The following is an 82,415-nucleotide window of genomic DNA, read 5'->3' as shown; positions in this document are numbered from 1 at the left end:
ACGCCTCCGCTGCCCGGCCGCTCACCTGGGCGCCGGGACGTAGGCAGGTCATCCGCTGTCGGCACTGGGGCGAAGATGCGGGCCACCCTGCACCGGAACAAAGCCCAGGACCCGTCACCCGCCTGGTGTCGGTGTACTCCATAAAATAAATTCTCGGACAGGTACGGATGAATGTGCCCAGCCAGCAGCACAAATCAGGATTGCTCAGGCAGCGTCGAAGCCGATGCTCGCAAGGATCTGTAGGTAGGGGTTCCGTCGTGTCGCGGGCTGCCTTGAGGAGATCAGTGCGAGAGCGTCCCTCAGCGACTGCATCACGAGGTTATTGAACGCACCTGCCAGGAAATGCCCTTCCGCGGATCGGAAGCGCCAGCCCTCCCGGGTGGCGTATCGAGTGCTCAACCTGCTGAGCTCCTTGTCCCGCATGAAGTGCCATTCGTCCTGTCGGACGGATAGCTCGAACACTGCAAGCCTCTTTACGGAGCGTGACCCTCGCGGCATGAAGCATGAGGACAAAGTCCAGGACGCAGACGGAGGTCGCGACGTAGGAGAAGTCGCCACTACCGATTCGAATGCTGACGTCGACCTTAAAGTTGAACCGAATGAAGGCAGATTTGGTGAGCCCCTCAACCACCCTGGGCTCGCGGTAGGCGTCGAGCGGGACCCAATCACGGCCTCATGAATCGTCTTTGGGGCCGGGGACGAAGCTGAGTGAAGACGTTGCGGTCGTGCTCACTGCTCCAGGATGCCCGACGAGGTAACGGCCCCTGCAGTTCAGGCCACGTTGGTGTCGCGCGCGACTGACGGCGAGCCGGTTCTTGAGTCGGTAGCTGGGCCGCTGGGCGTTCCACGGCCCCGGGCCGCGCGGCGGCTCGGGGCCGTGGAACGGGACCCGCTACTTGCGCAGCTGGCGCCACGTGGAGGACCCGACGATGCCGTCCGCTCCGATTCCCCGGGCGCGTTGGAACGCGGTGACCGCGTTCTTGGTCGCGGGGCCGAACTGCCCGTCGACCGTCAGGCTGTAGCCGTGGTAGATAGCGAGGCACTGGATCTCGCGGACCCGGTCACCGGTGTCTCCCTGCCTGATCACGACGTTCCACGCCCAGCTGTAGCCCGCAGTCAGTCCCGCGTAGTCCACTCCCACTTTCCAGTAGACGGAACACGCAGCCTGCGCCGAGACGGGTGTCGAGTTCCGCCCCGTCTCCGTCGAGGCGACTGCCGTGCCGGGGCCGGCCAGCACGGTTCCCAGGGCGAGGGCAGAGCAGACAGCTGCTCCAGTGATCGCGCCACGGAACCGCGTCGAAGACCGCATGCTCATGAATTCTCCTTGATCGGTGCCAGTGTGTCGCCGCATCAGGCTGAGTCAGGCTGATGCGGCGACACACTGGCATGACGAAGAAATTTCCACCTGAAGCATGACCTCGTTCCGGACAGACCAAAGCTGACCAGCGGCTGTCTTGCCCTGCAGGGAATCGTGATTCTGATGTGGCGGCCACCACCGGGATTCACAAGCGGACGACGAGTGCCTCTTTCCGCCCAGGATTGCGACACCGCTGTATGAGCAGCGACTTGATGCCCCGGTCTCTGTCGGCTCGCACATTCATTCCGCTGGTGGGCCCACCTGTTCAAAACAAGGAAGCTTGCGAAAGTCACCGCCTGGGGGCGGCGATCGCAGTGTGCTCAGAAGCCCTGGAAGGTGTGCGGCTGGCGAGTTCGGGATCGGCGGGAGACCGGGGAGGCATTCCGCAGGCTGAAAACTACTGATCGTCAGCATGGGATATGGCCACTAACGTGGCTCGGAGTGACCGCTTCTGGCCCTCTCCGCGAAGTTTGTGTATGTGCTGTCTGATGTCCGACAGGTCCGTCGCGGCCCTCTCCTTAGACCGTGCCCTATGTGTGAGTCTGGGTAGGGCTCTCCCACATGGTTCAGCGGACGGGGAGTTGGATTGTCCCGGACGGGTTGTGGGGGATTGTGAAGCTTCTCATCCCTCCGTCGAAGATGCGGCCGCAGAGCGGCGGGGCACTGGACACGCCTGATGAGACTTTGTTCGCGGCGATCGTCTATGTGCTGGTCAGCGGGTGTTCCTGGCGGGCTTTGCCACCGTGTTTCGGGGTGTCGAAGTCGACGGTGCACCGTCGGTGCAGGTCGAGAGCCGGTGTCTGGGGCCGGCTCCATGAAGCGGTGGTGCACCGCCCCGACGATGCCGGCCTCATCGACGTCTCACGTGTGGTGCTCGACTCCCCACAGGTGCGGGCAGGAAAGGGGGCGGCCACCCAGGTCCGAGCCCCGTGGACCTGGGTAAGGCCGGTTCCAAGATGCACATCCTGTCGGACGCGAACGGACTGCCTCTGGTCCTCGGCCTCTCCGCCGCCAACGTCCACGACAGTCTCGCGCTGAGGCCCATGGTCGCCGGTCACCAAACGCGACACGACCCACCGCGGCCGCTACTTCAAACCCCAGCGGCCCCACGCGGACAAGGCCTACGACGCGCCCCACCTGCGGAAATGGTCATGGGGGTAAGCACATCGAAGTCCGCATCGCGCGCGAAGGCATCTAGTCCAGCGAACGACTGGGCCGACGCGAGTGGGTGATCGAACGGATGATGTCGCGGCTGACCGGGTACCGTCGGCTCAGCCCTCGCTACAAACGCCAACCCTCCAACTACCTGGCCTTCCTCGGACTCGCCACCGCCTTGTGCTGCTACAAACGGCTACTTCGATGCTCACCCTCGGGCGGGGAACATCATCGGTACTGGGTGCGGTGGCGAGCCGCGTCACAGCAAGGCAGCGATACCCTCCCGGTTCTCTGGCAGTCCAGCCGCGCGGCACCACAACCAGTTGCCGCGGATGCTGCCCGTCGCCTCGTCAGTGTCCACGAACGCCTGCAGCAGGGCCCGCTGGGCGGAGGTGAGCGAGCGGGTCGGGTCGTAGCGGCCGGAGAAGGCTCTGAACAAGATCGGCCCGCGTTCGTTGTCGATGATGGAACTGCGGCCGACGGTGACCATGGCGATGGCCACCGGTGCCACCTCCTCGAACGATGCGGCCAGGTCGAGTGCGGAACGCAGCACGGTGAACCGGAACCATCCGTCGACCCCGTACAGCGGCTCGGGGAACCACCCGTCTGTCGTGCGGGGGTCCCGCAGCGCGTCGAGGAGCACGGCGAGAGCGCGGGGCCGATCGACTCGGACGGGACCGAGCGCGGCACAGACCCGCACGGCCGGATCGGAGTCGGCGAGCAGGTCGGAGGTGTCCATCCCCCACAGGCTCAATGCCCGCGCCACGGTGGCTCGCTCCCGCCGGCCCGTCGTCGCGCCCAGCCGGGCCCGTAGCAATGCGGAGGCACGCGGTACCCGGTCGGCCAGGGCCGGGGCGGAAAGGAGCGGCACTGCGGCGCCGAGCGCGGTCTCACAGATGTGGGGGGCGGAGGAGGAAAGGAACGGCTCGACGGCGTCGTACAGGGCGGGCCGGATGTTCCGGCACGCTTGCAGTGCGGCGAGCTCCTCGGGGTCGCGCTCGCCTCGCGTGTCCTCGTGCCAGGGCTGAAAATCCCAGCTGGCTCGGTCCCGAGCCGGATCCTCCCCGTAGGCAGCCGACTCAGCCACCTGTCCCAGCCAGCTGAGCAGGGCGGCCCGCACTCTACGCGGCGGCCTGTCGTCCCAGGGGACGTGTCCCTCGTGCTCGGCGAGGCCCATGGGATGGTCGAGAATCGCGGCGACGAACAGCGCGGCGGGTGCGGTGACCGTGTACAGCGATCCCTGATGCAGCACGCCCATGTCCAACGCGGCCAACGCCTCGGCCCGCGCGTCAGCATCCTCGCTCACGAGAGAGCACAGAGAGGCCGGTATGTCCTCGCCGGAGCCGTATGCGTGCCGGTGAGAGGTCCAGTCCGTCTCTCGCAGCAGTTCTTGAGCCACTGCCGGCAACCCGCTCAGGGTCCGTGTCATGCGGGCACTCTCGCTATCCGTCATGCACGCACCCTGCCACCACCCACCGACAACACCCCTTCAAAGAAGCTCACCGGACAGAACCGGCGCTCTGCAGCATCGGGGGTCGACCGGCGCACTCAAGAGCCAGCCATCGCGCTCAGTCATAGTTGCGACCGAGGACGGTAGTTGGCGTACGAGGACGGAATCTGGCACATCACGTGCTCTGATCAAGGTCGAACCCCTCTGGCTTGCATATACGTAGCCGTCGGGCGTGCGGCCCCGAGAAATCGACGTCTTCGGCGCAGGACGAGTCCGAGGCCTGTGACGTGAGCAGCCAGGTCAAGGGGCCGGCAACCGCGCCGACCTGGTCTTCGGCCCCAACTCCCAGCTCTGTGCCCTCGCCGAGGTCTACGCGCGGCAGAAGTTCGTGACGGACTTCGTCGCCGCCTGGACCAAGGCCATGGATCTCGACCGCTTCGACCTGGTCTGATCCGACCCCACGGGCCGTTCCCCGCACGGGTTCCGCCGCGGGAGACCGGGCCGCCTACGGCTGGGCGGCCCGGCACCGGATCACGGAGTGGCCGCCGAGGGCCGTGGCAGGAAGCCTGTGCCGTGGAAGAACGTCATGTAGCGGTCCAGTACCTCGTCGGTCAGCTGGGGCAGGTGCACCCCCAGGTCGGTCGCCGCCTTGGCCGTCCGGGTGGAGTCGAAGCGCCGGTGTCCGGTCGTCGCCTGCCGGGTCTGGTCCTCGCTGCCGAGGAAGAGCTGCGCCGCGTTGTCGTGCTGGGCTGCCACCTGGGCCTGCCAGTCGGCCGCGGTGACGGTCCGCAGTTCGTGGCCGAGACGAGCGGCTGCCTCGAAGACTCGGTCCAGGGCCGGCGCGTCCGGATTGGTGAAGTGCCAGGTCTCCGCGCCCGTCGGGCCGGAGGTGGAGAAGGCCACGATCGCCGCGCTCACGTAGTCCACGGGTACCCAGTCGGTGGACCCGTGCGGCAGGTCCGGTACCGCCTGCGCCTGGAGGCAGCCCTTGATGAGCTGCCACAGCAGGTCGCGGTCCTGGCAGGCCCCTGTGGTGGTGTCCCCGCTGATGCGGCCGGGCCGGTGGACGGTCACCGGCAGGCCGCGTTCGCGGGCCAGCGCGATGAGGCCCTCCGCGACCCACTTGCTCTGCGCGTATCCGTCGGGCAGTGCGGACGCGGGGCCCGTCGGGGTGGTCTCCGTGACGGCGGCCGGGCCGGGGTCCGGTGTGGGGGCGTAGACGCTGGTCGTGGAGATGTAGTGCATCCCGGGTGAGCCGGAGTCGGCGAGCAGGCGCAGCAGTTCCTCGGTGCCGGCCACGTTGGGGGCGCGCAGATCACCGTAGGAGGCGGCGAAGTTGACGCGTGCGCCGTTGTGCAGGACCGGGCCGAGCCGGCGGGCCAGGGCGGCCCGGGCATCGGGTGTCAGTCCGAGGCCGGGGGCCGCCAGGTCGCCAGGGACGGGACGGATCAGTTCCGCGTACCGGGGGTGCCAGAGGCCGTAGTGCTCCATGTTGGCCCGCAGCCGGTGCGCCGCCCTGCGCTCGTCCTCGGCTCGTACGAGGCAGTCGACCGGACCGCCGGTGGTCTCGATGAGGTCGCGCAGGAGGAAGGCGCCGAGGAAGCCGGAGGCTCCGGTGAGCAGAGGCCGTTGGGACGGGCGGAGAGGCCGGCTGCGGGTGGGTGCGGGCAGCGGGGTCGCGCTGCCTGCCGGGATGTCCCGGCCGGCGCCCCTGATGTCCGCGGCCAGGTGGACCTCAGAGGTGAGGTCCGGGGCTGCGGTGTGCTCCGCGTCCCGCTCGCCCGCGATACGTCCCAGGAAGTGGTCCATGCCCTCCGCGGTGGGCGCCGCGAACAGATCCCGCAGAGAAGGGCGTCGGCCGCACCGCTCCCCGATCCGCTGGGCGAGGGTGACGGCGAGCAGTGAGTGGCCGCCCAGGGCGAAGAAGTCGTCGGTGACACCCACCTGGGGCACACCGAGCGTCTCGGCGAAAACCTCGCACAGCGCGCGTTCGCGGTCGGTGCGGGGCGCGCGGCCGCCGGTCGGTGCGGTCATCTCGGGTGCGGGCAGGGCGCGCCGGTCGGTCTTGCCGTTGGGGGTGACGGGCAGGGTGGCGAGCCGTACGAAGGCGGCGGGGATCATATGGCTGGGCAGGGTGGTGGCGAGGTGCGCGCGCAGCTCCGCCTCGTCCGGGGCTGGCGCCCCGTCCGCGGGCACGGTGTACGCCACCAGCCGCCGGTCGCCCGGCCGGTCCTCGCGGACGACGGCGCAGGCCGCTCCCAGTCCGGGCAGGGCGGTGAGGGCGGCCTCGATCTCGCCGAGTTCGATGCGGAAGCCGCGGAGTTTGACCTGGTCGTCGACGCGGGAGACGTAGACGAGCTCCCCCTCGGCCGTCCAGCGCACCAGGTCGCCGGTGCGGTACATGCGGCCTCCCGTGCGGTCGAACGGGTCGGCGACGAACCGCGACGCGGTCAGGGCGGCGCGGCCGTGGTAGCCGCGGGCCACTCCCGCACCGGAGACGTACAGCTCGCCGACGACGCCGGGCGGCACGGGCGCCAGCCGGTCGTCCAGGACGTGGACGCGGGTGCCGTCGACCGGGACGCCGATGGGCACGGTGCGGTCGGGGGCGAGAGGCCCCTCCGCGTACTGGAAGGCGCTCATGGTGGCGCAGACGGTGGTCTCCGTGGGGCCGTAGGCGTTCACGAGGAACCGGTCCCGTGCCCAGGAGCGCACCAGGGCCGGCGTGCACGCCTCACCGGCGAGGACGATCGTGGTCCCGGTGGGCAGGGAGCCGGACGGCATCACGGCGAGGGCGGCGGGCGGCAGGGTCAGGTGGGTGACGCCCCGCTCGCGGACCAGGGCGGCGAGGGCCGGGCCGGGGTGCAGGGCGTCGCGTTCGTCGATCTCCAGGCAGGCCCCGGAGAGCAGCCCCATGCACAGCTCCCAGAACGCCGCGTCGAAGCTGACGGAGGCCATGTGCAGCACCCGGCTGCCCGGGGTGACGCGCAGCCGCTCGCTCTGGCTCCTGGCCATGGCGCCGGCGCCCTGGTGGGTGACCACGACGCCCTTGGGGCGGCCGGTGGAGCCGGAGGTGTAGATGACGTACGCGGGGTGTGCCGGGCGCGGAGGCCTGGCGGGAGTGGTCGGGGCGACGCTGTCCGCGAGGCCGTCGATGTGCAGGTGCGGCACCGGAGAGGCGGGGAGCCCGCGGTGGATGGCGGGGGTGGTGAGGAGCAGGCGCGGCCGGGCGTCGTCGAGCATGTACGACAGGCGCTGAGCCGGGTAGTCGGGGTCGAGCGGCACGTAGGCCGCTCCGCTCCGGAGGATGGCGAGGAGGGCCACGACGAGTTCGTGGGTGCGGGGCAGGGCGACCGCCACCCGGTCCTCGGGGCCGATGCCCCGGGCGGTGAGGTGGTGGGCGAGGGCGTCGGCGCGGGCGTCGAGTTCGGCGTAGGTGAGGGTGGTGTCCGCGTCGCGGACCGCCGGGGCGTCGGGGGTGCGCCGGACCCACTGTCCGAAGAGTTCGGGGACCGTGGAGCCGGGCGCGTCCTGGTCGGGGCCGGTGCCCCAGGCGGTCAGCCGGGTGCGCTCGGCGGTGGTGAGCACGTCGTAGTCGCGCAGCGGGCGGTCGGGGTCGGCGGAGACGGCGCCGAGCAGCAGGGTGAGCCGTTCGGCGAGGTCGCGGACCGTGGCCGGGTCGAAGAGTTCCGTCGCGTAGTCGACCGCTGCCCGCATACCGCTCGGGGCGCCGCTGCCCTCGTCGTGTGTCTCGGTGAAGGTGAACGACAGGTCGAACTTGGCCACCCCGGGGTCGGCCTCCACACCGGTGACGGTGAGGCCGGGCAGGCCGAGGGGTGCGGCGGGGGTGTGGTTCTGGAGGATGAGCATGGTCTGGAAGAGCGGATGGTGGTTCTGCGAGCGCGTGGGGTTGAGCAGTTCGACCAGGCGCTCGAAGGGGACGTCCTGGTGAGCGTAGGCGGAGAGGTCGAACTCCTTTACACGGTCGAGGAGTTCGAGGAAGGTCGGGTCGCCGGTCAGGTCCGTGCGCAGCACGAGCGTGTTGACGAAGAAGCCGACCAGGTCGGAGGCGGCCTCGTCGGTGCGCCCGGCGACGGCCGTGCCCAGCGGGATGTCGTCGCCGGCGCCGTGCCGGGAGAGGACGAGCGACAGAGCGGCCTGGAGCACCATGAAGACGCTGCATCCGGTGGCGCGGGCGAGGTCGGTGACCTGTCGGGCGGTGGTGGGGTCGAGCGTGAAGTCGAGGGTGGCGCCGGTGTGCCGGGGTACGGCGGGCCGCGGCCGGTCCCATGGCAGCTCGATCATCTCCGGCAACCCGCTCAGCGCGCCCTTCCAGTGGGCGAGTTGGCGCGACACGACGCTTTCGGGGTCGTGTTCGTCGCCGAGGAGACCGCGCTGCCAGAGGGTGTGGTCGGCGTAGTCGACGGGGAGTTCGCTCCAGGCCGGCGGTTCGCCGTGGGCGCGGGCCCGGTAGGCGGTGGAGAGGTCTCGGGTGAGAGGTGCCAGGGACGAGCCGTCGGCGGCGATGTGGTGGATCACCAGGACCAGAATGTGGACGCCGTCGGCCAGGCGCAGGAGCGTCGCCCGAAGGGGAAGGCTTTGCTCGATGTCGATCGGCTCGGTCACGGCGGCCCTGATCCGGTCGGCGGCCTCGTTGGCCTCGACCGCTTCGAGGACGTACGGCAGGCGGACGTCGTCGGGCGCGGTGATGTGCTGGCGCGGTCCTTGGCCGTCCTCGGGAAAGAGGGTGCGCAGGGCGGCGTGCCGGGTGACGACGTCGGACAGGGCTCGGCGCAGAGCCTCGGTGTCGAGCGGGCCGTCGATGCGGGCGGCGAAGGGGATGTTGTAGGTGGCGGAGGGGCCTTCGAGCCGGTGGAGGAACCACAGTCGCTGCTGGGCGTACGAGAGCGGGAGCGCGGCGGGGCGCTCCTGCGGGACGAGGGCGGGGCGCGCGGGGCGGTCAGCCTCCTCCAGGGCGGTGGCGAGCGTGGCGACGGTGGGGTTCTCGAAGAGGGTACGGATCTCGGTCTCGGTGTTCAGGGCGGTGCGCACGCGGCCGACGAGGCGGGTGGCGAGCAGCGAGTGGCCGCCCAGGGCGAAGAAGTTGTCGTCGGCGGAGACACGGGCCACGCCGAGCACGTCGGCGAAGAGCCCGGCGAGGATCTCCTCACGGGCGCCGCGCGGTGTCCGGCCCCCCGTGCCGGGCGAGGTGGTGGGCGCGGGCAGGGCCGCCCGGTCGAGTTTGCCGTTGGGGGTCAGCGGCAGGGCGTCGAGCGGCTGGATGGCGGCCGGCACCAGATAGGCGGGCAGGTGGCGGCCGAGGTGCGCGGTGAGCCGGTCCGGGTCCGGAGTGTGCCCGGATGCGGGGACGACGTAGGCGGTGAGGGTGCGGTCGCCGGGCAGGTCCTCGCGGACCAGGACGCAGGCGGCGCGCACGGAGGGGTCGGTGAGGAGGGCCGCCTCGATCTCCGCGGGTTCGATGCGGTGGCCGCGGAGTTTGATCTGCTGGTCGGCCCGGGCCACGTAGTGCAGGGTCCCGTCGGCGCTCCAGCGCACGAGGTCGCCGGTGCGGTACATGCGCTCCCCGGTCCCGGCGAACGGGTCGGCGAGGAACCGGGTGGCCGTGAGGCCGGGACGCCCCAGGTAGCCGCGCGCGACCCCGGGCCCGGCCACGTACAGCTCGCCCTCGGCGCCGGGCGGCACGGGCCGCATGCCCGCGTCCAGGACGTAGGCGCGCATGCCGTCGAGCGGCCTGCCGATCGACGGCACACCCCTGGACGCGTTCTCGGGGCGGACGCGGTGGAGGGTGGCGAAGGTGGTGGTCTCGGTGGGCCCGTAGACGTTGAGGACGGCGGTGGCGGGGTGGGCGGCGGCGAGGCCCTGGAGGACTCCGGGCGCTGCGGCCTCTCCCCCGGTGGCGACCAGGCGCAGCAGGCCGAGGGCGCCGGGGTCGGTCTCGGCGATGACGTTGAACAGGGCCGTCGTCAGGAACGCCGCCGTCACGCCGTGCTCGGCGACGAGGTCCCGGATCGCATCGGGTTGCAGGACTCCGGAAGGGGCCACGACCACCCGGCCACCGTTCAGGAGGGGCGCCCAGATCTCGAAGGTGGAGGCGTCGAACACGTACGCCGAGTGCAGCAGCACGGCGTCGGCCACCCCGTCGCCCCAGGTCCGGTCGGCGGCCAGGGCGGTGATGTCGGCGTGGGTGACGCCGACCCCCTTGGGCAGTCCGGTGGAGCCGGAGGTGAACATGACGTACGCGAGCCGGGCGCCGCTCACGGCGACGGGGAGGGGCCCGGGGGTGACCGGTCCTCCCTGCCGGAGCCGGCCGGCGGCGTCGACGGTCAGCACGGCCACGTCGGGGCCCAGTCGCCGCACCCAGTCGTGGTCACGGGTGGTCTCGTCGACGATCAGGGCGCGCAGGGCGGCCACTTCGGCGACCCGGGTGAGCCGGTCGGCGGGCCAGGCCGGATCGAGCGGCACGTAGGCGGCGCCCGCGCGCAGGGCCGCGAGGGAGGCGGTGACCAGGGCGGCCGAGCGGTTCAGGAGGATGCCGACGCCCTCCTCGGCGCCGGTCCCGTGACCGGTCAGGGCGCCCGCCAACTCATCGGCAAGTGAGTGGAGTTGCTGGTACGTCAGTGGTTCGTCGGCGCCGGAGACCGCCACCGCGTCCGGGTGGCGGGCGGCGCGCCGGGCGAAGGCGTCCGGGACGCTCAGGTCCGTCGTCCCGTCGGCGAGGTCGGCGCCACGCCCCTGGGCGAGCAGCGTGTCGCGTTCACCGTCCAGGAGTACGGGGACGGTGTCGGCGCGGAGGTCCAGCCCCTGCGCCATCGTGGTCAGCAGGCGCCGCAGACGGGCGACCGTGCGGGCCACCTCGTCTCGGTCCAGGGCGGCGGCCCGGTATCCGAAGGTGATCCTCAGCGTGTCGCCCGGGGCGACGGTGAGGGTGAGGGGGTAGTGGGCCGCGTCCGTGCCGCTGAACCCGGTGACGCTGAGACCGGGCAGCTGCCGCTGCGCGGTGCGCAAGGCCTCGGCGTCCATCGGATAGTTCTCGAACACGACCAGGGTGTCGAAGAGTTCGTCCAGTCCGGTGACGCCGCGTATCTCGGTCAGGCCGACGTGCTGGCTGCCGAGCAGGCGGCCCTGTCCCTCCTGGAGCCGGGTCAGGAGCGCGGCCAGGGTTTCGCCGGGCTCCGGGCGGAGCCGTACGGGCACGGTGTTGATGAACAGGCCGACCATCGACTCGATACCCGGCACCTCCGGCGGACGGCCGGAGACGGTGGTGCCGAAGACGACGTCGGCGCGTCCGGTGAGGCGGGCGAGCAGCAGGCCCCAGGCGCCCTGGACCAGAGTGTTGAGGGTGAGCCGGTGGGCGCGGGCCGTTTCGCGGAGCAGCTCCGTCGTGGCCGCGTCCAGGTCGAGGACGAGGGTCTGCGGCAGTTCACCGGAGCCCGGCACGTCCGCGGCGGGGCGCCCGGCCAGCAGCGTGGGCGCCTCGATCCCGTCCAGGGCGGTGCGCCAGGCGTCGAGGGCGGCTTCGCGGTCCTGCTGGGCCAGCCAGGCGAGGTAGGTGCGGTACGGGGCGACCCGGGGCAGGGGGCTGTCGTCGCCGCCGCGTGCGTACAGCTCGAAGAGTTCCCGTACGAGCAGGGGCATCGACCAGCCGTCCAGCAGAATGTGGTGGCTCGTCATGACCAGCCGGTGCTGCTGCGGCCCGGTGTGCACGAGGGTGAACCGCATCAGCGGCGGGGTGGTGAGGTCGAAGCGGCGGGTGCGGTCGGCGGCCAGGAACGCGGCGAGCCGCTCCGGTGCCGTGCCGGTGCCGTCCGCCACGGTCAGGTCGAGCTCCTCCAGCGGCACCGGCACCTCGGCGGCGACGGCCTGCACCGGCTCGTCGAGGTCCTCGTGGAGGAAGCCGGCCCGCAGGTTGGGGTGGCGGCGCAGCAGGGTGCCGACGGCGGCGTGCAGCGCCGGGACGCTGACGGGGCCTTCGAGGTCGAAGACGAACTGCGCGGTGTAGACGTCCACGGCGTGGGAGTCGTACAGCGCGTGGAAGAGCATGCCCGCCTGCAACGGCGTCAGCGGTAGTACGTCTTCCAGTTGGAACCCGGTCACTTGCGTCCACCCCACTTGTTCTGCAGTCGGTCGATCTGGGCCTGGTTGAGCGAGACCAGGGGAAGGTCGGACGGCGTGTAACCGCCCGCGTCGGGCCGTTCGGCGTGTTCGGCGATGGCGCGCAGGGCGCGGATGAAGGTGTCGGACAGGATCTCCACGTCCTCCTCCTTGAGCAGGTCGGCGGGCCAGGTCCAGCGGATCACCAGGCGGAGGCCCTCCGGCAGGTCCTCGGTGTGCGCGTTGATGTCGAGGACGTGGTGGACGGGCATGTCCGGGTCCTGGCTGGGCGGCCCGCCGCCGTCGAGCAGGACCTCCCAGTCGGCGCCCGGGTCGGCGTGGGCTTGTGCCGCCCGGGACGGAGCGGCGTACCGGCCCAGGTAGTTGAAGCCGATCTGCGGTGGTGGCGCGGCAGCGAGCCGGGGGCGGGTGGCCGGGTTGAGGTGGCGCAGCATGCCGTAGCCGACGCCGTGGTCGGGGACGGTCCGCAGCTGTTCCTTGACGCGTTTGAGGGCGCGTTCCACCAGTGCGGCGTCGAAGTTCCCCGGCTGGCGGGCGTCGACGGGTCCGGGGTCGAGCCGGACCGGGTAGAGGCTGGTGAACCAGCCGACGGTACGGGACAGGTCGACGTGGTCGGCGATCTGCTCGCGGCCGTGCCCCTCCAGGTCGAGGAGCAGGCCGCTCTCCCCCGTCCGGTCGCCGGCCCGCTGCGCCCGCCAGGAGCTGACGGCGAGGGCGAGGCCGGTGAGCAGGACGTCGTCCACCCCGGCGTGGAAGGCGGTGGGGACGGTGGTGAGCAGGGGCTTCGTCCAGGTGGCGGGGAGACGGGCGGTCAGGGTGCGGGTCCGGTCGGCGGTGTCCAGGTGAGGGTCGAGCGGCCGGTACCCGAGCTGCGGGTCGGGGGTGCTCAGCGCCGTCTCCCACAGCAGGAGTTCGGCTTCGCGGGCAGCACCACGCGCCTGCGAGGCGAGGAGGTGCGCCCAGCTCCGGTAGGGCGTGGCGACGGCAGGCAGCGCCGCGGCCGCCCTCTCGGTGACGGCGTGCCAGGCGGTGGCGAGGTCGGCGGCGAGGATGCGCCAGGAGACGGCGTCGACGGCCAGGTGGTGCACGATGAGCAGCAGCCGTCCACGGGTGTGGGGCCCGGCGTCGCACCACACGGCCTCGATCACCTCCCCGTGCGCGGGCCGTAGCCTTCTGCGGGCCGCTTCGCCCGCCTCGGTGAGCGCGGCGCGGACGGCGTCGGGCCCGAGGCCCGCGACGTCGACCCGGGTGAAGCGGCGGCGGGCGGGGACGGCGCCGGGCGGCAGGGCTTCGAGTACGGGCTCGCCTCCGGCCGGGCGGGTGACCTTCAGGCGGAGCATGTCGTGGTGGTCGATGAGGAGTTGGAGGGTGGCGACGAGCGCCTCCTCGTCGGCGCCCGCGGGTGTGCGCAGCACCCCGGACTGGTTGTAGCCGTCCGTGGCGCCGGGCCGCCCCAGCAGCCAGGCGACGATGGGGGTCGGTGGCATCTCGCCGGCGCCCTGTTCGGCCGGTACGGCGGTGTCCTGGTCGAGCGCGGTGGCCGTGGCCGCGATGGCTTCGGGCGTGCGGTGGACGAAGACGTCGCGCGGGGTGACGCCGAGTCCGGCCGCGCGGGCCCGGCTGACCAGTTGGATGGAGAGGATGCTGTCGCCGCCGAGCGCGAAGAAGTCGTCGTCGGTACGGACGGCGGGGACGCTCAGGACGGAGGCGAACACCTCGCACAGCACGCGTTCCGGTGCGGTGCGCGGCTGTCCGCCCGGCCGGGTGGCGGCGGGGCGGGCCGGGGCGGGCAGGGCGCGCCGGTCGGTCTTGCCGTTGGGCAGCAGCGGCAGCGCGTTCAGGGTGACGAAGACGGCGGGCACCATGTACGGCGGCAGGGCCGATGTCAGGAGGGCCCGCAGTCCGGCGTCGGTGAGGGGTTCGGTGCCCTCGCTCCGGGCCGGGACTGTGTAGGCGACCAGGCGCCGTTCGCCCGGCCGGTCCTCGCGGACGAGGGCGCAGGCGGCGGTGATGCCGTCGAGCGCGGTGAGGGCGGCCTCGATCTCGCCGAGCTCGATGCGGAAGCCGTGCAGCTTGACCTGGTCGTCGGCCCGGGAGACGTAGGTGAGCAGGCCGTCGGCGTCCCGGCGGACGAGGTCGCCCGTGCGGTACATGCGGCTGCCGGCGGGGCCGTACGGATCGGCGACGAACCGTCCGGCGGTCAGGCCGGGGCGCCCCAGGTAGCCGCGGGCGAGGCCGTCGCCCGCGAGGTGGAGCTCGCCCGTGACACCCGGCGGCACCGGCTGGAGGTTCGCGTCCAGGACGTAGGCGCGGGTGTTGTCGACGGGGCGGCCGAGCGGCACGGTCCCCTCCCCTGCCGAGGTGTCCGTCTCCTCGGCGCGGTGGTGGTGAGCGGTGGCGTCGATGGTCGTCTCGGTGGGCCCGTAGAGGTTGTGCACCTCGGCGCCCCAGTCCCGCCCGACGCGCTCCGCGAGCGACCGGGTCAGGGGCTCGCCGCCGCACAGGACGGCCCGCAGGGTGGCGGGCGCCTGGTCGGGGCGGATCTCAGCGAGGACGACCGCGAGGTGCGAGGGCACGAACTGGGCGACGGTCACGCCCGCTTCCCGCATCCGGGCCAGCAGCGCGGCCGGGTCGTGGTTGACGGCGGGCTCCACCGGGCAGGTGGAGCCGCCGTGCAGGAGCGGCAGCCAGGTCTCCCAGACCGACGCGTCGAAGCTCGGTGAGGTGCGGGCGAGGATCCGGTCGTCGGCGGTGAGGCCGAGGTGGCCGGCCATCCAGGCCATGTGGTTGGTCAGCGAGGCGTGAGGGACGAGGACGCCCTTGGGGCGGCCGGTGGAGCCCGAGGTGTAGATGACGTACGCGGTGTCGAGCGGGTCCGGCGCCACGCCGGGCGGCGCCGCGCTTCCGGTGGACCAGGCGGCCCGGTCGTCCAGTGCGAGGCAGGGGACGGATGAGGCGTACCGCGCGGTGCGGGCGGTGCCATGGGTCAGGAGCAGTGCCGGGCGGGCGTCCTGGAGCATGTAGGTGACGCGTGCCTCGGGGTACTCGAGGTCGATGGGCAGGTAGGCGGCCCCGGCCTTGGCCACCGCGAGCATCGCGACGACTTGGTCGGCGGTTCCTTCCAGGGCGAGGGCGACGAGGTCGCCGCGGCCGATGGACCGGCTGTGCAGATGGTGGGCCAGGTCGTCCGAGAGCGCGTCGAGTTCGCCGAAGGTGAGGCGGTGCGCACCGTCCCGTACAGCCACCGCATCGGGCGTCCGAGCGCACTGCACGCGGAACGCCTCTGGCGCCGTCCGCTCGGCGACCGGCCGTACGGGGCCGTGGGCGGCCCGTTCCAGGCCCTGCCGCTCGGCCGCCTCCAGGATGTCGACGGCGTGGACGTGGAGCTCGGGGTCGGCGGCGAGAGTGGCGAGCAGACGGGTCAGCCGGGCGGCCAGGGTGTGCGCCGTGGCAGGGGTGAAGAGTTCGGTGGAGAACTCCAGATGGCCGTCCAGTCCGGCGGGGCGGCCCCCTTCGTCGTACGTCTCGTTGAAGGTGAAGGTCAGGTCGAACTTGCTGATGCCGGTGTGCACCGGCTGTCCGGTCACCGTCAGGCCGGGCAGGTCGACGGTGGCGTCCGCCTGGTTCTGGAGGACGAGCATGATCTGGAAGAGCGGGTGGTGGTTCTGGGCGCGGGTCGGGTCGAGCGAGTCCACCAGCCGCTCGAACGGCACGTCCTGGTGGGCGTAGGCCGCAAGGTCGAACTCCCGGACCCGGTCCAGGACTTCGCCGAAGGTGGGGTCTCCGGTCAGGTCGGTGCGCAGGACGAGGGTGTTGACGAAGAAACCCACCAGGTCGTCCAGCGCCTCGTCGGTGCGTCCGGCCACGGCGGTGCCGAGCGGGACGTCCTCTCCGGCGCCGTGCCGGGCCAGGAGCACCGACAGGGCCGCCTGGAGCACCATGAAGAGGCTGCATCCGCGGGCCCGGGCGAGCGCGCTCAGAGCCTCGTGGGTCTGCGCCTGGACGGGGAAGGCGAACGCGTCGCCCCGGTAGGCGGGGACGGCGGGGCGCGGGTGGTCCAGGGGCAGGTCGAGCAGTTCCGGGGCGCCGGCGAGCGCGGTGCGCCAGAAGTCCAGCTGACGGGCCGCCTGGCTGGCCGGGTCGCTCTCGTCGCCGAGCAGGGCGCGCTGCCACAGGGTGTAGTCGGCGTACTGGACGGCGAGCTCGGTCCAGGCGGGTTCCTCGCCCTCGGCCCGCGCCCGGTAGGCCTCGCCCAGGTCGCGGGCGAGCGGAGCGAGGGACCAGCCGTCGCCCGCGATGTGGTGGACGACCAGCACGAGGACGTGGGCCTCGGCACCGAGCCGCACCAGCCGGGCCCGTACGGGGATCTCGGCGGCCACGTCGAAGGCGTGGGCCACCTCGGTGGTCAGCAGCCCGTCCAGGTGGGCGGGGTCGGTGTCGACGGGCGTCAGGTCGAGGTCGGCGTGGCCGGCGTCCAGGACGAGCTGGCGTGCCACCCCGTCGGTCTCGGGAAAGACGGTGCGCAGGCTCTCGTGCCGCTCCACGACGTCCCCGAGGGCGCTCTCCAGCGCCTCCGCGTCGAGCGGCCCGTCCAGCCGCAGCACGAGGGGCACGTTGTACGTGGCGCTGGGCCCCTCCAGGCGGTTGAGGAACCACAGGCGCTGCTGCGCGAAGGACAGCGGCAGCGGATCGGGGCGGTTCGGTACGCGCTCCAGGGGGCTCCTGGCCTCCTCGGCACCCTCCAGTGCGGCGGCGAGCGCGGCCGGTGTGGGGTGCTCGAAGAGGGCCTTGACCTGGATCTCCACGCCGAGCGCGGTGCGGATGCGCGCGGTGAGGCGGGTGGCGAGCAGGGAGTGGCCGCCCAGGGCGAAGAAGTCGTCGTCCACGCCGGTCCCGTCCAGGCCGAGGACGTCGGCGTAGAGCCCGCACAGAATCTCCTCGCGGGCGGTGCGGGCGGTGCGTCCGCGGACCGGGGCGTGCTGGTCGGGCTGCGGCAGCGCGCGGTGGTCCACCTTGCCGTTGAGGGTCAGCGGCAACGCGTCGAGCAGGACGAACGCCGAGGGCACCATGTAGGCGGGCAGGGACCGGCCGACGGCCCGGGCGAGGTCGCCCGGTTCGGGACGGGCGCCGGCGGCCGGCACCACGTACGCGACGAGGCGACGGTCGCCGGGGATGTCCTCGCGTACGACGGCGAAGGAGTCGGCGACCCCCTCGCAGAGGGCCAGCACGCCTTCGATCTCACCGAGTTCGATGCGGTAGCCGCGCAGCTTGACCTGGCCGTCGGCGCGTGCGACGTAGGCGATGTGGCCCTCGCGGGTCCACCGGACGAGGTCGCCGGTGCGGTACATCCGCCCGCCGGCGGGGTCGAACGGGTCGGCGACGAAGCGCGTGGCGGTCAGCCCTGGGAGACCGGTGTACCCGCGTGCCACGCCGCGTCCGGCGAGGTACAGCTCGCCCACGACGCCCGGCGGGACCGGGACCAGGGAGCCGTCCAGGACGTAGCCGCGCATGCCGTCCAGGGGGCGCCCGATGGGCGGTGGTCCGGACGGCAGGTCGGCCGTCACGTGGTGGCGGGTGGCGAAGGTGGTGGTCTCGGTGGGTCCGTACACGTGCAGGACGCGCGTGCCGGGTGCGGTGTGGGCGACCCGCTGCATCGCGTCCGGGGAGGCCAGCTCTCCCCCGGCGCAGAGCAGGCGGAGCCCGGTGAAGGCGCCTGGATCGGTCTCGGCGATCACGTTGAACAGAGCGGTCGTCATGAAGACGGCACTCACCCCGTGCTCCTGGACGGCGTCCCCGAGGGTGCGGGCCTCCAGGACGCCGTCCGGGGCGACGACGATCCGGCCGCCGTTCAGGAGCGGGGCCCAGATCTCGAACGTGGAGGCGTCGAAGACGTACGCCGAGTGCATCAGCACCGCGTCGGCGGCGCCGTCCTGCCAGGCGGAGTCGGCGGTGAGCGCGACCACGTCGGCGTGCGTGACGCCGACTCCCTTGGGCAGGCCGGTCGAGCCGGAGGTGAACATGATGTACGCGAGGGACGCGGTGCCCGGCACCGCTGCCGGGTGGCCGGGCCGCTCGGGTGCGCCGCGCAGGATCCGGCCGAGCCGGTCCACGACGAGGACCGGGATCCGCCCGGCGGTCGCGGCCACCCAGGGCGAGGTGAGGGCCTCCTCGTCGACGACGAGGACCCGTACGTCCGCCACGCCGGAGACCTGGTCGAGCCGTTCGGCGGGCCAGCGCGCGTCCAGCGGGACATAGGCACCGGCGGCACGGACGGTGCCGAGGGAGACCGACACCACCGCCGGCGACCGGGCGAGCAGCACGCCGATCCCGCGCTCGGGGCCGGCGCCGAGGCCCGCCAGCGCACGCGCGAGGCCGTCGGAGATCTCGTCGAGTTCGGCGTACGTCAGGGTGCCGCCGTCGCCGGTGACGGCCACGGCGCCCGGGGTGCGGCGCGCCTGGTCCGCGAAGAGCGTGGGCAGGGTGGCGTCCGCGGGCTCCGCGGGCAGGGCGCGGCCGCTGCCCCAGCGCGTGACCCGGGCGTGCTCGTCCGCGTCCATCAGGTCGTAGCCCGCCAGCGGCAGGGAGGGATCGGCGGCCACCTGCTCCAGGAGGCGGACCAGACGGGCCGCGAGCATCTCCACGGTGGTCCGGTCGAAGAGGGCCGTGGCGTACTCGATCCCGGCGGTGAGGGTGCCCGTCCCCTCCCTCTCGGCGGACTCCTCGGAGAACTCCTCGGTGAAGGCGAAGGTGAGGTCGAACTTGCTCAGGCCGTTGTGGACCAGCCGGCCTTCGACGGTGAGGCCCGGCAGGTCGGCCCGGGCGGTCTCCTGGTTCTGCAGGACCAGCATGGTCTGGAACAGCGGGTGGTGGTTGCGCGCCCGGACGGGGTTCAGGCTCTCCACCAGACGCTCGAAGGGCACGTCCTGGTGCGCGTAGGCGGACAGGTCGAACTCGCGTACACGGTCGAGCAGTTCACGGAAGGTCGGGGTTCCGGAGAGGTCGGTGCGCAGTACGAGGGTGTTGACGAAGAAGCCGACCAGATCCTCCAGCGCCTCATCCGTGCGGCCCGCGACGGGTGATCCGAGCGGGATGTCGTCGCCCGCGCCGTGCCGGTGCAGCACGGTGGCCACGGCGGCCTGGAGCACCATGAACAGGCTGCTCCCCGACTCACGCGCCAGGAGCAGCAGCCGGGCGTAGAGGGGCGACGGCAGATCGAAGGTGTGGACGGCTCCCCGGGGGTCGGTGGTGACCGGTCGCGGCCGGTCCAGCGGCAGGTCGATCAGTCCGGGCAGCCCGGCGAGGGCGGTGTGCCAGTGGTCGAGCTGCTGCTTCAGGACACTTCCGGGTGCGGTGCCGTCGCCGAGGGCGGCGTGCTGCCAGAGGGTGTAGTCGGCGTACTGGAGCGCGGCGCCGGACGTCAACTCGGGCCGTTCTCCGGCGAGTCGGGCTCGGTAGGCCTGGCCGAGGTGACGGGCGAGCGGGGCGAGGGACCAGCCGTCGCCCGCGATGTGGTGCAGGACGAGCACCAGGACGTGGTGGTCGGGTGCGGAGCGCAGGAGCAGGGCGCGCAGCGGGAGGTCCGTGGTGATGTCGAACGGCTCGCGCACCGCGTCCAGGACGGCCGCCTCCAGCTCGGCGGGGGACGTGGACACGACCGGCAGCGCGGGTGTGGCGGTGGCGGCGGGGAGGATCAGCTGGCGCGGTGATCCGCCTTGTTCGGGGAAGAGCGTGCGCAGCGCCTCGTGCCGCTCCACGACGTCGGCCAGGGCGGCGCGCAGGGCGTCCGGGTCGAGGGAGCCGTCGAGTTCGAGGACGAGCGGGATGTTGTAGGTGGAGCTGGGCCCTTCGAGCCGGCCGAGGAACCACAGGCGCTGCTGGGCGAAGGAGAGCGGCAGCGGGTCGGGCCGTCCGTCCGCCGGCACCAGGGCGGGGCGGCCTTGGCCCGGTGTGCCGAGGGCGCGGGCCAGACCGGCGACGGTCGGGTGCTCGAAGAGCGTGCGTACGGCGATCTCGGCGCCGAGGACGGTACGGACGCGGCTGACGACGCGCATGGCCAGCAGCGAGTGGCCGCCGAGGTCGAAGAAGCTGTCGTGCGGGCCCACGTGGGACCGGTGCAGGACGTCGGCGAAGATCCCCGCGAGCAGGTCCTCCTGGAGGGTGCGCCGGCCGGTCCCGGTGGTGGCGTCGGCGCCGGTGTCCGGATCCGGCTCGGGCAGGGCCCGGCGGTCCACCTTGCCGTTGGGCAGGAGCGGGAGGCCGTCCAGGACGACGACGGTGCCGGGCACCATGTAGTGCGGCAGGGTCTCGGCGAGGGCGTCACGCAGGGGCGTGGGGCGCGCGCCGGGGTCCGCGGTGACGGCGTAGGCGACGAGGCGCGCCCGGCCGGGTTCGTCCTCGCGGATCACCGCGCAGGCGGCGGTGATCCCGGGACGGGCCAGCAGGGCGGCCTCCACCTCGCCCAGTTCGATGCGGAAGCCGCGGAGTTTGACCTGGTCGTCGGCGCGGGCCACGTAGGCGAGCAGTCCGTCGGCGCTCCACCGTACGAGGTCGCCCGTCCGGTACATCCGGGCGCCGGCGGCGTCGAACGGGTCGGCGACGAACCGGGTGGCGGTCAGGCTCCGGTGCTCCAGGTAGCCGTGGGCGAGGTTGGGGCCCGCGAGGTACAGCTCACCGGTGACGCCGGGCGGTACGGGCCGCAGTCGGCCGTCGAGGACATAGGTACGCATGGTGTCGACCGGGAGGCCGATCGGCACGGTTTCGGAGGGCGTGCCGGCGGTGTGTCCGGTGGTCACGGAGTATTCGGAGGCCGGCGATCCGCTCGGCGGCCCGTCCGCGCGGTAGGCGGTCGCGTCGATGGTCGCCTCGGTGGGCCCGTAGAGGTTGTGGACCTCGGCCCGCCACAGCCGGGCGACGTCGTCGGCGAGGGTGCGCGGCAGCGGCTCGCCGCCGCACAGGACGGCACGCAGGGCGGGCAGCGGTGCGGCGTGCGCCGCCTCGGCGAGGACGAGCGTCAGGTGCGAGGGCACGAACTGGGCGACGGTGACGTCGAACCGGCTCATCCAGGAGACCAGGGCGTCGGGCTCCCGGTTGGCCTCGTGCGGCAGGACACAGGCTTCGCCGCCGTACATGAGCGGGAGCCACAGCTCCCAGACGGAGGCGTCGAAGCTGGTGGAGGTGCGGGCGAGGATCCGGTCCTGCGGGGTGATGGCCAGGTACCGCGCCATCCAGGCCATGTGGTTCGCCAGCGCGCCGTGCGGCACGACGACGCCCTTGGGGCGGCCGGTGGACCCCGAGGTGTAGATGACGTACGCGGGCTCCTCCGGCCGGGGTGCGGCCGGCGTGTGCCCCACGGGGCCCGAGACCCGGGCGGCCGGGTCGTCCAGGGCGAGCCAGGGGACGTCGCTGGCGGGCAGGTGGCGGTGGACGTCCGTGGTGGTGAGGAGCAGGACGGGCCGGGCGTCCTCGAGCATGTGGCGGACGCGGGCCTCGGGGTACTCCGGGTCGACGGGCAGGTAGGCGGCGCCGGCCCGCAGGACGGCCAGCAGGGCGACGGCGGTGTCCACGGACGGCGGTGCGGCGAGGGCCACCCGGTCCCCGCGGCCCACGCCCCGCTCCCGCAGGGCCTGGACGAGGCCGTCGGCGCGGGCGTCGAGTTCGGCGTAGGTGAGGCTCGTGTGCGCGTCGCGTACGGCGACCGCGTGCGGGGTGCGCTCGGCCCATTCCCGGACCGCTTCGGGGGCGGTCCGCAGGGGCGAGGGCCGCTCCTCGCCGTGTCCTCGGCGCAGGAGACGCTCCCGCTCGCCCGGGGCGAGCGGGTCGAGGTCGCAGATATTCCGGTCGGGGTCGGTCACGGCCTGGGTGAGGATGTGGGCGAAGCGGGCGCAGAGGGCGTGGGCGGTGGCGGCGTCGAAGAGGTCGGTGGCGTACTCCAGATAGCCGCCGATCCCGCCGGGGGCGGCGGGCCGGTGTTCTTCAGTGACTTCAGCGGCTTCATCGACTTCGGTGGCTTCAGTGAGCGAGAACGTGAGGTCGAACTTGCTGATGCCGGTGTGCCGGGACCGGTCGTGGACGGTGACGCCGGGCAGGTCGAGCGTCGCACGCTCCTGGCTCTGCAGGACCAGCATGGTCTGGAAGAGCGGGTGGTGGTCGCCGGACCGCTCGGGGTTGAGGGCCTCCACCAGCCGTTCGAAGGGAAGGTCACCGTGGCTGAAGGCGGCTATGTCGAACTCGGCTGTCCGGCCCAGGAGTTCGCGGAAGGTCGGATCGCCGGAGAGGTCCGCGCGCAGGACGACGGTGTTGACGAAGAACCCGACGAGATCGTCCAGGGCCTCGTCGGTGCGTCCGGCCACCGCGGTGCCCAGCGGGATGTCGGTACCGGCGCCGTGGGCGTGCAGCGTCACGGCGAGAGCCGCCTGGAGCACCATGAACGGGGTGCAGCCGGCCGTGCGGGCCAGCCTGATGAGCGCGGCGTGCGCAGGGGCGGGCAGCTCGAAGGGGACGGCGTCGCCCCGGTGGCTGGGCACGGCCGGGCGCGGGCGGTCGAGCGGCAGGTCGAGCAGGTCGGGGGCGCCGTGCAGCGCCTCGCGCCAGAAGGCGAGCTGGCGGGCGGCGAGGCTGTCCGGGTCGCCGTCGTCGCCGAGCAGGCGGCGCTGCCAGAGGGCGTAGTCGGCGTACTGCACGCGCAGCGCGGGCCAGTCAGGGGTGGCCGAATCCTCGGTCCGGGCACGGTAGGCGGCGCCGAGGTCCCGGCTGAGCGGGGCGAGGGACCAGCCGTCGGCGACGACGTGGTGCAGGACGAGGGCCAGGACATGGCGGTCCGGTCCCAGGCGGAGCAGATGGGCCCGGACGCCGAGGTCGCCGTCGAGGTCGAAGGGCATGGCGGTCAGCCGGTGTACCGCCTCATCGGCCCAGGAGTCGGGGGCCGCACCGTCCGGGGGCAGTTCGACGACGAGGGGGACGAGCGAAGCGGCGTCGGCCGCGTCGAGGACTTCCTGCCGGGCGATGCCGTCCTGTTCGGCGAAGACCGTGCGCAGACTCTCGTGCCGGGCGACCACGTCGGCCAGCGCGGCGCGCAGGGCGTCCGGGTCGAGGGGCCCTTCCAGTTCGAGGACGAGCGGGATGTTGTAGGTGGAGTTGGGGCCTTCGAGGCCGCCCAGGAACCACAGCCGCTGCTGGGCGAAGGAGAGCGGTACGGCGGTGGGCCGCTGCTGCCGGGTGAGGGCGGGGCGGGCCGCGCCGGAGGTGTCGAGGGCGGCGGCGAGGGAGGCGACGGTGGGGTGGTCGAAGAGGGTGCGCAGGTCGACTTCGGCACTCAGGGCTGTCCGCGCGCGGCCGATGAGGCGGGTGGCGAGCAGGGAGTGGCCACCCAGGGCGAAGAAGTTGTCGTCGACGCCGACGGCCACGCCCAGGACGTCGGTGAACAGGCCGGTAAGGACCTCCTCGTAGGCGGTGCGCGGGGCGCGGTCCTGGGTGGCAGTGACCCGGGGCGCGGGCAGGGCACGGCGGTCGACCTTGCCGTTGGGGGTCAGCGGCAGCTCGTCCAGGGTGACGAACGCCGAGGGCACCATGTAGGCGGGCAGGGTGCGCCCGAGGCGGACGGCCAGGGCGGTGTCGTCCGGCCGGGCGCCGGGGGCCGGTACGACGTAGGCGACCAGCCGGCGATCGCCGGGGGTGTCCTCCCGGACCAGAACGCGGGCGGCACGCACCTCGGGATCGGTGAGCAAAGCGTTTTCGATCTCGGCGGGTTCGATGCGGAACCCGCGGAGCTTGACCTGTCCGTCGGCCCGTCCGACGTACTCGATGTCACCGCGCGCGGTCCAGCGCACCAGGTCACCGCTGCGGTACATGCGGCCGCCGCCCGCCTCGTACGGGTCGGCGACGAACCGGGTCGCGGTGAGCGCGGCGCGGCCCTGGTAGCCACGGGCGACACCGCGGCCACCGACGTACAGCTCGCCCACGATGCCGGGCGGCACCAGGGTGAGGCCGGCGTCGAGTACGTACAGGCGCATCCCGTCCAGGGCCCGGCCGATCGGCGGCGTGCCCGCCGTACCGGCGTCGACCTGGTGCCGGGTGGCGAAGGTCGTGGTCTCGGTGGGGCCGTACACGTGCAGGACGCGGGTGCCTGGCGCGGCGGCGGCCACCCGCTGCATCATGCCCGGGGTGGCGGCCTCGCCTCCCACGGCGACCAGGCGCAGTCCGGCGAAGGCGGCGGGGTCCACCTCGGCCACCACGTCGAACAGGGCCGTCGTCAGGAAGGCCGCGGTCACCCCGTACCGGGCCACCAGGTCCGCGAGGGTCCGCGCCTCAAGGACGCCGCCGGGCGCGACGACCACCCGGCCGCCGTTGAGGAGCGGGACCCAGATCTCGAAGGTGGAGGCGTCGAACACGTACGCCGAGTGCATCAGCACCGCGTCGGACACACCGTCCGTCCAGGCGGTGTCGGCGGCCAGCGCGACCACGTCGGCGTGCGTGACCCCGACCCCCTTGGGCAGGCCGGTGGAGCCGGAGGTGAACATCACGTAGGCCAGCCGGTCGGCACGCTCCACCGCCGGCAGGGGTCCCGGCCGCGCCGGGGCGCCGCGCACGATCGAACCGGCCCCGTCGACGACGATCACCGGCAGGACGGCGGCCCGCTCCATCACCCACGGCTGGGCGGCGGCAGCCTCGTCCACCACCAGAGCGCGCAGGCGGGAGACCTCCGCGGCCCGGTCCAGCCGTTCGTCGGGCCAGGCCGGGTCCAACGGTACGTACGCGGCGCCCGCGCCCACCACACCGAGCGTGGCCGTGACGACGGCGGCCGAGCGTCCGAGGAGGACCCCGACGCCGTCCTCGGCGCCGATGCCCCGGCCGGTCAGTGCTCCGGACACCTCCTGCGCCGTCGCCGCCAGTTCCCGGTACGAGAGGGTGAGGGCTCCGTCCACCACCGCCGGGGCGTGCGGAGTCCGGCGTGTCTGCGCGCCGAACGCCTCCGGCAGACTCGTAGCCGCCGTTCCGGCCGGGAGGGCGGTGCCGCGTCCCTGCCCGAGCAACTGCTCGGCCGAGTCGCCGTCGAGGAGCGGCAGGTCGCCGAGGGGGGTGTCGGCGTCCGCGCCCGCCAGAGCCGCGAGGAAGGCTACGGTGGCCCGTTGATGCAGCTGTACGTCCTCGGGGTGGTACAGGTCGGGGTTGGTGTCGAAGCCGATCAGCGGCCCCTTGCCCTCGGACCGTTCGGAGATGAAGAAGGACACGTCGTCGACCGGGCCGATGGAGAGCAGCCGGGAGGTGGCGGGGCTGCCGGCGAAGTCGAGGTCGTAGTCGTAGCCCATCACGTTGACCACGACGCCGGTCAGGCGCGCCGCCTCGTCCGCCATGTTCAGCTCGCGGGCGAGTTGTTCGCGGGAGAAGCGGCGGTGCCGCAGGGCTCCACGCATCTCGGCGGTGACGGCGCGCACCAGGGCGCCGACCGTCAGGTCCGGGGTGAGGGTCAGGCGGAGCGGCAGGATGTTGGAGGTCATGCCGACGATGTGCCGCATCCCGCCGTGGCGGCCGTTGGAGGCGAGACCGATGGTGACGTCCCGGTCTCCGGTGACCCGGCTGACGTAGGCCGCGACCGCGCTCACGAGGACGGCGCTCCAGGTGGTTCGGTTCTCGGCGGCGAGCCGGCGCAGGTCGTCCAGGACGGAGACGGGCAGGGTCTCGCCGGTGTGCAGCGAGACGTCGGCTGCGGCGGTCGCGGCCGGTGCCGGGATGTCGGTGCGCCTGGAGATGAGCGGCGTGCCGCCGTGCGCGTCCGCGTCGGGTCCGTCGGCGGCTCCGTCAGGGGCGGTCGCGTTGTCGGCCCGGTCGGTGAACTTGCCGGTCCAGTAGGCGCGGTCCGCCTCGTACCGGTCCGAGCCGAGGTACTCCGCCTCGTCGGTGAGGAGATCACGCAGAGGCGCGGCGGGCAGTTCGGCCGCGGCGAGGTCCTCACCGCGTGCCGCACGGTTATACAGGTCGGCCACCGTGCGAGCGAAGACGGCACCGCCGAGGCCGTCGACGGCTATGTGGTGGTAGCGGATGTACCAGTAGTGCAGCTGCGGGCCGAGGCGTAACAGCGCGAAGTGGTGGTGCGGGGCATCGAGCCTGTCCACGGTGGCCATGTCGTCAGCCATGTAGCGTTCGGCGGCGGCGACGGCGTCGGTGAAGCGGTCGGAGAGGTCGACCACGCGGAGCCGGTCTCTCTGGTCTGCCGGGCGACCGACCACACGCTGACGGACCGTCTCGCCATCGGTGACGAACTCGACGTTGAGACCGTCGCAGAGGGCGACCGCCCGGCCGAGCGCGCGGGCGAACAGCCCCTGGTCGAGCTCGCCCTCGATCTCGAAACACTCCCCGATGTTGTACTTCGGACTGTGCTGGTCGATAAGTTGCCCATACCACACGCCCTGCTGGGCAGCGGTCAGTTCGAAGGACTCCTCGGACACCACTTCTGATGGAAGAGAACGGTTTTCGCGCATGCCTGTCGACACCTTTGGGGAGAGTTTTTGGGGACGGCGGAGAAGGCGCACGGGACCGATCATGGGATTGCACCGCCATCAAGGATCAGCGGGACAGCGAAACCGGATCTGTACGCCCATGCACCTGGCATCGGGGATGTGCCTGAGCCATTAGGGATGGCGGAGCCTCACACTGGGCGCGAGGACCCGGCGTGAAACCGTTTCACCGTTGCACCTCGAAATTAGGGCGCGGGTTATCCACCTGTGCCACATGAGTGACAGGTGGACAGAAAAAGATCATTGCCTATCGGAATTTGACCGATCCGCGATCGCGTCTGATCGATTTTGATCGAAACAAGATCCTTATGACATGAAGGTCTCGGGGAACCGTCCAACCCGAGCGGAGCTGCGACGGCGGTGAACCGGCCTAGCCGGCGTCAGCCTCCATCGCGCGCACCAGGCTGGCGGGACGCATGTCGCGCCAGGCCGCTTCGATCACGTCAAGACATTCCTGGCGCGACCCCTCCGGGCAGGCGACACGCCAGCCGCCCGGGATATCGATACGCGCGGGCCACAGCGAGTATTGCCCCTCGTCGTTCACCAGCGCCACGAACCGCTCCGACTCTTCATCGAAAGGATTAGCCATGACTCCCCCATTCCTTTTCGCAGTACCTTCACAGCGTACTCGCCGAACGCTTCCAGACATGCCGATTCGGCGTTTTCCGTCCGCGAAGCCGAAATCCAGCCACTCGACACGATACCGATCACGCCTGGCGGCGGTGGATGTACTGGCAAGTAGCAGGTCCGGCACGGAGTGACCGGTGCCCCAATGAGGCCACTCGCGCCAGACGGTCACACTAGAGGACCAACGTCTACCCGGAGGCAAACCAACATCACACGATCGAGGGAGTTTATTTGAATGATACACTTCCTATGCTTTTGGCATATGCCATACGCAATCTTCCGTAGATATTCAGCCGCTCCAGTGCCTCCGTGCGCGAATGTGGCCAGTTTCGGCCACCTGGATGCGACGCGTAGAAACTCTCACCCGGCCTTCCGCGGCCGCTCGTACCGTCAGCGGTCTTCCTCACCGACCGCGACGAGGGTTACCCATGATGACGATCAAGGTGTAAGAGGTGAACCGGACGGGGCATGTGCGCATCCTCTGCGAGAAGGCCGAAGTCAAGCCGTTCGACCAGCCCGAACCCTCTGACCGGTTCCCGCCTGCGAGTGCCCACGGTGTCTGGAAGCGACGCGGTGAAGCCGGTGGCAGAGCGCGCCGAGCCGGACAACGCCTACCGCACGCTCGTCGGACACACCACGGCTTGCTCCACATGCCGGGCCGTTGGGCGCCCCTGCCCAACCGCTGTCCGACTCTCGCGAGCTTGCGGATGAACCGTCGGTAGAACGCGAGTGCCCGGCGAAGCACACGGCTTGAGCCCCCGGTGACTGACAGGCAGAGCGACCAGCTGTGCGACGACTGTGACGGGGCGAACGCACCGGTCGCGTCGACCTGTTCTCGATGCCGGCATCGACAAATCGGCAGAGCACCGGATCCCAGGCGTGTTCTGAAAGTGGACTTCGTTCCTCGCCCTGCATCTAGATGATCCAGGTGTAGGGCGAGGGGATCTTTCAGGCGAGCAGTAAGCGGTCCTGGAGCCGTTGTTGTCGGTGGTGGTGCTGGGCAGACGTCGGTGGGCAGTCGGAAGCTGATCGACGGGATCCACTGGCGGGTGCGGACGGGTGCTCCGTGGCGGGACTTGCCGCAGGAGTACGGGCCGTGGCAGACGGTCTACGGACTTTTCCCGTCGCTGGCAGCGGGACGGCACGCGGCCGACGGTGCTGACCGGGCCGCGGGTCCGGGCGGACGCGGCCGGGCTCATTACGTGGGAAGTGAGCATCGACTCCACGATCCGCCGGGCCCATCAGCGCGCTGCAGGTGTCCGCCGCGACGGGAAAGCCCAGCAGGAGCCGCCGGGCGGCATCCGCAACGAGAGCGGCGGCCACGGCCTTGGCCGCCGCTCTCGGTCATCGCACCGGACGTCGCCGCACCGCTGACGCCGCGGCAGGCCCAGGGCGATCAGCCGGCCCACCGGACCCGGGCCCGCAGCCCGCGCGCAGCCCGCAGCTCCGAAATCCTGATCCGGTCAGATCGTTCGCTCAGCGGCGTCCTTGATGCGTTTGCCGAAGTCGGGGGCGTCCTTGCGTGACGCCCCACCGGCCAGCGGGAGCAACAACTTGCCTATGCCGTGACCTTCGAGCACGTTGAAGAGGCGAACACGGGTGCCGCCACCGGGAGTTGGTTCCAGGTCGTAGCCTCCCTCCTGCACCGTGATCGAGTTGCGGGATGCCTCGCGCCAGCGGATGCGCGTCGGCGTGGTCAACTCCGTTATCTCGAAGTCCCGCTGGGTCTTCATGCCCGCGTCCTTGACGGTGCTGTGGAAGACCGTCCCTGTCCCCGTCGCCCCGGCAGGGCTCTTGTCGATCTTGAGCACGCGTGGGCTGAAGTCGGGATCGTTCCGCCCGTCCGCAAGGTAGGTGAACACCGCTTCTATGGGGCGGTCGATGGTGACGGTGGCCTCGAACTGAGTACTCATACGCCTCTCCCGGAGAGGGGCGGCCCCGGTCAGGGGCCGCAGCAGGCAGTTGTCCGGGCCGCGCGCCTCGGAGCTCGCGCAGTCCGGAATCGGTCGCGTGGGGGCGGCACCCTCCGGGCGGCCGGGCTCACGCTCTACCGGCGGGTCGCGGGGGTGGGACCAGCCCCGGTCGCCGCCTCCTCAGGATACCGTCGACGACCTTCAGCGGCAGGGGTCGACGAGGCAGGCGCAACCCACCCCCGGGTGCCGTCACGGTGGTAGTCGCCGCCCGCCGGAGGCTTGCTCGCAGGCCCCACAGCGCGAATGACCGATGCCCGAGTTCGGTGTAATGTCGCATTTGGCCGCATGGCCGGGCCGCGCCCTCCGGACGATGAGGAAGCTTCCGTCCCCCGTACCGCACGGCCGGTTGAAGGATCACCGAACTCACCATGCACATCCGCCAGGCGGAAGGGTCTGCCATGAGCAAGGTCACCACCAGCGACGGTACGCGGATCTACTACAAGGACTGGGGGCCGCGTGACGCTCAGCCGATCGTGTTCCACCACGGCTGGCCGCTCAGCGGCGACGACTGGGACAACCAGATGCTGTTCTTCCTCGCGGAGGGCTACCGCGTCATCGCCCATGACCGTCGAGGCCACGGACGGTCCTCCCAGAGTGCGAGCGGTCATGAGATGGATACGTACGCTGCCGATGTGGCCGCGGTGACCGACGCTCTCGACCTGCGGGAAGCTGTCCATATCGGTCACTCGACCGGCGGCGGCGAGGTCGCCCGGTACGTGGCGCGCGCGAAGCCGGGACGGGTCGCCAAGGCGGTCCTGGTCGGAGCGGTGCCGCCGATCATGGTGCGTACGCCGTCCAACCCCGGCGGTCTGCCCATCGAGGTGTTCGACGAGTTCCGCGCGTCCCTCGCCGCCAACCGCGCGCAGTTCTACTTCGACGTTCCCTCGGGGCCGTTCTACGGGTACAACCGGCCCGGCGCCGAGGTGTCCCAGGGCGTGATCGACAACTGGTGGCGCCAGGGGATGCGGGGAGCCGCCAACGCGCACTACGAGTGCATCAAGGCGTTCTCCGAGACGGACTTCACCGAGGACCTCAAGGCGATCGACGTCCCCGTCCTGGTCGCGCACGGCACCGACGACCAGATCGTGCCGTACGACGACTCGGCGCCGCTGTCGGCCGAACTCCTCAAGAACGGCCGGCTCAAGAGCTACGACGGTCTCCCTCACGGCATGCTGACGACGAACCCCGACGTGCTCAACCCCGACCTGCTCGCGTTCGTCAAGGAGTAAGGGAGTAGAGGCGTGGAGGAGCCGAGGAACCGTCGGCTCGCCTACGGCCCCTGCCTCGCGTGGATGACGGCGCACCGGAACTCCGGTGCGCCGTCATCCACGCGCGAGGCGCGTCCCTACGTTCCCGTGGAGCACGGGTCGCAGCAGGACGGAGCGGGCTCCACGCAGATGGTGACCGTGTCGGTGTTGTCGGTGGCGTCGGGGTCCTTCTCGTTCCCCTCGGCCGTCGCGGTGTTGGTGAGTGCGCCGGGCCTCGTGGCCTTGGCCCGGAGCACGAGCGTCGCGGTGGCGCCCTCGGCCAGGTCACCGACGAGCCAGTGCCCGGTCGCCGGGTCGTAGCCGCCCGGAGTCCCGTCGACGGAGAGGAAGGCCAGGCCGTCGGGGAGCCGGTCGGTGACGGAGACGCCGGTGGCCGGGTTCGGACCGGTGTTGTGGACCGTGACTCGGTAGGTGACCGTCTGGCCGACAGTGACCGTGGTGGCGTCGGCCGCCTTCGTCACGGACAGGTCGGCGGCCGGCTTGACCTGGGTGATCTGTTCGTCGGAAGTGGAGGTCAGAGGCTGCGGGGTGTCGCCGAGCCGGTTCTCGTAGGAGGCCGTTGCCGTATTGGTGATCTGTCGGCCGCCGCTCTCCCGGTCGATGACGACCCGGTACTCCACCGTAGTCCCGGCCGGCAGGGTCTCGGTGCTGGGCAGGCTGCCGCCCGAGGCGCCTGAAGCGCCGTTGCCGAGGTGGAAGACGACCTGATGGGCCCCGGCGTCGTAGTACGCCTGGTCGTCGCCCTGTGCGTCGCTCTTCGTCCCGGTGTTCGGGCCGTCCACGATGCGCAGGGAGCCGGGCAGGTACGTCGTTCCCTGCGGGATCACGTCGGTCAGGACGAGGCTCTCGGCCGCTCCCCCGCCCTCGTTCCTGGCCGTGACCCGGTAGGTGACGGTGTCGCCCACCTCCAGAGGCCCCGCCGGAACGGCGATCTTGGTGAGTTCCACGTAGGGCGCGGTGCCGAAGAAGATGCCGTCCAAAAAGTTGCCGATGCCCCGATTGCCTCCGGCGGCCGAGATCGAGCGGAACGCGAACCGCGTCAGCACCTGGCCCGCCGGAACGGTGTAGGTGCCCGTGTAGTAACCCCAGGCGGTCGTACCGTCGGTGAACCGCCGCTGCTCCACCGTGGAGCCGGGCGCGCCGATGTCCAGTGCCATGGTGTCGTCGCCCTGGCGGCCCCGGTGGTAAAGCCGCCAGTACAGCGTCGTGCCGGGCGTACTCGGCAGGTCCTGGTAGAGCGTGGACACCTGGTTCGCGTTGAGTTCGGCGAACTGGGCTCCGTGGGCCGCCGGCACCCCGTTGAAGCCCGACCGCCACAGCTCGATCCTGTGATCGGTCGCTGTGGTCAGCCAGCCCGGCACATACTTGGCGGCCTGGGTCTGCGAGGCGTCCGGCAGGATCTCCACCCCGGACACCACGGGCTCTTCGAAACTGCCGTTGGCCAGGGCGACGCGAAGTGGAGCGGAAGGTGTGGTCATGGATCTTCCCCCTCGAGTCGAGGCCCGGACCCTCCGTAGTGGGACCGGACAGTCAGTAGCTCAAGGGATGCGACTCCCCACGTAAAGCGACCTCTGGCGGCCGTCGGCCAACCCCGCGCGCCGCGTTTCACGAAGCGGTCACCAGCCGTTGCCATGGGCCGGCCACCGTCTCGGAGCACGCCCGTCCCACTCGCCACACGGCGCTCTTCCTCCACCCACGTCATGGCCGGAAGGCCACACCTCTTGCCTCCCGCCCGGAGTGAAATCGCCGCCGGGCGGTTGACGCCGACGGCCGTCGTCAGGACGGGAGAGCGGCGTGCCCGCAGTCGGAGCAATTCGCGTCGGACGAGAGGCGCGGGGCCAGGGTGAACCGGGTGAGCAACGCCAGCCCCTCATCAGCACGCCCCGACCGTCTGATCACGTTGTCCGACGGCATTTTCGCGATCGCCATGACGCTTCTCGCCCTCGATGTCAGGATCGCGCCCGGCCTGGACTCCGAGCAGTTCCACGACGCGCTGCGGGAGAGTACGCCCCAGCTCGCCGCGTACGCGTTGAGCTTTCTCATCCTCGCCATCTTCTGGCGCGACCAACGGCAGATCCTGCTGTTGTCCGCGAAGGCGGGCGGCCTTCCCCAGCATCTGACGCTCGCGGTGCTCGGCGTGATCGCCATCGTCCCGTTTCCCACGTCCCTGCTGGCCGAGTACGGAGCACGCGAGACATGGGCGGTGGTGCTGTACGCGGCGACCATCTGCGCCATCGACCTGCTGCAGCTCGCCATGTTCGCGACGCTGAGGGGCCGGCACGGTGTCCGCGCCGTGGGTGAGTGGCAGGACACCGCGGCGGACCTGATCGCGACGGTCGTCGTCTTCGGCGCCTCCGTACCCATCGCCTTCATCGACCCGCAAGTGGCGATGTGGTGCTGGCTCGCCCTCTTCCCGCTGAAGGCCGTCCTCGGCCGGCGGGAACGGCGGCTCCGCAGCACCCGGCACGACAGCTGAGAGCTGTGCCGTTTCCGTACGTACGAGAGCACGCCCCGAGGACAGGTGCCCGGCACTCCGGTTCCCGGAGTGTGCGAGGAGCGGCGCCGGTCGGGCCGAGCGCCGCTCACTCGCCGCGCGTTCCGTTACGGCGCGTCCACCAGGACCCTTCCGTCGGCCGGCGTGCGTGAGGCCGCGCCGTTGGCGTAGAAGGATTCGACGCGGGACCGCTCCGTCGTGTTCGGGACCGCGTTCCGGCAGCTGATGCCGGCGCTCGAACCCGACATCAGCTGGGAGCACGGGCCGGGCTTGGTGTCCGGCAGGCCCAGGCTGTGGCCGAGCTCGTGAGCGGTGATACGGGTCTTGTCATGGCCTTCGGTGACGGCCTGGCTGCCCAGCTCCACCCGCACCTGGCCGCCCGGCCGTACCGGGCCGAGCGTGGCCTGGGGCCAGCCGTTGGTGGCGACGATCTGGATCTCGGCGCGCGTCCCGGGCGCGGCCTTGACGAGCTTGACGTTGCCGACGTTCGCGTTCCACGAGGCGACCCCGGCTGTGATCGCCGCCTCCCAGCCGCCAGCCCGGCTCGCGTCGTAGCGGAGGGTCACCGCGGCTGCCGCGCTCTCCGCGACGCGCGGGGTCGGCGCCTGCGTGGCGTTCGCCGCCGTGACGGTGGTCAGGGTGATCAACGCGGCGATGCCGGCCGCCTTCAGGCCTCTCGAGTTCAGCATTGCTGTCCCTTCACTCATGGGGGCTCGGCTCCGGGGCGGAGCCGAGAGTGCGGGGCGGATGGTTGCGTCAACTAGCCTGTAAAGACGGCCAGTTGCCGAACCTCTGGAGCCGCAGAACCTATGCCCATCGCGAGGTGTTCGCCATGCTCCTGCCATTCGAGATAGGCCGGAAAGCGCCGGTGTCGATTGCGGATCGGCAGCGCCTTCGCGTGCCGGCCGACTCACGCTCACGCAGCCGTGGCCGGATAAGACCTGTCGGCCATGAGCGCGGGACGGGAAGGGTGTGGTGGCGGCGGGGAACCAAGCCGGTTCCGTACCCTGAAGGCATGCGCATGCGCCCCACCCTGAGCTGGACCCCCGCCGAGGAGGCGTCTCCGGGCACCACCGATCTGGAGCCGGTCGCCGACGCCCTGGACAGGGGCGGTGTGCTGGTGCTGAGCGGTGCCGGCATCTCCACCGAGTCGGGCATCCCCGACTACCGCGGCGAGGGCGGGAGCCTGAGCCGGCACACCCCGATGACGTACCAGGACTTCACCGCCGACGCGCAGGCCCGTCGCAGGTACTGGGCGCGCAGCCATCTCGGCTGGCGCACCTTCGGCAGCGCCCGCCCCAATGCCGGGCACCGGGCCGTGGCCGCGTTCGAACGGCACGGCATGCTCTCCGGCGTGATCACCCAGAACGTCGACGGCCTGCACCAGGCCGCCGGCAGCGAGGAGGTCGTGGAGCTGCACGGGAGCCTGGACCGCGTGGTCTGCCTCTCCTGCGGCACCTTCAGCCCGCGCCATGAGCTCGCCCGGAGGCTGGAGGAGGCCAACGAGGGCTTCGCGCCGGTGGCGGCCGCGATCAACCCGGACGGCGACGCCGACCTCACCGACGAGCAGGTCGGGGACTTCCGCGTGGTGCCGTGCACCGTCTGCGGCGGCATCCTCAAACCCGACGTGGTGTTCTTCGGCGAGACCGTGCCTCCGCAGCGGGTGGAGCGCTGCCGCGCGCTGGTCCGCGAGGCGGACACGCTGCTGGTCCTGGGCTCCTCGCTCACGGTGATGTCCGGGCTCCGGTTCGTCCGCCAGGCCGCCCGGGCCGGACAGCCCGTGCTGATCGTCAACCGGGACCCGACCCGGGGCGATCGCCACGCCCTCACCCGCGTGGCGCTCCCGCTGGGCACGGCCCTCACCACCATGGCCGGCCGACTGGGCATTCCTGTCGACGACGGGTCGACCGCCGCCGGGTGAGCCAGGGGCATTAAGCCTCAACACCACCCTACGTAACTATCCGCCACGCTACGTAAGTTTCTTTCCACCCATGTGGATGCTTTTGGATAGTTTCCAGCCCATGAAGCCGGGTACCCCGCACTGAGGCGGAGCGTAGCGTTCCGCCTCGTGCATCACCCGTCGTTCTGGAGATTTCATGTCAGAGCAGCGCAAGAGTTCGTTCGCCACCGTCAATCCGTACACCGGCGAGACCCTCGCGGAGTTCCCGGCCATCGAGGGCGCGGAGGTGGATGCCGTCCTGGAGACCGCGGGCGACGCCTTCGACGCGTGGCGGGAGCGGAGCATCGAGGAGCGTGCCGCGCTGGTCGGTCGGGTCGCCGAGCTGATGAAGGAGCGCAAGGAGACCCTGGCGCGCCTGATCACCCTGGAGATGGGCAAGCTGATCTCCGAAGCCCGCGGAGAGGTGGACCTCGCCGCGTCGATCCTCGCGTACTACGCGGAGCACGGACCCGGCTTCGCGGCCCACGAGCCGCTCGACGTCGAGGAAGGCGAGGCGTATCTCGTCAACGAGCCGCTCGGGGTCCTGCTCGGCGTCATGCCGTGGAACTTCCCGCTCTACCAGGTGGTGCGTTTCGCGGGCCCCAACCTGGTGCTCGGCAACACGGTCCTGGTCAAGCACGCCGGCATCTGCCCGCAGTCCGCGCTCGCCCTGGAGGTGCTGTTCCGCGACGCGGGTGCGCCGGAGGGCGTCTACACGAACCTGTTCGTGAGCCACGACGAGATCTCGCGCATCATCGACAGCCCGGTGGTGAAGGGCGCTTCGCTGACCGGCAGCGAGCGGGCCGGAGCCCAGGTCGCCGAACGGGCCGGCCGCAACATGAAGCCGAGCCTGCTGGAGCTGGGCGGCAGCGATGTCTTCATCGTCCTCGACGGTGACGGGCTGGAGCGTACGGTCGGTGCCGCGGTGGCCGGACGGATGGCCAACACCGGGCAGAGCTGCGTGGCGTCGAAGCGGTTCATCGTCCTCGCGGAGGTCTACGACGACTTCGTCGAAGGGATGCGCGGTGCGTTCGCGGCGCTCACGCCCGGCGATCCGTCCGACGAGGCGACGACACTGGGGCCGCTCTCCTCCGAGCAGGCCGCCTCCGACCTGGCCGAGCAGATCCGCGAGACCGTGGAGCAGGGCGCCGAGCTGCTGATCGGCGGCGGCCGCATCGACCGCCCCGGCGCCTTCGTCCAGCCGACGATCCTCACCGGCGTCAAGCCGGGAATGCGGGCGTACGCGGAGGAGCTCTTCGGCCCCGCCGCGGTGATCTACCGGGTCCAGGACGAGGACGAGGCCATCGCGCTCGCCAACGACAGCCAGTACGGCCTCGGCGGGTCCGTCTTCTGCTCGGACGTGGAGCGCGGACGCCGGGTGGCCGAGCGGGTGGAGACCGGCATGGTCTGGGTCAACCACCCGACCTCGACCCAGCCCGACCTGCCGTTCGGCGGGATCAAGCGCTCCGGCTACGGGCGGGAGCTCTCAAAGCTCGGCATGCAGGAGTTCGCCAACCGCAAGCTCGTCCGTGTCCTGCCGCCGGACGCCGAACTGCAGGGCATCGCGGGCTGAGCGGCAGCCCCGGGGCCGTACAACGCCCGTCGCTCCAGGACCGCATGACGGTCCTCCCGAAGCACCCGAAGCACCCGACGTACGCGAACGTGCCCGGCCCGCAAGGAGGACCAGCACGACCGCCCGTCCCGTACACATTCCTCACCGCCTTCCGAGGCGTCGACAGCAAGGAGTCCACCGTGCCCGCAGTACCCGACATCACCCTCAACAACGGAGTGACGATCCCCCAGCTCGGCTTCGGGACCTTCCAGATCCCGCCGGAGGAGACCCGCGAGACCACGCTGGCCGCTCTGGAGACCGGCTACCGGCACATCGACACGGCGGAGATGTACGGCAACGAGAAGGAGGTCGGCCAGGCGGTCCGGGACTCCGGGATCGACCGCGCCGACGTCTTCGTCACCAGCAAGCTCAACAACGACGCGCACCAGCACGACGACGCGCTGCGGGCGTTCGACCGCACCATGGACGAGCTCGGTCTCGAGTACCTGGACCTCTTCCTCATCCACTGGCCTCTGCCGAATTCCACCTCGGGAGACTTCGTGGAGACCTGGAAGGCGCTGGAGGAGGTCTACCGGTCCGGCCGGGCCAAGGCGATCGGGGTCTCCAACTTCCAGCCCAACCATCTGCGCCGGCTCCTGGAGAGCAGCACGGTGGTGCCCGCCGTCAATCAGATCGAGGTGCACCCCTACCTCACCCAGGACGCCGTACGGGCCTTCGGCGCCGAGCACGACATCGCCACGGAGGCATGGTCGCCCATCGCCCAGGGCAAGGTGCTCTCGGACCCGGCGATCACCCGCATCGCCGAGCGGCTGGGCAGGTCGGCCGCGCAGGTGGTGCTGCGCTGGCACCTGCAGCGCGGAGACATCGTCTTCCCGAAGTCCGTGACGCTGGAGCGGATCCAGGAGAACTTCGCGCTCTTCGACTTCGAGCTCACCGAAGGCGACATCGGTGAGATCTCCGCCCTCAACCGCGACGAGCGCACCGGACCCGACCCGGACACGTTCAACGGCTGACCGGACGTCAGGCGGTGTGCGAGGGCCCGGCCACGGATTGTTCCCCGTGGCCGGGCCCTCGCGCACCACGGACGCGTTACGAGGCGAACTTCCGCAGGTCCGCCGCCAGCGAGCTGATGGCCGCCGGGTTGCGCGGGCTCTCCACCAGATCCACGTAGTCCAGGACGACGATCCGGTCGTTCTTGATCGCGGACACGTTGGCGAGCGGCTTGTAGGACTTCAGGAACGCGCGCTTCTGCGCGGCGCTGGTGTCGCCGTAGTTGTTGATGACGATGACCTCGGGGTCGCGGTCGACCACGGTCTCCCAGCCCACCGTCGTCCAGCTGTCCTTGAGGTCCTTCATGATGTGGTCGCCGCCGGCCTTGGTGATGATGTCGTGCGGTCCGGCGTACGCGCCCGAGGTCAGCGGCTTGTCCTTGCCGTCGTCGTACAGGAAGACACGCGGGCGGTCACTGCCCTTGGGCGCTTTCGCACGCGCCTCGTCGACCTGCTTCCGGAAGGACGCGATCAGGGTGTCCGCGCGGTCCTCCACGTCGAAGATCCTGCCGAGGTTCCGCAGGTCGGTGTAGAGCGCTTCGAGAGGCGGCATGACTCCACGCGCCTTGCCCTGGCCGTTGCGGCACGATTCGCTGAGCAGGTACGAGTCGACGCCGACGCGCTTCAGCTCGGCGGGCGTGAAGCCCTCGCCCTCGTTGAAGCCGTAGTTCCAGCCGGCGAACACCAGGTCGGCGCGGGCGTCCAGGACCAGTTCCTTGTTGATGCGCTCCTTGGAGAGCCATTTCGTCTTCTGGTAGCCGTCCTTCCATGGGACGGACGTCATGTCGCCCTTGTCGTCGGGCATCACGTAACCGGCCATGTGGTCCTCGAGGCCGAGGGCGAACATGATCTCGGTGATGCCGACGTCGTTCGTCACGACGCGCCGCGGTGCCTTGTCGAAGCGCTTCTTCTCACCGCAGTTCTCGACGGTCACCGGATAGTGCCGGTCGGCCCTGGTGCCGCCGTCCTTTCCGTCGGCCTGCGAGGTGACGTCCGCTCCGCAGCCGGCGAGAGCCAAGGCGGCGGCGAGTGCTAGGGCTGCGGGGCGTATGCGGTTCTGCATGGCGGATGAGGCTCCTCAAGAGGTGGTGGGAAGGTCGAAGAGCAACTGGAGCGCGCCGGTCTCGGGGTGGGCTACGCGGTGGGCGCGTACGCCGAAGACCTCGGCCAGCAGCTCGGTGGTCAGGACGTCGTACGGGGCTCCGGAGGCGACGATCCGACCGCCGTCGATGACGTGGACGAGGTCGCAGTGGAGAGCCGCGAGGTTGAGGTCGTGCAGGGCCGTGAGGACGGTCAGACCGCTGGCGCGGACGAGGGCCAGGATCTCCAGCTGGTGGGCGATGTCCAGGTGGTTGGTCGGCTCGTCCAGGACGAGGATCCGAGGCTCCTGGGCCAGCGCGCGGGCGATCAGGACGCGCTGCTTCTCGCCGCCGGAGAGCGTGAGGAAGCCGCGTTCGGCCAGGTGGGCCGCGCCGACCCCCGCCAGCGCGTCGACACAGCGGCGGCGGTCCTCGTCGGTCGTCCGGGCCATCGGCCCCTGGTGAGGCATCCGCCCCATCGCCACGACCTCGGCCACGGTGAAGTCGAACTCCGCACCGGCCTCCTGCGGCAGTGCGGCCAGCCGGCGGGCGCCCTCCCGTGCGCTCAGGGCGTGCAGGTCCTCCCCGCCGACGCGGACCGCGCCGGCGGAGGGGCGCAGGGCCCGGTAGACGCAGCGCAGCAAGGTGGACTTGCCGCTGCCGTTGGGACCGACCAGGCCGACGAACCGGCCCTCGGGCGCCTCCAGGGTCACCGCGTCCACCAGCCGTGCGCCGGCGATCTCGACGGTCAGCGCGTCGATGTCGATCCGCATCAGATGCCTCCGAAGGAGTAGGACCGGCGGCGCATCAGCAGGATGAAGCAAGGGACGCCGATGACGGCGGTGAGAACGCCCACCGGAAGTTCCACCGGTGCCAGCACGACGCGCGAGAGGATGTCCACCCAGATCAGCAGCACGGCTCCGGCGAGCGGTGCGACGGCCAGCAGCCGGCGGTGGTCCGCGCCCACCAGCATCCGTACGGCGTGCGGGACCATCAGACCGACGAAGCCGATCGCTCCGCTCACCGCGACGACCGCACCGGTGACGGCCGCGGAGACCAGGAAGAGCTCCTTGCGCAGCCTCCCGGGATCCACTCCCAGAGCCGCGGCCGTCTCATCCCCCATGGCCAGGGCGTTCAAGCGCCGTGCCGACCAGCCGAGATGGGCGAGGCCGGCGAGTACCACGGCCGCCGCGATCGGTACGGAGGCCCAGTTGGCCCCGCTCAGGCTGCCGAGCAGCCACATCATCGCGGAGCGGGCCGCCTCGCCGCGCTCGGCCGCGAAGACCATGAACGTGGTGACGGCCGAGAAACCGTAGTACATCGCGGTCCCCGTCAGGATGAGCCGTAGCGGGGTCAGTCCGCGTTCGGTGCGGGCGACCGCGTACACGAGCGTCATGGCGAGCAGCGCCGAGACGAACGCCGCCGTGGACAGGGCCCAGATGCCCAGCGCCCCCAGCGCACCGAAGATCAGTACGGCGTTGGCGCCGACCGCCGCTCCCGAGGAGATGCCGAGCACGAACGGGTCCGCGAGCGCGTTGCGGACCATGGCCTGGACGGCGACGCCGATGGCCGACAGACCGGCTCCGACGATCGCGGCCAGCACGGCCCGCGACAGGCGCAGTTCCCAGACGATGGTGTACGCCGACACCTCGTCGGGCCCGATGGCCCCGCCGGTCAGCCCGGCCCACAGATAGCGCAGCACCTCGCTCCAGGAGAGCCCGGACGCGCCGAGTCCGGCCCCGCAGACGAGCGAGAGCGGTAGGGCGAGGAACAGGGCGGCCAGGAGGACCGGCACGGGTACGCGGCGAGGTGGTGCCGGTCCGGTGCCGACGCGCGAAGGGCGCGACGGCTTGGCGGGTATGCGGTCGAGAGACGTGGCCACAGGGCGGTCGCTTTCGCCTCGGGCCGTACGAGCGCGCAAGGAGGAGCAGCCCGGACGGCGGCCGTCCCGCGCAGCGCCCTTCGCAGTCCACGGCGAATGGTCAGGAGCCTGTTCCGCCACGGGTGATCGGGCTTACGGAACCGAGAGTTCCGCCTACCGTTGCGGGTCAGCGCCGGACTTCGACCGGACTTCCCCCGTGGGGAGGTCGCAGCATATCGGGTGCGCCCGCGTCGCCCTCGGGGCAGGGCGCCCGGATGTCCTCGGCGGTCTTGTGGCGCCGGGAGGCGGCCGTGCTGAAGGATGGACGCGTGCCGACCTTCTTCCACCGCGTGACCAAGTACGACCCCGCCCACCGCGACGGACACGGCCGCTACACCGGCCCGGAGGACACCCTCAGCGGCCACGGTGAGGTCGGGGCGGCCTACCTCCTGGCGGTCGCGGCCCTTCGCGGCGGACTCGGGCACCGAAGGCGCCTCGCGTTGGCACCGCCTCTCCCGGGACGGTGTCGCAGCGGTACGGACCCGGATCGCGCCGCGCGCCCGGCTCGCCGTGTGGCCCGATCTGTCGTCCGACGTGGACGCCGTCCTGAGCGCCTTCGCGGCCGACGACACGGTGGAGTGCGTGTGGCAGGACGTGGAGGACGGTCCTGTTCGGAGTGCGCACGCCGACGAGGAGACGTTCACCGGGCTCGCCGACCGGATGTCCGGTGCCGCCGCCGTATGTCTCCTGTCCTCGGCAGCCGACGAGCGCGTTCCGTTGTTCACCGCCGTCATGCCCGATGCCGACGGGGTCGTACGGGCCCGGTGGCGGACCGAGCCGGCGCCGGCGGACCGGCACTGGGCCCTCCTCCGTACGCTGCGTCCCGGCCGGATCGTCAGCGGAACGGTGACCCGCATCGCCGACTTCGGCGTCACCTTCGCCGACATCGGAGGTTTCGAGGCGATGATCAACATCCCCGAGCTGTCGTGGCGCTCCTTCGACCACCCGTCCGACGTCGTCTCCGTCGGTGAGAAGGTCGACGCCGAGATCCTCGGCGTCGAGCTCCTGCCCGAACGCGTGTCGCTGTCGCTCAAGGCCCTGCACGAGGATCCGATGCGGCTGTTGACCGGACAGATCGGTCGGACGGTCGTCGGACCCGTGACCAAGCTGCTGCCTCTCGGTGTGCTCGTCCGCGTGGAGGAGGCGGCGAACGGGTTCGAGGGGCTGGTACACATGTCCGAGCTGCGGGAGGGGCAGCTGGACGGCACGGATATCGCTGTCCGGGTCGGTGACCTCCTGCCGGTCAGGATCCTGGACGTCGACCCGACCCGGCGCCGGATCGTCCTCTCGCACCGGCAGGCCGTCACGGAGGCGTGATGCCACGAGCCGGCTCGTGCGGTCCGGATCGTTCGCGTGCGCGGCGGGGCCGCCGCTCTTCCCGTCGGAGGCCGTACGGCAGGATGAGGTCATGAGCGTAGTCAAGATCAATGTGCTGACCGTCCCCCAGGAACAGCGCGAGGTGCTGGAGAAGCGCTTCGCGTCCCGGGCCCATGCCGTCGAGAACTCCGACGGGTTCGAGTGGTTCGAGCTCCTCCGGCCCGTCGAGGGCACGGACAACTACCTCGTCTACACGCGCTGGCGTGACGAGGCCTCCTTCCAGGCCTGGATGGAGGGCCCGATGAAGGCCGCGCACCAGGGCGGTGGGGGCGCCGAAGGTGGCGAGCGTCCCAAGCCGGCGGCGAGCGGGTCCACCGTGTGGTCCTTCGAGGTGGTGCAGCAGGCCGGGCCGGCGAGCGGTGAATAGGTAGCCGAGTGGCACGGGCGGGGCCTTCCGTGTGAGGGTGCGTCCGTGCCATCCGGTGTTGTCGTACCCCTTCTCGGCGCCCGGGTCAGACTCAGGGTCCACGCCGTCTCCTCCCGGCGGTTGATCCTCTGCGGCCAGGGCGTTCTTAGGATCATCAGCGGGGGGCCGGTGACCGGTGAGCGGACCGAGGTCCTCCGTGAAGAATTCAGCGCGTGCCGTGCCACGCGTTTGGAGAACGGACCCGGGGGACGACGACATGACACTGCTGGATGTACTGCTGGGCGCGGTCCGTGAGGCTCCTGAGCAGGTGGTCGTGCATGTCCGCGGTGACGGCAGCGAGTTGACCGTCGCTCTGCCCGAGCTGCTGGACGATGCGCTGCGCGTGGCCGGAGGTTTCCGGGAGGCCGGTGTCGTGCCGGGGACCTGTGTGCCGTTGCTCGCCGATCGCAGCGAGGACTTCCAGCCCATGTTCTGGGGCGCGCTGGCCGCCGGGCTCGTCCCGGTGCCGCTGGCTCCCGACGCCCGGCGTGTGCTGCCGGTCTGGGAGCACCTGGGCCGGCCGCCCGTCGTCGTGGACGCGGCGACCAGGTCGGTGGCCGGTGAACTGCCCGATGACGTACGCGCGCTCACGCTCGATGTGCTCCGGAAAGGGCCGGTGCTGCGAAAGCCCTTCGGTGCCGGGCCGGACGACGTGGCCTTTGTGCAGTTCTCCTCCGGCAGCACCGGTGCGCCCAAGGGTGTGGAGGTGACCCATCGTGCGGTGCTGGCCAATCTGGAGCAGATGCGGGAGGCGTCGGCGCTCGGTGCGGACGACGTCGTGGTCAGCTGGATGCCGTACTTCCACGACATGGGGCTCATCGGGACCCACCTCGCCCCGCTGGCCGCCCGGGCCAAGCAGGTGAAGATCGGGCCGCTGTCGTTCGCCAAGCGGCCCCAGGTGTGGTTCGAGGTGGCGGACCGGCACCGGGCCACCGTGCTCTCGGCGGCCAACTTCGCGCTCGCGCTGGCCGTACGGCGGGTTCCCGACGCGGTCGTCGAGCGGCTGGACCTGTCGAGCGTACGGCTGATGCTGGTGGGTGCGGAGCCGATCGCGCCCGCGGTGTGGCGGGAGTTCGCCCGCAGGATGCGCCCGGCCGGGCTGGATCCGGCGGCGGCCCAGCCGGTCTACGGGCTGGCGGAGGCGACGCTGGCCGTGACGTTTCCGCCGCCGGGAGAGGTGGCCGAGCCGCTGGTTCTGGACCGGGAGGCGCTGAGCCGGGGTGCGGCCGTCGACGCCGTGGCGGGCGCGCGGGCCGTCGAGCTGATGGACGTCGGGGTTCCGGTGGCTGGCTGTGCCGTACGGATCGTGGACGACGGCGGCGCGGAGCTCGGCGACCGGCGGGTCGGGCACATCCTGGTGCGCGGCCCTCAGCTGGCCCGCGGCTACCACGGCCTTCCCGGTGTGAGCGCCGATGTGTTCTCCGGCGGGTGGCTGCGTACCGGCGACCTCGGGTTCCTGCGGGACGGACGGCTGTGCGTCACCGGGCGCCAGAAGGATGTGCTCTTCCTCAACGGCCGCACCTTCCACGCCCCGGACATGGAGGCGGTCGCGGCGGCGACGCCCGGTCTGCCGCCCGGTGCTCCTGCGGTGATCGGCTCGACCGACCCCGTGACGGGTGGCGAGCGTGTGGTCGTCTTCGTCCCGTGGGCCCGGCCGCCGGCCGAGGCGGCGGAGGTGCTGGATCGGGTCGCCGCCCGGGTCCGCGAGGCGCTGCTCCACGACGACGTACGGGTGCTGGCGCTGCCTCCGGGTGCCTTTCCCCGGACGACGAGCGGGAAGCTGCAACGGCAGCGGCTGCGGGAGCGGTTCGAGGCGCGCGACCAGGAGGCAGGTGGTGGGGTTTCGGCCGGTGGTGGGGCCTCCGCTTCCGTACGGGCCGAGGCTCCGCGCTCGCGGGGCGAAGCCGAACAGGTCGTACGGGAGGTGTGGGCGCGTGTGCTGGGCCGTGCCGTCGAGTCGATCGGGCCGCACGAGCCGTTCGGCAGCCTCGGCGGAACGTCGCTCAAGGCCATGGAGGTGCTCGTGGCCCTGGAGGACGCGTTCGGGCTGACCCTGCCGCCCGCGGTGATCCGTGACCACGGTACGGTCGCCGCGCTGGCCGGGCATGTGCTGACGGCCTTGCCCGCTCCGGACGCCGGGCCGGTGCCTTCCGCGTCCGCGCCTCATGACCGCCAGGACAGAGCAGCCGCCGCAGCCGTCATCGGGATGGCGTGCCGGTTTGCCGGCGCCGATACGCCTGACGCGTTCTGGGAGCTGCTCGTCGACGGGCACGATGCCGTCACCGTCGTACCGGACGGGCGGTGGGACGATTCCGAGGCCCGGTCTGCGGCCTCGCCGAAGCGCTGGGGTGCTCTGCTCGACGATCCCGCCGTTTTCGATGCCGGCTACTTCGGCATCGGTGAGGACGAGGCCCGCGCGCTCGATCCGCAGGCGCGGCTCTTCCTCGAACTCGCCCATGAGGCGCTCGAACGTGCCGGATACGCGGGGCCCCGCCGGCGTGGTCGCAGGGTCGGCGTCTTCGCGGCCGTCGGAGAGAGCGGCTACCGGGAGGTGCTGGACCGTGCGGCCGCCGGCGGGGCTCCGCTGCCCGGCACGCTCACCGGCAACCTGCCGAACCTCATCGCCGCCCGCGTCTCCCAGTGCCTCGACCTCGACGGTCCCGCGCTCGCCGTGGACACGGCCTGTTCGTCGGGGCTGGTGGCGCTGCATCTGGCGCGGCGCAGCCTCCTGGACGGCGAGTGCGATCTCGCGGTGGTCGGCGGGGTCAACCTCCACCTGACCTCCACCGGTCACCGCCTGCTGGAGGAGGCGCAGGCCCTCTCCCCCACCGGCCGCAGCCGCGCCTTCAGTACCGACGCCGACGGCTTCGTCCCCGGTGAGGGGGGCGCGGCCGTCGTCCTGACACGTCTGGACGCCGCCCGTGCCGCCGACGACTCCGTACTCGCGGTGGTCCGCGGCACGGCCGTCAACAACGACGGCCGCTCGATGAGCCTCATGGCGCCCAATCCGCTGCGGCAGCGCGAGGTCATCACCCGGGCGTACGAGGCGGCCGGGATCGATCCCGCCTCGGTGACCTATGTGGAGGCGCACGGCACGGGCACGGCTGTCGGTGACCCGATCGAGCTGCGGTCGCTCGCGCACGCGTTTCCGGTACGGGCCGACGGTGAGTCGCGGCTGCTCGGTTCGGTGAAGACGAACATCGGGCATCTGCTCAACGCGGCCGCTCTGCCCGCGCTGGCGAAGGTCGTGCTGGCGCTGCACCACCGCACGCTTCCGGCGTCGTTGCACCATGCGTCGCCCTCTCCGGGCCTCGTGCCCGCCGGTTTCTCCGTGGTGACCGAGGCCCGGGAGTGGACCTCTGCCGGGCCGCTCGTGGCGGGCATCAACGCCTTCGGCTTCGGCGGCACCAACGCCCACGCCGTACTGGAGGAGGCACCGGCCCGCGCCCCGTACGAGAGCGTGGACGGCGGTCCGCGTCTGCTGACCCTGTCGGCCCGCAGCGCGGACGGACTGCGCGAGGCTGCGGAGCGGTTGGCCGCCCATCTGGGCAGCCACCCGGAGCTGGACGAAGGTGACGTCTGCTTCACCGCGAGCACGTCCCGGGACGACGGTCCCTACCGGCTCGCCGTCGTCGCGGACGGTGATCTGCGCGACCGGCTCACGGCGTCCGTACCGCGCGCGGAAGGCGTCGCCCGTTCGCGGCCGCGGCTCGTCTTCCTCTTTCCCGGGCAAGGCGCGCAGTTCCCCGGGCGCGACCGGGAGCTGTACCGTACGGCGCCGGTGTTCCGGGAGACCCTCGACGAGGCGTCCGCGCTTCTCGGACCGGTGTGCGGGCGGTCCCTGGTGGAGTGGGCGGTGGACCCTGATGTGGACCGTGACGCGCAGGCCGTGACGGAGGTGGCGCAGCCGCTGCTCGTCGCCTCCGGGATCGCGCTCGCCCGGCAGTTGCGGGAGTGGGGCGTGGAGCCCGACGCGGTGGCCGGACACAGTGTCGGGGAGATCGCGGCGGCCTGTGTCGGCGGAGTGCTGAGCCTGCGGGACGCCGTACGGTTCGCGGCCGAACGCGGCCGTCTCATGGGCGCGTTCACCGATCCGGGCGCCATGGTCGCCGTCCGTGGGAGTGAGGAGGCCGTCGCGGCGGTGGTGGCGGAGGCTGATGGTGACCTCGCCGTGGCCGCGTACAACGGTCCGGGGCTTCAAGTTCTCTCCGGTTCCGTGAGTGCGGTGGAGCGGGCCGGCCGCGACCTCGATGGCCTGGGCATGCCCGTACGTCGTCTGCGGGTCTCCCGTGCCTTCCATTCACCGCTGATGCGCCCGGTCGCCGACCGGCTCGCCGACGCGGCCCGTGCGCTCACGCTCCACGACCCGTCCGTCCCGCTGATGAGCACGGTCACCGGCGAGTGGCAGCCGGTCCTCGACCCCGAGTACCTACGCGACCACGCTCTGCGGCCGGTGCTGTTCGGGGCCGCGGTGGAGCGGATGGCCGGGGAGGGGTACGACACGTTCGTGGAGGTCGGGCACGGGGCGATCCTGTCGGGCGCGGCGCGTGCGGCGGCGGCGGTTGCGGGAGTGTGTCGGGGGGCTGATACGGGCGATGGGGCGCGTGAGGCGGCGGACGAGGGAGTAGGGCAGGGAGCTGACGCGGTTCCTGCGCTTACCGACGAGCGGCGCGAGGCTGCGGCGGCCGAAAAAGTACGTCACGGCGGCACACCTGCCGATGGGTCGCGCGAGGCCACGGCAGCTGACCGGGCTCGTGGTGTGCTGGTCCTTCCCGCTCTGCCGGGCCGTGCGGACACCCGCGCTCCGGGCGGTGACGGGCTCCGGGCGCTCCTGGAGACCGTCGGGCGGCTGTGGTCGCGTGGTGTGCCGCTCGACCGGTCCGCTCTCGACGCCGGTCACCGCCGGGTCCCGCTGCCCACCTATCCCTTCCGGCGTCGCCGGTACTGGGCCGATCCGCCGGTGAGCCCTCTGCTTCACCAGGTGCTGTGGGAGGACTCCGCGTTGCCCGAGGCCGCCACCAAGGCGGTGGTGCGTTCCGTTCTGCTGACGGGTCCTGATGCCGCGTCCGTCGAGCGGCTCGGCGAACAGCTGGCCGCCGAGGGCATCCGGCTGCACACCGCAGGCGCGGAGCAGGAGCCGCCGGATGCCGTCGTGCTGGTGGCCGGTTCCGCTCCGGACGCGGACGAGGGCGCCGATGCGCTCGACCGGGCGCAGGAGGCCGCGCTGGCCGCCTTCGACGTGGCGCTCGCCGCGCTCGACGCGACGCGGGCGCGCCGGATGGTGGTGCTGACGGAGGACGTCCACACCACCGGAGCCGCGTCCGAACGGCCTCGGCCCGCCCATGCGGTGCTGGGCGGCGCGCTGCTGGCTCTGCCGGCGGAGGCGCCCGGCTGCTCGGCCACCGGTGTCGACCTCTGCTCGTTGGACACCCCGGCCCAGCGGCTGGCCTCCGTGCTCGCCGAGCTGCGTGCGGACGGCGGCGCTCCGGGCGGGGCCACCACCGTCGCCTGGCGCGCCGGTCGCAGGCTCAGCCGTACGATCGCGCCTCTGGCGGTCAAGGAGGCGGCCGGGTCCCTGTTGCCGCCCGACGGCACCTTCCTCATCACCGGCGGTGGCGGCGGGATCGGCGGCGCGCTCGCCCGGGACCTGGCCGGACGAGGCCGACCCACCCTCGTACTCGCCGGACGCTCCCCGCAGCCTCCCGCAGGACTCGTCGAGGAACTCCGGGCGCTGGGCGCCACCGTCCACTACCGCGTGGCCGATGTCTCGGTCGAGCAGGACGTCGACGCGCTCATCGCCCAACTGCCCCGTCTGGACGGCCTCTTCCATGCGGCAGGAGTCGTTCGCCTCGGCACGCTGCGGAAGCGTCGCGCGGAGGAGACCGCCGCCGTCCTGGCCGCGAAGACGCGGGGCACTGTGCTGCTCTCCGCAGCTCTGCGGCGATACGGGCTCGATCCGGCGGTCCGTGTCGCGTTCTCGTCCGTCTCCGCGCTGCTGCCCGGACTGGCGGGCGGTCTGGGCGAGTACGCCGGTGCCAACGCCTTCCTCGACGCGTTCGCCGCATCGGAGCGTCTGGCCGGAAGGCCCTGGCAGTCCGTGAACCTCGCCGCTTTGGCCGATACGGGCATGGCCACGGGCCTCGGCACCGGATCGGCGCAGGGCTCCCTGGCCGTACAGCGGACCGGAGGCCGGCCGGTGGCCACCGCTCCCGCGCTGGCGGCACTCCGTACGGCGTGCGGGGTCGATGCGGCGCAGTTGCTGCTGGCCGATCTGGCGGTGCCGTCTCCGCCGGCGGAGGGCGCGGCGGTCGTTGCCGGGGCCTCGCTGCCTGTAGCGGGGGCGGCGGCCGAGTCCGTACCGGATGCACGACCGTCTCGGTCGCTGGTGACTGCGGAGGCTGCTACGGAAACCAGCGCCGATACCGCCGCGTTGCTGCGCCGCCTCCTGGCCGTGGCGTTGCGGCTGCCGCCTGCCGAGATTCCTGACGACGCGCCGTTCCTCACCCTCGGCCTGGACTCGCTCGCCGCCGTCGACCTCGTACGGCAGCTGGAGCGGGAGCTGGGCACCTCCCTGCCCGCCACGCTCTTCTTCGAGTACCGGACCGTCCGCGAACTGGCCGCCCACCTCGACGCTTCCGCCGACCCCACGCCGACCCCGCCGACGGCCCCCTCCCCCATCGCGGACGGCGTGCCGTTCCCGCTCACCCCGGTCCAGCTGGCCCTGCACACCAGCAGCCGGCTCCACCCGGACATCCCGGCTCACGGATACGTCCGCCAGACCGTCGCAGGGCCACTGGACAGCGGGCTCCTCGGCCGCGCGCTCATCGCGCTCGCCGAGCGGCACTCCATGCTGCGGATCCGGATGGAGAACGGCGGCGCGAGCGAGGCCGGCGGAGCGCCTCGGCAGTACGTCGCGCCCGCCACCGCTCCGGCCGACTGGTACGAGGTGCGCGAGCGTCCCGGTCCCATCGCGGAACTCGAAAGCGCCCTGCGCAACCGGCCGTTCGACCTCTCCGCCGAGCCGCCCGTCCGCGCGGTCCTGGCCCGCGAGACCCCGGACCTGGCCCATCTGGTGCTGGTGATCCACCACGCGGCCGGTGACGGCTACAGCCTCAACGTCCTGGCCGAGGAGCTCTGGTCGCTCTACACCGCCCTCGCCCACGGAGAGGACCCCGCGCCTCAACTGCCCGACCAGCCCACCGACTTCGCGCGGTACTCCGCCGCTGCCGCCGAGGAGCGGTCCTCCTCGGCCGGTTCCGAGGCTCTCGCCGCCGACCTGCGCCACTGGTCGGACCGGCTGGCCGGCCGAGGCGAGGCGCTGCGGCTGCCGTACGACGGTGATCCCGCCGCCCTTCCGGCCGCGCCTCTGGCGACCCGCCTCAGCGCACTCGACGCGCAGGCGACCGCCGCGCTGGAACAGCGGGCCGCCGCGCACGGTGTGAGCCTGTTCCATCTGCTGCTCGCCGTCCATGTGCGGTGCCTGAGCCGGTGGAGCGGGCAGCGCGAGGTCGCGGTGAACGTCGCCCGCGCCCGGCGGGACGTCCGGCTGCCGGGTCTGGACCGGCTGGTGGGACCGCTCGCCGACACCCTCCCGCTGCTGTGCGCGAGCGACCCGGACGAACCGGTCGAGGTCCTGGCCGAGCGGCTCGGGCGGATCTGGCTGGAGAGCGAGCGGCATGCGGCGCCCACCAGCCTGGACCTGGCCCGGCTGCTGCCGGACGACCCGGCGGCGACAGGGCCGCGGACGGTGAGCCCGGCCGGGTTCAGCTTCGCCCGCTTCCCGGCGGCGCTCGACGCGCGGTGCCCGGTGACCGTACGGCCGACGGCGGCCGGGACCGGCACGCCGGCCACCCGCCTCAGCCTGCTGTGCTGGCAGGACGGCCCGGTCCTGCGCTTCTCGTGGAACTTCCCCGTCCACCTCTTCGACACGGCGACGGTGGCGCGGCTGGACCGCGACTTCCACGCCGAGCTGACCGCCCTGGCGGAGGCCACCGGCGCCGCGACGGAGTACGCCACGATCGTGGAGCGGCTGCTCGCCCGGTTCCGGGCCGCACCGGACGCGGTCGCCGTCGACACGAGAACCGGCAGTCTGACGTACGCCGAACTCGACCGTGCCTCCGAGGCCCTCGCGGCCCGGCTCGTGGCCCACGGTGTCACTCCGGGAAGCCTGGTCGGGCTGCTCACCGAGCCCGGCGCCAACGCCATCGTCTCGGTCGTCGCCGTCCTGCGCGCCGGCGCCGGCTGGGTGCCGCTGGATCCCGGCCACCCGACCGCGCGCCTCGCGGACCAGCTCGGCCGCTCGGGAGCCCGTACGGTGCTCTGCCACGCAGCGACCCGCGCGGTCGGCGAGGCGCTCGGTGACGTCGGCCTGGTCTCCGTCGACGTGACGGCGGTCGCCGCGCAGGGCCACGGCGAGGTTTCCGTCCCTCCTGTCGACGTGGACTCCATCGCCTACGTGATCTTCACCTCCGGCTCCACCGGACGCCCCAAGGCCGTACCCATCACCTACCGTTCGATGGAGAACTACCTCTCCTGGGCCATCGGCACCTTCGGGTACGACGAGCACGACCGCCTCGCTCAGACGGCCTCGCTCTGCTTCGACGCCTCCATCCGCCAGCTCCTCGCGCCGCTGCTCGTCGGCGCGACCGTGGTGACGGTGGACCGGGACCTCCTGCGCGACCCGGACCTCCTGCTGACCCATGTCGAACGCGCCCGGATCACCGTGTGGAGCTCCGTACCCACCCTCTGGGAGCAGCTCCTCACCGCGGCCGAGGAGCGAGTACGGCGCGGCGCACCACGGCCCGGTCTCTCCGCTCTCCGGTGGGTGCACGTCGGCGGCGAGGCCCTGTCGCCCGCCCATGTGCGCCGCTGGTTCGATCTCTTCGGCGACGGGCAGCGCATCGCCAACCTGTACGGGCCGACCGAGGCCACCATCAACACGACCTGCCACATCATCGGCACCCGGCCCGCCGACCACGTACGGCGGCTGCCGATCGGCCGTCCCGTGGCCGGGACGGAGGTGGAGGTCGTCGGGCCCGACGGAGAGCTGCGGCAGCCCGGTGAAGCCGGTGAGCTGCTGATCTCCGGGACCGGTCTGACGCCGGGCTACCTCGGTGAACCGGACCTGACCGAGGCCGCGTTCACCTACCGGCGCGGGCGGCGCTGGTACCGCAGCGGCGACCGGGCGCGGGTTGCCGAGGACGGCAGCCTGGAGTTCCTCGGGCGTCTGGACGACCAGGTGAAGGTGCGCGGCAACCGGGTCGAGCTCGGTGAGATCGAGGCCGTGCTCCGCGCCCATCCGGACCTCACCCAGGCCGTGGTACTCCTCCAGGAGGGCCGCCTCATCGCGTTCGTGACCCCGAGGCCGGGCGCGTCCGGCGCGGACGCCGTGGCCCTGCGGCTCCATCTCTCGCGGACTCTGCCGTCGTACATGGTGCCGTCCCGCATCACTGCGGTGGACGCGATGCCGCTGACCGGCACGGGCAAGATCGACCGGCGTCGGGTGCTCGAACTCTTCTCGGGCGGCCGGGTGAACGGCGGAAGCGCGGCGGTGACCTCCGGCGATGTCCTCCGTACGCCGCCGGGCGATGTTGTCCGTACGCCGCCCGGCGATGTATTGCGGACGCCGCCCGGTGATGTTCTGCGTACGCCGCCCGCGACGGTGACCGAGGTCCGGCTGGCCCGGATCTGGTCGGTCCTGCTCCAAGCCGACGATGTGTGCCGTGAGGACGACTTCTTCGCACTGGGCGGCGACTCCCTGCTCGTGCTGGAGGTGTTCGCCCGGCTGGAGAAGGAGGGCGGTCCGCTCCCCCGGCCGACCGTGATCTACCGTCACCGCACCTTGGCCGCACTCGCCGCAGCCGTCGATACGGCCGCCTCGGCCCCGGAATTCGTGGACGCCGCAGGTCCCGTCGCGGCCGTGACGGAGGGGGCCGGGCCCGCGCCCTTCCCGCTCACGCCGACCCAGCGAGGCTTCCTGCTGGCCGAGGCCATAGCACCGGGTGAGGCGTCGTCCTGGCTCACCCGACTGCGTCTGCGCGGACCGCTCGACGCGGCCCGGTTCCAGCAAGCGGTGGACGCCCTCGTCGCACGGCATCCCATGCTGCGCACCGTCTTTCCCGCCGGCGCACGCCCGGCCGTCCAGCAGGAGCTGCCGCCGTCCCTGCGCCTGCCGGTGGACTTCGAGACCCTCACCGACCCGCGCGCCGTCGACGACAGGACCGCCGCCGAACGGGCGCGCCGCTTCGAACCCTGGGCCTGGCCCCTGCTGCGCCTGCGCGTGCTCACTCTCGCGCCCGACGACCACATCCTGCTGGTGCACGCGCACCACATCATCGGCGACGGCTACAGCGCGGCGCTCCTGATCCGGGAAGTGACGACCGTGTACGACGCGTTGTCCAGCGGTGAGGAGCCGGACCTGGCCCCGCTGCGCAGCACGTTCCGCGACCACGCCGTCCGGCTCGCCGTAGGGGCGGAGGCGGCGGCGGACGGGAGCCGGTGGGAGCGGCTCAGCGCCTCTTACCAGCCGCCAGTTCTCACCGCCGAAACCGCCGAGCCCGGCGGGAGCGGCCGGAGCGGCGGAAGCGTAAGTGAGGCGAGCCGTCATGTGCCTTTCCATGCGCACGAGTTCACGATCGAGGCCGACCAGGTGGAGCAGCTGCGCGGCCTCGCCTCCCGCACCGGCGCCACCCTCTACGCTCCCGTACTGACCGCCTACTACCGGGCGCTCGTGGCGGCGACCGGCCGGGAGGATCTGGTGCTCGGTCTCGCCGTGAGCGGCAGGGACCTCGCTCTGTCGGACGCGCACCGGGTGTTCGGCCCCTATGCCACGGCCGTGCCGCTGCGGCCGGCCGGTCCGGGCTCCGAGCGGACCACCGACGCGGACTTCGCGGACGACCTGCGGCGGGTCGTCGCCGAGGCGACGGCGGCACAGGTCCACGAAGGTCCCGTACCGTCCCTGCCCAACGGGCTGCCGCTGGCCTCGCAGTTCTTCTTCACCTACCTGGACTTCTCCGCGCTGGGGCCGGAGAGCGGACGGAGCCTCACGGTCGGCCGTCCGGACGGCGGCGAGTACACGCCGCCTCCGGTCGGTACGGATGTGTTCCTGGCGGCCGGCCTGGACTCCGGGCGGCTGCGGCTCACCGTCCGCGCGTCGGCGACGGCGTTCACACCGCAGGCCCTGGCCGCGTTCGCGGAGGCGGTACGGGATGCGTTGACGCACGCGGCGGCCGGGCCGGTTCCGGAGCGGCGGCGCGCCGCGAGCTACCCGGTGACGAACGGGCGGGCGCAGGACATGGATGCCGCGCTCATCGGCTATCTGCCGTCCCCGGCCCACCTCGCCCGGCTGGCACGGCTGCCGGAGGCGGCGCTGCCGCGTGAGGAGCTGCGCACCCTGCTCTTCCCGGACGGGCGCCCGCGCCTCCTGGAGACCTTGAGCACGCCGCTGGGACGTTCGGGTTTTGTGTGCGTCCCGCTGTTCGCGGACGAACTGGCAGCGGACTCCGCTCTCCTCCGTCACACCGCGCACGGCGTGGAGCTCGCCTCGTCGCTCGGTGCCCGGTCCGTCTCCCTCGCCGGCATGATTCCGTCGCTCACCGGCTACGGGTTCGACGTCCTGCGCGCCATCGGCCCCACCGGAGCGACCACGGCCGTGACCACCGGCCATGCGGCGACGGTCGTCTCCGTCGTCAAGACCGTCCACGCAGCGCTCGACGCCACCGGGCAGGAACTGGCGTCTCTGACCGTCGCGTTCGTGGGGCTCGGCTCCATCGGCTCCTCGTCGCTGGAGCTGCTGCTCGGCCGGGCGGCGAGCCCGCCGGCCCGGCTGCTGCTCTGCGACGTGCCGGGCAGCGGACCGCGTCTCAAGGAGCTGGCCGAAGGCCTCCGCGAACGCGGTCTGGCCGATGAGATCGACGTACTCGAATCGGCCGGCGGTCTTCCCGACGCGGTCTACGAGGCACGCCTGATCGTCGCGGCGGTCAGCGGCGGCGGCACGCTTCTCGACGTCGACCGTCTGGAACCCGGTACGACGGTGGTCGACGACTCGTTCCCGCACTGCTTCGACACCGGGCGGGCCCTCGGCCGGATGGACCGGTCGAAGGACGTCCTGGTGGTGGGCGGCGGGCTGCTGAGCGTCGGGACGGTGGAGCGGCAGGTGGCCGACGGCCTTCCGGCCGCCGCGGTGGCCGGATACCTCGCGCAGCCCTCGCTGCCCGGCACCATCGCGTCCTGCCGGCTGGAGTCCCTGCTCCACGCCTCCGGAACGGACGTACCGCTCGTTCGTGGCCCGGTCGACGCGGCCACCGGTCTGGCCTACTGGGCTGCGGCGGAAGCCGGCGGGACAGGCGCGGCGCCGCTCCATCTGCTCACCCGCACCATCGACGCGGACATGGTCCGGCAGATGATGGACAGGGCCCGGACCGAATAAACGTAAGGATTGTCTCTCCGCGCCCCTCCGGATGGCAGAAGAATCCGGACGGAGGGGCTCCGGAACAGCGGATTCACCTTTCGATACCGCCTCGTCGAGAGAAAAGCCGACAGAGTCGCCGCTCTCCACGCGTGCCGTTTTCCGAAGCAAACAGGTGACATCGCGCGCCAGCGGTCACCAGGTGGCAATCGTCCGGTAATCGCACGTTTAAGACATTCCTCTGCCGTCCCGTTGGCTGAATACGGTGCTGCTCCGGGTGCCGCGCTCCGACCTACGCTGCCGAACCGGTGCACACAGGAGCACCGTTTCTGCTCTCTCGACTCCCGGAGAACACATGTCACTTCCCGAAATGACCACCTCCTTCGATCTCGGCGAGCTGGATCTCGGAGACATCACCGTCACGGCGATGCGCGACACGGCCGGAATAGGCGAGTCCACCTACTCGCTGTCGTCCTCCTCCTCGACGTCCTGTCAGGGTTGCAGCGGCTGCAGCGTCCAGCCGCCGGTGCAGTTCGACACCGCGTGACACAGGTGCCGTAAGGGCTTCCGCGGCACCGCACCGGCCCGTTCGCGCGCCATGGTGCCGCGGAGGCCCGCCCGTGTACGAACCCGGCGACTCCGAAAGGTCTGCCGGGGCCCTGTCCAACGCTTAGTCGACTGGATCGATGTGAAACCGCCCGTACCGGAACTCCAGATGCCCACGGCCTCCGTTCGCGACCGGCGTGCGGTCCCGCGCCCCCGGATCGCCTCCGGCGCGCTGGTCCGTACGACCCTGCTGAGCCTGCCGGCCGAGCCCGGCCCGGCCGTCGCGTTCCGGGCCGCGCTGGCCGAGCTGGTGGTGGAGGAGGGTCGACTCGCCGCGCTGGCCCCGGCGCTCGGTGACGCGCTGTACGCGAGCCGGGCGGACCACACGGAGGAGTTCCACCGCGAGGTGGTGCTGCCGCTCCGCCGCGACGTGCACAACGGACGCGAGCCGCGGCCCGCCCTTCTCCGCGGCCTCGGCGACCTGCCCGACCGGGTACCCGAACTACGTGCCTGGCTCGACGCGCGCGGGCGTAGGGAGGAGCTGCTCAGGACGCTCCGGTCCGGGGCCGCTCCCGCTCTGGCCGCCGGTCGGTCGGTGCTCGCCGGGTTGTGCCGGGAGCCCTCGTTCCTGCGCGCCGCGTCCTTCACCAGCGCCGACCTGCTGCGGGCGGTGGTGCGGGCCGGACAAGGGCCGACGGACCGCAGGACGCGGAAGGAGGAGGCGGGTGTGCTGCGGCACGCGACGCGGGCCGTCGCCCGGACGACTCCGCTGTCGGCCTTCACGGGGGTCGGGTGGGGGATGCTGGCGTCCGCACCGGGCAAGCGGGAAACCGGTTCCTGGAACGGTGCTGAACTGCCGGTCGGTTCGGCGCGGGCCGTGGTTCGCGCCAACCGGACGCTGGTGGACACGCTGTTCGCGGCGCTGGCCGAGGACCCGCGCCGTCGCTCGACCCTGCCGCACCGCATGTGCAGCAGCCCGCGTATCGCTGAAGGGCGTGCCGCCTTCGCCCGCTCCCGTACGGCCTTCACCGCCGCGCGCTTTCTCGCGGTGGAGGACGACGAGGTCACTCTCGGCGCGGTGGAACCGCTGCAACGGCTCGCCGCGCTGTGCGATCCGCCGGCGACGCTCGACGCGCTGGCCGGGATGCTCGCGGCGGGAGGGCCCGCGGCCCTGGACGCGGACCCGACCTCGATCCCGGATCCGGTGCAGGTCGCCGCAGCAACCGTCTTCCTCCGGCAGGTCGGTGACGCGGGGCTGCTCGTCCCGGTGCAGCCCTTCGACCTCCAGGACCCCGACCCCCTCCCCCGGCTGGCCCACTGGTTACGGGAGACCGGCTCACCGCAGGACCGCGCACTGGCCGTGCGCATCGAGGAACTTTCCGCTGTCACCGGCGAGTTCGGTACCGCCGACCCCGGCCGCCGCGCCGAACTGCTCGCCACGCTGAGGGACCGCTGGGTGACGCTCCTCGCCGAGGTGGGCCGCTCGGTGGGCCCCTCGCCCGCACGCCTCACCGTCCTCAGCGAGGACATCGTCCTGCGGCAGCCGGTCCGGCTGAACGGCTTCCTCGGCGACGCCGATCACCAAGCGCTGGCTGAACTGGCCTCTCTGGCCGAGGCGTTCGACGTCGGTCCGGTGGTACGGCGGCAGGTACGGGACGCCTTCGTCGCGCGGTACGGTCCCGGCGGCATCTGCCCGCACGTGTGGGACTTCGGCGCCGACGCGAACGCGGCATGGCAGCGGGCCGCACAGGCCGCCGAGGATGGCGGCTCCGGCGCGGACGGCGACGGCGCCACCGCCGCCGGCGGTGTCCGACGACTCGCCGCGCTCCGGGCCGAGCTGGTGAAGGCCGTGCACGCGACCCACGGCGACGGGGCCGATGACGATGTCGTCCTGCCGGCCGGCCTGGTGGCCGCACTCGGCTCCCGGCTGCCGTCGTGGGCGGCCCGGCGCCCGGTCTCGTACACCGGGTTCGTCCAGCGTGCGCCCGGCGGGATGCTGTGCGTGAACCATGTGTACGGAGGGTGGGGACGGTTCAGCAGCCGCTTCCTGGACTCCCTGGACCCCGGGGCCGTACGGGAGACGGCCGCCGCCGTGTCCGCCACGCTCGGCCCCGGCGCCCGCGTGGCCCAGGTGCGGCCGGTCAGCGGCTTCAACGCCAACCTGCATCCCCGGTTCGTACCGGAGGAGATCGGGCCGGACCGCTCGTCCACCTCCCTCGCGATGGACGACGTCGAACTGGTCCACGACCTGGACGGTGACGAGGTGCGCGTCCGGATCAAGGCAACCGGTGAGTGGGCCGATGTGCTCTACGCGGGAGTCTTCGCGCCGCTCCTGCTCCAGCCGAGGCTCGCGCCTCTGCTGATGGACCAGCCGCACGGCATGGCCGATTTCGGCGGCCTCGTGCCCCGTCACCTCACCGCCGTGCCGGGCGGCGACCTGATCCGCACTCCACGCCTGCGCCACCGCCATCTCGTGCTGCGCCGGCGCCGCTGGCAGTTGGCGGGCCCCTCGGTGGCGGTGCTGCTCACGGAGCTCGCGGCGGAGGGTGAGGTACCGGTGGAGACGGTGGCGCGCTGGCGGGCCCTGCTCGGCGTACCCGATCAGCTCTATCTGCACGCCGCGCCACCGGTCCGGGGCGGTCGGGTGGACGAAGACCTCCTGAGCGCTCTGGACCGCCCGAAGCCGCAGTACGTGGACCTCGGCGACGCGTTGCATCTGCGCTGCCTCGGCAAGTGGCTGGCCCGCCACCGGGACGGTGCGGTCCTGGAGGAGGCGCTGCCCGCACCGGCCCGAGGCGAGAGGTACGCGGCGGTGGAGCTGGTGGTGGAGACCTACCGTGCCGGTACTGCCGGCGCTTGCGGTGACCGTGCGCTTGCCCGGCAGGCGAACCGAAGGGACGACCGATGACCGTCGATCAGGCGGCGCAGAGCGCGACCACCTCTCCGGAAGGCGGACAGGCAGAGCCGGACGCGCTGGATTCGCTGATGCGGTGGACGTTACGGCCCGGGGTCTCGGTGACCGTGCTCCACAACGGCGTACACCTGCGGGGCTGGATCACCAGCGTCACGCTGGAGGGCGGCGCCGGGCTGCCGGTGCTGTGGAACCGCCTGGCCGAAACGCTCGCGACGGACGGGAGCGCGGAGCTGGCGCGGACGTTCCCGGCGGGTTCGCCGCTGCGGGCCGCCTTGGTGACGGTGATCGACCAGTTGCACGCCCACGACCTCCTGGTCGAGCGCCCCGGCGGAGAAAAGTGGCTGGATGCGGTGGCCGACCGGCCCACGGTGGCCGCAGCCGCGCTCTCCCGCAGCCGGGTGCGGGTTCTCGGCGCGCGTCCGGACGGTCCGCTCTCACGCGCCGCCGTACGGGCGCTGGACCGAGCCGGTGTCCGGACGGAGACCGTGGAGACGGCGGACCTGCCGGACGGACAGATCCTGCTGGTCGCCTCCGAAGTCGACGTGTCGCCGGCCCTCGCAGGCGAACAGGACAGCGCGGTGGCCGTCGGCCTGCGCTCAGGCGTCGGATTCGTTACGCCGGTGGGCAGCGCGCGCCAAGCGCGTGCCGATGCCGACGGGCTGGCGGAGAGGTTGCGCCGGCGCGAGGTTCACGGGGCGGCCGAGCACCCGGGTCCGGCCGCACTCCTGGCCTCCTCCGCCGTGCAGCGGCTGGTGTGTGCGGTGGCCGGTCTCCGCGACCCGTCGGCCGAGGCGGGCGACGCGCGCCTGCTGCCCGGCCTGCCGGCGGCACTGGTCGCGGAGCGGGAGCCGTTGCGGGGTGAGTACCGGAGCTGGGCGGGATCCGTGCTCGTGGACGCCGACCGGGTCCGGCCGCGTCCTGCCGTACGGACGTTGGCCGAGGCGCTGGCCCGTATCCCGGTCCTCACCGACCGCATGGCCGGAGTGCTGGACGAGCCGGCCCCCGGGCCGCTGCCTCAGCTGCCGGCGGCGCTGGTCCGCTGCTCGGTGGCGGACGAGGTCCTGCTGTCCGGCGCGGCCCGGGCGGACCTGGCCCGGCTGGAGGCGGTCTGCCGAGCGGCCGAACTCCGGTTGGGAACGGAGGGATGGGACCTGGTGGTCGGGGCGGGCGCGGACCACGCGCGCGGGCGGGCGTTGCGGCGGGCGCTGACGCGGCAGCACACCGCAACAGCCACGCACGTGCCCTGGAGCCCCGACCCCGAACACCACCCGCAAGCCCACCACTGGTGGTCCGTCCTGGTCCGGCGGCTCGGAGTCGACGCGGAGGTGGCGGTGTCACGCCTCGGTACGGGCGGCGGCGGAGCTGTGTTCCGGGCACGGTTCCGGGAGCGCGCATCCGGCCTGCTCGGCACGGCCGTCGAAGCGTCGGCGGACGATGCCGTCGCCTTCGCCGCGCTCTCCGCCGTGGTCAGGGTCCAGTCGGCCACCGACGCACCGCACGCCCGGCACCTGGTCACACCCACCGGCGCGTCAGCCACGCTCGCCCGTCCCGAAGCCACGGCCCCTTGGGAGGACACCGGGTGGACGACGGCCTGGCTGGCGGAGGCGGCCGGCCGGGAGCCGGAGCTCCAGGAGGCCTTGGCCGCACTGACCGGCTGGTCCCCGCAGCCCTGGGAGCCGCCGGCCGGTGCGCACGCCGACGTACGCGTGCTCTGGTCGGCGCTGCGGCAGTGCGGCTTCTCCGTCCTGTCCGCGCGCCACGAAGCCCTCTCCGCGGAAGGATCACCGTGACCACCGCCACCGACCCGCTCCACCAGGCCCTCGCCGCGGAGGTACCCGGTCCCGTCCTCGACACGGCGGGCGCCCTGCGACTCACCGAAGGCAGCGCCGTCGTGGTCCTGGACTCCTGGACACTGGAGACGGCGGAGGAGCTGTCCCGGCACGCGCTGCGCCAGCCGGTGACGCTCGTGCCCGTCCGGAGCGACGGGGCGCTGACGGTCGTGGGACCCGTGCTGCGGCCCGGCGCGCGAGGGTGTCTGTCGTGCTCCGAGTACCGGCGGCTGGCGACGATCGGCGGCCGAGTGCCGTGGCACAGCCCGGCGCTGCGGCTGGCGGGCCGGCCCTCACCCGCGTTCGTCGACGCCGTCGCCGTCCTGGCCGCGTCCCTCCTGGCCGACGACGAACCGGCCGTCCATGTCGTCCACAGCGGCCGCGCCACCTGGTCGACCCACCGCTTCGAGCCCATGGGCGGGTGCGCGGTCTGCCAGCCGTTGCCGCCCGACGGCCCGGAGGTCGCCGAGGCCGCCTTCGGCCCGGCCGCGCGCCGCTCACCGAGGCCGGCCGGCGACCCGGAGACGCTGCGCGAGCCCAACGCACGTACAGGCTTGGCGGGTCTGCGGGAGGTGCTGTTCGACGAGCGGTTCGGGCCGGTCCACCAGATCCTGCGTACCGAGGAATCCGTACACAGCCTGACCAGCGCGTATGTGACGTACGGCCGTCACACGCGCGACGGCGGCTACGGGCGGAGCATCGACTTCGAGAGCAGCGAGCGCGTCGCTCTGTTCGAAGGCGCGGAGCGCCTGGCGTCGATGAGCCCCACCGGTCACCGGACCGTCCTGCGCGCCTCGTACGCCGAGCTCGGCCCGGAACGGGCGGTGGACCCCGTGCGGCTCGGGCTGCCCGACCCGGTCCACCACGGCCATCCGGCCTCCGCGACCGTGCCGTACACACCGGAGCTGGAGCTGGACTGGGTGCACGGCTGGTCCCTGACCCGGGACCGTACGACGTCGGTGCCCGAGCACGTCGCCTACTGGGACCCGAGCCCGGGCCGGGCCCGGGTGGTGTACGAGTGCTCCAACGGCTGCGGGCTGGGCAACAGCCCGGCGGAGGCCGCGTTGTACGGGCTGTTCGAGGTCGCCGAGCGGGACGCGTTCCTGATGGCCTGGTACGCGCGCACACCGCTGCGCCGGATCGCCGTACCGGCCGAGGACCTGGAGGCGGCGCACCTCGTGGACCGTGCGGCGCTCGCCGGTTACCGGGTGGCGCTGTTCGACGCGACGAACGACTTCGAGGTGCCCGCCGTCATCGCGGTCGCGCTGCACCGAGGCCGACCGGCCACGGCTCCGGGCGCGTTCGTCGCCGCCGGGAGCCATCACCATCCGCGTACCGCGATCCGCTCCGCGCTCGCCGAGGTGGTGACCAATGTGGTGAACGCCGTCCACCGGCACCGGGCCGAGCCGGAGATGTTCGACCGGCGGCGGCTGCTCCCGATGCTGGAACAGCCTGCGCTGGTGCGGACGTTGGCCGACCATGTGGCCGTCAACACCCTTCCCGAGGCTCGCTCCCGCCTGGACTTCCTCGACCCGGACGGCCCGGAGACGGACTGGCGCGACATCTGGCCCGAGGCGGCGGAGCCCGTACCGGATGTCACCGTCCTGCTGGAGCGGACCGTGGCCCGGCTGGCCGGTCTCGGCCTGGAGGTCGTCGCCGTACCGCTGAGCGAGTCCGTCGTTCGCGACCGGCTCGGGCTGCACACGGTGAAGGTCGTGGTGCCGGGCTCGCTGCCGATGACGTTCGGCCATGTCAACCGGCGCACGCTCGGGCTCGACCGGCTGCTGGACGTGCCGTTCCGGCTGGGACGCGTGGAGCGCCGGGCCCGTCATGGCGAACTCGCGCTGCATCCGCACCCGTTCCCGTGAGGGACTCCGCCTTCCCACTGCCCGACCCGCCGAACACCGGAACAGGAAGCCATCCCGTGACGAACGGATCCCCGGACACCTGGCTCAGCCTCCACTGCTTCCTGCGCTCCGCTCCCGAGGACGTCGACGCGTTCCTCACCGAGGACGTGGCGCCGCTCCTCGACGGGCTCGGGGCCGACGGCTGGTTCTTCATCCGGTACGACGAAGGCGGCCACCATCTGCGCCTGCGAGTGCGCGGTGTCTCCGAGGAGCGGGCCGCGTCCCTGCCGAGGGCTGTCGCGCGGCCGGCCGAGCGGGTGCCTGTCACCGAGTCCGTACACGGGCAGAACGTGCACGAGCAGGACGTACGCGGGCAGGCCGAGCACGCCGAGGTTCGCGTGGAGCCGTACGTTCCCGAGACCGCGCGCTACGGAGGGCCAGCGGCCCTGCCGGTGGCGGAGGAGGTGTTCCAGCGCTCCAGCCAGGTGGCGGTGCGGGCCGTACGGGACGCGCCGCGTGGCAGTGCCCGGCTCGCTCTGGCCATCGATCTCGCGCACACCACCGCTCTCGCCTGCGGCATGGACCGGCTGGCGGCGGCGCGGTGGCTGCGGCTGCACGCCGCGAGCTGGCGGTGGGCCGAGGACGTGCCGCTGCTCGGTCCACAGCACATCCACGCGCGGGTCAACAGCGTCTACGCGCTCCAGCGCGACACGCTCGCGAGCCGGGCGCGGGACCTGCGGCAGGCGCTGGAGGACGGTACGGCCACCGGTGCGCCGGCCGACTGGTACGACGGCGTCCGCGCTGCCGACCGGGCGCTGCGTGCCGTCTCACCGCCGGTGGGCGGCCCGTACATCTGGGCGTCCCAGCTGCACATGCTGTTCAACCGGATGGGCCTGGCGCCCGACGAGGAGCGGGCGGTCTGCCGGCTGGCCGCGCGCACGCTCCTGGACCGGGGCGAGCCGGCCTCGTTCTTCCCGGACGACCACACCGCGCCCGACCGGCAGTACCTGGAGCGGAGCAAGTTCCACCTCGGCCGGGAGCAGGACTCGGCGCCACGAGACGTACCGGCCCGTGAACCCGGCCTCCGAGGCGGCACCGAACTGCCGCTCCCCGCAGGCCCGTTCCCGGAGGTCTCGCTGCGCGCGGTGATGAACAGCCGGGTCTCCCGGCGCGGTTCGCTCGCCGGCCCGCTGGACGCGGCCTCGCTCGGCACGCTGCTGTGGAGCGCGCACGCGTCCGGGCACGAGTCGGTCCACCGGTTCGCCGACGGCGGTGAACGAGTCATGCGCCACCGGCCGTATCCGAGCGCCGGCGCTCTCTACACCGCCGGTCTCCGGCTCATCGCGCTGGACGTCGACGGGCTGGCGCCGGGCACCTACCAGTGCGTGCCGGAACGCCGATCGCTGCGGTACGTCGGTCCGGCACCGGCCATGGACGACATCAGGTCGCTGTCCTCGTACCTCTCGCGCGCCGACGACGACCCCGACGCCATCGTCCCGGACGCGCTGCCGGTGGTGCTCGGCCTCTATGTCGATCTGGGCCGGCTCCGGGAGCGTTACGGTCTCCGTGCTCTGCGTCTGGGCCTCCTGGAGGCGGGCCACCTGGCGCAGTCGCTCCTGCTCACCGCCACCGCGCTGGGCCTGGGCACCACACCGCTCGGCGGGTTCCGGGACGATCTGGCGCACGAGATCTTCGGGCTCGACGACCTGGACCAACCATTCCAGTACATCCTGCCGGTCGGCCGCCGTCCGGAGATGACCGCGCCGTAGAGCTCCGGCCCGCTCAGGCGAACGCGCCGAGGGCCACCTTCGCGGCTCCGGCGATCAGCGCGTCGTCGCGTTCGGCGTCCTTGGTGTCGCGGCGGGAGAGGACGGCGATCGCGATCGGGGCGGCGCGCGGGGGCCAGACGACGGCGATGTCGTTACGGGTGCCGTAGCCGCCGGTTCCGGTCTTGTCACCGACCACCCAGCCGCGCGGCGTGCCCGCGCGGATGGTGTGGTCACCGGTCGTGTTGCGCTTGAGCCAGTCGGCGAGCACGGCCCGCTTCTCGGCCGGGAGCGCGGAGCCGAGGACGTACGCACGCAGGTCCGTGGCCAGCGCGCGAGGTGTGCTGGTGTCACGGAGGTCGCCGGGTGTGGCGTCGCTGAGGGCGACCTCGTAGCGGTCGCAGCGGGTGACGCGGTCGCCGATTCCGCGCAGCGCGTCCTGGAGGCCCCGGGGCCCGCCCAGTTCGCGGAAGAGGAGGTTGGCGGCGGCGTTGTCGCTGTAACGGATGGTGGCGTCGCACAGTTCCCGCAGGGTCATGCCGGTGTCGACATGCTGTTCGGTGATGGGCGAGTTGGGGATGATCTCCTCCTGGCCGTAGCGCACGAGGCGTTCCATCTGCGGCAGGCTCTTCTTCGCCAGGACGGCACCGGCGAGCAGGGCTTTGCAGGTGGAGGCGTAGGCGAACCGGTCGTCCGGGCGGTGGGTGACGGTCCGGCCGTCGCCGGTGTCGATCGCGTACACGCCGAGCCGGGCGTCGAACTTCCGCTCCAGCTCGGCGAAGGCGCGGTCGGTACGCGGCAGGGTCGCAGCCGACGGCGAGGGTCCGGAGCGGCTCGGTCCGCTCCTTCCGTCGGTGGCCGTCTCCGGTCCGGCCGAGGAACAGCCGGTGAGCGGGGACAGGGCGGCGCCGGTCAGTGCGGCGAGCGCGGAGCGGCGGGAGACATGGGCGGGCGTACGGGAGGGCACGGCGGGGGACCTCTCTCTCGGCGGTGTTCGTTCGTGGAGCGCGGGCTTCTCGCCCGGTCGTAGCCGGGCTGCGTCGTCAGCCTCTGCGGAGTCAAACCCGCCGCCGGTCCGCATGTCGAATACAATCTCGGCATCGGAGTGATTCATCGGCCATATCGCCGCATGCCAGGGAGGCGGAGTGCTGACGGAACGGCATCTGGAAATCTTCGTCGCGCTGGCGGAGGAGGAGCATTTCGGTGCCGCTGCCCAACGGGTCGGGATCACGCAGCCGCCGCTCTCGCAGGGGTTGCGCCGGCTGGAGGCGCTGCTCGGAGTCCGGCTGTTCGAGCGGGAGCGCGGCGTGTTTCTCACCGAGGAGGGCGCGCTGTTGCTGCCGCACGCCCGGCGTGCTCTGGCCGCGCTGGCGGAGCTTCGTGAGACCGGTGCCCGTGAGCACGCGGACGGCCGCCGTCTGCGGCTGGGGCTGGCGCCCGAGGTGCCGGCGCCGCTCGCGGCCGATGTGGCGGCCGCGCCGGTCCGGGCCGGTGACCGGGCCCGGATCAGCACGGTGACGGCTCCCACCTCGGCCCTGCTCTCCGATGTCGCGTCCGGCCGGCTCGACCTCGCCGTGGTCCGGCATCCCGCCGTGCTGCACGGCCTGGCCGCCGGAGAGGTGATCCTGCTGCCGACCTGGATCCTCGCTCCGGCCCACCCGTCGTCCACGGCACCCCGGCGGCTGCCCGTCGCGGTACGGCCCCGAGGCGAGGCGCCCGCCGCTCATGACCTGTTCGTCGACACACTGGCGAGCCGGGGCCGCCGGGTGGAGACGGTGGTGGTCACCGACGAGCGGGCCGGGCTGGCGCTGGTGGCGGCGGGCCAGGCCGTCCTGGTCACGGCGGACGAGGCGCTGACGGCCTCGCGGGTCGAGCGGCGGCCCGCGACCGATCCTCCGCTCCCGCTACGGCTGCGGGTCGTCTGGAATCCTCGGCGTTCCGGCTCCGAGGATCCGGCCGGGACGGCCCGGCTGCTGGAGGACGTCCTCGCCCGTAGGGCGGCACGGTGAACGGCCCTCGGCGCGGCGGCGTGGAGCGGACCATCCGCTCCTTGTTCGACGACGCCGGTGTCCGGGGCTGGCTGCACGTGGCGCAGCTGGACCGTCCGTCAACCCGTGTGGTCGTCGACCCGGACGAGCAGGTGCCGATGGGTTCGGTCTACAAGGTGCCGCTGATGACCGCCTTCTGCCGGCTGGCCGATGCCGGGCGGCTCGACCCGCGTCACCGGCTCACCTTGGAGGCCGCCGACCGGGTGCCCGGCCCCACGGGCCTGTCCATCCTGCGCGACCCGGTGACGATGTCGCTGCGCGATCTGGTGGTGCAGATGATGAGCGTCTCCGACAACACGGCGGCCCATGCGGTGCTGCGTACGGTCGGTGCCGAGACCGTCGACCGGGTGTGTGTGGATCTCGGTCTGCCGCTCACCCGGATCCACGGCGGGGTCGTCGGTACGTTCGACCGGCTGCTCGCCGATACGGGCGCCGGGTCGCTGGACGCCGCCATGGCCCAGGTCGCGGACAACGACACCGTCGTACCGCCGGACGTCTACGACCCCGCGTACAAGGCGTCCTCCACACCGGCCGAGATCGCCCGGCTGCTCCGCGCGATCTGGACGGACGAGGCCGCGTCCGCCGAGAGCTGCTCCTTCATGCGCGCGGCGATGCGCACCCAGCCGTGGACCCACCGTCTCGCCTCCGGATTCCCGTACGACGACGTCACCGTCTACGGCAAGACCGGCACGTTCGGCTCGATGCGCCACGAGGCGGGAGTGGTGGAGCTCGCGGACGGCAGCCTCTACACGGCCGTGGTCTTCACCCAGGCCGCCCGCGCCGACAAGAAGCTCCCACGCGCGGACGCCGTGATCGGCGCGGTGGCCAGGGTCGCGGTGGAGGAACTTCGTACGAACCAGGATGTCTGAGCTGCCGCCGGGCGCGCGGTGCGGCAGCCTGGGTCAGGACATCCCGTCTATGGAGGAGAAGTTGTGGCTCTGACCCGTGACGAGCGTGAACAGTTCCTGGCCGAACCGCACATCGCCGCGCTGGCCGTGGACTCGGCCGAGGAGGGGCGCGCGCCGCTCACCGTGCCGATCTGGTATCAGTACGAACCCGGCGGCGACGTCTGGATCATGACGGGCCGTGACTCCCGCAAGGCCCGGCTCATCGCCGAGGCGGGCCGGTTCTCGCTGATGGTCGAGCGGGTCGAACCGACCATCCGCTATGTGTCCGTCGAGGGCCCCGTCGCCGCGACGCTTCCCGCCACCCGTGAGCAGCTGGTGGAGATCTCCTCGCGCTATCTGCCGGCGGAGAAGGTCGAGGCTTACGTCGACTTCTCCTGGAAGGAACACGGCGAGCAGGTGGTGATCCGCCTGCGGCCGCAGCGGTGGCTGAGTTCGGACCTCGGCGCGTCCTGAGCCACGGGCCGCCGGCCCCGGAACGAGAAGCAGGGCCCACCCCCGAGGGGGTGGGCCCTGTTTTCACCGCTGGAGGATCAACGGCCCTGGAGGTACTGGGCGTAGAAGTGGCCGTGCTCCGCCGCGACGTGCTGCCGGCTCTCCGTGGCGTAGGTGATGCCGTACGGGCCGCCGAGGTTGGTGTACTCGGCGTGACCGCGGTGCGCCTCGACGGCCTCGTAGCCGGCACCGGTCTTTCCGCCCTCCCAGCCATCGGCCGCGGCGGGCGTGGCCGCCACGAGGCCGGCCACGGCGACGGTCGCAAGGGTGACGGCGATACGACGAAGCATGGGTGCTCCTTCTCAGCAACTGCGTAACGGATGGTGCGGAGCCCTAACCATTACGCGGTAGAGGCGGGTCGACCCGGCGGACACGCACATGCCGGAGGCAGTACACCTGGACGGCCGCACCTCGCCTCCAGCGCCCCTCCTTCGGCACGCCAGGGCCCACGCCCGCCCAACAGAAAATCCCCGGTCCACAATTGCGTGCCAGGGATTCTTCCGCGTATATTTGATTCTTCTGTGTTCATGCAGAAAGGCCTCACGCGGAGGCCTTATAAGAAGAACCATATCCGGCAGGGAGCCGTTTTGTCAAACCGGGAAGCCGTCGAATTGCGGGAAGAACAGGAATTCGTCGACCGTGTCCACGCGCGCGTCGACGAGCTGCGCGGGGTGACGGCACGCGACGTCGAACAGGCGCTGACGCCGGTGGGAACAGGGCTGCAGGCCCGGCTGGAGCGGGATGTCCTCGTCGCGGAACGGTCGGGTCTGCTCGCCGCGCTGAACGCGGTGGACGGTTCACTCTGTTTCGGGCGCATCGACCTTTCCGACGGTGCCACGCACCATATCGGGCGTATCGGGATCCGCGAGGACGACGCCGACCACACGCCTCTTCTGATCGACTGGCGAGCACCGGTCGCGCGGCCTTTCTATCTCGCCACCGGACATGTGCCGATGGGGCTGCGGCGGCGCCGGCACATCACCTCCGAAGGGCGTACGGTCACCGAACTCCACGACGAGATCCTGGACCTCGGGGACGAGGACCGCACGGGGTTCGAGGACCGCAACGGCGACGCCGTCCTGCTGTCCGCGCTGAATTCCGCCCGTACCGGCCGTATGGGTGACATCGTTCGGACCATCCAGGCGGAGCAGGACCGCGTCATCCGCGCTCCACACCGCGGCGTCCTCGTCGTCGAAGGCGGGCCAGGCACCGGAAAGACGGCGGTCGCGCTGCACCGAGCCGCCTTCCTGCTGTACGAGCACCGCGAGGTGCTGGCCAAGCGCGCGGTGCTGATCGTGGGTCCCAACCCGGCCTTCCTCCGGTACATCGCGGAGGTGCTGCCCGCGCTCGGCGAGACCGGCGTCCTGCTCGCGACCCAGGCCGAGCTCTTCCCGGGCGTCCACGCCACCGGCACCGACACACCGCGGGCGGCTGCCGTCAAGGGCGGTGCGCACATGGCGGAGGCGCTCGCCCTCGCCGTACGAGACCGGCAGCAACTGCCGGAGCCCGGTGCGCCGTTGGTCATCCCGCACGACGACGGTGACCTCGTCCTGGACTGGGAGATCGCGTACGAGGCCCGGCAGGCGGCCCGGGACACGCTGCTGCCGCACAATCTCGCGCGCCCGCATTTCGCGTTCCGGATCATCGACACGCTGACCGAGCAGCTCACCGAGCGCATCGGCGCCGACCCGTACGGCGGGCCGAACTTCCTCGGGCCGGACGACATCGCGCAGCTCGGCAAGGCCGTCGCGATGAGCCCGGAGGTGCACGAGGCGATCGAGTCGCTGTGGCCCGTGCTCACTCCGGAGGAGTTCCTCGCCGGGTATCTGGCCGAGCCCGTGTACGTACCGGAGGCGGACGCCGAAGCGCTGCGGCGCGCGCCAGGTGTGGAGGAGTGGACGTCGGCCGATGTTCCGCTGCTCGACGAGGCGGCCGAGCTGCTCGGGGCCGACGACAGTGGAGCGCGGGCCGCCGCCGAGGCCGAGCGCCAGGAGCGGATCGCTTACGCGCAGGGGCTGTTGGAGCTGTCGCGCGGTTCGGAGACGTTCGAGTTCGAGGACGAGGAGTCCGAGGTCCTCGCCGCGCACGACATCATCGACGCCGAGCGCATGGCGGAGCGGCACGAGGAGATCGACCACCGCAGCGCGGCCGAGCGGGCCGCCGCCGACCGGACCTGGGCGTTCGGGCACATCATCGTGGACGAGGCGCAGGAGCTGTCGCCGATGGCGTGGCGGCTGCTGATGCGGCGCTCACCGACCCGTTCGCTGACGCTGGTCGGCGACCCGGCCCAGACCTCGGAGGAGGCCGGCGTCGGTTCGTGGGAGAAGATCCTCGATCCGTACGTCGGGGACCGCTTCGAGCATGTGACGCTCGGGGTCAACTACCGTACGCCCGCCGAGATCATGGAGCTGGCGGCCCGCGTCGTACAGGAGCGGAACCCGTCCTTCGTGGCGCCCGGTTCGGTGCGGTCCACCGGTGAGGAGCCGTGGGTGCGGGAGACCGGTGCGGATCTGGCGGGCGCGGTGGCGAAGGCCGTCGACGAGCTGACGCCGGAGGAGGGCCGCCTCGCGGTGATCGCGCCGCGCGCGCTGCACGAGGAGATCGCCGCGCCGCTGGAGGAGGTCACCGCCGGTGCCGAACCCGATCTCACCCGGCCGGTCGTGCTGCTCGACCCGCGGCAGGCCAAGGGCCTGGAGTTCGACCATGTGCTGGTGGTGGAGCCCGGCCGGTACGGGACGAGTGACCTGTACGTGGCGCTGACCCGGGCCACGCAGCGGCTGGGCATCATCCACCGGGAGGCGCTGCCCTCGGCGCTGCGCTGATCCCGGCCGTCCTCTTCTCCCGTCCGTCACGCCCCTCGGTCCGCACCGAGGGGCGTCTCCGTTGTCCCGGTCCGGACCATCCAACCATCCTGCTGCTTGATAATGCTCGAAACGCGGGCCTAATATGCAGCTTCGAGCATGACGTAGGGGATGGGGAGATCACATGACGCATGTGGCACGGGAACTGGCCAGTCAGCCCGAGTGCTGGCAGCGGGCGGCGGGCATGGCCGAAGGGCTCGCGGGACAGCTCCCGGCGGCTGGCGAGCGCATCGCCGTCGTCGGCTGCGGCACCTCGTACTTCATGGCCCAGGCGTACGCGGCGCTCCGCGAAGGCAGTGGCCAGGGCGAGACCGACGCCTTCGCCGCGTCGGAGTTCCCGGCCGGCCGCCGCTACGACCGGATCGTGGCGCTGAGCCGCTCCGGCACCACGACCGAGGTGCTCGGCCTGCTCACGCGGGCCCGGGACACAACGCGGCGGACCGTGATCATCGGCGATGCCGACTCACCGATGCCGGCGCTGGCCGACGACACGGTGGCGCTCGGCTTCGCCGACGAGAAGTCCGTCGTGCAGACCCGGTTCGCGACCTCGGCGCTGACTCTGCTCCGCGCCCATCTGGGCCTGCACACGGACGCCGTGGTGGAGGACGCGCAGGTCGCGCTCTCCGAGCCGTTGCCGGCCGGTCTGGTGGAGTGCTCGCAGTTCACCTTCCTCGGGCGGGGCTGGAGCGTCGGGCTCGCCAACGAGGGCGCGCTGAAGATGCGGGAGGCGGCGCTGGCCTGGAGCGAGGCGTATCCGGCGATGGAGTACCGGCACGGCCCGATCAGCATCTCCACCCGGTCCACCGCGACCTGGATGCTCGGTGACGCGCCGTCCGGACTGTCCGACGAGGTCCACGCGACCGGGGCCCGTTGGGTGGCGGGCGGACTCGACCCGCTGGCGGAGCTGGTCCGGGTGCAGCGGCTCGCACTGGCGATCGCCGAGGCCCGCGGCCTCGACCCGGACCGGCCGCGCCATCTGACGCGCTCGGTCATCCTCAGCACCGCCTGAGCGCCTCCCGCCGCTACCTGACGAGCCCTCATCCCACGGAGTCGCCATGCCCATCGCCGCCACCGGCGAGCTGATCGCCGAAGCCGCAGCCCGGCGCGGTGCGGTCGCCGCGTTCAACGTCATCACCCTGGAGCACGCGGAAGCGATCGTGGAGGGAGCGGAGGCGGCGCGGTCGCCGGTGATCCTCCAGATCAGTGAGAACGCGGTCAAGTACCACGGCGGCCGCCTCCGTCCGCTGGCCCGCGCCGCGCACGAGACGGCCCGAGCGGCCGCCGTTCCGGTCGCGCTCCATCTCGACCACGTCCACTCCCCCGAGCTGCTGCACCAGGCGGCGGAGTGCGGGTTCGGCTCGGCGATGTTCGACGCGGCCCGGCTGCCGTACGCGGAGAACGTGGCGGCCACCCGCGCCGCCGTCGTATGGGCGCACGGGAGCGGTCTCTGGCTGGAGGCCGAACTCGGCCAGGTCGGCGGCAAGAACGGCGAGGCGCCGCTGGACGCGCATGCGCCCGGTGCCCGGACGGATCCGGAGGAGGCCCTCGCCTTCGTCGCCGCCACCGGGGTGGACGCGCTGGCCGTGGCGGTCGGCACCTCCCACGCCATGACCTCGCGCGACGCCCGTATCGACCACGACCTGCTGGCCCGGCTCCGTGAGGCCGTGCCGGTGCCGCTGGTGCTGCACGGTTCGTCCGGCGCCTCCGACGACGAGCTGGCGCGGGCCGTCGCCGGAGGCATCGCCAAGGTCAACATCGGCACCGCGCTGAACATCGCGATGACCGGCGCGATACGGGAGCGCCTCGCGCGGGACGAACGAGGCGTCGATCCGCGCGTCTACCTCGCGCAGGGCCGGGACGCGATGGCCCGGACGGTGAGCAGGCTGATCTCCGTGCTGCCGGCGGCTGCGGAGGCCACCGCCTAGAAGGCTGCGAGTTCCGCGAGGCTCTCCAGCACTCTGCGGCCCGGAGCCGCGCTGATCGGGGTCGCGGAGGGGACTGCCACCACCCGGCAGCCGGCCGCCTCCGCCGCCGCGATGCCGGTGGGACTGTCCTCGATCACCAGGCATGCGGCGGGCGGGAGTTGGAGGCGGGCCGCCGCTTCCAGGTACGGGTCCGGGTGGGGCTTGGAGCGGTCCGTCTCGCCGTCCGCCACCGTCGTACGGAACGCGTCGGCGCCCAGCGTCTTGAGCACCGCGTCCACCACTCGGCGCGGCGAGGCCGACACCAGGGCCGCGGGAATGTTCCGGTCGGCCAGGCGTTCCAGCAGGTCGCGTGCGCCGGGACGCAGCTCGATGCCTGACTCGGCCGCCGCGAGGAACGTGTCCTCCAGAGCGCTCTCCAGGGCCCGGCTGCTGACGGGTCCTGGACACAGCGTCGCGAGGTAGGCCGCCGTGTCGGCGCAGGTGCGGCCGAGCACGCCCGCGCCCTCCTCGTCGGTCAAGGTGTGGCCGTGGACGGCGGCAACTGTGCGGGTCGCGTCGAGCCACAGAGGTTCGGTGTCCACCAACGTGCCGTCCATGTCGAGGAGTACGGCCTGCGGCAGGGTCGGTACGGCGGTGCCGTCGAGGGTCCAGTGCGAGTCCGGGGTCCGGTCGAGCGCGGCGTACACCTGGGCGGCGACGTCCTCGTGCCGGACCGGACGTACGGGAGTGGCGCCCGCCGTGATGTCCGGCCCCGCGCAGGCCAGCCAGGCGGTGCGTTCGGCCTCGCTCGTCCCACCGTGGCCGCCCTCGTCCCGGTGCCCGTGGTCGGTGACGACGAGGACCGTCCAGGCCTCGTCCTCGTACGCCAGGCGCTGGCGCAGCGCGGTGAGGAGGCCGCCGAGGCGGCGGTCGGCCGAGGCGATGGACCCCTCGTACGCCGTTCCGCAGCCGAGGTGGTGGGCGGTCTCGTCGGGGGCGCCGAGGTAGACGAAGGAGGCCACGGGGTCCTCGTGGGTCAGGACGGCGACGGCGTCGCGGACGGTGGCCTCGTCGGCGTCCTCCCAGGCCTGCGGGGTGTCGGCGGCCGGTGCGTGGTGGGTGAGGCGGGTCGGACGGCGGAACATCGGGCCGCCGTCGGCCACGGTGACCAGCGGTTCCCAGGCCGCCGCGACATAGGTGCGACGGCCGTCCTGGCGGGCCAGGCGGGTGGTGAAGTCCGGGAAGACGCCGAGGCGGTGGCCGGTGAAGTCGTTGGACCACACGGCGTGTTTGGTGACGCGGACGCCGGTGACGACGGTCGCCCAGCATGGGCCGGACATGGTGGGAGTGGACTCGGCGACGGTCACGGGCGCCAGGAATCCGGAGTCCGCGACCGTATCGAGGTGTGGTGTGGGGACACGGGCGAGGGCGTCGAGGCGTACGCCGTCGATGCCGACGACGAGCACACGGCGGGCGCGGGACATGCGGTGCCTTCCTGAAGCGGGTCAGGCCTGCTGGTGGAGGGTGCGGGGGTCGACCGCGTGGGCGAACGGCAGGCCGTGCGCGTACCGTTCGAGCTCGTCGACCGCCGCGTCCGCCAGCCGGTGCAGCTCGCCGCCCTGGGAGCCGGCGATGTGCGGGGTGAGCAACACGTTCGGCAGGTCGTACAACGGCGAGTCGGCGGGCAGCACTTCGGGTTCCGTGTGGTCGAGTACGGCGTTCAGACGGCCGGTGACCAGCTCCTTGACCAGCGCGTCGGTGTCGACCAGCGAACCGCGCGCGGTGTTCACGAGCGTCGCGCCGTCCCGCATGAGCGCGAGGCGTCCGGCGTCGAACAGGTGGCGGGTCTGCGGGAGTTCGGGAGCGTGGATGGTGACCACGTCGCTCTGCGCGACGAGCGCGTCCAGATACGTCAGCTCCACGCCGAGGGCTCGCGCGCTCTCCTCGTCCAGATACGGATCGTGCACGAGGACGCGCAGGTCGAAGGGGCGCAGCAGTTCGGCGACGCGGCGGCCGATGCGGGAGGCGCCGACGATTCCCACCGTACGGCGGTAGTTGCCGATGGACGGGAACGCGGTGAGCAGGTTGACCCGGCTCCGGGACTCACGGTAGACGCGGGCGCTCTCCAGGACGTTCTTGTTGGCGAAGAGGATGGCCGCGACCGTGTACTCCGCGACCGGAAGGGCGTTGGCGGTGGCGGCCGTGGAGACGGTGATGCCCCGGTCCCAGACGCCCTGCGTGATGTGGTGCTTCACGGATCCCGCCGCGTGCACGACGGTCCGCAGGCGGGGCATGGCGCTCAGGGCGTCGGCGGTCAGGGGCGGGCAGCCCCAGCCGGTGAAGAGCGCCTCGGTGTCCCGTAGCGCCGCGCGCTGTGCCGGGTCGTCGCCGCCGAAGTCGGTGACGAGCAGCGCCGGTTGGACCTCGGCGATCTGGGCGAGGCGCTCCAGTGCCTCCGGACGGAGGATCGCGTCGCGGGTCTCGCCGCTCATCGCGAGGACGGTACGGGGTCGGGTGCGCGGCCGGCTGGAGGAGGTGGCGGGGCGGCTCACTTGACGGCTCCTGCGGTCAGGCCCGAGCGCCAGAAGCGCTGCAGGCAGAGGAAGGCGACGATCAGCGGGACGACGGCCACCAGGGAGCCTATGATGACCAGGGGGTAGAGCTCGGGCTGCTGGTAGACATTCTGGTTCCACATGAACAGGCCCAGGTTGACGGGGTAGAGGCGCTCGTCGTTGAGCATCATCAACGCACCGTAGAAGTTGTTCCAGTTGGCGGTGAACGAGAACAGGAAGATGGTCACGAAGCCGGGCGCGAGCATGGGCAGAGCGACCTTGGTGAAGGTCTTGAGCTCCCCTGCTCCGTCGACCCGCGCCGCTTCCAGCACCTCGCCCGGTACGTACCCCTCGGAGAAGACGCGCGCCAGATAGACGCCGAACGGGTTGACGAGGCTCGGGATCAGCACGGCCCAGTAGGTGTCGACGAGGCCGAGTTCCGAGGCCATCAGGTACAGCGGGAGCTGGACGACCGTGGACGGGATCAGGACGCCGACGAGGACGACGCCGAACAGCTTCTCCTTGCCTCGGAAGACGTACTTGTCGAAGGCGTAGCCGCAGGCGACGGAGACCAGCGTGGAGAGGACGGCCGCGACGAGCGTGTAGAGGAGGCTGTTGAGCAGCCAGCGGCCGTACAGCCCGTCGTTGTACGCGAAGAGGGCGTCCAGGTTGGACAGGAGGTGGAAGTCGCCGAGGCTGAACGGGTTGGTGGCGAAGAGGTCGCGGTAGTTCTTGGTGGCGGCGATGAGCAGCCAGGTGAGCGGCATCAGGGTGTAGACGGCGACGACGGCCAGGACGGCGTTGACCGCGACCTTCGAGGTGAGTCCGCCGGTACGTCGGGGGCGTCGGGGCGGGGAGGGGCGGCGTACGGGTGTGGTGGCGGGTGGTGCGTCGGGGGCGGCTGTCTGGGTGCTCATGAGGCCTTCCACCGGTTGCCGAGCTTGGTGACGACGAAGGACAGCAGGCCGGCGACGAGGGCGAGGATCAGCGAGCTCGCGGCGGCCAGGCCGTAGTCGTGGCCCTTGAAGGCCGCGGTGTAGATGAACATGGTCGGCGACCAGTCCTCGCCCATGGTGTTGGCCCGGAGCTGGACGAGCTTGGGCGCGTCGAAGAGCTGGATGGCGCCGACGCAGGTGAAGAGCAGGGTCAGTACGACGGTGGGCCGGATCATCGGGACCTTGACCTGGAGGGCGGTGCGCAGGGCGCCGGAGCCGTCGACGGTCGCGGCCTCCAGGACCTCGCGCGGGACGGCCTGGAGCCCGGCGTAGAAGATGATCATGTTGTAGCCGGTCCACTGCCAGGCGGAGATGTTGACGACGGAGTAGATCGCCTCGTCCTGGCCGAAGAAGTTCCAGTTCGCGCCGAGCGCGTCGAGTACGTCGGTGACCGGGCTGAGGCCCGGCGTGTAGAGGTAGAGCCAGATGAGCGAGGCGATCAGGCCCGGTACCGCGTGCGGCAGGAAGTAGGCGATCTGGAAGAAGCGGCGGGCGCGGGCCACGGCCGAGTCGACGAGCAGGGCGAGGATGAGCGCGCCGCCGACCATGGCCGGGATGTAGAGGACGCAGTAGAAGGCGATGTGGCCGAAGGAGCGGAGGAAGGCCTCGTTGCCGAGGGCCTCCGTGAAGTTGCCGAATCCGGCGAAGACGCGTTCAGTGCCGCCGAATCCGAGGCCGGAGGACTCCTCGCGGAAGAGGCTCATCCAGGCCGCGTAGAACATCGGCAGGACGGTGACGGCGGTGAAGAGGGCGAAGAACGGCACCGTGAACAGGGCGACGGCCCGGCGCTGTCCGCGCCGTGCGCCGGGGCCGCCAGTGGCTCGGCGGCTTGCCGGTCCGGCGGGGCCGCCGGACGGCGGTGCGGCCTCGGGTGATGGGGTCTTGGCCGGCCGGGTGAGTGGGGCTGCCACCTGGTGCTCCTTCGGCGGATCGGGCGGGAGGGAAGGTGCCGGGGCGGGGCGGTACGGAAGGGGATCGCCTTCCGTACCGCGGTCCGCCGGCCGGGCACCGGACTACTTGTCGAGCTTCAGGCCGCGGTCCGTGACCGCGCTCTCGCCCTTCGCCTGTCCGGCGCTCAGCATCTTGGTGTGGTCCCCGCCCGCGGCCATCTGCGCCGAGGTGACCTGCTGCTGCACCGGGCCCCAGCTCCAGCCGGGCACGATGGTGTCGGCGGCCTCGCCGGCGAGCCGGTAGACGTCCTGGCCGCCGAAGTAGGAGTTGTCGAACGCCTCGGCCGCGGCGGCGCGCATGCCCTCATTGGCGGGCAGGGCGCTGCTGGGGGTCTTGAGGGAGGAGAGGCGGGCGGTCATGGCCTTCGGGTCGGTGGTGACCCACTTGATGAACTCGGCGGCCGCCTCGGTGTGCTTGCTGCCCTTGGGGACGATGTAGGAGGTGCCGCCGTACATGCCGGTGCTCGGTGTGCCGTCCCAGGTCGGGAGCGGGGCTATGCCCCACTTGCCTTTGCTGTCCGGGTAGCTGACGGGGAAGTTGCCCGCGCTCCAGGCGGCGCCGATGATGGTGGCGACCTTGCCGGTGGCGCGCTCCTTGGTCTCGCCTTCGCCCCAGAGCGGGGTCTTGGAGGCGAGGCCGTCCTCGAGGAGGCCGTCCCAGTAGGCGGCGACCTTCCGCGAGGCGGGTTCGTCGATGTTCACCTTCCAGGCGTCGTCCTTCGTGCCGTACCACTGGGCGCCGGCCTGCCAGGCGAGGCCGGACAGGAGGGCCGGGTCGCCGCCGCCGAAGTTGGTGATGGTGAGGTTCGGGTCGCTCCGGTGGATCTTCTCCGCGGCCTTCCGGTAATCGGCCCAGGTCTTGGGCACCTCGACTCCGTACTTCTCGAAGAGGTCCTTGCGGTAGTAGAGCTGGATGGGCGTCACGTCGAAGGGCACGGCCCAGGTGGAGCCGCCGAGGTTGACCAGGGACTGGACAGCCTCGGGGAACTCCTTCTTCACCAGCTCGCCGGAGCTGGGCGTGAGGTCTTCGAGGTTGCCTTCGCTGGCGTACTCGGGGAGGGCCGAGTAGTCCATGGTGGCGATGTCGGGGGCGTTGCCGCCCTTGACCGCGTTGGAGAGCTTGGTGACGCCTTCGGGGCCGGCCGGGACGAGCGAGAACTTCACCTTGATGCCGGCGTGCGTCTTGTTGAACGCGTCGGCCGTCTCCTTGGCGCCCGCGGTGGCCGACCAGAAGGTGAGCGTGACGGGCCTGCCGTCGCCGGGACCCGACGCGTCCGCGTCCGAGCCGCCACCGCAGGCGGTGGCGAGCAGGGCCAGTGCGGCGGCGGACGCCACGAGGGCGAGGCGGGTGGTGCGGTGCGTACAAGGCATGGGCCGGCTCCTACGGGACCTCGAACTGCGGGAGATGAGGTGAACGGCACACATCATTTTGCGCAGAACCGATCACCGTCAAGAGCAAATGACCGATTCAATCGAATCGATCACCAACTGATGAAGGCCCGGTGCCTTCGTATGGCGCGTCCGAGCGCGCGAAAAGCCGTACCCGCGGGGCCTGTTGGCCCGGGGCACGGCTTGTGGCGGAGTGCGTTACGTCGGCGGAGGACGCGTCACGTCAGGCGCGGGCCGCAGTCGCTCCGCACGAGACCCGGACGCGCAGCGAGGGCAGGAGGTCGAGGTGGCGACGGGCCGCGGGCGCCTCGCCGGGCACGCCGAGCCGGGAGAGCAGGAGCCCGGCCGCCGCGGCGCCGACCCCGTGCTTGTCCGGCGCCACGGCGGTGAGCGGCAGGTCCGCCAGGCTCGCCACCTCGTCGTCGTACGCGATCACCGCGAGGTCCTCCGGCACCCGCACACCACGGGCCTGGAGGCGCGGGATGAGCACGATGGCGTCCGCGTCGCTGTGCACGATCGCGGCGGTGACGTCGCCACCGGCCACGCCTTCGCAGAGGTATTCCAGGGTCCGCTCGAAACGGTCGGCCTCCGAGCGCGACGGCGCGTCCTGAAGAGGTGAGGTGGCGACCGGGTTCAGCCCGAGGGCGGCGACTGCGGCCGCGTAACCGTCCCTGAGGCGGGGCGCGGTGGGGCTCTCCTGGACGGCGAGCGCGATGGACCGGTGGCCGAGCCCGGCCAGATGCGCGACCGCCTCGGCGGCGCCGTGTGCGTGGTCGGAGCGCACCCGGTCCAGCCGCGCCGCCGGGTGGCCGATCGGGGCCCACCGCTCCACCAGGACGACCGGAGTGTCCTGCTCGGCGACCCACAGCCCCTCGCCCGGTTCCGGGTGGCCGCGCTCCCAGCTCGGCGTCAGGAGGAGGCCGTCGGCGCCGGTGGAGAGGAGGCGGCGGGCCTGGGCCGCGTCCTCGTCGGGGAGGTACCGGGAGAGCCCGATGGTCAGGCGCGCACCGGCGGCCTCCACCGCTTCCCGGGCGCCGCGCACGACGTCCGCGTAGTAGTACTCGGTGGTCGGGACGACCATGCCCACCACGAGCCCTTCTGCGGAGGGTACGGCGGCGGCGGCCGGCCTCGCCTCACCGGAGGGCCAGACCACCGCGCCGTGCATCCGCTCCACCAGCCCCTGGGCCGCGAGCGTCTCGACGTCCCGGCGCAGGGTGACCGCGGACATGCCGAGCTCCTCGGCGAGTTCGGCGACCCGGAGGCTGCCGCGTTCGCGGACGAGCTGGAGCACCCGCTCGTGGCGCTGGTCGACGTGGAGTCGCATGGATCCCCTTGGTCTCGTGGGACGGCGGTGACGGTGATGGCTGCTCTGGCTCACGTGCCTCAACCATATCGATCGCATCCGCTCGAAACGATCCCACCGGCAGCTTTGCCTCCGCCCTGCGGTGGACGCGCCGATGCACCCGGACAGCGTCATACACCGCCACTGAACCGATCAACACGATCAATTCGGCCAAAGTTATTGAGCGGATTGCCGGACGGCTGTTAGAAAGTGCCCTGCCCGCTCTGAACCGCTCAGAACAGTCGGATCCAGGGATCTGGTCAGCGCTCGGCGCACCGGTTCCGCCGGAAACGAGACACCCGACCCGGAGCTCACCATGACATCTGCCTGGTCCCGCCGGACGTTCCTCGCCACCTCAGCCGTGCTCACCGCCGCAAGCGGCAGCGCCATGGCGTCGGCCGCGCCCCGCACCGCTGCCGCCTCCGCCTCCGCCTCCGCCTCCGCCGACGATCCGTACGCCGTGCTGCGCGCCACCTGGAGCGCGCTGATCCTCGGCGAAGGGTTCAGCCCGACCGCCGAACCCTTCAAGAGCCGGCTGGCCGCGCTCGGCACACAGGCCCGCGGCCGGCTGGACACCATGGCCCCGGCGAACGGATCGCTCTGGCCGGACGCCGTGTACGCCGACCCCGACCCGGACACCGACCCGGAGTCGTACGGCTTCTCCGCGAAGATGGCCGAGAGCTTCATCCGGCTGAACACGATGGCGCAGGCCTACCGCCAGCAGGGCACCGGCCTGACCGGGAACACCGGTCTGCGCGACGCGATCGTCACCGGCCTCGAACACCTCAACAGCCAGGTCTACAAGGCCGGTCAGGCCCGGTACGGGAACTGGTACAGCTGGCAGATCGGCGCACCGCAGGCCCTGCTGGACGTGTGCGTGCTGATGTACGACGCCCTGACCCCGGCGCAGCTCGGGCGCTACTGCGCCGCCGTCGACCACTTCGTACCGGACTCCGCCGTCGCCTCGTACACGGGCACGAGCACCGGCGCGAACCGGGTCGATCTGTGCCGGGTACTGGTCCTGCGCGGGGTCGTCGGCGGGACCGCCGCCAAGATCGCGCTCGCCCGGGACGCCCTCTCCCCCGTCTTCCCGTTGGTCAGCAAGGGCGACGGCCTCTACGCCGACGGCTCGTTCATCCAGCACACCACCGTGCCCTACACCGGCAGCTACGGGTCGGTGATGCTCGGCGGGCTCGGGCTGCTGTTCGCGCTGCTCAAGGGGACCACGTGGGAGGTGACCGACCCCAAGCGGCAGATGGTGTTCGACGCGGTGGAGAACGCGTGGGCGCCGTTCCTCTACAACGGGCTCGTCATGGACTCCGTCGCGGGCCGTGCGATCAGCCGCGGCGAGGTCGACGACCACCGGCGCGGCCATCCGATCCTCGCCTCGATCGTGCTGCTCGGCCGAGGCGCGTCGGCCGCCGAGAACGCGCGGTGGCGGGCGCTGGTCAAGGGCTGGGCGCAGCGCGACTACTACAGCCCGCCGCTGAGCAACCCCTCCCTCAACCTCACCGCGCTGTCCCGCCTCAAGTCCGTCCTGGACGACACCTCGCTCACCCCGCTCCCCGAACCGGAGGGCCACCGCCTCTTCCCGGACATGGCCCGGGCCACCCACCGCCGCCCCGGCTGGGCCGCCGCGCTGGCCATGGCCGACCGGCGCATCACGTACTACGAGACCGGCAACGGCGAGAACCTGCGCGGCTGGCACACCGGGTCCGGGATGCTCTACTGGTGGGGCGACACCTTCGCCAACGGCCAGTACAGCGACGCCTTCTGGCCCACCGTCGACCCGTACCGGCTTCCCGGCACCACGGCCTCGCGCAAGGTGCTGGCCGACGGGGCGGGCGGCGACTGGGGCGTGGCGCTGCCGGATGTGAACTGGGTCGGCGGGGTCACGGACAAGAAGCGGGCGGCGGTCGGGCAGTACCTCAAGGGCCTGTCCAGCACGCTGCTGGCGAAGAAGTCGTGGTTCTTCCTGGACGACACCGTGGTCTGCCTGGGTGCCGGGATCCGCTGCCAGGACGGTACGGCGGTGGAGACCACGGTGGACAACCGCAACCTGGGGCCGACGGGAAACGCGCCCTTCACCGTCGACGGCTTGGCGAAACCCGTCACCCGTCCGTGGTCCGCGACGCTGACGGACACCTCCTGGGCTCATCTCGGCGGGCACGGCGGCTATGTCTTCCCGGGCGGCGGGACCGTCAAGGCGCTGCGCGAGAACCGGCCCGGCCGATGGCGCGACATCAACACCGGCGGCTCCACGGACCCGCTGAGCCGCACCTATCTCACGCTCTGGTTCGACCACGGCCAGAACCCGGCGAACGCCTCGTACGCCTACCAGCTCCTCCCCGGCGCTTCCGAACAGCGCACCGCCGCTCGCGCCGCCGACACCGGCTGGCTCCGCGTACTCGCCAACACCGATGACCAGCAAGGCGTTTCGGTCCCGTCGCTCGGGCTGACCGCCGTCAACTTCTGGTTCGGCGGCAGCGTCGGGCCGCTCACCGCGGACGCTCCTTGTTCCGTCATGGTCACCGAGCACACCGACGGCACGGCGACCGTCTGCGTCAGCGACCCCATGCGCGCGCGGACGAGTCTGACGCTGACCTGGAGCAGGGCCGTCTCCTCGGTCGTCTCGAAGCCGTCGACCGTGACGTCGGCGACCACAGGATCGTCTCTGCGCCTGGTGTTCGGTGACCTCTCCGGAACGCGCGGAGCTACGCAGACGGTGAAGGTGCGGCTGGTCTGACGGCCGGAGCCGGAGGTTGGGTTGGCGATACTGACCGGCGGTACGACGGAGTGAGGGATGCGGCCATGACAGATGATCACCGAGTAGGACCTCCGTCCTTCGGGAGCGAGCGCGAGACCTTGCGGGCCTTCCTCGACTACCACCGGGCCACCCTCGCCATGAAGTGCGAAGGGCTCACCGACGAGCAACTGCGCGAGAAGTCGATGGAGCCGTCGGCGCTGTCGCTCCTCGGCCTGGTCCGTCATATGGCGGAGGTGGAACGGGCCTGGTTCCGCCGGACGTTCGAGGACCGGGACGCGCCGATGGTCTGGTCCGAGGAGATCGACTTCCAGGCGGCGTACGACGCGAGCGCGTCGAGCCGGGCGGAGGCGTTCACCGCCTGGGAGGCCGAGGAGGAGACCTCGCGGCGGATCGTGCGGGACGCCGGCTCGCTGGACCTTGCGGGCTACCAGCCCCGGTGGGGCGAGGAGGTGTCGCTGCGGATGGTCATGGTGAATGTCCTGCTGGAGTACGGCCGCCACAACGGTCACGCGGACCTGCTGCGGGAAGGCGTGGACGGGACGGTGGGTGCGTGAGGTGGTCGCGGGCCTGGTCGGCGGAGCTCCGCCGACC

40 protein-coding genes, 3 pseudogenes and 1 riboswitch are annotated in these 82,415 nt (G+C 72.0%); of the genes and pseudogenes, 24 read left to right on the top strand and 19 right to left on the bottom strand.

The genetic code is table 11. From position 1 onward, the window contains the following. Nucleotides 1–892 precede the first annotated feature (892 nt). Entirely contained in the window at nucleotides 893–1,135 is a 243-nt protein-coding gene (locus ABZ267_RS12310) for a peptidoglycan-binding domain-containing protein (RefSeq protein WP_356754952.1), read from the bottom strand. 783 nt (nucleotides 1,136–1,918) lie between these two features. Between ABZ267_RS12310 and ABZ267_RS12305 the strand changes: the two are divergent. Next, nucleotides 1,919–2,723: pseudogene (locus ABZ267_RS12305) on the top strand (IS5 family transposase); the annotation flags it as partial. A gap of 48 nt (nucleotides 2,724–2,771) precedes the next feature. Here the strand turns inward: ABZ267_RS12305 and ABZ267_RS12300 are convergent. Further along, nucleotides 2,772–3,941: a HEAT repeat domain-containing protein gene (locus ABZ267_RS12300; RefSeq protein WP_356754954.1), complete on the bottom strand. Its 1,170-nt coding sequence runs from the start codon at nucleotides 3,939–3,941 to the stop codon at nucleotides 2,772–2,774. A gap of 266 nt (nucleotides 3,942–4,207) precedes the next feature. Here ABZ267_RS12300 and ABZ267_RS12295 point away from each other — a divergent pair. Further along, nucleotides 4,208–4,413, top strand: a pseudogene (locus tag ABZ267_RS12295) (hypothetical protein); the annotation flags it as partial. Nucleotides 4,414–4,493: 80 nt separating this feature from the next. On the opposite strand, the gene ABZ267_RS12290 reads toward ABZ267_RS12295, so the two are convergent. The 3 genes from ABZ267_RS12290 to ABZ267_RS12280 all read right to left on the bottom strand — a co-directional run bounded on the left by ABZ267_RS12290 (nucleotide 4,494) and on the right by ABZ267_RS12280 (nucleotide 27,191). Beyond that, the gene (locus ABZ267_RS12290; RefSeq protein WP_356754956.1) at nucleotides 4,494–12,074 is read right to left on the bottom strand and encodes an amino acid adenylation domain-containing protein; all 7,581 of its coding nucleotides are present in this window, start codon (nucleotides 12,072–12,074) and stop codon (nucleotides 4,494–4,496) included. After that, the gene (locus ABZ267_RS12285) at nucleotides 12,071–26,566 is read right to left on the bottom strand and encodes an amino acid adenylation domain-containing protein (RefSeq protein WP_356754958.1); all 14,496 of its coding nucleotides are present in this window, start codon (nucleotides 26,564–26,566) and stop codon (nucleotides 12,071–12,073) included. The genes ABZ267_RS12290 and ABZ267_RS12285 overlap by 4 nt, the downstream gene beginning before the upstream one ends. A 406-nt stretch (nucleotides 26,567–26,972) precedes the next feature. Beyond that, nucleotides 26,973–27,191, bottom strand: a complete 219-nt coding sequence (locus ABZ267_RS12280) for an MbtH family protein (protein ID WP_356754960.1) — start codon at nucleotides 27,189–27,191, stop codon at nucleotides 26,973–26,975. Nucleotides 27,192–28,248: 1,057 nt separating this feature from the next. Here ABZ267_RS12280 and ABZ267_RS12275 point away from each other — a divergent pair. Next, a pseudogene (locus ABZ267_RS12275) lies at nucleotides 28,249–28,341 on the top strand (transposase); the annotation flags it as partial. A 351-nt stretch (nucleotides 28,342–28,692) separates the two neighbouring features. Here ABZ267_RS12275 and ABZ267_RS12270 read toward each other — a convergent pair. After that, nucleotides 28,693–29,142, bottom strand: coding sequence for an SRPBCC family protein (locus ABZ267_RS12270; protein ID WP_356754962.1), 450 nt, complete (start codon nucleotides 29,140–29,142; stop codon nucleotides 28,693–28,695). A 458-nt stretch (nucleotides 29,143–29,600) separates the two neighbouring features. Between ABZ267_RS12270 and ABZ267_RS12265 the strand changes: the two genes are divergently transcribed. Then, nucleotides 29,601–30,431, top strand: coding sequence for an alpha/beta hydrolase (locus ABZ267_RS12265; RefSeq protein WP_356754964.1), 831 nt, complete (start codon nucleotides 29,601–29,603; stop codon nucleotides 30,429–30,431). 116 nt (nucleotides 30,432–30,547) lie between these two features. On the opposite strand, the gene ABZ267_RS12260 is transcribed toward ABZ267_RS12265, so the two are convergent. Beyond that, nucleotides 30,548–31,948 (bottom strand): hypothetical protein, encoded by a 1,401-nt coding sequence (locus ABZ267_RS12260; RefSeq protein WP_356754966.1) that lies wholly within the window; start codon nucleotides 31,946–31,948, stop codon nucleotides 30,548–30,550. A 365-nt stretch (nucleotides 31,949–32,313) separates the two neighbouring features. On the opposite strand from ABZ267_RS12260, the gene ABZ267_RS12255 reads away from it, so the two are divergent. Next, on the top strand, nucleotides 32,314–32,946 hold the full coding sequence (locus ABZ267_RS12255) for a TMEM175 family protein (RefSeq protein WP_356754968.1): 633 nt from the start codon (nucleotides 32,314–32,316) through the stop codon (nucleotides 32,944–32,946). A gap of 125 nt (nucleotides 32,947–33,071) precedes the next feature. On the opposite strand, the gene ABZ267_RS12250 is transcribed toward ABZ267_RS12255, so the two are convergent. Beyond that, on the bottom strand, nucleotides 33,072–33,653 hold the full coding sequence (locus ABZ267_RS12250; protein WP_356754970.1) for a snapalysin family zinc-dependent metalloprotease: 582 nt from the start codon (nucleotides 33,651–33,653) through the stop codon (nucleotides 33,072–33,074). A gap of 326 nt (nucleotides 33,654–33,979) precedes the next feature. Here ABZ267_RS12250 and ABZ267_RS12245 point away from each other — a divergent pair, with 326 nt between their 5' ends. From ABZ267_RS12245 to ABZ267_RS12235, 3 genes are all read left to right on the top strand, one after another. Next, nucleotides 33,980–34,885 (top strand): NAD-dependent protein deacetylase, encoded by a 906-nt coding sequence (locus ABZ267_RS12245; RefSeq protein WP_356754972.1) that lies wholly within the window; start codon nucleotides 33,980–33,982, stop codon nucleotides 34,883–34,885. A 175-nt stretch (nucleotides 34,886–35,060) separates the two neighbouring features. Then, nucleotides 35,061–36,476, top strand: a complete 1,416-nt coding sequence (locus ABZ267_RS12240; protein WP_356754974.1) for an NAD-dependent succinate-semialdehyde dehydrogenase — start codon at nucleotides 35,061–35,063, stop codon at nucleotides 36,474–36,476. Between the two features lie 179 nt (nucleotides 36,477–36,655). Beyond that, nucleotides 36,656–37,489 carry an aldo/keto reductase gene (locus ABZ267_RS12235; protein ID WP_356754976.1) on the top strand — a complete coding sequence of 278 codons (834 nt, stop codon included), beginning with the start codon at nucleotides 36,656–36,658 and terminating at the stop codon, nucleotides 37,487–37,489. A 76-nt stretch (nucleotides 37,490–37,565) separates the two neighbouring features. Here ABZ267_RS12235 and ABZ267_RS12230 read toward each other — a convergent pair whose 3' ends face one another. Genes ABZ267_RS12230 through ABZ267_RS12220 form a run of 3 tightly spaced genes read right to left on the bottom strand, consistent with a single transcriptional unit; the run spans nucleotide 37,566 to nucleotide 40,486 of the window. Continuing rightward, nucleotides 37,566–38,588, bottom strand: coding sequence for an ABC transporter substrate-binding protein (locus ABZ267_RS12230; protein WP_356754978.1), 1,023 nt, complete (start codon nucleotides 38,586–38,588; stop codon nucleotides 37,566–37,568). A gap of 15 nt (nucleotides 38,589–38,603) precedes the next feature. Continuing rightward, nucleotides 38,604–39,377, bottom strand: a complete 774-nt coding sequence (locus ABZ267_RS12225) for an ABC transporter ATP-binding protein (protein ID WP_356754980.1) — start codon at nucleotides 39,375–39,377, stop codon at nucleotides 38,604–38,606. Further along, on the bottom strand, nucleotides 39,377–40,486 hold the full coding sequence (locus ABZ267_RS12220; RefSeq protein WP_356754982.1) for an iron ABC transporter permease: 1,110 nt from the start codon (nucleotides 40,484–40,486) through the stop codon (nucleotides 39,377–39,379). Before ABZ267_RS12220 ends, ABZ267_RS12225 begins: the two co-directional genes overlap by 1 nt. Before the next feature lie 120 nt (nucleotides 40,487–40,606). Beyond that, nucleotides 40,607–40,681: riboswitch (cobalamin riboswitch) on the bottom strand. 210 nt (nucleotides 40,682–40,891) lie between these two features. Between ABZ267_RS12220 and ABZ267_RS12215 the strand changes: the two genes are divergently transcribed. The 8 genes from ABZ267_RS12215 to ABZ267_RS12180 all read left to right on the top strand — a co-directional run bounded on the left by ABZ267_RS12215 (nucleotide 40,892) and on the right by ABZ267_RS12180 (nucleotide 63,619). Beyond that, a complete protein-coding gene (locus ABZ267_RS12215) occupies nucleotides 40,892–41,842 on the top strand; it encodes a S1 RNA-binding domain-containing protein (RefSeq protein ID WP_356754984.1) in 951 nt (316 codons plus the stop codon). 91 nt (nucleotides 41,843–41,933) lie between these two features. After that, entirely contained in the window at nucleotides 41,934–42,269 is a 336-nt protein-coding gene (locus tag ABZ267_RS12210; RefSeq protein WP_356754986.1) for an antibiotic biosynthesis monooxygenase, read from the top strand. Between the two features lie 256 nt (nucleotides 42,270–42,525). Further along, nucleotides 42,526–54,735, top strand: coding sequence for an amino acid adenylation domain-containing protein (locus tag ABZ267_RS12205; RefSeq protein WP_356754988.1), 12,210 nt, complete (start codon nucleotides 42,526–42,528; stop codon nucleotides 54,733–54,735). A gap of 334 nt (nucleotides 54,736–55,069) precedes the next feature. After that, nucleotides 55,070–55,261: a thiazolylpeptide-type bacteriocin gene (locus ABZ267_RS12200; protein WP_356754990.1), complete on the top strand. Its 192-nt coding sequence runs from the start codon at nucleotides 55,070–55,072 to the stop codon at nucleotides 55,259–55,261. A gap of 168 nt (nucleotides 55,262–55,429) precedes the next feature. Beyond that, nucleotides 55,430–58,168: a lantibiotic dehydratase gene (locus tag ABZ267_RS12195; RefSeq protein WP_356754992.1), complete on the top strand. Its 2,739-nt coding sequence runs from the start codon at nucleotides 55,430–55,432 to the stop codon at nucleotides 58,166–58,168. Next, complete coding sequence (locus ABZ267_RS12190) at nucleotides 58,165–59,964, top strand: hypothetical protein (RefSeq protein WP_356754994.1); 1,800 nt, start codon at nucleotides 58,165–58,167, stop codon at nucleotides 59,962–59,964. The genes ABZ267_RS12195 and ABZ267_RS12190 overlap by 4 nt, the downstream gene beginning before the upstream one ends. Further along, the gene (locus ABZ267_RS12185) at nucleotides 59,961–61,871 is read left to right on the top strand and encodes a TOMM precursor leader peptide-binding protein (protein ID WP_356754996.1); all 1,911 of its coding nucleotides are present in this window, start codon (nucleotides 59,961–59,963) and stop codon (nucleotides 61,869–61,871) included. Before ABZ267_RS12190 ends, ABZ267_RS12185 begins: the two co-directional genes overlap by 4 nt. Before the next feature lie 56 nt (nucleotides 61,872–61,927). Beyond that, nucleotides 61,928–63,619 (top strand): thiopeptide-type bacteriocin biosynthesis protein, encoded by a 1,692-nt coding sequence (locus ABZ267_RS12180; RefSeq protein ID WP_356754998.1) that lies wholly within the window; start codon nucleotides 61,928–61,930, stop codon nucleotides 63,617–63,619. Between the two features lie 13 nt (nucleotides 63,620–63,632). On the opposite strand, the gene bla is transcribed toward ABZ267_RS12180, so the two are convergent. Further along, on the bottom strand, nucleotides 63,633–64,583 hold the full coding sequence (gene bla, locus ABZ267_RS12175) for a class A beta-lactamase (protein WP_356755000.1): 951 nt from the start codon (nucleotides 64,581–64,583) through the stop codon (nucleotides 63,633–63,635). 178 nt (nucleotides 64,584–64,761) lie between these two features. Here bla and ABZ267_RS12170 point away from each other — a divergent pair, with 178 nt between their 5' ends. The 3 genes from ABZ267_RS12170 (at nucleotide 64,762) to ABZ267_RS12160 (ending at nucleotide 67,025) form a co-directional block, all read left to right on the top strand. Beyond that, nucleotides 64,762–65,625 carry a LysR family transcriptional regulator gene (locus ABZ267_RS12170; RefSeq protein ID WP_356755002.1) on the top strand — a complete coding sequence of 288 codons (864 nt, stop codon included), beginning with the start codon at nucleotides 64,762–64,764 and terminating at the stop codon, nucleotides 65,623–65,625. Next, the gene (locus ABZ267_RS12165) at nucleotides 65,622–66,533 is read left to right on the top strand and encodes a serine hydrolase (protein WP_356755004.1); all 912 of its coding nucleotides are present in this window, start codon (nucleotides 65,622–65,624) and stop codon (nucleotides 66,531–66,533) included. The genes ABZ267_RS12170 and ABZ267_RS12165 overlap by 4 nt, the downstream gene beginning before the upstream one ends. Before the next feature lie 63 nt (nucleotides 66,534–66,596). Further along, a complete protein-coding gene (locus ABZ267_RS12160; RefSeq protein ID WP_356755006.1) occupies nucleotides 66,597–67,025 on the top strand; it encodes a pyridoxamine 5'-phosphate oxidase family protein in 429 nt (142 codons plus the stop codon). Nucleotides 67,026–67,102: 77 nt separating this feature from the next. Here the strand turns inward: ABZ267_RS12160 and ABZ267_RS12155 are convergent, their stop codons facing one another. Continuing rightward, nucleotides 67,103–67,354 carry a hypothetical protein gene (locus tag ABZ267_RS12155; protein WP_356755008.1) on the bottom strand — a complete coding sequence of 84 codons (252 nt, stop codon included), beginning with the start codon at nucleotides 67,352–67,354 and terminating at the stop codon, nucleotides 67,103–67,105. 321 nt (nucleotides 67,355–67,675) lie between these two features. Here ABZ267_RS12155 and ABZ267_RS12150 point away from each other — a divergent pair, with 321 nt between their 5' ends. The 3 genes from ABZ267_RS12150 (at nucleotide 67,676) to ABZ267_RS12140 (ending at nucleotide 71,850) form a co-directional block, all read left to right on the top strand. Beyond that, nucleotides 67,676–69,886, top strand: coding sequence for an AAA family ATPase (locus ABZ267_RS12150; RefSeq protein ID WP_356755029.1), 2,211 nt, complete (start codon nucleotides 67,676–67,678; stop codon nucleotides 69,884–69,886). A 163-nt stretch (nucleotides 69,887–70,049) separates the two neighbouring features. Next, entirely contained in the window at nucleotides 70,050–70,934 is an 885-nt protein-coding gene (locus tag ABZ267_RS12145; protein ID WP_356755009.1) for a sugar isomerase, read from the top strand. Nucleotides 70,935–70,980: 46 nt separating this feature from the next. Then, nucleotides 70,981–71,850: a class II fructose-bisphosphate aldolase gene (locus tag ABZ267_RS12140; RefSeq protein ID WP_356755011.1), complete on the top strand. Its 870-nt coding sequence runs from the start codon at nucleotides 70,981–70,983 to the stop codon at nucleotides 71,848–71,850. On the opposite strand, the gene ABZ267_RS12135 is transcribed toward ABZ267_RS12140, so the two are convergent. The 6 genes from ABZ267_RS12135 to ABZ267_RS12110 all read right to left on the bottom strand — a co-directional run bounded on the left by ABZ267_RS12135 (nucleotide 71,847) and on the right by ABZ267_RS12110 (nucleotide 79,039). Beyond that, entirely contained in the window at nucleotides 71,847–73,313 is a 1,467-nt protein-coding gene (locus ABZ267_RS12135; RefSeq protein ID WP_356755013.1) for an HAD-IA family hydrolase, read from the bottom strand. The two genes, ABZ267_RS12140 and ABZ267_RS12135, sit on opposite strands and share 4 nt — an antisense overlap. 21 nt (nucleotides 73,314–73,334) lie before the next feature. Beyond that, complete coding sequence (locus ABZ267_RS12130) at nucleotides 73,335–74,321, bottom strand: hydroxyacid dehydrogenase (RefSeq protein ID WP_356755031.1); 987 nt, start codon at nucleotides 74,319–74,321, stop codon at nucleotides 73,335–73,337. Nucleotides 74,322–74,377: 56 nt separating this feature from the next. Beyond that, entirely contained in the window at nucleotides 74,378–75,298 is a 921-nt protein-coding gene (locus ABZ267_RS12125; protein ID WP_356755015.1) for a carbohydrate ABC transporter permease, read from the bottom strand. Beyond that, complete coding sequence (locus ABZ267_RS12120) at nucleotides 75,295–76,287, bottom strand: sugar ABC transporter permease (RefSeq protein ID WP_356755017.1); 993 nt, start codon at nucleotides 76,285–76,287, stop codon at nucleotides 75,295–75,297. The genes ABZ267_RS12125 and ABZ267_RS12120 overlap by 4 nt, the downstream gene beginning before the upstream one ends. A gap of 102 nt (nucleotides 76,288–76,389) precedes the next feature. Continuing rightward, nucleotides 76,390–77,697 carry a sugar ABC transporter substrate-binding protein gene (locus ABZ267_RS12115; RefSeq protein WP_356755019.1) on the bottom strand — a complete coding sequence of 436 codons (1,308 nt, stop codon included), beginning with the start codon at nucleotides 77,695–77,697 and terminating at the stop codon, nucleotides 76,390–76,392. A gap of 241 nt (nucleotides 77,698–77,938) precedes the next feature. Next, nucleotides 77,939–79,039 (bottom strand): substrate-binding domain-containing protein, encoded by a 1,101-nt coding sequence (locus tag ABZ267_RS12110; RefSeq protein ID WP_356755021.1) that lies wholly within the window; start codon nucleotides 79,037–79,039, stop codon nucleotides 77,939–77,941. Between the two features lie 334 nt (nucleotides 79,040–79,373). Between ABZ267_RS12110 and ABZ267_RS12105 the strand changes: the two genes are divergently transcribed. Together ABZ267_RS12105 and ABZ267_RS12100 are read left to right on the top strand one after the other, a co-directional pair. Beyond that, the gene (locus tag ABZ267_RS12105) at nucleotides 79,374–81,803 is read left to right on the top strand and encodes a polysaccharide lyase 8 family protein (protein ID WP_356755023.1); all 2,430 of its coding nucleotides are present in this window, start codon (nucleotides 79,374–79,376) and stop codon (nucleotides 81,801–81,803) included. Between the two features lie 65 nt (nucleotides 81,804–81,868). Then, complete coding sequence (locus ABZ267_RS12100; protein WP_356755025.1) at nucleotides 81,869–82,378, top strand: DinB family protein; 510 nt, start codon at nucleotides 81,869–81,871, stop codon at nucleotides 82,376–82,378. Nucleotides 82,379–82,415: the final 37 nt, after the last annotated feature.

Source organism: Streptomyces sp. NPDC006174 (assembly GCF_040614075.1).
GTDB lineage: Bacteria > Actinomycetota > Actinomycetes > Streptomycetales > Streptomycetaceae > Streptomyces.
This window is presented reverse-complemented; position numbering and strand designations above follow the sequence as displayed.

What these genes read in the sequence shown, in the direction of transcription:
- ABZ267_RS12145 (WP_356755009.1), top strand. Translation starts at nt 70,050, where the DNA reads ATGACGCATGTGGCACGGGAACTGGCCAGTCAGCCCGAGTGCTGGCAG.
- ABZ267_RS12115 (WP_356755019.1), bottom strand. Translation starts at nt 77,697, where the DNA reads ATGCCTTGTACGCACCGCACCACCCGCCTCGCCCTCGTGGCGTCCGCC.
- ABZ267_RS12155 (WP_356755008.1), bottom strand. Translation starts at nt 67,354, where the DNA reads ATGCTTCGTCGTATCGCCGTCACCCTTGCGACCGTCGCCGTGGCCGGC.
- ABZ267_RS12270 (WP_356754962.1), bottom strand. Translation starts at nt 29,142, where the DNA reads ATGAGTACTCAGTTCGAGGCCACCGTCACCATCGACCGCCCCATAGAA.
- ABZ267_RS12260 (WP_356754966.1), bottom strand. Translation starts at nt 31,948, where the DNA reads ATGACCACACCTTCCGCTCCACTTCGCGTCGCCCTGGCCAACGGCAGT.
- ABZ267_RS12140 (WP_356755011.1), top strand. Translation starts at nt 70,981, where the DNA reads ATGCCCATCGCCGCCACCGGCGAGCTGATCGCCGAAGCCGCAGCCCGG.
- ABZ267_RS12130 (WP_356755031.1), bottom strand. Translation starts at nt 74,321, where the DNA reads ATGAGCGGCGAGACCCGCGACGCGATCCTCCGTCCGGAGGCACTGGAG.
- ABZ267_RS12195 (WP_356754992.1), top strand. Translation starts at nt 55,430, where the DNA reads ATGCCCACGGCCTCCGTTCGCGACCGGCGTGCGGTCCCGCGCCCCCGG.
- ABZ267_RS12205 (WP_356754988.1), top strand. Translation starts at nt 42,526, where the DNA reads ATGACACTGCTGGATGTACTGCTGGGCGCGGTCCGTGAGGCTCCTGAG.
- ABZ267_RS12240 (WP_356754974.1), top strand. Translation starts at nt 35,061, where the DNA reads ATGTCAGAGCAGCGCAAGAGTTCGTTCGCCACCGTCAATCCGTACACC.
- ABZ267_RS12250 (WP_356754970.1), bottom strand. Translation starts at nt 33,653, where the DNA reads ATGCTGAACTCGAGAGGCCTGAAGGCGGCCGGCATCGCCGCGTTGATC.
- ABZ267_RS12210 (WP_356754986.1), top strand. Translation starts at nt 41,934, where the DNA reads ATGAGCGTAGTCAAGATCAATGTGCTGACCGTCCCCCAGGAACAGCGC.
- ABZ267_RS12300 (WP_356754954.1), bottom strand. Translation starts at nt 3,941, where the DNA reads ATGACACGGACCCTGAGCGGGTTGCCGGCAGTGGCTCAAGAACTGCTG.
- ABZ267_RS12190 (WP_356754994.1), top strand. Translation starts at nt 58,165, where the DNA reads ATGACCGTCGATCAGGCGGCGCAGAGCGCGACCACCTCTCCGGAAGGC.
- ABZ267_RS12200 (WP_356754990.1), top strand. Translation starts at nt 55,070, where the DNA reads ATGTCACTTCCCGAAATGACCACCTCCTTCGATCTCGGCGAGCTGGAT.
- ABZ267_RS12135 (WP_356755013.1), bottom strand. Translation starts at nt 73,313, where the DNA reads ATGTCCCGCGCCCGCCGTGTGCTCGTCGTCGGCATCGACGGCGTACGC.
- ABZ267_RS12125 (WP_356755015.1), bottom strand. Translation starts at nt 75,298, where the DNA reads ATGAGCACCCAGACAGCCGCCCCCGACGCACCACCCGCCACCACACCC.
- ABZ267_RS12100 (WP_356755025.1), top strand. Translation starts at nt 81,869, where the DNA reads ATGACAGATGATCACCGAGTAGGACCTCCGTCCTTCGGGAGCGAGCGC.
- ABZ267_RS12110 (WP_356755021.1), bottom strand. Translation starts at nt 79,039, where the DNA reads ATGCGACTCCACGTCGACCAGCGCCACGAGCGGGTGCTCCAGCTCGTC.
- ABZ267_RS12105 (WP_356755023.1), top strand. Translation starts at nt 79,374, where the DNA reads ATGACATCTGCCTGGTCCCGCCGGACGTTCCTCGCCACCTCAGCCGTG.
- ABZ267_RS12225 (WP_356754980.1), bottom strand. Translation starts at nt 39,377, where the DNA reads ATGCGGATCGACATCGACGCGCTGACCGTCGAGATCGCCGGCGCACGG.
- ABZ267_RS12285 (WP_356754958.1), bottom strand. Translation starts at nt 26,566, where the DNA reads ATGCGCGAAAACCGTTCTCTTCCATCAGAAGTGGTGTCCGAGGAGTCC.
- ABZ267_RS12265 (WP_356754964.1), top strand. Translation starts at nt 29,601, where the DNA reads ATGAGCAAGGTCACCACCAGCGACGGTACGCGGATCTACTACAAGGAC.
- ABZ267_RS12230 (WP_356754978.1), bottom strand. Translation starts at nt 38,588, where the DNA reads ATGCAGAACCGCATACGCCCCGCAGCCCTAGCACTCGCCGCCGCCTTG.
- ABZ267_RS12245 (WP_356754972.1), top strand. Translation starts at nt 33,980, where the DNA reads ATGCGCATGCGCCCCACCCTGAGCTGGACCCCCGCCGAGGAGGCGTCT.
- ABZ267_RS12280 (WP_356754960.1), bottom strand. Translation starts at nt 27,191, where the DNA reads ATGGCTAATCCTTTCGATGAAGAGTCGGAGCGGTTCGTGGCGCTGGTG.